Raw genomic sequence first — 84089 nt, forward strand, 5'->3', positions numbered from 1 at the left:
CCGAGGGCTGAGGCCGAGCTCGGCTGAGACGACGAGAGCGCCCGTTCCCTCTCGCAGGGGACGGGCGCTCTCGTGCGTGGGTCAGACGGCGACGGGCTCGGGCTCGTCGGCCTTGGTGCGGACGTGGGCGGCGAACGACTCGGCCAGCGTGCGGCCGACGGTCTCGACGTCGTCCCGGCGGGCGGCGTAGGCGGCCAGCACGGCGTCGGTGTCGACGTCGTCGTGGCTGTCGGCCCAGCCGCGCAGGGTGTCCGCGCCGGCCTCGGGGTGGAACTGCACACCCCAGGCCGAGCCGATCCGGAACGCCTGGTACGGGTACATGGCGGAGGAGGCCAGCCAGACCGCGCCGCGGGGCAGGTCGACGACGGCGTCCGCGTGCATGCTGGGCTGCGGGGTGCTGTGCCGGCTGTCGGCGAGCGCAGCGACGGCACCGACGACGGCGTCGCCGGCGGCCTCGGGGCGCCAGCGCACGTCGATGATCCCCGACTCGCGCCCGGGAGGGGCCGCGACCTGCACGCGGCCGCCGCGCGCTGCGGCGAGCAGCTGGGCACCGAGGCAGATGCCGAGCGTGGGGACGCCCTGGGCGCTCGCGTCGGCGAGCAGGGCGCGCAGCTCCGGCAGCCACGGGGCTCCTGCGTCGTCGTAGGTCGACATGTGCCCGCCGAGGACGACGAGGCCGTCGCCGACCTCGCTCGCGACGGGAACGCTCTCACCGGCGAACGCCGCGACGATGCGCAGCTCGACGTCGCCGAGCCACTCGCCGAAGCGGTCGAGGGGGACGTCGGGAGAGCTCTGGATGACGGTGACGACCGGGCGACGGTCGCCGTGCAGGGGGGTGGTCACGCGCAGACGGTACCCCCGTCGGCACCCCGATCGACAGAGAATCGACGCCCCGTCTGTCCGGTTGCAGGTCAGTCGTCCATATTTGCCGAGCGGATGAATCTGTTACGCGTGCGCGTCATCACATCCGGGTGACGCTTTCCCGTTCGGTGTTCGTCCAGACAACTCCCAGGGATGCGGTCCACACTCGCACTATGTCGACACCCCACTCGTCGGGCACCCCGGAAGCGCGTCTGCTCGTCGTCGACGACGAGCCCAACATCCGCGAGCTCCTGGCGACGTCCCTGCGCTTCGCCGGCTTCGAGGTCTACGCCGCGGCCGACGGCGGCTCCGCGCTGCGCCTCGCGCGCGAGGTCGAGCCGGACCTCGTGGTGCTCGACGTCATGCTCCCCGACATGGACGGGTTCACGGTCACCCGACGCCTCCGGGAGAAGGGTCAGCACGTCCCCGTGCTGTTCCTGACCGCGCGCGACGACACGGCGGACAAGGTCCAGGGCCTGACGGTCGGCGGCGACGACTACGTGACCAAGCCCTTCAGCCTGGAGGAGGTCGTCGCCCGGATCCGCGCGGTCCTGCGCCGGACGCGGCCGGGTCTCGACGACGACAGCAGCGTGCTGCGGTACGCCGACCTCGAGCTCGACGAGGACTCGCACGAGGTGGTCCGCGCGGGCCACCCGGTCGACCTGTCCCCCACCGAGTTCAAGCTCCTGCGCTACCTCATGCTCAACCCGGGGCGCGTGCTGTCGAAGTCGCAGATCCTCGACCACGTCTGGCAGTACGACTGGGGCGGCGACGCGAACATCGTCGAGTCCTACATCTCCTACCTGCGGCGCAAGGTCGACCAGCTCGACGACGCCGACGGCCGGCGCCTGCCTCCGCTCATCCACACCAAGCGTGGGGTGGGCTACCTGCTGCGCGAGTCGTCGTGACGGCTGACGTGCTCGTCGACGAGACCGCCGAGCAGTACGCGCCACCTGCCCCTCGTCGCCGGCTCGGCGCGCTGCGCGGCTGGTGGGCGGGCACGACGCTCGCCTCCCGGCTCGTCGGCATCGTCACCGTGCTGCTGGCCGTGGGTCTCGTCCTGGCGGGCGCCATCAGCGCCGCGCTGCTCGGGGGCACGCTGGTCGACCAGGTCGACAACAAGCTGCGGACAGAGGGCTCGGAGCTGGCCCAGAGCACCGTGCAGTCCCTCAGCCGCGGCTTCGGCGGCAGCATGACCCCCAGCGACTACTACGTGCGCGTCGAGGTCGGGAACGTCGACAACGCGGACATCTCCCAGACCGCGGCCGCCCGGTACGGCACCCCCACCATCCCCGACCTGAGCACCGCGCAGCTCGAGGACGGCGAGGGCGAGCCGTTCACCGTCGGCTCCACCCGTCCCGGGTCCACGTGGCGGGCCGTCGCGTACCCGATCTACACCGCCGACGGCACGCCGGCGGGCTCGATCGTGGTGGCGCTGCCGCTCGGGGACATCGAGCGCACCGTCCGGCACATGAGCCTCGTGCTCCTGCTGACGGGGCTGGGCATCGTCCTGCTCGGCGCCGCGGCGGGCACGTGGGCGGTCCACCGCTCCCTGCGGCCGCTGCGCGAGATCGAGACCACCGCCGCGGCCATCGCCGCCGGCGACCTGTCCCAGCGTGTTCCGGCCGCCGACGAGCACACCGAGGTCGGCCGGCTCAGCGCGGCGCTGAACGGGATGCTGGCGCAGATCGAGATGGCGTTCGGCGCACAGACGGCCTCCGAGGCCCGCATGCGCCGGTTCGTCGCCGACGCCTCGCACGAGCTCCGCACCCCGCTGGCGACGATCCGCGGCTACGGCGAGCTGTACCGCATGGGTGCGCTCACCACGACCGAGCAGGTCGACGACACCCTGCGCCGCATCGAGCAGTCCGCCACGCGCATGGGCGCGCTCGTCGAGGACCTGCTCGCGCTCGCCCGGCTCGACGAGGGTCGGCCGATGCGCACCGGTCCCGTCGACCTCACCGTGCTCGCCGCCGACGCGGTCAGCGACCTGCACGCCCTCGACCCCGCACGGGCCACGCGGCTGGTCCCGCTCGTCGAGGGCGCCGAGGGCGGTCCGTGCGTCGTCGTCGGCGAGGAGTCGCGCCTGCGCCAGGTGCTGGCCAACCTCGTCGGCAACGCCGTCCAGCACACGCCGCCGGGCACCCCCGTCGAGATCGCCGTCGGCCACCTGCCGTCCGGCGAGGGTGCGATCGAGGTGCGCGACCACGGCCCCGGCATCGACCCCGAGCACGCCGCGCGCGTGTTCGAGCGGTTCTACCGGGTCGACGCGAGCCGCGGTCGCGACTCGGGCGGGGCGGGCCTGGGCATGGCGATCGTCGCCGCGATCGTCGACGCGCACGACGGTTCCGTGCGTCTCGCGCAGACACCCGGGGGCGGGACGACCGTCCGGATCACGCTCCCCGTTCCGGCCCACGACCCTCAGGTGTGAGGGCTAACATGACGGGTTCCTACCGTCGGAGTAAGGCTGATCCATGGGCGTCCATGACGCACCGCAGTGGTTGTTGTCCGCATTCGTGCGCAGCGCCGTCGGGGCTGGCGCCACCGCGCCGACCGAGCAGATCCGCGACGCCGGCCAGGCGCTGGTGGACCGCTGGGGCTCGCCCGGACGCTCCTTCCACAACCTGAAGCACCTGGTCGACGTCCTCATCCGCGTCGACGAGCTGGTCGAGGAGACGCACCAGCCCGACGTCGTGCGGCTCGCGGCCTGGTACCACGGCGCGATCTTCGACGCCGCCGACCGCAAGGCCTACGCCAACCGCGGCGGCGAGGACGAGATCGCCAGCGCGCGGCTCGCCTACGACGAGCTGATCGCGCTCGGCGTCCCGGAGGCCCGCGCCCAGCGGGTGCACGACCTCGTGGTCGCCCTCGTCCGGCACGCCCCCAACCCGTCGGACTTCGACTGCGCGGTCCTGTGCGACGCGGACCTCGCGATGCTCGCCACCGAGCCGCAGAAGTACAAGGCGTACGTGCAGGACATCCGCACCGAGTACTCGCACCTGCCGCTCGAGGACTACGTGCGCGCGCGCGTCCGCATCATCCACAAGCTCCTCGCCCGGCCCTCGCTGTTCGTCAGCCCGCTCGGGTCGGCGTGGGAGGAGGCCGCCCGGCAGAACCTGTCCGGCGAGCTGCAGCGGCTGGAGAAGGAGCTGCGCGGGATCGACGCCGCCGCGGCGGAGGAGGCCGCCAGCACGACGCGTGGGGCCGACGCCGAGGGGTCGAACGCGGCTCGTACCTGACGCGCCTGCGGTCGAGAGCGCTCGACGGGCGGGCCCCGCGCAGCCTCAGTAGGCTGCCCGGCGCCGAGGTCCGCCGGACCTCCTCCGAAGGGATGTCCTATGCGCCGCACCGTCGCCCGTGTCCTGACTGCCCTCCTGCTGGTCTCCGGCGTGGGGGTGGCCGCCGCGCCCGCCGCCCAGGCCGGTGGGTGCGACACGAGGTACTACTCGAACGGCTGGTCGCAGCGCTGCTGGGGCCTCCCCGGCTCGTACCGCATCACCGCGACCTGCCAGCCGTACGACCTCGCGCGCCGGTACGTGGTCGTGGGCGAGTGGCGCCGGTTCGGTGGCGACGGCTACTCGACGGCTCGGTGCAACCCGGGCGCCCAGTACGTCGAGGGCTCGCTCCAGTTCGGCTGACCGCGCCGGGGTCCGTCCCCGCGACCTGCCCCGAGCCGCCCACAGCCCACCTGCGCCCCGGTCCGTCCCCGGACCGGGGCGCAGGCGCGTCGGAGGGCCACCGCCGCTCGTAGCGTCCTCGGACACGAGCCGGGACCGCCCGGCCACCACCGACGGAGGTCCCCGATGAGCAGGTACGAGGTCGACAGCGCGCAGGTCGCGACGGCCGCGGCGAGCGTGCAGGTCCGCGCAGGAACGATCCGCAGCGAGGTCGCGGCGATGCACCGGCAGCTGGCCGAGCTGCAGGGGTCATGGCGCGGCGCGGCCGCCACGGCGTTCACCGGGGTGCTCGCCGACTGGACGGCCACGGAGACCCGGCTTGACGCGTCGCTGGAGCAGATCGTCGCCGCGATGCAGTCGGCGGCGCACACCTACGCCGAGGCCGAGACGCAGGCCTCTCGCCTGTTCACCGTGTAGCCGGCGCGGCCCTGCGCCTACGCTCGGGCGGTGACCGTGCTCGTGGACCCTCCGATGTGGCCGAACCACGGCATGCTCTGGGGTCACCTGGTCAGCGACTCCTCGCTGGAGGAGCTGCACGCGTTCGCCACCCGGGCCGGCATCCCCCCGCGGGGGTTCGACCGGGACCACTACGACGTCCCCGACCAGCGGATCGACGAGCTGGTCGCGCTGGGGGCGGAGCTGGTGAGCGCCAAGGAGCTGATCCGGCGGCTCCGCGCGTCCGGGCTCCGGGTGCCGGCGCGCGACCGCGAGCGACGTCGGTAGCCGACGGGCGATCGCGGTGTCGGGTCGCCGGACCTCGGTGGTCGTGGCGGTCGGGGGTCAGAGGCCCCGGCGGAGGGCCTCCACCCAGCCGCCGGTCGCCGTGATGTCCGCGCCGGCAGCGCCGGACTCGGCCGTGCAGCCGAAGCCGACCACCCAGGTACCGTCCTCCAGCTCCACCTGCCCGAGCGACATCGGGGACGGCAGCCCCGCGAGCATCCGGCCGAGCGCACCGGGCGAGAGCCGCCAGACCTCCCCCACGATCGGCGCGCCCGCCCCCGACCCTGCCCGCACCAGGCCCGGCTTGCGGGGCTGGGTGTCGAGCGCGACCAGGCGGTAGGCGTCGGACGTGCGGACGGTCCGGCGGAACCGGGCACCGAGCGCGGTCAGCTCGCGGTTCAGCGGCTGGCCACGCAGGTGGGCCCCGACGACGAGGACGTCGACCCCGGCCTCGACGAGCAGGTGGTCAGAGGGCTCGTCGTCGGCGTCGCCGGGTGCGTGCGCCAGGAGGCGGGCCGCCAGGTCCAGGGCCAGCTGGTCGTCGAAGGCGCGGGACAGCACCGTGACGCCGAAGGGACCGCCGTCCGCCTCTCCGGAGGGGATCGCGACGGCAGCCATGTCGAGGAGGTTGACGAAGTTCGTGTACGTGCCCAGACGGCGGTTGATCGCCACCGGGTCGGCCTGCACCGCGGCGATCGTCGGGTGCTCGGTCGTGGTCGGCAGCAGGAGCAGGTCGCAGCCGTCCAGGACCGCGGCTGCCTCCACCTTCGCGGTGGCGAGCCGGGCGCGGTCGGCGACGTAGGCGTGCGCCGGGGTGTCGCGGCCGGCCAGGATGATCGAGCGCACGGTGGGGTCCGCGTCGGGTGCGTCGGTGAGGAACGCGCCGACCGCCTCGTACCGCTCGGCGACGATCGCGCCGTCGTACAGCAGCCGCGCGGCCGACAGCATCCCGGAGATGTCGACCGTCCTGACCTGTGCGCCGACCGCACGGACGGCGTCGACCGACGCGCGGAAGGCCGCACGCCAGCCGGGCGACAGCGGTGCGAGGTCCTCGTCGCGCGGCACGGCGACGACCGCGGCGGACGGCAGACCGAGGCGCACGTCGGCGGGCCAGGGCCGCCGTGCGGGGTCGGACGGGTCCGCACCGACCATGGTGCGGGTGGCCACGACACCGAGGTCGAGGTCCCGCGTGAACGTGGTCACGACGTCGTAGTTGCGGCAGGCGGGGACGACCCCGGTGGTCGGGACGAGGCCGAGGGTGGTCTTGATGCCGACGAGCGCACCGAACGCCGCGGGGACGCGCCCGGACCCGGCCGTGTCGGTGCCGATCCCGATGTCCGCGATGCCGAGCGCCACGGCGACGGCGGACCCGGAGCTCGACCCGCCCGAGACGCGGTCCGGGAGCGTGGCGTGCCGGACGGCGCCGAACGGGCTGCGGACACCGACGAGCCCCGTCGCGAACTGGTCGAGGTTGGTCTTGCCGAGGACGACCGCACCGGCGTCGAGCAGCGCCTGGACGGCGGGCGCGCTCGTCCGGGCCGGACCTGGCCGGCCCGCGGGGTCGGTCGCGAACGACGGGCACGCGGCCGTCGTCGGCAGCCCGGCGACGTCGACGTTGTCCTTGACGGCGAGCGTGCGCCCGGCGAGCGGCAGCACCGCGCCGGCGGCCAGCCGTGCGTCGACCTCTCGCGCCGCGGCGATCGCGGCCGCCTCGGGCAGCAGGGTGATCCACACCTCGGGCCGGTCGACCTCGGCGATCCGCGCGTACGCGCGCCGGACGCGGGCCTCGGCCACGCCGGTGACGGGGGCGGCGGCGCTCCCGTCCGTCAGCGCGGTCAGGTCCGCCGGCGCCGTCTCTGGCGCCCGCACGGGCATCGCTTCCGTCCCCATCACACCGTCCCGCACCCCGCTGGTCTCCTCGTCCGTCGTCATGCCGTCCATCGTCGTGCGCGTCACGCGCCCACCGCCAAGATCGCCAGCGGCGCGCCGGGTGCCACGTGCTGCCCGGGTTCGACGAGGACCTTCAGGACGGTCCCGTCGGCGGGTGCCGCGACGCCCAGCTCCAGCTTCATGGCCTCCAGCGCGATCAGCAGATCACCTTCCCGCACCTGCTCACCGGCCTGCGCCTCGATCCGCCAGACGCTGCCGACCATCGGCGCCTCGACCAGGACGCACCCGTCGAGCAGCTCGATCTCCCCCGGCCCGGAGGCGAGGTCGCCGGAGTGGCCGAGTTCCTCCTCGGCGGTGGCGAACTCGCCGGCGAGCTCCCACGCGGCGCGCTCGTCGGCGAACGCAGCGGCCTGCCGTGCCTGGAACTCGGCGATGTCGTCGGCGTGCTCGGCGAGCATGGCCAGGTGCTCGCGGTAGGAGAACGTGCCGTGCTCGACCTCGACGTCGAGGCGCCCGGACGCGAACGCGTCGCGCTGCGCGAGCAGCTCGTCGGCCGCGACCGGGTGCCAGACCACGCGGTCGAAGAAGCGGAGCAGCCACGGCTTGCCGGGCTCGAACACCCCGCGCTGCCGGTGCCCCGACCAGATGGGCACGGTGCGGCCGACCAGCTGGTACCCGCCGGGCGAGTCCATGCCGTAGACGCACAGGTACTGGCCGCCGAGGCCGACGGTGTCCGCGGCGGTCCAGGTGCGGGCGGGGTTGTACTTGGTGGTCATGAGGCGGTGCCGGGGGTCGAGCGGGACGGCCAGCGGGGCGCCGAGGTAGACGTCGCCGAGGCCGAGGACGAGGTACTCGGCGGCCATCATCGTGTCGAACACGTCGTCGGTGGACGGCAGGCCGTTGATGCGCCGGACGAACTCGATGTTCGACGGCAGCCAGGGGGCGTCCGGCCGGACGCCGGCCTGGTAACGCGCGACGGCCTCGGCGATCACGGGGTCGTCGAAGGACAGCGGCAGGTGGATGCGCCGGCTGGGGACGACGAGGTCCTCGGTCGCGGGCAGCGAGTGCTCCAGGGCGACCAGGACGTCGACCAGGGCGCGCACCGAGATCACCGACGGGTCGACATGCACGTGCAGGCTGCGGACGCCCGGCGTGATGTCGATGACGCCCGGCGTGCCCGTGAGCGCCTCGCCGAGCGCGTGCACCCGCATGCGCAGCCCGAGGTCGAGCACCATCGGGCCGTACTCGACGAGCACGTTGTCGTCGCCGCCGCGCAGGTAGACGACGTCGGGATCACCGGTGATCCGCGCCAGCACGCCGTCGTCCCCGTCGGGACCGGTCAGCACGTCGGGTCCCAGGTGCGCGGACGCGCGCAGGGCGTCGTCGGTGCGCAGGGCGTCCGCGGTGGCGTCGGGCACGGGCACGAGCCGGACGGTGTCGCCGGGCCGGATCTGGCCCATCTTCCAGCGGTGGCCGACCACGACGGTCAGCGGGCAGGCGAACCCGCCGAGGCTGGGCCCGTCGGGACCGAGCAGGATCGGGGTGTCGCCCGAGACGTTCAGCGCACCGACCGAGTACGGGTTGTCGTGCAGGTTCGACGGGTGCAGGCCCGCCTCGCCGCCGTCGGGCCGCGCCCACTGGGGCTTGGGCCCGGTGAGCCGGATGCCGGTGCGGTTGGCGTGCGTCTGCACCTGCCAGGTGGCGGCGTAGAACATCTCCATGTCCGCAGCCGTGAAGTACGAGGGCGCCGGCTGCGGTCCCTCCTGGACCGCGACCTCCCACTCGTGCACCAGCTGCGGCCGGACGTCCTCCGGCACGCCGACGGGCGGCGGGCCGAGCGGGACACCGGGCACGAGGGTGTCGCCGACGACGAGCGCGCGGCCGGTGTACCCGCCGAAGCCGCCCATCGAGAAGGTCGAGGCGGAGCCGAGGTACAACGGGACGTCCAGCCCGCCGCGCAGCAGGACGTAGGTGCGCAGGCCGGCGTCGTGCGGCGCGCCGACGTCGAGGATGCCTCCGGCGGGCACGGTCACCGGCTCCCACTGCGGCACGGGCGACCCGTCGACGGTGACCGGCGCGGACGCACCCGTCACGCAGACCACCGTCTCGTGGCTGAACCGCAGCCGCGGTCCGGTCAGCGTGCACTCCAGCCCGGCCGCGCCCTCGGCGTTGCCCAGCGCGCGGTTGCCCAGCCGGAAGGAGAGGTCGTCCATCGGCCCCGACGGCGAGATGCCGACGTCCCAGAAGCCGAGCCGACCCGGCCAGTCCTGCACGGTCGTCATCACGCCGGGGCGGACGACGTCGATGTACGGCTCGTCGTCGGTGACGCCCGCCAGGGTGCCGGTCGTGTGCGTGCCGGCGAGGACGTCGGGCAGCGCGACGGCCTCGCGCAGGAGCGGGAGGTTCGTCTGCACCCCGGTGAACCGGGTGGCCGCGAGCGCACGCCGCGACGCCGCGAACGCCTCGGTGCGACCCGGTGCGTGCACGATCACCTTGGCGAGCATCGGGTCGTAGTGGCTGGTCACCTCCTGCCCGGTCTCCGCCCAGGCGTCGACCCGGACCGTCGGGTCGTCGGGGTAGACCACCTCGGTGAGCAGGCCGGCGCTGGGCTGGTAGTCCTTGCGCGGATCCTCCGCGTACACGCGGACCTCGACGGCGTGCCCCTCGATAGCCGGGCCCTCGTCGGGCACGTCGTCCAGGAACGACGCGTCGCCCTGGGCCAGCTGCAGCATCCACGCCACCAGGTCGACGCGCGTCACGGCCTCGGTCACCGGGTGCTCGACCTGCAGCCGGGTGTTGACCTCGAGGAACGACGCCTCGCCGCGGTCGACGTCGTAGACGTACTCGACCGTCCCCGCGGACCGGTAGGACACGGACGCGGTGAGCGCCCGGGCGGACTCGTGCAGCATCGCGCGGACGTCGTCGGGCAGGGCGGGCGCCGGGGCCTCCTCGACGACCTTCTGGTTGCGCCGCTGCAGCGAGCAGTCGCGGCCCCCGAGGCTCACCACGCGGCCGGCGCCGTCGCCGAACACCTGCACCTCCAGGTGCCGGGCGCGGGACACGAACCGCTCCAGGAACACCCCGGCGCTGCCGAAGCTCGCCGCCGCGAGCCGCTGCACGCGGTCGAACGCGGCCACCAGCTGGTCGGCGTCGGCGCACGCCTGCATGCCGATCCCGCCTCCGCCGCCGACGGCCTTGACCATGACGGGATAGCCGACGACGGACGCCGCCGCGAGCGCCTCGTCGACCGAGGCCAGCAGCCCGCTCCCGGCGACCAGCGGGACACCTGCCGCCTGGGCCGCCTCGCGCGCCTGGTGCTTGTCGCCGAACACCGACAGCTGCGTGGCCGTCGGCCCGACGAACGCGATGCCCGCCGCCTCGACCTCGCGGGCGAACTGCGCGTTCTCCGACAGGAACCCGTACCCGGGGTGGATCGCGCCCGCCCCGGTCTCGGACGCCGCGTGCAGCACCAGCTCGGGTCGCAGGTAGCTCTCGCCGGCCGCGGCGGGGCCGAGGCGCACGGCGACGTCGGCGAGCCGCACGTGCGGGGCGGCGGCGTCCGCGTCGGAGTACACGGCGACGGTCTTGAGGCCGAGCTCGCGCGCGCTGCGCAGGATGCGGACGGCGATCTCGCCGCGGTTGGCCACGAGCAGGGTGTCGAACACGGCGTCCCCCGGGTGCGGTGGTGCGTGGGCCGCACTCCCCCAGGGCGTCCGGCACGGGATGTATACACCCCGGTATCCGGCACGCTAGAGACGCCGTGTTTCCCGCCCCACGCGCTCGCGTAAACGGTGCGTTACACCTTCCCGTGCACGGTCAGCTGCGCCGCGACTGCGGCGACGTACCGCGAGAGCGTCGTGCGGTCCGGTGCGGGGAACGGCTCCTCGGCGACCATCACGTGGTGCAGCGCGGCGGTCAGCAGGAAGCCGAACGCCTCGACGTCCACGTCGTCGCGCACGTCCCCGTCGCGCTGACGGGCCGCGAGGAAGTCCGTCATGACGGTCGCCCACGAGCGCGTGACGCCGGCCTCCACCGCGACGCGCAGCGGGCCGTCGTCGCCCGTCGACCGGCTGAGGTGGGCGACGAGCGCGGGCGCGTCCGAGGCGAGCTGGACGTCGGAGAACTCCAGGAGCCGGTCGGCGAGGGTGCCACCCGGACGTGCGGCCCACTCGTCGAGCTCTCTCGCCAGGTCCGCGAGCGAGCGCCAGGTCAGCTCCCCCAGCAGGTCCTCCCGCGAGGAGAACGCCTTGTACGACATGCCGACCGCCATGCCCGCCTCGGACGCGAGGGCCCGCATCGTCAGGCCGTCCACGCCGTCGCGGGCGATCACGGTCCGGGCGTGCGCGAGGAGCGTCGTGCGCAGGGCGTCGACGTCCAGGGCGGGTCGGGGGGTCACACGTCTCTCCCGTCGTTGACGCTGGAAGAATACATGAACTACCGTTCATGAACATTAGTTCACGATACGGAGGAGGACATCCGCATGAGCACCGCAGACGTCGCAGCACCCACGGAACGCTCGGCCCCGGCGCGGACGTGGGCCCCGGTGGCCTGGGTCGCCCTGGGGGTGGCCACCGGGGTGCTCATGATCCTGCCGGGCGGCGACGACGACGGCCTCACGAGCATGCAGCCGACCACGGTGATCGGCATCGCCGTCCTCGGCTACCTCACCGCGGCGGTCGCCGGGCGGCGCTGGGTCGGGTGGGTCGCCGCCTGGACGTTCGCGGTCCTCGTCGTGGTGGCCGGGGCGCTGGACGTCCCCCGGACCGCCGTCCTCGTCGCGTCCGCGGTGATCCTCACCGGCATCGGTCTCGTCCTGCGGCCGCGGCTCACCGTCCCGCAGGCGCTGGCGGCGGCCGGCTACCTCGGCGTCGCGCTGATCGCCCTCGCGCTCGCGCCGCGCATCGGGCTCGCGATCGCCGGCCTCGCCCTGGTGGCGCACGTGGTGTGGGACGTCCTCCACTACCGGCGCGACGCCGTGGTCACGCGGTCGCTGGCCCTGTGGTGCATCGGGCTGGACCTGGTCGTCGGCGGAGCCTGCGTCGTCGCCGCGGTGGCCGGCTGACCCACATCGTTGCCCCGTCGTGGCCGGGCCGTGATGCTCGTCCGGGATCGTGGTCGCCGTGACGACGACGCAGGACGAGGCCGGCCGGTCCCGACGGCCACGCCGACCCGCCGTCGCCCTCGGTGTCGCGGCGCTCCTGGTGGGCGGGGCAGCGGTCTGGGCGACCCGGACGGTCGCCGAGATCCGGCGCGACGACGCGAACCCCTTTCTGCACTCGCTCGAGGTCGCCCGCGAGCGACTGCACGACCAGGTCGGTGCCGTCCGGTACGACGATCCCGACAGCGTGGGCCGAGCGGCCGTCCAGGGGCTGACGGACGGGACCGGCAACCCGTTCCGCTTCGTCGCCACCGACGAGGACGGCACGACGACCACGGAGGTCCTGCTCACCGCCTCCGTCACCCGCGGCGTCATCAAGGCGAGCCAGCAGACGACCAGCGTGTGCCTCACCGTCACGGTCACGCCGAGGTCGTTCTGGGGTGGGCGCGGCTCGGTCACGTCGGAGCAGACGCCGTGCACGAGGATCATCCCGCCGTCGGACGGGGTCGCGCCGCCGGCGGAGACACTCGATCGGCACCGAACGTCCGTGCGGAGGCCGGCCCCGACCCCGGGACCGGAGGAGCGCCCGCGCTTCCCGGTCTGCTACAGCGGGAGCGACTGCGAGGACGAGGGGTTCGGGGGCTAGTCAGCCCGCGAGCGCCATGCGGGTCATCGACTGCGTCGCGCGCTGCATGACGACCTCCAGCGACTCCCCCACGTGCTTGTGCAGGGCGGTGAGGGCGGAGGGCAGCTCCCGGGCGAGGACGAGGTCGAGGATCTCGAGGTGCTCGTCGATGGTCGCCGTGATGCGGTCGGTCTCGACGAAGTCGTGCATGCGCACGGCCCGGATCTTCTGGTTCACGGTGACCAGCGCGCCGGTCAGCTGGGTGTTCCCCGACGACCTCGAGAGCACCTGGTGGAAGCCCTCGTCGAAGAGCACGAAGCTGGCGTCGGGCTCCGGCGGGGCGTCGCGCAGCTCGGCCCACTTCTCCCGCTCGGTGCGCAGCAGCTCGTCGTCGTGCCGGACCTGCGGGTTCTCGATGGCCCGGGCGATGCCGCGCAGCTCGAGGGTGATCCGCAGCTCGTAGAGGTTGCGCAGGTCCTCGAGGCTCGGCACGACGACCGCGTACCCGAAGTCGGTCCGCTCGACGAGCCCGTCGGAGAGCAGTCGCGACAGGGCCTCGCGGACCGGGGTGCGGGACACGTCGAAGAGCTTGCCCAGCTTGGGTTCGGTCAGGCGCTCCCGCGGCGAGATGCGTCCGTTGAGGATCTCGTCGCGCAGCTGCTGATAGACCACGTCACGCAGCGACCGCGGATCCTCGGACAGCCCGGTCGTCCCACCCGTGCTCATGGTCACGAAGCGTAGACCTCCCCCCTCATAGGGCCATCGCGGCGCGCACGTCGGCCTCCTGGTCGGCTCCGCCCGCACCCGAGCTGGTCACCCGCCCGGACTCCAGCACGTAGTACTGCCCGGCCGCGCCGAGGGCGAAGCCGACGTGCTGCTCGACCAGCAGCACCGACAGGCCGGCGGCGCTGAGCGTGCCGATGGCGTCCTCGATCTCCTGCACGACGGACGGCTGGATGCCCTCGGTGGGCTCGTCGAGGATGAGGACGCGCGGCCCGGTCAGGAGCGCCCGGGCGATGGCGAGCTGTTGGCGCTGCCCCCCGGACAGGAGGCCGGCACGTCGGCCGAGCAGGTCGCGCAGCGCCGGGAACAGGTCGAGCGCGTCGGACATGCGCGACGCCCCGGCGGACCCGGCACCGTCGGCGACGAGCTGCAGGTTCTCGCGCGCGGTGAGCTGGCCGAACGACTGCTGGCCCTGCGGCACGTAGGCGAGACCGCGCCGGACGCGCTGGTGGGGCCGCAGCTTGGACACGTCCTCGCCGAACAGCGTGACCTTCCCGCTGCGCACCGGCAGCAGACCGACCGCCGCCCGCAGGAGCGTCGTCTTGCCGGCACCGTTGTGCCCCATGATCGCCGTGACGCCGCCGTCGGCGACCTCCACGTCGACCCCGTGCACCACGGACGTGCGGCCGTAGCCGACGTGCACCCCGGTGAGCGCAAGCATCAGGACGCCTCCTTCGAAGAACCGCGCGCACCCGCACCGCGACCGAGGTACACCTCGACCACCTTCGGGTCCGCCTGCACCTGCGCGACCGTCCCCTCGCTGAGCACCGAGCCCTGGTGGAGGACGGTCACCGACGAGGCGAAGCTGCGCAGGAACTCCATGTCGTGCTCGACGACGACCACCGTGCGCTGGGCGCCGATGCGCTGGAGCAGCTGCCCGGTCTCCTCCCGCTCGGCCTGGCTCATGCCCGCCACGGGCTCGTCGAGCAGCAGCAGCCGGGCGTCCTGCACGAGCAGCATCCCGATCTCCAGCCACTGCTTCTGCCCGTGCGCGAGCACCCCGGCGGGCAGGTCCCGTGCGTGCGCGAGCCCGACGGTCTCGAGCGCGGCCTCGACGGCGTCCGGGATCCCCTTCCGCCGGCGCAGCATCACGCGGGCCTTGCGACCCGCCCCCGCCGCGATGTCGAGGTTCTGCAGCACGGTGAGCTCGTCGAACACGCTGGCCGTCTGGAACGTCCGACCCACCCCGGCGCGGGCGACCTTGTGCGACGCCTTCCCCACCAGCTCGACCCCGCCGAACCGGATGGACCCGGTGGCCGGCGCCAGCCCCGTGATGGCGTCGACGATCGTGGTCTTGCCGGCGCCGTTGGGCCCGATGAGGAACCGCAGGTCGCCCTGCGTCACCGTGAGGTCGACACCCGCCACGGCGACGAACCCGTCGAAGACCACCCGCAGGCCACGGATCTCCAGGTAGTCGTGCCGGAACCGGGTCTCGTCGGCGGCGATCACCGTCTCGAGCGCGTCGGGGTCGAGCGACCCCTCGCCGATCAGGGGTGCGGCTGTGGTCGGCATCGGCTCGGTCATGTCGTCTTCCCGGAGGTCTCGAGGGCGGCGGGCTCGGGCACGGGGGCCTCGGGTTCCGCGGGAGCGGAGCGCCGTCGCCGGAACAGGCGGCCGATCGTCGCGAGCCCGTTGGGCAGGAACGCCACGACGAGGATGAACAGGGCGCCCTGGAAGTAGATCCAGAAGGACGGGAACGACTCCGACAGCGACGTCTCGGCCCAGGACACGCCGATCGCACCCAGCACAGGCCCCAGCAGGGTGGCCCGACCGCCGATCGCGACGCCGACCAGGAACCCGATGGAGGGCACCACGCCGACGTCGGCCGGGGAGATGATCCCGACGATGGGCGTGAAGAGCGCACCGCCGATGGCCGCGAAGCAGGCGGCGATCGCGTAGGCGACCACCTTGACGATCGCAGGGTCGTACCCGAGGAACCGGACGCGGTTCTCCTCGTCGCGCACCGCGACCAGGAGCTCCCCGTATCGAGAGTTCATGATCAGCCGGACGACGACGACCATGGCCAGCAACACCCCGGCGGCGATGAAGTAGAGCATCCGCTTGTTCACCGGGTCGGAGAGCGTGAACCCGAAGAACGACTGGAACCCGTTCAGCCCGTTGGTGCCGCCGGTGACCTTCTGCTGGCCGACGAGCAGGATGGCGAACGCCGCCGCGAGCGCCTGGGACAGGATCGCGAAGTAGGCGCCCCGCACCCGCCGCTTGAACACCGCGAGCCCGAGCAGCGTCGCCAGCAGGGCCGGCAGCACCAGGATCGCGAGGATGGTGACCACCGGGTCCCGGAACGGCTCCCACCAGCCCGGTACCGTGCCGTCGCCGTACAGGAGCATGAAGTCCGGCACCCCGCCCGGGCCCGCGTCGGACAGCTTGAGGTGCATCGCCATCAGGTAGCCGCCGAGGCCGAAGAACACGCCCTGCCCGAGCACGAGCATCCCACCGCGCCCCCAGGCCAGGCCGATGCCGACCGCGACCATGGCGAGGCAGCAGAACTTGGCCAGCAGGTTCAGCCGGAAGTCGGAGAGCAGGGCCGGCGCGACGCCGAACAGCAGCACCGCGGCGATCAACAGGCCACCCCACAGGCGGACGCGGGGGCTCACGCGAGGCTCCGCGTGCGCACCGAGACGAGGCCCTGCGGCCTGACCTGCAGGAACGCGACGATGACCACGAACAGCAGCACCTTGGCGATGCTCGCGGTCGTCGAGTACTCGAAGCCCGCCTGGAGCAGGCCGAGCGCGAACGCCGCGATGACCGCGCCCTTGAGCTGCCCGATGCCGCCGACGACCACGACGAGGAACGCGTCGACGATGTAGTTGGTACCCAGCGTCGGACCGACCGACCCGAGCAGCGTGAGCGCGACCCCGGCGACCCCGGCCACGCCGGAGCCGACGAAGAACGTGAGCCGGTCCGTCGCCCGCGTCGAGATGCCGGACGTCTCCGCCAGGTCGCGGTTCTGCACGGTGGCCCGGATGCGCCGGCCGAGCGGGCTGAGCTTGAGCAGCAGGGACAGCGCCAGCACGCACAGCAGCGCGAGCGCCAGGATGAACAGCCGGGTCTTCGGGATCCCCACGCCGAGGATCTGCACCGCGCCGGACAGGAACGCCGGGGCGCGGACGTCGACGTTCGGGGCGCCGAACACGTCGCGGGCCAGCTGCTGGAGCACCAGCGCGACGCCGAACGTGACCAGCAGGGTGTCCAGCGGCCGCTTGTACATCCGCGAGATGAGCGTGACCTCGAGGAGCAGGCCCAGCAGGCCGCCGACGACGAACCCGATCACCAGAGACGCCAGCAGGGAGACCCCCGCGTCGGCGATCACGCCCTGGACGACGAACGCCGTGTACGCGCCGGCCATCATGAACTCGCCGTGCGCCATGTTGATGACGCCCATCTGACCGAACGTCAGCGCCAGGCCGAGCGCCGCGAGCAGCAGCACCGACCCCAGGCTGAGGCCCGCGAAGAGCTGTGAGACGAGGGCATCCATCCGGGACCCGTCCTTCCAGGTGGGGAGAGGGAGGTGGCCCGGCGCCTCCGAGAGGCGCCGGACCACCCGGGGGTTAGGACAGGCCCTCGGCCCAGTCGTAGCCCTCGAGGAACGGGTCCGGCTCGATGGGACCGTCCGACGACCACTCGGTGTAGATGAGCCCGTCGGGGCCGATCTTGCCGATGAGCGCGGTCTTCGCGATGTGGTGGTTGTCGCCGTTCACCGTGACGGTGCCCTCGGGCGCCTCGAACGTCGTGCCGTCGGCCGCCTCCTGGATGTCCGCGACCTCGAACGACTCCGCCTTCTCGACCATGAGCTTCCACAGGTAGAGCGACGTGTACGCGGCCTCCATCGGGTCGGACGTCACGCGGTCGTCGCCGAACTTGGCCTTGAACGCCTCGACGAACGTGGTGTTCGCCGGGCTGTCGACCGTCTGGTAGTAGTTCCACGCGGTGAGCTGCCCGACGATGTTGTCGATGCCGATGCCGCCGACCTCCTCCTCGGCGATCGACACCGAGACGACGGGAAGGGTCTCCGCGGCCAGGCCGACGTTCTTGTACTCCTTGAAGAACGCGACGTTGGAGTCACCGTTGAGGGTGTTGAACACCGCGTCCGCGCCGGAGCCCTTGAGCTTGTTCACGATGGTCGCGAAGTCCGTGTGGCCCAGCGGGGCGTACTCCTCGCCGACGATCTCGACGTCGTTGGCGCCGGCCCAGGCGACGATCTCCTTGTTGGCCGTGCGCGGGAACACGTAGTCCGAGCCGACCAGGAAGATCTTCGACTTGCCCTGCTCCTTGAGGTAGTCCATGCCCGGCAGGATCTGCTGGTTGGTCGTCGCGCCCGTGTAGAAGATGTTCGGCGACGCCTCCAGGCCCTCGTACTGGACCGGGTAGAACAGCAGGGAGTCCTTGGCCTCGAAGACGGGGAGCATCGCCTTGCGCGACGAGGACGTCCAGCCGCCGAACACCGCGGCGACGCAGTCGGAGGAGATGAGCTTCTCGGCCTTCTCCGCGAACACGGTCGGCTCCGAGGCGCCGTCCTCCGCGACGATCTCGAGCTGCTTGCCCAGGACCCCGCCGTCGGCGTTGATCTCCTCGGCGGCCAGGTCGAGGGAGTCCCGGACCGTCTGCTCCGAGATGGCCATCGTGCCGGACAGCGAGTTGAGGAAGCCGATCTTGACGGTGTCGCCGGACGTGTCGACGCAGGAGGACGACGCCGCCGTGCCGGCGTCGGCCGGGTCGTCGGAGGTGCGGGCGCCGCAGCCGGCGACACCGAGTGCGACGACCAGGGCGGCCGCCGGGAGAGCGAGTGCGCGCGATCTGGGCTGCTTATTCAAAGGAGGATGCCTTTCGCTGAGGACGAGCAGAGGGGCAGATCCGGGTGAGGGCCTCGAGGAGCGCACGACACCGCGCTGTGTCCCGCGCTGTATACATCCCTGTGCCCATGGGTGTTGAACCTAGGGACGCGGTGTTTCGGGCAACCACCAGCCCGCGTAAACGGTCTGTTTCGCGTCGATCCCGGTTGCGTCACGGGGCCGGATACGCTCGACGGATGCCGCTGCGCCGTCCGCTGGACCAGTCGTCCAAGCTCAAGAACGTGCTCTACGAGATCCGCGGGTCCGCCCTGGACGAGGTGGTCCGCCTCGAGGCCGAGGGCCACACGATCCTGCGGCTGAACACGGGCAACCCCGCCGCGTTCGGCTTCGAGGCACCGCACCAGATCGTCCGCGACGTGATCGCCGCCATCCCGCACGCGCACGGGTACACGGACTCGCGCGGCATCCTGTCGGCCCGGCGCGCGGTGGTCACCCGATACGAGACGGAGCCGGGCTTCCCGGAGATCGACGTCGACGACGTCTACCTGGGCAACGGCGTCTCCGAGCTGATCACGATGGTCATGCAGGCGCTCCTCGACGAGGGCGACGAGGTGCTCATCCCGTCGCCCGACTACCCGCTGTGGACCGCCATGACGTCGCTGTCCGACGGCGTCCCGGTGCACTACCGGTGCGACGAGTCCGCCGGCTGGGAGCCCGACCTGGAGCACATCCGGTCGCTGGTCACGCCCCGCACCAAGGCGATCGTCGTCATCAACCCGAACAACCCGACCGGCGCCGTGTACTCACGCACGGTGCTGGAGGGGATCGCCGCGATCGCCCGCGAGCACAGCCTCCTGGTGCTCTCCGACGAGATCTACGACCGCATCCTGTTCGACGGCGCCCAGCACATCCCCATGGCCACCGTCGCCCCGGACCTGCTGTGCCTGACGTTCAACGGGCTGTCCAAGACGTACCGCGTGGCCGGCTACCGCTCCGGCTGGATGGTCGTCACGGGCCCCCGCGAGCACGCCACCGGCTTCCTCGAGGGCATCACGCTGCTGGCCTCCACCCGCCTGTGCCCCAACGTCCCCGCGCAGCACGCGGTGCAGGCCGCGCTCGGCGGGATCCAGAGCATCGACGCGCTGATCGCCCCCGGCGGACGGCTGCACGAGCAGCGCGACGTCGCCTACCGGGGGCTGACGTCGATCCCCGGCGTCGACTGCGTCCGCCCCGACGGCGCCCTCTACCTGTTCCCGCGCCTGGACCCGGACGTGCACGAGATCCACGACGACGCCCGCCTCGTCTACGACCTGCTGGTGAGCGAGCACATCCTGCTGGTCCAGGGCACCGGCTTCCACTGGCCCACCCCGGACCACCTGCGCATCGTCACGCTCCCCGAGGCGAGGGTGCTGGCGGAAGCGGTCGAACGGATGGGCAACTTCCTGTCCAGCTACCGGCAGTGAACCCGCCCGCCAGTCCTACGGAGCACCGGCCACCGGCACGTCGGTGATCCGGAACGGCTGGACGCGCAGGTCGACCGAGACGGACTCCGTGACCTCCTTCGCCTGCACCGGGGAGTCCACGACGACGGCATCCGCGCCCGGGTCGGGCCAGACCACGGTCACGAGGATGCTGCTGCCCTTCTCGGGCCCGTAGATCACGCGGTCGGACAGCGGGTCGCGCCGGTCCTCGGCCACCAGGTAGTCCACGGGGTAGAGCCGCAGGTCGCCGCGCAGCAGCGTCACGTTCGTCGCGGCCTGCTGCAGGCTCGCGTCGAACGACCCGCGGGCGTCCCACGCGCCCGTCGAGAACAGCGTGCCGGCGGCCTCGTCCGGTCCCGCCGTGTTGGTGACCTCGAGGCTGCCGACGAGGAACCTGCCGACCCGGCGCACCTCGCGGACCCGGACGTCGACCGGCACGCCGTTGCCCGAGTCGATGGTCACGGCGGCCTCCCCGGCCGCGGTCGGCCCGGTGGTCTCGGGCAGGGTCCCCGCCGGGGCCTGCGTGGTCGGGGCCACCTCGTCCTGCTCGGTGGTCAGCACCAGCTCGACGCGCCGGTTGGCGGCCCGCGCCTCGGGCGACGTCCCCGACACCGCCGGCTCGCCCTCCCCGCGTCCCTGCACCGACAGCTCGAACCCGCCCAGGTCGGCCAGCGACCCGAGCCGGTCCGCGACCGCCTGCGCCCGGCGCTCCGCGAGGCCCTGGTTGTACGCCTCGTCGGCGACGTCGTCCGTGTGCCCGACGACCGCGAGGGTCCCGCCGTCGTACGCGCCGACCTGCTGCGCGGCGGCAGCCAGGGCGGCGTCGGACTGCGGCCCCAGCTCGGCGGAGTCGACGTCGAAGAGCACGTCCGAGCCGATCGCCACCGTGACGGTCTGCGCCGTGCTCCGGGTGCGCACCTGGCCCCCGACCTGCTCGGTGTACGTGTCGAGCGCCACGACCGGCGCGGTCGCCACCGGGTCCTCCTCGATCTCGGAGGCCGGGACGGTGAGCACGCCCGCGTCCTGCGCGTCGACCACGGGGACCTCCTGCACGAGGCCACCGCCGCCGGGCAGGAGCACGTCGACGGTCGTGTCGTCCGGTGCCGCGAACGCGACGTACAGCACCTCGGTGTCGTCACCCGCGGCCTCGGCCGCCGCGTCCGTCGCGGGGCCGCCCACCGACCGCACCCAGGAGGCGACGACCTTGTCGCCCTCGGTGCGCGCGGGCAGCGCGACGGTCCCCTCGGTCAGGTCGACGAGGCGCACGCCGTTGGCACCCGGGGTGACGGAGACGAGCACGTCCCAGAGCTCGGTCTGCAGCGACGCCGCCTTCGGGCCGGCGATCCGCAGCACACCGACGTCGTCCGTCACGGCGACGGGGCCCACGTCGAGGGTCACCTCCTCGCCCCGGACGACCACGTCGGCCGTCACCGGCGCGACGTCCGCGTCGGCCGACGTCGCGCTGGCGGTGACCGTGCCCGACGGGCTCGGCGCGTCGTCCGGCGTGCACGCGACGCACGCGAGCACGGCGAGCGCGAGGGGCAGCGCGGTGCGGGCGGCCGTGCGGGCAGGGTGCGGCATGCAGGGCTCCTCGGGGATCGGCCCGTCCGTCGGCCGGGCACGTCGAGATGGTGCCATGTCGGCCGCTCGCCGCGCCGCGCTGTCCCGAGCGCGGGCACGCATCGCTCCCCGTCGGACAGCAGGACGGGCCGGCCACCCGAAGGTGACCGGCCCGTCCCGTGTGCTCAGCTCATCAGCTGCGGATCAGAACCCGCCGCCGAAGTCCTCGCCACCGCCGGGGCCGGCCGGGGCGGCCTTCTCCGGCTTGTCGGCCACGACGGCCTCGGTGGTGAGGAACAGCGCGGCGATGGACGCCGCGTTCTGCAGGGCGGAGCGCGTGACCTTCACCGGGTCGTTGACGCCCGCGGCGAGCAGGTCCTCGTACGTGTTGGTCGCGGCGTTGAGGCCGTGACCCACGGGGAGGTTGCGCACCTTCTCGGCGACGACGCCACCCTCGAGACCGGCGTTGATCGCGATCTGCTTGAGCGGGGCCTCGATCGCGAGCTTCACGATCGCGGCACCGGTCGCCTCGTCGCCCTCGAGCTTGAGGCCCTCGAACGCGGTCTTGCCGGCCTGGATGAGCGCCACGCCACCACCGGCGACGATGCCCTCCTCGACGGCCGCCTTGGCGTTGCGCACCGCGTCCTCGATGCGGTGCTTGCGCTCCTTGAGCTCGACCTCGGTGGCCGCGCCCGCCTTGATGACGGCGACGCCACCGGCGAGCTTGGCGAGGCGCTCCTGCAGCTTCTCGCGGTCGTAGTCCGAGTCCGAGTTCTCGATCTCGGCACGGATCTGCGTGACGCGGCCCTGGATCTGGGCGGCGTCGCCGGAGCCCTCGACGATGGTGGTCTCGTCCTTGGTGACGACGATCTTGCGCGCCGTGCCGAGGACCTCGAGGCCCACCGTGTCGAGCTTGAGACCGACGGTCTCGGAGACGACCTGGCCGCCGGTGAGGATGGCCATGTCCTGCAGCATCGCCTTGCGGCGGTCGCCGAAGCCGGGGGCCTTGACGGCGACCGACTTGAACAGGCCGCGGATCTTGTTGACGACGAGCGTGGCCAGGGCCTCGCCCTCGACGTCCTCGGCGACGATGAACAGCGGCTTGCCGGCCTGGATGACCTTCTCCAGCAGCGGCAGCAGGTCCTTGACGTTCGAGATCTTGGACTCGACGAGCAGGACGTACGCGTCCTCGAGGACGGCCTCCTGACGCTCCGGGTCGGTGACGAAGTACGCCGACAGGAAGCCCTTGTCGAAGCGCATGCCCTCGGTCAGCTCCAGCTCGAGGCCCAGCGCGCTGGACTCCTCGACCGTGATGACGCCTTCCTTGCCGACCTTGTCGAGCGCCTCGGCGATCAGGTCGCCGATCGCCTGGTCGCCGGCGGAGATGGCGGCCGTGGCGGCGATCTCCTCCTTGGTCTCGACGTCCTTCGCCTGCGCGAGCAGGGCGGCGGTGACGGCCTCGACGGCCTTCTCGATGCCCTTCTTCAGCGCGATCGGGTTGGCGCCGGCCGCGACGTTGCGCAGACCCTCGCGCACGAGCGCCTGGGCGAGCACGGTGGCGGTGGTGGTGCCGTCGCCCGCGACGTCGTCGGTCTTCTTGGCGACCTCCTTGACGAGCTCCGCACCGATCTTCTCGAAGGGGTCCTCGAGGTCGATCTCCTTGGCGATGGAGACGCCGTCGTTGGTGATCGTGGGGGCGCCCCACTTCTTGTCCAGGACGACGTTGCGGCCCTTCGGGCCGAGAGTGACCTTGACGGTGTCGGCGAGGATGTTGAGTCCCCGCTCGATGCCGCGGCGGGCCTCCTCGTTGAAGGCAATGATCTTGGCCATGGGGCTGTGATCCTTCACTGGGTTCGGGTCGGCCGAGGGTGCCCGCGACGGACGAGCACGTCGCCTGCGGTCTTGTCCCGCGTGCGACGGCCCTCACCGGACGGCCGTGGTGGTTCTGTCACTCTCCACCGGAGAGTGCTAAGACCAATGGTTAGCACTCGACCCCCGAGAGTGCAAGCAGCGTTCGCCCAGAGCGCGGCCCCGACCACCCCACCGGGAGGCCGGTAACCGGCCCGCACGCGAGCCGGACGCCGCTATCGTGCGCGTGTGCAGCACGACGAGGACGTCGACAACCACGGCCGCCACGCCGCGGGCCGGTCCGCGCGCCCGCACGCCAGCCGTCACGCGCACCGCCGACGCCGTGCGGGCGGCCTCGTCGCCACCGCGCTCGTCGCCGCCGGCACCACCCTGCTCGTCGCCACCGCACCCACGGGGGCGCTCGCCACCGACGCCCCCGCCGCGCCGGTCGCCCTCCCCGAGCCGGCCGCCCCGGCCTACGCGACCATCCCGCTGTACCTCGAGGGCCTCACCACGATGCCGGGCGGCCGGCGGGTGCCGCTCGCGGTCGGCACGGACGCCACCTTCCTGGCGGGCACGCACGTCGTCGACCCCGCGGCCTCGACCCTCGCGCGTGCGGTCGCCGGGTCGACGACGGACGAGGACGGCGCCAGCGTGACCGCCGCTGCCGCCGTGGCTGGCCAGCAGCGCGCCTGGCTCGCCGAGGGCACGGTCCCCGGCGCCGGCGGTCCGTACGAGGACATGGCGCGCGCCGCCCTGCTCGACCTGCACGCGCTCCAGCTGCCCGACGGCGCCGCGGTGGCCGCCTGGTCGGAGAAGTGGCGGTACGTGTGGCCGCGCGACGCCTCGTTCGTCGCCGTCGCGCTGGCGCGCACCGGGCACGTCGACGACGCCCTCGAGATCCTCGCCTTCCTCGACCGGGTCCAGTCGCCCGACGGCTCGTTCCAGGCGCGGTACCTGCCCGACGGCTCCGGCCCGCCCGACGGGAGGGGGGTGCAGACCGACGGGACCGGCTGGGCGATGTGGGCCTCCGGGCTCGTGCTCGCGGAGGTCGACGACCCCGACGAGCGGGCGGCGACCGCGGAGCAGCTGCTGCCCCTGGTGCAGCGGTCCGTGCGGCACGCGGTCGCCCTGGTCGGTGTCGACGGTCTGCCGCCCGCGTCCCCCGACTACTGGGAGGTGCCCGAGGACGCGCTGACGCTGGGCACGGTGGCTCCCCTGGTGGCCGGGCTGCAGCAGGCGTCGGTCGTCCTGGAGGCCGCGGGCGACCACGCGCTGGCCCGGTCGGCGTTCGACGCCTCGATCCGCTCCAAGGTCGGGACCATCCGCGCGTTCGGACCCACGGGGTTCGCGCGGTACGCGACCGGCGGCCACGCGGACGCCGCCAGCGCCTTCCTCATGCCGCCGTTCGTGACCAGCGCCGTGCCCGGGGTCGAGGACGCCTGGCGCGCGTCGGCGACGACGATGGTGCGCCCGGCGAACGGGCTCGCACCGGGCGCGGGGTGGCGCGACGACGGGGTCTCGTGGACGCCGCAGACCTCGCTCTACGCCTGGGTGGCGGCCGAGGACGGCGACGCGGAGCTGGCCGACGGGTGGCTCTCGTTCCTGGACACCCATCGCACCCCGTCCGGGTCGCTGCCCGAGAAGGTGCTCGCCGACGGGTCCCCCGCGGCGGTGGCGCCGCTCGGCTGGAGCGCCGCGTGCGTGCTGCTCGCGCTCGACGCCCTCGGCTCCTGACACGCCGACGGGCCGCACAGCACGCGGTGCACGGGGCGCCGCACGGCCCGTCGACGGGTCAGAGCGCGCGGACCTGCTCGGCCTGCGGCCCCTTGGTGCCCTGACCGACCTCGAACTCGACGTCCTGGCCCTCGTCGAGGGACCGGAAGCCGTCCGACTGGATGGCGCTGAAGTGCACGAAGAGGTCCTGGCCTCCCCCGACCGGGGTGATGAAGCCGTACCCCTTCTCCGCGTTGAACCACTTGACGATGCCCTGAGCCATGCGCGCTCCTCGACGTCCGGTGCCGAGCGCTCCGCCGGCGCCCGGTGCGCGGGAGCCTAGTGGCCCCGGTCCGGCCCTGACCAGGGCCGATACCGGTGTGCTCAGGCGTCCGGGTCGCTGACGAGCAGCACGGAGATCCCCGGCGTGGGGTCGTCCTGCTGCACGACCTCGGTCAGCCCGAGGGTCTGCGCCACGAGGTCGGCGGTCGGCCGCAGGTCCTCGGAGGTGTAGTAGACGGTCGAGTCGTCGGCCGTCGGCTCTGCGTTGCCCGTGGTCACCGCGCTGAACCCGGCGGCGGTGAGCTTCTCGGCCTGCGTCGCCGCCAGCCCGCCGACGCCGGCGGCGTTGAGGACCTCGACGGGGGTGCTGAGCACGGGGGTGGGGGCGGCAGGCTCCTCGTCGGCCGGGGTCTCCGGCTCGGTGGGCGCCTCGCCCTCGCCCTCGGTCGGGGTGTCCGACGGCACGTCCTCCTGCGCCGCCGGGGAGTCCGAGGTGCCGGGGAGCGTCGGGAGGGTGCCCTCGCGCGCCGCGAGGTTCACGAGCGTGAACGCGAGCACCGGCAGGAGCGCCAGGACGACCAGGTACTTCCACCACCTGCTCCACGCCGACCGGGGTGCGCGATGCACCCCGCGGGGGACGTCAGGGTTCGACGGGACGTCGAACTCGTCCTCGGGGTAGGGGTACTCCGCCTTGCTCACGCCGGACAGGCTAACGGCTCAGGTCGTGCGGACGGGTCCACCCGGGGCAGGAGGTGTGCCGTGTCACGTGCGAGGACGTCGACCGGGGACCGCCCACCCGGGGGGATCAGGCGTCCCCGAGCCGACGGGCCGTACGGGCGCGCTGGCGCGAGGAACGCATGCGCCGCAGCCGCTTGATGAGCATCGGGTCGTGCGCGAGGGCGGCCGGGTCGTCGATGAGGGCGTTGAGCACCTGGTAGTACCGGGTGGCCGACATGTCGAAGAGCTCGCGGATGGCCGACTCCTTGGCGCCCGCGTACTTCCACCACTGCCGCTCGAACGCGAGGACCTGCTCGTCGCGCTCCGAGAGGCCGGCGCCGGGGACGCTGCTGGGCTGCTCGTGCGATCCGATCATGATCGTCGCGGCGTCCATGCGTCCTCCTGCTCTCGTGGTGCTGTGCTCGTCCGTGCTCGTCCGACCCGGCTGCGCGGCCCCGGGTCGGGGACCGGCGGCGACCTCGGTCATCGTACGACCGTAATGACACGCGTGTCATTCCTGTCGGCGCGTCGTCCCCCGTGTGCCGCCGTGGCCCCGCCACAGGACGCGGGTCGCCCGGGGCTGGGTACTCTCACCCGCGTGACCGTCACCCCCCTGGACCAGCTCGTCGCCGCGGACTGGGCGGTCGCGCTCGCTCCGGTGGAGCCGCAGCTGCGCGCGGCGGGGCAGTTCCTGCGCGACGAGGTGGCCGCCGGACGCGGCTACCTGCCGGCCGGCGACGCGGTGCTCCGGGCGTTCCAGCGGCCCCTCGCCGACGTGCGCGTGCTCGTCGTCGGGCAGGACCCGTACCCCACCCCGGGCCACCCGATGGGGCTGTCGTTCTCGGTGCAGCCGGACGTCCGGCCGCTGCCCCGATCCCTGACCAACATCTTCACGGAGCTGGTGGCCGACGTCGGCGTGGCGCCGCCGCGGAACGGGGACCTGTCCCCCTGGGCGGACCAGGGCGTGATGCTGCTGAACAGGGTGCTGACCGTCCGGCCGGGCACGCCGGCGTCGCACCGCCGGCAGGGGTGGGAGGCGGTGACCGAGCGGGCCATCGCGGCTCTCGTCGAGCGCGGCGGACCGCTCGTCGCGGTGCTGTGGGGCCGGGACGCGCAGTCGCTCAAGCCGGCGCTCGGGCACGTGCCGACGGTCGAGAGCGTGCACCCGAGCCCGCTGTCCGCCAGCCGCGGCTTCTTCGGCTCCCGGCCGTTCTCGCGCGTGAACGAGCTCCTGGTGGCGCAGGGCGCGCAGCCGGTCGACTGGTCGCTCCCGTGAGCGTCGCAGGAGAGGATGTGGGTCGTGTCTGACGTCAAGGTGCCCCGCTGGTCCCGCTACGTCGCCATCGGCGACTCGTTCACGGAAGGCCTCTGGGACGACCCCGACGGCCGCGAGGCGCCGCAGCGCGGCTGGGCCGACCTGCTGGCCTCGCACCTGTCCGCCCGCCGGACCGCCGCGGGCGAGCCGCCGCTGGAGTACGCCAACCTGGCGATCCGCGGCCGGCTGCTGCGCCCGATCCTCGTCGACCAGGTCCCGGCGGCGCTCGACCTGGGGCCCGACCTGGTCAGCCTGGTCGGCGGCGGCAACGACCTGCTGCGGCCGGGGGCCGACGTCGACCGGATGGCGCGCAACCTCGAGGCCGGGGTGGTCCGGCTGCGCGAGGCCGGGGCCGACGTGCTGCTCGGCACGGGCGTCGACGCCGCAGACAGCCCGCTGGTGCGCGCGACGCGCAGCCGGGTCGGCATCTACAACGCGCTCATCTGGTCGATCGCCCGCCGGCACGGCGCGTACGTCGTGGACCTGTGGGGCATGCGCTCCCTGCGGGACTGGCGGATGTGGGCCGAGGACCGCATCCACCTGACCACCGACGGGCACGCCCGGGTGGCGCAGGGCGCGCTCGTCGGGCTCGGCCTCACCCCGGACGACCCCGCCTGGGACGACCCGCTGACGCCGCTGCCCCCGACGCCGCGGATGCAGCAGGCCCGGCAGGACGCCGCCTGGGTGCGCGAGCACGTCTACCCCTGGGCCACCCGGCGGCTGCGCGGCAGGTCGTCCGGCGACGACCGGGTGCCCAAGCGCCCCGAGCTGTCGCCGGTCGAGTGAGCCGCCCCGTCAGGGGCAGCTGATCAGGCCGGCGGAGGCCTGCGTCGCGGCGTAGCCGTGCACCTCGAACCCGCGGGGGGTGGCCGCCGACACCTGGTCGTAGCCGCCCCACGCGGTGGTGCCCCGCACGGTGACCGTCCGCGGGGACGCGGCGCAGCCGGACGTCGACACCAGCACGAGGCCGCCTTGGCCGTCGGTCAGCGTCCTGGCCAGGAACGGGAACCCCGGGTCGGAGAGGTTGATGGTGACCTGCCACGGCACGGGCGTGGCGGAGGTCGTGGTCACGGACACCGAGCGCAGGAAGTCGGTCGCCGTCGGGTAGCCCCACTCGGTGCCGAGGGTGACGGTCGCGGCACAGGTCACCGAGGGACTGCCCGGGACCGTGCACGAGAACGCCGGGAGCGGCACCGCGGCCGACGTCCACGTCGTCGGCACGCCCCAGGTCGCGACGGTCAGTGCGAGGCCGCTCGCCTGCGCGACGGGGTAGGACGGCACGGTGATCGTGGCGGTCGCGGCACCCGCCGGCAGCGTCGTGACGGTGTCCGTCGGGGCGAGGGCGGCGCCCGAGGCGGTGAACAGGCGCAGCGACGTCTGCTTCCCCCGGCAGGCGGCCGGGATGCTGCTGAGCACGACCTGCGTCGACGCACCGCCGGAGACCGCGCCCGGGGTCGCGGGCAGCGGCGTGCTCGTGCACCGCTCGAGGACGAAGGCCCCGAGCATCCGGGCGGAGAGCGGGAGCTGCGCGGCGGACGCGGGCGAGAGGGCGGCGACCGCCAGCAGCGTCAGCAGCGCGGCGGCCAGCGCGGCGAGGCGGGGACGTCCGCTCATGCCGCACCGTCCGGGTCCGGCTCGTCGTCGTCCTGCGGGGCCGGCCAGCAGAGGATGCCGGCGGCGACGAGCAGGAGGGACACCCACACGATCGGGCTGAGGAACAGCGAGCTGAGGGCACCGGCACCGCCGACGTGCACCCGGGCCACGCCCACCACCTCGTCGCCGCGCGGGGTCCAGGGGTCGGTGAACGCGTTGTTGTCGCCCTGCACCACCCAGCCCTCGTCGGCCGAGCCGCCGACGACCCGGTGGATGATGCGCACGCCGCCCATGTCCGCGGGCTGGTAGACGATCACGTCGCCCACCTCGGCGGGACCGCACCGCGAGATGACGAGGTCGCCGGTCCGGTAGGTGCCGTCCATGGAGTGCCCGGAGACGATCGTGAGGGTCGTGCACCCACCCAGGCTCGACGGCCACAGGAACCAGGCGCCGACGAGTGCCAGGAGGACGACGGCGACGGTCGGGAGCATGCCGAGCAGCCGGCGAGGACGTGCCTCGCCGGCTGGTCGTGCCTGGTCCAGGTCGCTCATGCGTCCACCGGCAGGCCGCCGAGGGGCGGCCTGCGCGTCGGGATCAGCCGGAGATGACGACCGCGAGCTTCGCCACCGCGGACGCGGGGACGACCGGCGAGACCGCCAGCGTGGTGGTCGCGGCGGCGGTCGCCGTGAGCTCGGCACCGAGGAGGTTGTCGCCCGTGTCGAGCAGGGACACCTTGACCGCCTTGCCGACGCAGCCGGCCTCGACGCCCGACAGGACGACCTGCGTGACCTTGTAGCCGACGGGCGCGGCCGTGGTGTAGCCGGTGGCGTAGGTCGCGGTGATGGGGGCCGTCTGGCAGGGCGCCACCACGGTCGTCGTGGCGCCGAGCGTGCTGCTCGACGCGTTGAGCTGGGCGGCGGCGGCCAGCGAGAGGCCGGCGATGCCGACGACGGCGAGGCCGATCGCGGCGGACTTGCGGGTGGTGGAGCGGGCCGAGGTCATGGGATCTCCTGCTGGGGACGAGGTGCGAGCCGGCGGCGGATCCCGCAGCGCTCGGGCGGACACCGTCACCGAGGAGCGGCCGGGGTCCGTGCTGGGGTGACGCTAGGTCGCGGCACGCCCGCCGTCGGACGGCCTCGGGGTGGCAGCACCCACCCCGCCCGACATGCCCAGTTCTTTCACCCAGCACATACAGGGCGCATCCGTCAAGTAGGACACGCGTCCAACAACGGGCCGCCCGCCGCCTACTGCAGGCCGGCCCCCAGCGGCAGCCACGCCTCGAGGTGCGCGCCCCGCTCCCGGCCCGGCGTCAGCGACAGCCGGCCGCCCGCGAGCGACAGCCGGGTCTCCAGCCGGGCCGTGCCCGACGGCGCCCCCGCGGAGGCCGGGACGTAGAGGTCGCCGTCGTTGCGCACGCTCACGTGCAGGACGCCGTCGACCAGGTCGAGCTCGACGGCGATCGACGAGGCGGGCCCGTGCTTGAGCGCGTTGGACACGGCCTCCTCCACCACCCGCACGGCCAGCAGCCGCTCGCTGATCGTCAGGGAGGACCCGGTCGGGTCGTCGACCGCACGGACCGCGTCGCTCACCGTCAGCCGGGTCGCGATGCTGGCGGGCAGGCGACCGAGCAGCGCACGCAGCGCCGGGACCAGACCCAGCTCGAGGCGGTCCGGGTACAGCAGCCGGCTCATCTGGCGCACGTCGATGTCGCGCGCCTCGTCCAGCTCCGTACGGACCCAGGCCAGGGACTCTGCGTCGGCGGCGTCCAGCCGGTCGGCGCGGTCGAGCACCTCGGCCAGCCGCGCGTCCACCAGGACCAGCTTCGACTGCAGCGTGCCGTGCAGCCCCTCGGCCACCGCGCGCCGCACCCGGATCTCCTCCTGCTCGAGCGCCTTGACCGCGAGCTCGACGTGGACGGCGTCGCGCGCGGCCGCACGGGTCCGCACGCGGGCCTTCTGCCGGGTGGCCAGCGCCCACATCCCGATCCCCGCCGACACGGCACCGAGCAGGAACCCGCTGAGCACCTCCGCGTCGCGCGTGGCCTCGGTGGGCTCGTCGTAGACGCCGAAGACGACCTGGGCGACGTACCGGGCCCCGCCCGCGGCGGCCGCGGCCCCGACCACGCACAGCACCTTGGTCCACCAGCGACGCGCCCGGTGCGCCTGGACCGCCGCGAGGACGCCGATGAGCACGACCACCGCGACCGCGTTGGCCAGCATCCGCGCGGCGAACGGCACGTACTGCCACGCGGGCACCAGGTTGGCGTAGACGTAGGTGGACTGCAGCGCGGCGCCCAGGCCGTAGCCGAGCGCGATGATCGCCGATCCCCGCAGCAGCGTCACCTGGTCCTGCCGGCTGTCCCGCCGGCGCTGCGCGACGACGGCAGCCGTGTCGGTCGACGACGACGACATCGTGCCCCCTGTACGCAGTCGAGTGACGTTCATGGTCCACCCGTGCGGGCCCGCGCATCGGACCCGCGCGCAGACGATACTGGCGGCGATGACAGATCCCACCACCGGTCCCCTCCGCGTCGCGGTCGTCGAGGACCAGCCGCTGTTCCGCTCGATGCTCGAGCACACCCTGTCCGGGACCACCGGCCTGCAGGTCGTCGCGGCCGTCGGCACGGTCACCGAGGCGGTGCGCGTGCTGCGCCCCGGGTCGGTCGACTGCGTGATCCTCGACATCGACCTGCCCGACGGGAACGGCATCGCGCTCGGCGTGACCCTGCGCCGTCGGACCCCCACGCTCGGCATCCTCCTGCTCTCCGCGCACGACGCCATGGACCTCCTGCTGGACCTCCCCGCGGACGTCGCGGCGGGCTGGGGCTACCTGTCCAAGACGTCGTCGACGAGCGAAGAGGTGCTGGTCAGCGCGGTGCGCGCGGCCGCCGTCGGCGAGACTGTGCTGGACCCGGCGCTGCTCGAGCGGATGACGCCGCGGGCGGGGTCCGCCGTCGCCCGGCTGACCGACCGGCAGTACGAGGTGCTCCGGCTGCTGGCCGCGGGCCTGTCGAACGCGGGCATCGGGGACCGCCTGGGCATCACCGAGAAGTCCGTGCAGAACCACGTCAACGGCATGTACGCGACGCTCGGGATCGACTCCGACCCGCAGCGCAACCCGCGCGTCAGCGCCGCCCTCCGGCTGCTCGAGGAGACCGGTCCGGCGGACTGACCCCCTCCGTCAGATTCACCCGCCATGATCGACGAATGACCACACCCCCGACCACCACGACCGTCCGCGGGGAGGACTGGTACGCCCGGGACCTGTCCGGCCAGGAGTTCCGCAACGTGGAGTTCGTGGACCTCGACCTGACCGAGACCTTCGGGGTGGGTGCCGTGTTCGAGGAGTGCGTGTTCCGGCACGCGAAGCTCAATGCGTCCGTGCACACCGACGCGGCGTTCACGAACTGCACGTTCACGCGGTCCACGTTCTTCGACGTGCGGTTCGAGCGGTGCAAGGCGATCGGCTCGCGCTTCGAGGACTGCACCTGGGACATCGCCAAGGTGGAGGGCGGCAACTGGTCGTTCGTCTCCCTGACCAAGGCGGACCTGCACTCCGCGTCGTTCACCGGCGTGCGCCTGCGCGAGGCCGACCTGACGGGGGTACGCGCCGTGGGCGGCACCCTGCGCGACTGCGACCTGGCCGGCGCGTGGCTGGACCGCGCCGACCTGACGGGGTGCGACCTGCGCGGCAGCGACCTCACGGGCATCGACCCCGCGACGGTCACCCTCGACCGCGCGATCATCACGCTGCCGCAGGCCGTGACGATCATCGAGGCGATGGGGCTGGACCTCCGGGTGGACTGACGCACCGGAGAGCCGGGTGGAGCCCCCTATCGGATTCGAACCGATGACCCCCTGTTTACAAGACAGGTGCTCTGGCCGACTGAGCTAAGGAGGCGGGCGGGCCCAGGATAACCGGGCGCCCCGTGCTGGGGCGCCCGGTCACCTCGGCGGTCAGGACTTGGCGGCGTCGACGGCCTGCTTGAGGGCGCCGGGGGTCTGCCAGTCGGTGAAGGGCTCACCGTTGATGAGCACGGTGGGCGTCGAGAACTCCGGCACGTCGGTGCCCGCCTGGGCGGTCGCGGCGGCGCTCCACGGGGCGAAGGTCCGCCACGTGCCCGCGGTGGACTCCTCGTCCTGCGTGGCGAAGGTGCCGTCCACCGTGTCGGTGAAGGTGTCCGTGACCTCGGCCGGGACCCCGAGGTCCTGCGCGATCTGGGCGATCTCGGCGTCGGAGCGGCCCGAGGTGCCCTCGGCGGGCTGGTCGTCGTACATCGCGGTGACGAAGTCGGTGAAGTGCTCCGGCGACTGGTCGGCGACGATCGCCGTGGCGTTGACCGCACGCGTCGAGTACGAGCTGCCCGCGGCCAGGCGGTCGAGGATCGAGACGGGGTGGTACGTGATGGTCACGCCACCCTCCTCGAGCATCGCGTCGAGGTCGGCGGAGTTGGTCTGGTCGAACTGGCCGCAGTACGGGCACATGTAGTCGAAGTAGACGGTGAGGTCGACGTCTCCCTCGCCGACGGTGCCGACGTCGTCCGCGCTTGTGCCGCTGACGGGGATGCCGCCCTTGTCGTTGGCGGGGGCCGGCGCGGTGACGTCGTCGAGCGACGGCGCGATCACGCCCTCGACGCCCTGGCCGTACGCGACGTTCGAGTTGGCGGCCTCGTTGGCCCTGTTCTGGTTCACGATGGAGAACGCGACGGCGACGAGCGCGGCGATGGCGACGACGAGACCGCTGATCGCGAGGATCCGGTTCCGCTTGGCCTTGCGCTCCTGCTCCTTGCGCATCTGCGCGGCCTTGGCGCGGGCCTCGTCGCGGCGGACCGCCTTGGTGGGACGTGGGTCGTTGGTGGGCATGCGAGGACTCCTGGGAGGTCGTGGGTCGGGGGTGGGCGTCAGGCCACGACCGGCGGACCCCGTCGCGCGATGCTGCCCGCGAGCACCCGCTCCGTCCACGCAGGGATGACGGCTGTCGCCAGGAGGGGGACGCGCGCGTCGACCGGGAGCGGCCGCACGGCGCGGACCGCACCGAGCAGGGCTCGTCCGGCGAGGAGCCGCACCTGCCGCGCCGCGCGCACGAGCAGGGCCGACAGGCCGACGCCGCACACGGTGAGCAGGAGGTACAGGGCGGCGACGGGGGCGGCCACGCTGAGCAGGACGACCGCACCCTGGGACATCGTGCCCAGCCCGTAGGCGCCCTCCGGGCAGTCCGCGGCGTCGCGCAGCACCGACAGGCGCAGCCCGAGCGGCCCGAGGACGCCCGCGGCGCTGACGCAGTCGTGCAGGAGCACGCGGCCCTGGGCGGCGACGACGGCAGCGAGCCCGGCGAACGCGACCGCGGCGACCAGCGACAGGCGCGGGGCAGCCCGGTGCGGCCCTCGTCGCGCGGTCATGCGGCACAGCGTAGGGCGCGGGGCTGTGGATCGGGGCACGCTCACGACGCCCTGGGGTGCCGGACCACCTCGACGTCGAACCCGAACGACCGCTTCCAGTCCTGCGCGAGCCGCCCGCCGGCCCGGCGCACGATGCCGCGCAGCCACCACTCGTCGGGGTCGATGCCCGGGAACGCGTGCTCGACGAGCAGCGGCTGGAACCGCGCGTCGATCGTCGCGACCCGGCGCCGGAACCCCGCCATCTCCGGGAATCCCGCGAGGCCCGGGTCGCGCATCGCGGCCTCGATCGTGGTGCGGGCCATCGCCTCGTTGCCGTACGCGAACTCGTCGCCGCGGTAGCCGCGCTCGCACTCGGCGACGAAGCTGGCCCAGCGGTCCAGCAGCTCGGCGGGGCTGTCGTCGCGCCAGACGCCGCGCGCGCGCACCACCGCGGTGAAGGCCTCCTCGAACGCCGTCACTTGGCGATCTCGCGCAGGAAGTACTCGTACCCCTCGTCGGGGCGGAAGTAGGCCACGATCACGTCGCCGCGGAACACCCCGAGCGCGCCGTTGCTGTGGTCGTAGCGGACCACGTCACCGTTGCTGCGGCGCCCCGCCACGACCTGTGCCTCTGCCTCTGCGGACATGTCTGCGCACCCTCCCCCCGGTCACCGGCCTTCACCCAAGAGGGTGAGCGCACGACACGCCAGCGGGGTCCCGCATGGCGAGACGCGCCGAAACGGTTAGGGGAGCACCGGGGTGGGCAGCGGCGCCCAGGTGATGGAGGCGCCGGTGAGGATCTGCACGACGAACACGGCGGACACGGCGAGCAGGACGACGGTCGCGACGAGGGCGCCCAGGGGTCCCGGGGCCACGACGGCCAGCACCCGCCGGGCACCGGTGCGGGTCATCAGCGACAGCGGCCCCCACCAGACGACGGCCCCTCCGAGCAGCACGAACGTGCCGACCAGGATCGTCGCGGTCAGCCCCTGCGGCTCCTGGCCGGACGGCGAGCCGCCCACCGCCCAGTGGTCGTTCCCGACGAGCCACCAGGACACCCCGAGCAGGATCACGAGGACGCTGCCGGCGACGACGAGGGACGGCACCAGCCCGACCACCGACCGCAGCAGGTGCCACGGGACGCTGACGACGGCGATCGCCCGGTCCGAGCGTCGGACCCCGGCCCGCTCCCGTCGCGTGTACATGGCCTCGACGGTCGAGCCGGCCGTCCGGACCACCACGACGAGCAGCACGAACACCACGAGCGTGACGCCCGGGTAGAGGGCGCCCGCCGAGCCGAGGAGCACTGCGGCCGCGAGCAGGGTGCCCCAGCGCCGGAGCGCCGGCGGGCGCTCGTAGCCGGAGCCCTCGGGCTCCGGCTCCTCGGACGCGTCGAGGTCCTCCTCGATCCAGTCGACGCCGTCGGGGTCGTCGTCGGGCTCGAGCCCGGGCTCGGGCTCCTCGACGGCGGTCGGGTCGAACGCGCGCGTCCGGCCGTCGTTCGCGGCGACCACCGGGGCGGCGGCGACCACGGGCGCCACGGCGACGGTCGCCGGTGCCGGGCCCAGGACGGTCGTCCCGACCACGTCGCCGGCGGACAGGACGGTGGTGTCCGTCTCGTCGGCGAGGGGCTCCCCCTCGGCGACCACCAGGGTGAGCGCGGCGACGACGTCGTCCGGGGACGTGCGGTCGGCCGCGGCGGGGGCCAGGGCACGCCGCAGCGCCGCCGCCGTCAGCGGGCCCAGGCCGTCGAGGTCGACGTCCCCGCTCCGGGCCCGGGCCAGCACGGCCTCGAGCGGGCGGCTGCCGAACGGCGGCCGGCCCGTGGCGGCGAACACGAGGATCGCCGCCCAGCCCCAGAAGTCGGACGCGGCGTCCGGCTCGGCGCCGTCCAGCAGCTCGGGCGCCAGGTACCCGGGGGTGCCCAGCACGAGGCCGTCGGCGGTCAGCTTGGAGTCGTCGGCGGCCTGCGCGAGGCCGAAGTCGATGAGCACCGGTCGGTCGTCGCCGACGATGACGTTGGACGGCTTCAGGTCCCGGTGCACCACGCCGGCGCCGTGCACCGCGACGAGCGTGTCCCGCAGGCCTTCGGCCAGGTCCAGCAGCTCCTCGGCGTCCAGCGTCCCGCGCTCGCGGACGTGCTCCTCGAGGTTGTCCCCCGGCACCAGCTCGGTGACCAGGAACGCCTCCGTCGAGTCCGCCTCGGCGTCCAGCACCGCGGCCACGCCCGGGTGGCGGAGCTTCTGCAGGGCGTGCACCTCGCGGCGGAGCCGGTCCCGGGTCACCGCGTCGGACCCGACGTGCGGGTGCAGCAGCTTGAGCGCCACCGCGTCGCCGCCGCCGTCCACGGCCCGGTAGACGGTCCCCATCCCGCCCGAGCCGAGGGGGGCGACGACGGTGTACCCGCCGATCTCCGACCCCGGCTCCAGCCCGATCCGTTCCATCCAGGCACCGTAACCGCCGGTCCACGAGGACCGCCCGCAACGCGCTGCACGACCTGCACGGATAGGGTCGACGCGACCCGAGGAGTTGATCTGTCTTGCCTTCCGACGCGCCCGCGCACGGCTACGACTTCGTCGTCGTCGCGAACCGTCTGCCCGTGGACGTGAGCCTGGACGACGACGGCGAACCCACCTGGACCCGGTCCCCCGGCGGTCTCGTCACGGCGCTCGCGCCGGTGATGGCGAGCACCACCGGTGCGTGGGTCGGCTGGGGTGGCTCGCCCGACCTGGAGCTCGAGCCGTTCGACGTGGACGGCACCGAGCTGATCCCGGTGATGCTGTCCGAGGACGACATCGAGAAGTTCTACGAGGGCTTCTCCAACGACACCCTGTGGCCGCTCTACCACGACGTCATCGAGCCGCCGGCCTTCCACCGCCACTGGTGGGACGCCTACCAGAGGGTGAACCGGCGCTTCGCGCAGGCGGCCGCCGAGCAGGCTGCCCAGGGCGCGACGGTGTGGGTGCACGACTACCAGCTGCAGCTGGTCCCCCAGCTGCTGCGGGACCTGCGGCCCGACCTGCGCATCGGCTACTTCCACCACATCCCGTTCCCGCCCCTGGAGCTGTTCGCGCAGCTGCCGTGGCGGGTCCAGGTGATCGAGGGCCTGCTCGGCGCCGACCTCGTCGGGTTCCAGCGGGCCGGAGACGCCGCGAACTTCGTCCGCACCGTGCGCCGGCTCACCGACCTCACGACGCGCGGGCAGATGATCACGCTCAACGAGGCGGAGGGGCACGTCGGACGGGGCCGGCACGTGCGCGCCGCGGCGTTCCCCATCTCGATCGACTCGCACGCGTTCGACGAGCTGGCACGGACCGACTCGGTCCGCGAGCGCGCGCGGCAGATCCGCCGCGAGCTGGGCGACCCCGAGTACCTGCTGCTGGGCGTCGACCGCCTCGACTACACCAAGGGCATCCGGCACCGCATCAAGGCGTACGGCGAGCTCCTGCTGGACGGCCGGCTGTCCCCGCAGAGCACGACGCTGGTGCAGGTGGCCAGCCCCAGCCGGGAGAACGTGGGCGCCTACCAGCAGCTGCGCGACGACGTCGAGCTGCTCGTCGGCCGGATCAACGGCGACTACGGGCAGGTGGGCCACGCGCCCGTGCAGTACCTGCACCAGTCGTTCCCCATGGAGGAGATGGCCGCGCTGTACCTGGCGGCCGACGTCATGCTGGTCACGGCCCTGCGCGACGGGATGAACCTGGTGGCCAAGGAGTACGTGGCGGCCCGGTCCGACGACCGCGGCGCCCTGGTGCTCTCCGAGTTCACGGGTGCCGCCGACGAGCTCACGGGCTCGGTGCTGGTCAACCCGCACGACATCGACGGGATGAAGGACGCGATCACGTACGCGGTGCACATGGACGCGCGCGAGTCCCGCAAGCGCATGCGCCGGCTGCGGCGCCGGGTGCTCGGGCACGACGTCGTCGCCTGGTCCGAGGACTTCCTCGCCGCCCTCAACGCCGTCCCCGTGCGAGCCTCCCGTGACTGAGGCGCTCCCGGACGTCCTCGGGGCGCTCGCAGCCGACCCGGCGCGCCGCCCGCTGCTGGTCGCACTCGACTTCGACGGCACGCTGGCGCCCCTGCAGGACGACCCGTCCGCGTCGCGGATCCTCCCGGCAGGGGTCGAGGTGCTCGCGCGCCTGGCGCAGACCTCCGGGGTCGCGCTCGCGCTGGTGTCCGGCCGGGCCATGCACGACCTGCACGTCCTCGCGCAGGTCCCCGAGGGCACGTTCCTCATCGGCAGCCACGGTGCGGAGCGCGCGCGCGTCACCACGTTCGGGCTCGACCGCGACGTCGTCCAGCTGACCGACGAGCAGGCCGACCGGCTGGCGTCGCTCGGTGCGGAGGCGGCCCGGATCGCGCGCGGCCGGGACGGCGTCTGGGTGGAGACCAAGCCGACGGCCGTCGTCGTGCACACCCGCCTGGCCGAGGCCGTGGACGCCGAGCCGGCGGAGCAGGAGGCGATCGCGCTCGGCGAGCGGCTGGGCTCCGGCGTCCTGCACGGCAAGGACGTCGTCGAGATCTCCGTCCTGCGGGCCAGCAAGGGCGAGGCGCTCACGGCGCTGCGCGACGAGCTGGGCGCACCGGTCGTCCTGTACGCGGGCGACGACGTCACCGACGAGCACGCGTTCGACGCGCTCCGTGCCGACGACGTGACCGTCAAGGTCGGTGCCGGGACCACAGCCGCGCGGTTCCGGGTCGACGACCCCGACGAGCTCGTGGCCACCCTGGCGGCCCTCGCCGAGGCGCTGTAGGACCTCACCCGCCCTCTGCTGGTCGGTCCTGGGACCGAGGCGTAGCGTGCGCCTCATGCCCGGCCGGATGCGCGAGGTCGAGCTCGTCGAGGCTGCTGACGAGCCCGCACGGTCCCGCTCGGCCCCGGAGCCCGACCCCGGCCGGCGGGTCGACGTGGAGCTCCCGGACGACGTCCGGGCCGCCCGTGGCTGGGTGCGTCGCCACGCCCCCTGGCTCGTCGCGGCGGTCGCGGTGGTCGTGGGCTCGCTCGCCGGCGCACAGCTCGTGCTCGACCACCGCGAGGACGCCCGGGTGGCCGCGCTCGCCGCCGTCCCGGGGATCGTGCCGCCGGTCGACGCGACCGTCGGGGTCCTCTGGCGGGCCGACCCGCTGCTGGCGCCCGCGCTGCGCTCCGGCGCGGTGGTCGACGGCATGCTCGTCGGCGGCGTGCAGGACGAGGCCGGCGCTCCCGCGATCGTCGGTCTCGACCCCGACACGGGCGTGGTCGCGTGGCGCACCCCGGTCGACCTGCCGACGCCCCCGCGCACGTCGCCGGAGCTGTGGAACTCCTGCTCCGCCGTGCCGCGCGGCGGCTCGGAGGTGGCGGTGTGCGTCTCGCAGCAGGTCGGCGAGGACGTCGTGGGCATCCCGCCCTCCTCGGTGTGGGTCCTCGACCCGGCCGACGGCCGGGTGCTGGCGGACCGCGAGGTCGAGGGCGGCTGGGGCCTGACGTTCAGCGACGGCGCGCTGGTCGTCGCCCGGCCCGTGACCGACGGGGGCGAACCGGCGCGCACCGACGCGGGCACAGTCCGGTGGCAGGTCCGCGCCGACGACCCCGTCAGCGGGCAGACGCGCTGGACCTGGACCACGCCGCCGACGGACACGGTGGGCCGTGAGGACGGCCCGGAGGGCGCGACCGCCACCGGGACCGCCTCCCTCGAGACGCTCGACGACCACGTCGTGCTCGTCGTCGACAGCCACGGCTGGGTGCTGGCCGACGACGGCGAGCTGCTCCTGGACGTGCCGCTCGACCCGGCCTCGTGGCTCCAGCCGGCGCGCGCGGGCGTGTTCGTCGAGAGCAGGTGGACGTCGTCCGCGTACAGCGGGACGCTCCTGCTCGCCGACGGGTCCCGGGTGGCGATCGACGAGACGGCGAGCTGGCTCGCGGTCGACGACGGCTCCGCGCCGGACGTGATGTTCACGGTCGGCCAGGCACCCGGCGGTGCCGACGGGCTCAGCGGGCGGTCGGCTCGGACCGGTCAGCAGCTCTGGCACCTCGACGGGACCATCGTGACGAGCCTGCTGCTCGACGGGACGCTGTACGTCGCGACGTCCGACTCGCTCGTCGCGGTCGACGCCACCAGTGGCGACGTGCACTGGCGCACCCCGACCGACCACCTCCCCCAGCAGCTGTCGACCGACGGCCGCTACCTGCTGCTGCCGGGCCTCGGCGTGACGCTCGAGGCGTACACGCTGACCGACGGCGAGCTGGCGTGGACCGCGGACCTCTCCGACGAGGTCTCCGACGGCCGCTCGACGGTGCTCGTGGCGGGCTTCCAGTCGGGCTGGCACGACCCCCGCCTGTACGTGTGGATGGACACCGGCGCCATCGCGGTCCTGGGCTGACGATGGCCGCCACGGTCGCCCGCGCGCACCTCGCCCCCGTCGAGCTCGACGACGAGCAGGAGGCCCCCGTCGAGCCCGCGGGGCGTCGGCCGACGTGGCTGCGGCAGCACGCCGGGCGGGTGGCCGGCGCGGGGGCGGCCGTGCTGCTCGGGCTCGTCGGCCTGCAGGTGGTGCTCGACGCGCACGAGCGCGACCGTCTGGAGTACCTCGCCGACGTGCCGGGGGTGCTCAGCCCGCTGCAGGACGCGCCCGGTGCGCTGCGGACGTGGACGCCGAGTGCGGGCTCGCTCGTCGCCGAGGACGCCGCCGGGCACTGGGCCATCGGGGCGCGGTACCACCTCGGCGGCGTCGACCTGCGCGGCACGGACCCCGACACCGGTGACGTCCTGTGGTCCGTGCCGTTCTCGCTGGAGAACGCGCAGCCGCCGGGCGGACGCCAGGAGTTCCCGTCCGTCTGGGTGCGCTGCACCACGACCACCTCCGGCCACGGCCCGCGGGCGGTCTGCGCCGCGGACGTGTCCCCGGCACCCAGCGCCGGGGCGGTCACCCCGCTGCTGGTGCTCGACCCCGAGACCGGCAGCATCCTGGCGGACCTCAGCCTGGAGCGCGGCTCGCTGTGGACGGCGACCGGGGCCCACCTGGTCGTCGCAGCACCGCAGCGCGACGACGCCGGCGGGGTCCGGTGGACGCTCACCGCCACCGACCCCGCGACCGGGGACGTGCAGTGGCGGCGGCGGACACCGCTCGTGCCCGAGGTCCACGCGGTGCGCCTCGGCGACCGGGTGGTCCGCTCCGAGGCGGACCTGACCAGCGACGACGACCGGGTGCTCCTCACGGACAGCGGGCACGCGTGGCTGTTCGGGGCCGACGGCGAGCCGCGGGGCGACGTGACGGTCGAGACCGACGGCTGGGCCGAGCTGGCCCGCGCCGGCACGCTGGTGTGGGCACCGTGGCAGGCGTTCGCCGTCCCGGCGGGCGTCCTGGTCACCCGCGACGGCACCCGCACCGCCGTCGGCGAGCGACCCGCCCGCCTGGCCGTCGACGACGGGAGCGCCGACGACGTCGTCCTGCTCTCCGACGACGAGGGGGCGGGCGAGGCGACCCTCGTCGGTCGCGACGCCACCTCCGGCGAGGAGCTCTGGCGCCTCGGCGGCACCTCCGGCGAGCCGTTGCTCGTCGACGGGGTCGTGCACGTCGCCCAGGGTCGGGACGTCCGTGCCGTCGACGCGCGCACGGGCGGGACCCGCTGGCTGGCGCACGTCGGGGCACCCCCCGTCTACCTCGGCACCGACGGCTCGCTCGTCGTCGTGGTCACCGCCGACCGCACGCTGCGCGGGCTCGGGCGGGCCGACGGACGGCTCGCCAGCGTGGCGGACGTCGCCCGGCACCTGGCCCGCGACCCGGGCGGTGTGGACCAGGTCAGCGAGTACGCCGGACGGCTGCTCGTCCGGTTCCGGGACGGGTCGGGCGTGCTGGTCGGGTGACGGCCGCACGGGTGGCGTTGCTCACACGCTGGTGTGGTCGGTCCGCACCGATATGGCATGATGACCGCGGACCTCCGGAGGATCCCTCCTCCAGCGGCCCGTGTCATCGAGGACACTCTTGACACTCTTCACTACGGATCGTCCGGCACGTACCTGCCGGTGAAGGGATTGATCAGCCATGGCAACGGTCACTTTCGACAAGGCTTCCCGGGTCTACCCCGGCACGGAGCGCCCCGCGGTCGACGCGCTCGACCTGCACATCGAGGACGGCGAGTTCCTCGTCCTCGTCGGCCCCTCCGGTTGTGGCAAGTCCACCTCGCTCCGCATGCTCGCGGGCCTCGAGGACGTCAACGCGGGCCGGATCCTCATCGGCGACCGCGACGTCACCGACGTCCAGCCGAAGGACCGGGACATCGCGATGGTGTTCCAGAACTACGCGCTGTACCCGCACATGACGGTCGCCGACAACATGGGCTTCGCGCTCAAGATCGCCGGCACCCCCAAGGCGGAGATCCGTCAGCGCGTCGAGGAGGCTGCCAAGATCCTCGACCTGTCCCAGTACCTCGACCGCAAGCCGAAGGCCCTCTCGGGTGGCCAGCGTCAGCGCGTCGCCATGGGCCGCGCCATCGTGCGTTCGCCCCAGGTGTTCCTCATGGACGAGCCGCTGTCGAACCTCGACGCCAAGCTCCGCGTCCAGACCCGTACGCAGATCGCGTCGCTGCAGCGTCGTCTCGGTGTCACCACCGTCTACGTCACGCACGACCAGACCGAGGCCCTCACCATGGGTGACCGCATCGCGGTCCTCAAGGACGGTCTCCTGCAGCAGGTCGGCACGCCGCGCGACATGTACGACACCCCGGCGAACGTCTTCGTCGCCGGCTTCATCGGCTCCCCCGCCATGAACATCGGCACGTTCCCCGTGCTCGACGGTGTCGCCAACCTCGGCCGCGCCCGCGTCGCCGTGCCGCGCTCGGTCATCGGCCAGTTCACCGACGACGACAAGAACCACGTCACCGTCGGCTTCCGTCCCGAGTCGCTCGACGTCGTGCCCGCCGGCACGCCGGACGGCATCCCGGTCATCGTGAACATCGTCGAGGAGCTCGGCTCCGACGCGTTCGTCTACGGCTCGCTGACCAACGAGTTCGGCCACGCCGACGCGGTGCACTCCGGTGCCGGCGACGCCCAGGTCATCGTGCGCGTCGACCCGCGTCAGGTCCCCGCCAAGGGCGAGACGATCTACGTCCGCATCCGCGAGGGCGAGCAGCACCTGTTCCACGCGGGCTCGGGCGAGCGCATCGCCGTCTGACCCACGCAGCACCTGACAGGGCGGTCCCGGCTTCGGCCGGGGCCGCCCTGTTGCCTTTCGGCTGACGCCGCCCTGCGGCTTTTCCCCCGGCCACGTTGTCGCATTCGTCAGGCGGCCCCGTCGGTGTTCTCTGAGAGGATCGTGACCATGAGTCCGACGCCGCAGCGCCTGCAGATCACGGCGGCCTCGCCCGACCCCGCGCTGCTCGACCTGCCGTGGCACATCCCGCTCGAGGAGTGGCCGGCGGAGACCCTCGCGGCCCTGCCCCGCGGTATCTCCCGTCACATCGTGCGGTTCGCCAAGATGTCCGGCCGGGTCGTCGCGGTCAAGGAGATCGGCGAGACCGTGGCGTACCGGGAGTACGAGCTGCTGCGCCAGCTGCGCCGGCTCGACGTGCCGAGCGTGGAGCCCGTCGGCGTCATCACCGGCCGCAGCGACGCCGACGGCGAGCGCCTCGAGGCGGTGCTGATCACCAAGCACCTGTCGTTCTCGTTGCCGTACCGCGCGCTGTTCAGCCAGTCGCTGCGCCCCGACACCGCCACGCGGCTCATCGACGCGCTCGCGGTGCTCATGGTCCGGCTGCACCTGGTCGGTTTCTACTGGGGCGACGTGTCGCTCTCGAACACCCTGTTCCGCCGGGACGCCGAGACGTTCGCCGCGTACCTGGTCGACGCCGAGACGGGTGACCTGCACGACCGGCTCTCCGACGGTCAGCGCAGCTACGACCTCGAGGTCGCGCGCGTCAACATCATCGGCGAGCTCATGGACCTGCAGGCCGGCGAGTTCCTCGAGGAGGACGTCGACGCGGTCGCGATCGGCGACGCGCTCGCCGAGCGGTACGGCGAGCTGTGGCGGGCCCTGACCGAGTCCGAGTCGTTCACGTTCGGGGACCGCTGGCGCGTGCAGGCCCGCATCGACCGTCTCAACGACCTCGGGTTCGACGTCGGCGAGCTCGACATCACCACCGACGTCGACGGCACCAGCGTGCGGATCCAGCCGAAGGTCGTGGACGCCGGGCACCACTCCCGCCGGCTCATGCGCCTCACCGGCCTCGACGTGCAGGAGAACCAGGCGCGGCGGCTGCTCAACGACCTCGACGAGTACCGCGCCGCCACCGACCGGCAGCGCGAGGACGAGTCGTTCGTCGCGCACGACTGGCTGACCGAGATCTTCGAGCCGGCCGTCCGCAGCGTCCCCCGCGACCTGCGCGGCAAGCTCGAGCCCGCGCAGATCTACCACGAGCTGCTCGACCACCGGTGGTACCTGTCGGAGCAGCAGGGCCGCGACGTGCCCATGCAGCAGGCCGCGAAGAGCTACGTGAAGACCATCCTGCCGACGCGTCCCGACGAGCAGGCGATCCTCGGCGTGCAGGCCGGCGAGATCCCGGACACCGACATGATCCCGCAGGTGGACCCGGACCAGCTGATCGGCTGACGGGGGCTCAGCTGGCGCGCTGGCGCGCCACCTCGAACAGGGCGATGCCCGCGGCCACGCCGGCGTTCAGCGACTCCACGGCCGACGCGATCGGGATGGACGCGATGGCGTCGCACTGCTCACGGACCAGCCGCGACAGACCCTTGCCCTCGGAGCCCACCACGAGCACCAACGGGTCGGTCGCGTACGGCAGGTCGGAGATCGACACGTCGCCGCCACCGTCCAGCCCGACGACGAACACGCCCGCCGACTTCAGGCCCTGCAGGGTGCGCACGAGGTTGGTCACCCGGGCGACCGGCACGCGCGCCGCCGCACCCGCGGACACCTTCCACGCCGACGCCGTCACGCCCGCCGCCCGCCGCTCCGGCACCAGCACGCCGTGCGCGCCGAACGCACCCGCGGACCGCAGCACGGCACCGAGGTTGCGGGGGTCGGTCACGCCGTCGAGCGCGACGATCAGCGCCGGCCGGTCGGTCTCCGCGGCCGCGTCCAGCAGGTCGTCGTCGTCCGCGTACGCGTACGGCGGCACCTGGATGGCGACGCCCTGGTGGACCGACCCGTCCGTGAGGCGGTCCAGCTCGGCGCGGCTGACCTCGAGCAGCGGGTAGTTCGAGTTGCCCGCGACGCTGATGATCTCGCGCGTGCGGTCGTCCGCCTCCAGGCGGGACGCGATGTACACCGTCGACACGGGGATGCCCGCGCGGAGCGCCTCGACGACCGAGTTCCGGCCGGAGACGATCTCGTGCGTCGAGCTCTTGCGCCCGCCCTTCGACCCCGCGGCACTGCGGCTCGCCCCGGCCGACTGGCGGCCCGAGGTGCCACGCGTGCCGGCGACCGCCCGACGCTCGGCGGCGAGCTTCGCCTTGTGAGCGGGGTGGTACTCGCGGTCCTCCGCCTTGGGGGTCGGCCCCTTGCCCTCGAGGGACCGGCGGTTCTTGCCGCCCGTGCCCGCGCTGGCGACCTTCTTCGAGCCGCCCTTGCGGACGGCGCCGCGACGCTCAGAGTTTCCGGCCATGGTCAGTTCTCCTGTCGGTGGTCGAGCCGGTCCGGCGCTCCCGATCGGGTGCGTACGCGGACCAGCCCTCCTCGGTGATGTGGTCTCGTGCGTGCTGGTGCACGGCGGATCAGTCCTCGGTCCGCGCGGCCAGCGACCAGCGCGCCCCAGAAGGCGAGTCCTCGACGACGATGCCGGCCGCGGCCAGGCGGTCACGGATCGCGTCGGACGTGGCGAAGTCCCGGGCGGCACGGGCCTGCGCACGTGCCTCCAGCTCGGCGGCGACGACGGACTCCAGCGCCCGGGCGTACCGCGCGTCGCTGCCGTGGGCACGCCACTGGCTGCCGCCGGGGTCGAGGCCGAGCACGTCGAGCATCGCGCGGAGCTTGACCAGGACGTTGCGGGTCCCACCGAGGTTGCCGCTCGCGAGGGCAGAGTTGCCGGTGCGCAAATGCTCGTGCACCACGGCGAGCGCGGCGGGCACGTTCAGGTCGTCGTTCATCGCCGCCACGAAGTCCGCGGGCAGCGGTGCCTCTGCGACCTCGACGTCGTCCACCGTCCCCACCTTCTCGGCCGCGCGCTCGACGAACCCCGCCAGCCGGTCCCAGGTGGCCTCGGCCTCGCGCAAGGTGTCGTCGGTCCACTCCAGCATCGAGCTGTACTGCACGGCCGTCATGGCGTAGCGCAGGACCGCCGCGCGCTCCTTGGCCAGCACCGTGGTGACCAGCAGCCCGTTGCCGAGCGACTTGCTCATCTTGGCGCCGCTCTGCGTGACCCAGCCGTTGTGCAGCCAGTACTGCGCGAACCCGTAGCCGGCGGCCCGCGACTGGGCCTGCTCGTTCTCGTGGTGCGGGAAGCGCAGGTCGAGCCCGCCCCCGTGGATGTCGAAGGCCTCGCCGAGGTACCGCTGCGCCATCGCCGAGCACTCGAGGTGCCAACCGGGCCGACCGCGGCCGAACGGCGTCTCCCACGACGCGGTCTCCGGCTCACCGGGCTTGGCGGCCTTCCAGAGCGCGAAGTCCCGGGGGTCCCGCTTCGCGTCGTCGTCGACCGTGCCGTCGGGTGCGGGGATCATGTCGTCGACCCGCTGGTTGGTCAGGGCGCCGTACTCGGGGTAGCTGCGGACGTCGAACCACACGTCGCCGGGGCCGGTCCTGTACGCGTGACCGGTCTCGACCAGCCGGTCCATCAGCTCGACCATCGCCGGCACGTGGCCCGTCGCGCGCGGCTCGTAGCTGGGCGGCAGCACGCCGAGGGCGTCGTAGGCCGCGGTGAACGCGCGCTCGTTGGTGGCGGCCCACGCCCACCACGGCTCACCCGCGTCGGCGGCCTTGGCCAGGATCTTGTCGTCGATGTCGGTGACGTTGCGCACCAGGGTCACGCGGTGGCCCGTGCGACGCAGCCAGCGGACCAGCACGTCGAACGCGATGCCCGACCGGAGGTGCCCGATGTGCGGTGGCGCCTGCACCGTGGCCCCGCACAGGTAGATGCCCACCTCGTTCGGCACGAGTGGGACGAAGTCACGCACCGTCCGGGTCGCGGTGTCGAAGAGGCGCAGGGTCACCGGTCAAGGCTACCGGGGCGCAACCCTCCCGCCTTCCGCCCCCCGACCAGCCCACCCGCACCCTCGGACGTCGCGTACGTAGCACCGGGACGTCCGCACATTCGAGCGCCAGAGCGCTCAGATCCTCGGACGCCACGCAGCCATCAGCGGGACGTCCGCACGTTCGAGCGCCAGGGCGCTCAGATCGTCGGACGCTACGCAGCCATCAGCGGGACGTCGGGGTGCGACCGGGTGGCTGCGGTGGCGGTCAGCCGAACGTGTGGTGCTCGCCGCGGTAGGTGGGGACCGTGGACTCGATCGTCGCGCCGCGGACCAGGTGGACCTCGTCGAACCGCTCCATGACCTCGCCGGCCTTGGCGTGCCGGAACCAGACGCGGTCACCCACCCGCAGGTCCGCACCGCTGGACAGCCGCAGCGGCGTCTGCACCTCGCCGGCACCCTCCCGGCTGGTCAGCGCCAGCCCGGCGGGCCACACGGGCCGCGGCTGACGGGACTTGGTGGCGGGCCCGGACGCGATGTACCCGCCGCCGAACACGGTCGCGAAGCCGGGGCCGGGGACGCGGACGACGTCGAGCCCGAAGAACGCGGCCGGACGGGGTGTGAACGAGCGGTAGGCGTCGAAGAGGGTGGGCACGAACAGGCCGGAGCCGGCGGTGACCTCGGTGACGACGGGGTCCGAGGCGCTGGAGGCCACCGAGCCGGAGCCGCCGGAGTTGACCAGCGACAGCTCGTGGCCGACGGCGGACTGCACGGCGTCGACGACGGCGGCGCGGCGCACGGCCAGGTCCCGGATCGACAGCCGCTTGACGGCGCGGACGGCGGCGGAGGAGTCGGGCAGGCCGGCCACCTGGGCCTCGTAGAACATCACGCCGACCACGTCGACGCCGGCGCGGCGCGCGATCACCGCGGCGAGCCCGCCCGCGTCGGCGGCGGAGTGCACCGGCGAGCGCCGGACGCCGAGGTGCGCGGCCAGCGGGCCGACCCGCAGCTTGAGCGAGGCGTCGACGTCGATGCAGAGGCGCAGCGTGGTGCCGTGGGCCTCGGCGGCCCGGGCGGCCAGCTCGACCTGCGCGGCGTCGTCGACCATGAGCGTGACCGCGCGGGCGGCGACGGGGTCCGCGGCGAGGGCGTCGAGCGCCCCGGTGTCCACGCTCGGGTAGCCCAGCAGGACGTCGTCGACCCCCTGGGCGACGAGCCACAGGGCCTCGCGGACGGAGTAGCCCATGACGCCGGCGAACCCGGGGAGCGCGAGCACGCGGTCGAGCACGTGCCGGACGCGCACGGACTTGCTGGCCACGCGGATCGGCGTGCCGCCGGCCCGGTCCACGAGGTCGGCGGCGTTGGCGTCGAGCGCGTCGAGGTCCACCACGGCCAGGGGCGCGGCCAGGCCCTGCGTCGCCTCGTCGAGACGCTCGCCGAGGGTGCGGGTCATGCACCCGCTCCCGCGGTGACGGGGGTGCCGGTACGGCGGGTGACGCCGAAGCGGCCTGCGAGGACGGCCACGACGACGATCAGCACGATCGGGACGACGAACCCGTACTGCAGCGAGGACGTGCTCCCGATGGCTCCGACCAGCACGCCACCGAGGACCGCGCCGACGTAGTTGAACACGTTGAGCCGCGCCACGACCGCGTCCGCGTGCCCGGGCGCGAGGTCCCCGGCCGCCGAGAAGCAGAGGGGCGCGATCACGCCGAGCCCGGCACCGGCCACCGCGAAGCCGGCCAGGCCCGCCCACGGGCCGGGGGCGAGGACGACGAGCACGAGGCCTGCCGCGCCGACGAGCGCGCCGGTCCGCAGCACGACCACGCGGCCCCACCGCCGCACGAGCGGGTCACCGGCGAGGCGGGACGCGAGCGTCGTCGTGAGGTAGGCGGCATAGCCCAGGGGCGCGAAGGACGCGGCGGCCAGCAGGACGTCGCCGAGGTAGATGGTGCTCCAGGTGGAGATCGCGGTGTCGGCGACGTAGAACGCGACGACGCCCAGCCCGAGCAGGAGGACGGCACCCCACGGCACGACGCCCTTGCCCCCACCCGAGCCGGGGACGGCCAGCGCCTCGTCGGGCGTCGCGACGCCGTCGGCACGGACCGGGATGGTGACCCGCCACCCGGCGCGAAGCACCCCCACGGCGGCGAGGACGGCGACCAGCGTCCCTGCGAGCAGCGCGACGGCGACCGGGTCGGTCGGGGTCCGACCGACCGTGGCCGCGACGAACACGGCGCCGGCGATCCCGCCGACGGACCAGGACGCGTAGAACCCGGTGAGCAGGGACCGCCCGTACTCGCGCTGGATGGCCACCGCCTGCATGTTGGTGCCGGCGTCGACCATGCCGAGGCCGATGCCGTACACCGCGAACCCGAGGGCGAGGACGGCGAAGACGGGCGCCACGGCGGCGACCACGACAGCCGTGGCCACGGTCAGCAGCCCGGCGCCCAGGACGACCCGGCTGCCTCCGGCGGTCCGCGCGACGCGGTCGGCGACCACGGTGCCGACCGCGGCCATGAGGCACACACCGAGCACGACGAGGGTGACCTGCCCGTCGTCGATGCCGTACCGGTCCTTGAAGCCCTCCAGGCTGGTCAGGACGGTGGCGTACGCGAACCCCTGGCCGGCGAAGCCGGCGGAGACCGCGATGCGTGCCCGACGCGCCGGCTGCGCCGCCGGGTCGCTCACGCGGGGGTCGCGGCGGCGTCGGCGTCGACCGGGGCGGGGACGGCCATCGTGGCGAGGAACCGGCCGAAGCCCTGCAGCCCGCTGCGCGCGGCCTCGCTGTCGCCGTCGACGAGCCACGCCAGCGAGAAGCCGTCGACGACCGCGACGATCGTGCGCGCGAGGGTCCCGCGCGGCACCGACCACCCGACGTGGGCGGACCGCTCCACCAGGTTCAGGACCTGCTCGGCGGCGGCCCACTGGCCGCGGTACTGCTCGATGGCGACCTGGTTCAGCTCGCTGTGCCGCAGCGACGACGTCGTCAGCTCGTAGCTCAGCAGCTGGGGGCCCCGGGACTCCTTGATGCCGGTCCAGAGGGCGTCGATGATCCCCTCGATGACGGACTCGGGGTCTTCCTTCTCCACGGGCAGCTCGCCCAGGCTGCGTTCGAGGTTGGCCGCGGTGATGGCGTGGGCCATCGCGCGCAGGAGCTCGTCCTTGTCCTGGAAGCAGTAGTGCACGACACCCAGCGAGACTCCGGCCTCGGCGGCCACGGCGCGCACGGTGGCGGCGTCGATACCGTCCCGGCTCGCGACGGCGAGCGCAGCCTCGATGAGCTGCTCACGCCTCTCGGCCACGGGCAAGCGGTTCATCACAGGGTTCCCCTCCCTCTAGCGACGGCCCCACCGGCCGACACCGCCCGGTGGGCGAGGCCGACGCCTCCCCCAAGTGCACAGTTCAATAGCACTTGTCACGATAGTCAAGGACTTGACGCACTTGACTTGGACAATCGACCAGGACGACCCTTCATCATTATGGGGAGACTGACGGCATCTGGCGACTGGCAGAACTGGGCGCGCACCGCGCGTGCGACGCCTCGCCGCGTGCTGCACCCCCGTGACCTGCAAGAACTCTCCTCGGCGGTGCGTTCCGGGGTGGCCGACGGCCTGCACGTGCGCGCGGTCGGGGCGGGTCATTCCTTCACCCCCGTCGCGGTCACCGACGGGGTCCACATCCGTCTGGACTCGTTGGACGCGTTCGAGCGTGTCGCTCCCCAGCCGGACGGCACGACGCACGTCACGGTCGGCGCCGGCATCCGGCTCGGAGCGTTGAACGCCCTCCTGGCGGAGCACGGCCTCGCCATGCGCAACCTCGGCGACATCGACAAGCAGTCGGTCGCCGGGGCCATCTCGACCGGCACGCACGGCACCGGCGCGAAGCTGGGCGGGCTGGCCACGCAGGTCGTCGGCGCCCGGCTGGTCACCGCCACCGGCCAGGTGGTCGAGACGTCGCCGACGCAGCAGCCGGAGCTGTTCGAGCTCGCCCGGCTCGGCCTGGGCAGCGTCGGCGTGCTCGCCGCCGTGACCCTCGAGGTGGTCCCGGCGTACCGCCTGGAGGCACGCGAGGAGCCGTGGGCGCTGGAGGAGGTCCTCGAGCAGCTGGACGGCCCCGACGGCCTCGTCGAGAGCAACGACCACTTCGAGTTCTACTGGTTCCCGCACACGCGCCGGGCGCTGACCAAGCGCAACAACCGCGTGGCCGACGACGTCGTGGTCCCCCTGCCGCGGCTGCGCGGGTGGGTCGACGACGAGCTGCTGTCCAACGCCGTGTTCTCGCTGGCCAACGGCGTCGCCACGCTGCTCCCGTCGACGACCGCGTCGATCAACGGGATCGCCGCCCGGGCCCTGTCCTCGCGCCGCTACACCGCCCCGTCGGCCGACGTGTTCGTCTCCCACCGCCGCGTGCGGTTCCGCGAGATGGAGTATGCGGTCCCGCGCGAGCACCTGGTGCAGGTGCTGCACGAGATCGACGCCTGGATCGAGTCGAGCGGCGAGCGTGTGCCGTTCCCCGTCGAGGTGCGGTTCGCCGCCGCCGACGACCTGTGGCTGTCCACCGCGCACGGCCGCGAGACCGCGTACGTCGCGGTGCACCAGTACCTGCGGCTGCCGTACGCGCGCTACTTCGCGGCCGTCGAGCGGATCGTGGCCCAGGTGGGTGGCCGGCCGCACTGGGGCAAGATGCACTGGCTCGAGGCCGAGCAGCTGGCCGCCCTGTACCCCCGCTTCGCCGACGCCCAGCGCGTCCGCGCGGAGGCCGACCCGGACGGCGTCTTCAGCAACCCGTACCTGGACCGTCTCCTGGGCCCGGGTGAGCGCCGCGCGGCGTAGCCCTGCGCGGGTAGAAGGCACAGCGCGGCGTAGCCCTGCGCGGGTAGAAGGCACAGCGCGGCGTAGCCCTGCCTCGCCCTACCGCCGCGCGACCGTCGAGCCGCGGATCACCAGGCGGCCCGCCACGTACTCGGTGCCCGACCCGAGCTCCACGCCGTCGAGCGCGGCGAACACCCGCTGGGCTGCAGTGCGTCCGAGCTGCTGCAGGTTGGCGTCGATGCTGGTCAGCTCGGGACGGGAGTTGGTGGTCAGCACCTCCCAGTTGTCGAACCCCATGACCGCGAGGTCGTCGGGCACGGCGCGGCGCAGGTCGCGGGCGGTGTCGAGGGCACCGCGGGCGATCTGGTCGGAGCCGCACAGGATGGCGTCGAGGTCGGGGTGCCGGGCGAGCAGCACGGCGGCGGCGTCGCGGCCCCAGCCCTCGGACCACTCGCTGAACATGACGTCGCCGACGAGGTCGAGGCCGGCGGCGTGCAGGCCGGCGCGGACGCCCTCGGCCCGGTCGCGCGCGGCGGCGTAGGCGGGCTCGCCGGTGATGTGCGCGATGCGGGTGCGTCCGCAGGCGAGCAGGTGCTCGACGGCGACGCGGCCGGCGTGCACGTTGTCGGGGGTGATCGACAGGTCGGACGGGTCGTCGGACGGCGCGTACGCGTAGACGACGGGGACGGGGATGGCGTGCCCGAGGGAGGGCCGGGGGTCGGTCTGCCGGCCGACGACGATGAGGCCGTCGACACGGCGGCTGAGCAGCGCGCGCAGGTGGTACTGCTCGCGGATGGCGTCCCCGCGGGCGTCGCAGAGGAAGACGTTGACCTGGCCGGCGCCGAACGCGTCCTCGGCGCCCATGAGGATCGGGATGACGAACCGGCCCTCGAGGTCGCTGGTGAGCAGGCCGACGGTCCCGGTGCGCCCGGCGAGCAGGCCGCGGGCGAGCGGGTTGGGGCTGAACGAGAGCTGTTCGGCGGCCTCGACGACCCGCTGCCGGGTGGTCTCCCTGACCTGGTCGCGCCCGTTCAGCGCCTTGGAGGCGGTGGCCACGGAGACGCCGGCGAGGCGCGCCACGTCGGAGAGCGTCACCGCGCGTGCCTGGGCCACGGGACCACCTCCTCGGGGGCGACAGCGGTTGGTGCTCGAACTGTAACCGCCGCGACCCGTTGACGCGCCAGCCCCCGCCGCCCTATCTTCAGAAAACCTTTTCGGCTCGTTTCGGGATCGGGCCGGTTCGGCGGAGGCTTCCAGGTGCGCACGTCAGCGCCGTGGAGACACCGTCCTACCGGCCGGTGCACCCCGTCCGATCTCCGGTAGCCGACAAGGGGTTTCGCCCTTGGACAGATCCCCCGAGGTGCCGACGACGGCACCCGCTCGACGAAGAGCACGAGGAGACGACATGAGGATCATCCGCACCCGGTCGGCGGGCACCCGCCTGGCCGCCGGGCTCGCGACGGCCGGCCTGCTGGTCGGCCTGGCCGCATGCACCAGCGCCGACGACGGAGGCGGCGGCGATGCTGATGGCGGCGCGGCCGTCACCGCCGGGCCGGACGGCACCGACGACGGCACGACCCTGACGTTGTGGACCCGCGCACCGCTGGAGGCGCAGGCCAACCTCCTCGTCGACGCGTACAACGCCTCGCACGAGAACCAGGTCGAGCTGACCGTCGTCCCCAACGACGACTACGTCGCGAAGGTCGGCGCCGCCGCCGGGTCGGACGGTCTGCCGGACCTGTTCGCCGCCGACATCGTCTACGTCCCCAACTGGGTCCAGCAGGGCCTGTTCCAGGACCTGACCGAGCAGATCGACGGCCTGGAGTTCAAGGACTCGATCAACAAGGGCCACCTCGACGCCGGCACCGCGGACGGCAAGGAGCACGTCCTGCCGTTCGTGCTGGACCTGTCCATGCTGTTCTGGAACAAGGACCTGTTCGCGGAGGCCGGGCTGGACCCGGAGAAGGCGCCGGCCAACCTCACCGAGTACGCCGAGGCGGCCAAGGCGGTCCAGGCGCTGAACAAGCCGGACACCTACGGCACCGCGACCGGCCTCAACTGCGGCGGCTGCCTGGTCTTCACGTGGTTCCCGTCGGTGTGGGCGGACGGCGAGGAGGTCATGAGCGAGGACGGCACCGAGTCGCTGCTCGCGAGCGACACCGCCAAGGAGATCTACTCGACGTGGAAGGACCTGTGGGACTCCGGCGCGGTGCTCCCGTCGTCCGAGGACGAGGCCGGTCCGACGTGGACCGCGGGCTTCACCGAGGGCAAGGTCGGCCTGATGTTCTACCCGGCGACGCTGCTGGCGTCGACCACCGGGTTCGACGTCGGCGTGGCGGGCATCCCCGGCCCGGAGGGCGGCGCCTCGACGTTCGTCGGCGGTGACGGCATCGGCGTCTCCAAGGACTCCGAGAACGCCGCCCAGGCCTGGAACTTCCTGTCCTGGATGATGTCGGAGGACGCGCAGGTCGAGGTGCTGGCCAAGAACAACGACGTCGTCTCCCGGTCCGACCTGGCGGACAACGAGTACGCCGCCAAGGACCCCCGCCTGGTGACCATCAACGAGGTCGCCGCCGAGGGTGACACCCCCGTCGCGCTCAACTTCCAGCAGGCGTTCAACGCCCCGAGCAGCCCGTGGCTGACGCTCGTGCGCGGGGCGGTCCTCGGCGACGGGGCGAACGTGGACGCGGACAACGACGAGATCACCGCGGTGCTCGGGCAGTAGCCGCTGCCGGTGGGGTGCCGCAGCGCTGCAGGGCACGGCGCGCAGCGGCACCCCACCCCCCGTCCCCGACACACCCGCTCGAGAGGCACCCGATGACGGTCCACACCGCCACCTCCCCCCGGCTGAGCAGCCGGCGCACCCGGAGCCACCGCCTGCGCGGCTGGGCGTACGCGTCCCCGACCGCCCTGTTCGTCCTCGTCCTGTTCGTCGTGCCGCTGGTCCTGGTGTTCCGGATGAGCGCGTCGAAGTGGCCGCTGCTGTCGGGCGACCAGGGGATCAACTTCCCCGACAACTTCACCGCCGCGGTCGACAACCGGTTCTTCGTCGACTCGGTCGTGTTCACCCTGAAGTACACGATCCTGGCGACCATCCTGCTGATCGCCCTGGGTCTGGGGCTCGCGCTCATGGTGCAGGAGTCGTCGCGCTGGAAGGGCCTGCTGCGCACGTCGTTCCTGGTGCCGAGCGCCCTGGGTCTGGCGTCGGCGTCGCTGCTCTTCTACGTCCTGTACTCGCCGCTCGCCGGGCCGCTGGCACCGTTCATGGAGCGCATGGGCTGGAGCTTCCTGGGCTCCCCCGACGCGGCCCTGGCCTCGACGCTGTTCCTCATCGTCTGGCGGTACGCGGGCTTCTACATGCTGCTCATGCTGGTCGGCCTGCAGGCCATCCCCGGCGACATCTACGAGGCGGCCCGCATGGACGGCGCCAACCGGTGGCACACCTTCTCCAAGATCACGATCCCGCTGCTCAAGCCCACCCTCGCGCTCACCACGATCCTGTGCGTCACGGGGTCGCTGCTGGCGTTCGAGCAGTTCTACATCCTCACCAAGGGCGGTCCCGACAACAGCACGATCACCGTGGTCCAGCTCATCTACTCGGTCGCGTTCCAGGGCCAGAACGACCTGGGGGTCGCCGCGGCGCTGTCCGTGCTCGTCCTGGCCGCGCTCGTCGTCATCAACGTCGTCCAGCTCCGCGCCTTCCGCGGCTCGGACGAGAGCTGAGGGGGCCGACGATGACCATCGCCACCGTCCAGCACCACCCCGAGGCCGCCGCGCTCCCGCCGACCCACCGCACGGCGCCGCCCACGACGATCGCGGGTCTCGCGCTGCGCACCCCGTTCTGGGTGTTCTCCGGCGCGCTGGCCGTGATCTTCCTGTTCCCGCTCGTCTGGACGTCGGTGGCCTCCGTGTCGCCGCACCCGGGCACCGGGCAGGTGGACGGCTGGGGCTTCGGCAACTACCGGACGCTGGCCGCCTACCAGGCCGGCATCTGGCAGTACCTGGCCAACTCCGTGTTCGTCTCCGGGCTGTGCGTGGTGCTGACCCTGCTCATCTCGACGCTCGGCGGGTACGCGTTCGCACGGTTCCGGTTCCCCGGCCGCAACGCGCTGTTCATGCTCACGCTGGCCATCCTCATGGTCCCGTACGCGACCCTGCTGATCCCGCTGTACGTGCTGCTCAACAGCATCGGCCTGCAGAACTCGCTGGTCGGCGTGGCGCTCGTGCTGACCATGTTCCAGCTGCCGTTCTCGACGTTCATGATGCGGATCTCGTTCGAGTCGATCCCCCGGGAGCTCGACGAGGCCGCGATGGTCGACGGCTGCTCGTCGTTCTCGGCGCTGTGGCGGGTGCTGCTGCCCGCCGTCCGCCCGGGCCTGATCACCGTCGGGCTCTTCGCGTTCCTCGCGGCCTGGAACGACTTCTTCGCGCCGCTGATCCTCATCAACGACTCCAACAAGATGACCCTCCCGCTGGCCGTGTCCAACCTGCGCGGCCAGGTGCAGGGCGTCGTCGACTACGGCGCCACCGAGGCCGGCGTCGTCGTGCTGGCGCTGCCCTGCATCGTGCTGTTCCTCCTGCTCCAACGACACTACGTACGCGGCTTCATGTCGGGTGCGCTCAAGGGATGACGATGACCACTGGTACCACGACCCCCGCTGCACCCGTCGCCCCCTCGCGCGGCACCCTGCGCCCGCTCGGGCTGGACGAGGTGCAGATCACCGGCGGCTTCTGGGGCCGACGGCAGACCGTCAACGGCGCCGCGAGCCTCGCGCACATCGAGCACTGGATGGAGCGCGAGGGCTGGATCGGCAACTTCGACGCCGCGGCCGCGGGCAGCCTGTCCCCGCTCGACCGCGGAGGCCGCGAGTTCTCCGACTCGGAGGTCTACAAGCTGCTCGAGGCCATGGCCTGGGAGATCGGCCGGACCGACGACGCGGAGCTCGACGGCCGGTTCCGTGCGCTCGTGCGCCGGGTCGGTGCCGCGCAGGAGCCCGACGGGTACCTCAACACGAACTTCGGCCGGCCCGGCCAGCGACCGCGGTACTCCGACCTCGAGTGGGGGCACGAGCTGTACTGCTTCGGCCACCTGTTCCAGGCGGCGGTCGCCCGCGCACGGACGCGTCCCGACGCCGACGACGGGCTGCTGGCGATCGCCCGCCGGGCCGCCGACCACGTGGTCGAGACGTTCGGGCCCGACGGGATCGCGTCCGTCTGCGGGCACCCCGAGATCGAGCCGGCGCTGGCCGAGCTGGGCCGCGCGACCGGTGACCGCCGCTACGTCGAGGCGGCCGCGCTGTTCGTCGAGCGCCGAGGCACCGGGACGCTCGCCGAGATCCACCTGGGCCAGGAGTACTTCCAGGACGACGTGCCGGTCCGGGACGCGACGGTCCTGCGCGGGCACGCCGTCCGCGCGAACTACCTGGCCGCCGGTGCGGTCGACGTCGCCGTCGAGACCGACGACACGGACCTGCTCGACGCGCTGACCACCCAGTGGGAGAACACCGTCGCGCGCCGCACCTACGTCACCGGCGGGCAGGGCTCGCAGCACGAGGGCGAGGCGTTCGGCCACGACTTCGTCCTGCCGGCGGACCGGGCGTACTCGGAGACGTGCGCCGGCGTCGGCTCGGTCATGTTCTCCTGGCGCCTCCTGCTGGCCCAGGGCCTGCCGCGCTACGCGGACCTCATGGAGCGCACGCTGTTCAACGTGGTCGCCACGTCGCCGTCGCACGAGGGCACGGCGTTCTACTACACGAATACGCTGCACCAGCGGGTGCCCGGCACGGTCCCGCCGACGGACGTCGCCAGCCCTCGCGCGTCGTCCTCGCTGCGTGCGCCGTGGTTCGCGGTGTCGTGCTGCCCGCCGAACGTCGCCCGCACGCTCGCCGGCCTGGCCGCCTACGTCGCGACCACCGACGACGACGGCCTCCAGCTGCACCAGTACGCGCCGTCCACGATCCGCACGACCCTGGGCGACGGCCGCCGCGTCGAGCTCGACGTCGAGACGGACTACCCGGTCGACGGGCTGGTCCGCGTGACCGTGGTCGCCACCGAGGACCGGCCGTGGACGCTCACCCTGCGCGTGCCCGGCTGGGCCGACGGCGCGGAGCTCAGCACCCCGGACGGCGTGCAGCCGGCACCCGTCGGCACGGTCTCGGTGCACCGGCGCTTCGCGGCCGGCGACGTGGTCGAGCTGCGCCTGCCGATGAGCCCGCGGGTGTCCCGCCCGGACGCCCGCATCGACGCGGTGCGCGGCTGCGTGGCGGTCGAGCGCGGTCCCGAGGTGCTGGCCCTGGAGTCCGTCGACCTCGGCGGCACCGACGTGTCCGACGTGCGGCTGGACCTGGGCGCCGGGGTGCGCGAGGTCGACGGGCGCGTGCTGGTCACCGTCGCCACGGTCCCCCCTGCCGACGGCCCCTGGCCGTACGGCGACCCGTCGGGGCTGCCCGACGCTCCCCGCTCGGAGGTCCCGCTGATCGCGTACCACGACTGGGCGAACCGGGGACCGTCGACGATGCGGGTGTGGCTGCCGCTCGCCTGAGGCGTCACCCGACGGGGTGACGGCCGCACCCGCACGCGTCAGCCACTGGCCCTGGCAGGCCGGACAGGTGCAGAGTGTGCCGGTGGCCCTCAGCAGCAGGGCCGTCGTCGCGAGCGCGTACGGCGGTCCGGAAGTCCTTCGCCTCGTCGACGTCGACCCCGGCGAGCCCGGTCCCGGCAACGTCCTGGTCGAGGTCCGCGCGGCGGGCGTCAACCCGACCGACTGGAAGGGGTACGCGGGCGCCTACGGCACCAACCCCGCGAACCTGCCCATGCGGCTGGGCTACGAGGTGTCCGGTGTCGTGAGCGCCGTCGGCCCGTCGGTGCGGTGGCTCTCCCCCGGTGACGAGATCATCGCGTGGCGGGTGACGGGCGGCTACGCGGACCGGATCGTCGTCTCCGAGCAGGTCACCGTGCGGCGGCCGTCGAACCTCGACTGGCCGGCCGCTGCGGGTCTCCTGCTGGCCGGCGCCACGGCCGTCCACACGCTCAGCGCGACCGGCACCCGCGACGGCGACGTCGTGCTCGTGCACGGCGGCTCGGGCGGGGTGGGCCGCATGGTCGTCCAGCTCGCGGTCCTGCGCGGGGCCCAGGTGATCGCGACGGCGTCGCCACGGCACCACGACGACCTGCGCGACCTGGGCGCGACGCCGGTGGCCTACGGCGAGGGGCTGCTCGAGCGGGTGCACGAGGCCGCCCGGCACACCGGTGCCGTCACGGTCGCCATCGACGCCGTGGGCACCGACGAGGCCCTGGACACGTCGGTCGCCGTGGTGAGCGACCGGGACCGCATCGCGACGATCGCGGGGTTCGGCCGCGCGGGCGAGCTGGGCATCAAGGCCCTGGGCGGCGGGCCCGGTGCGGATCCCGGGACCGCGGTGCGGGAGGCTGCGCGGGCGCAGCTGGCGGAGCTGGCCGCCGACGGGACGCTCGACGTCCGCGTCGCGCGGACGTACCCGCTGTCGGACGTCGCCGAGGCCCACCGGGACGGGCAGGCGGGACACGCTGCGGGGAAGCTGATCCTCCTCCCCTGAGGGGCTCTCAGAACGGCAGCGGCGGGGGCGTCTCGTTGAGCTCGCGGCGGTTGTGGTCGTCGAGCTCGCGCAGCCCGGCGCTGGTGGCCTCGAGGATGTCGAGGGGGACACGGACGCGGATCCGGACGGCCTGCACCCCGTTGTCCCGGACGGGCAGGTTGGGGTGTGCAAGCGCTCCCACGACGGGGAGCCGCTCGGTCTTGGCCTCCGACGACTGTGTCACGCCGGGGACGGTACCTGCTGAGCGGGACCGGACGCTACCCCAGATTTCGGACACGCCGGTGACCTGCGCGCACACGCCGGACGGCTAGGCGGAACCGATGTCGGCGGCGAGCGCCCGGAGCTCGTCGAGGACCCGACGGACCACGAGGCGCTCGGCCCGGTCCCGCCTGAGCAGCGCGTCGATGCGCCGGCCGGCCCGCACGCCGGCCAGGGGCACCAGGCGCACACGCGCCCCGCCTCCGAACGTGTACCGGGGCAGCAGCGAGACCCCGTGACCTGCCTCGACCAGCGCCTCGACCACGTGGAAGTCGTTGATGCGGTGCACGATCCGCGGCGCCGACCCCGACCGTGCGCCGACCGCGCCGAGCACCGTCGCGACGGGGAACCCCTCGCGCACGGCCACCCACGGCAGGTCCCGCAGGTCGTCCGGGCGGACCTCGGTGCGCTGCGCCAGCGGGTGGTCGAGCGGGACCGCCAGGTCCAGCGGCTCGCGCAGCAGCGGCACCACCCGGACCGCCCGGCCGCCGGCCCATCCCGGTCCGTCGTCGGGCCGGTGCGCGACGACGACGTCCATCCGGTCGGTGAGCGCGACGAAGTCGTCCTGGGCGACGTCCTCGTCGGAGCACTCCAGGGTGATGCCGTCGATCGCGGCGACGCGGGAGAGCAGCGCCGGCAGCAGCAGCTGGGCGCCGCTCTGGAACGCGGACACCCGCACCACGCCCTGCGGACGCTCCAGGAACTCGTCGCACGCGGCACGTGCCCGTTCGAGCGCCACCGCGACGTCCACCGCCGCCTCGGCGAGCGCCTCCCCCGCCGGCGTCAGGCGCAGGCCGCGGCCGACCCGCTCCGTCAGCGGCACGCCGACCTCGTGCTGCAGCTGGGCAACCTGCTGGGACACCGCCGACGGGGTCAGGTGGAGCACGGCCGCGGCGGCGGTGACCCCGCCCTGGCTGCCCACCGCCCGGAGCGTCTCCAGCGTGCGCGGATCCATGCAGCAACGCTACATCGACCCGTCAGCACTATTCGATGGTGCTGCACGTTGGGTCGCCACCATGCTCGGACCATGCCGACCCGCGACCGCCTGCTCGCCGTCCTCGTGGCGGTGCTGTGGGGCCTGAACTTCCCCGCGATCCACCTGTCGCTCGAGCAGTTCCCGCCCTTCTTCCTCGTCGCGCTCCGGTTCGCGCTCATCGCGGTCCCGACCGTCCTGCTGGTGCCCCGCCCCTCCGCCCCCTGGCGCTGGATCGCCCTGTACGGCCTGGGCTTCGGCGTGCTGCAGTTCGTGTTCCTCTACCTGGCCATGTCCACCGGCATGCCCACGGGCCTGGCCTCGCTGGTGCTCCAGTCCTCGGCGCCGTTCACGGTGCTGCTGGCCGGGGTGTTCCTGCGCGAGCGGATCACCGCGCGGCAGGGCGTGGGGATCCTGCTCGCCGTCGCCGGCCTGACGGGGATCGCCGTGCACCGCGCAGGGCTGGACGGCGGCGCGACCCTGGTCCCCGTGCTGCTGACGCTGTGCGGCGGGCTCGGCTGGGCGGTCGGCAACCTCGGCAACCGGCGCGCGATGCAGGCCCAGCCCGGCGAACCGTTCCGGCTGCTGCTGTGGATGTCCGTCGTGCCGCCCCTGCCGCTGCTGGCGCTGTCCCTGCTCGTGGAGGGGCCCGCCGAGATCGCCGGCTCGTTCCAGGGGCTCGACAGCAGGCAGGGTCTGCTCGCGCTCGCCGGTCTGCTCTTCACCGTCGTCGTCGCGACGCTCGTCGGCACCGGCCTGTGGACCGCGCTGATGGGACGCCACCCGTCGAGCACGGTGGCCCCGTTCTCGATGCTCGTCCCCGTGGTCGGCATCGGCGCGTCGTGGCTGCTGCTCCGCGAGCGCACGTCGGCGACCGAGCTGGCGTGCGGGGCGCTCGTGCTGACGGGCGTGCTGCTGGGCAGCACGCGACGGCGTCAGTCCGCGACGACCAGCGCCGTGGCGATCGCCGCGACACCCTCGCCGCGGCCCGTGAGCCCGAGCCCGTCGGTGGTCGTCGCCGAGACGCTCACGGGAGCGCCGACCGCCGACGAGAGCGCCGCCTCGGCCTCCGCCCGCCGCTGACCGACCTTCGGGCGGTTGCCGATCACCTGCACGGCCACGTTGCCGACGGTGAAGCCGGCCGCCCGGACCCGCCGTGCCGCCTCGGCGAGCAGGGTCGCCCCCGCCGCCCCGGCCCACTCGGGCTCGGACGTGCCGAAGTTCGACCCGAGGTCGCCCAGTCCGGCCGCGGACAGCAGCGCGTCCGCCGCGGCGTGCGCGGCGACGTCGGCGTCGGAGTGCCCGGCGAGCGGCCGCTCCCCGGGCCAGGCCAGCCCGGCCAGGTGCAGGACGGCGTCCGCCCCGGGACTCTCGTCGTAGGCGTGCACGTCGACGCCGATCCCCGTGCGGGGCAGGGTGCTCACTCGGTGTTCTCCGTCGGCAGGGCGGCGACCGCGAGATCCCGCGCGGTCGTGATCTTGGCGGCCCGCTCGTCGCCGGAGACCACCCACACGGGCTCGCCCAGCCGCTCGACCAGGCCCGCGTCGTCCGAGGCCGCCAGGGCCTCGTCGTGCGCGTCCTCGGCACCGTGGGCGTGCGCCCGCACCAGCAGGTCCCGGGCGAACCCCTGGGGCGTCTGGACGGCGCGCAGCTCGGCCCGCGGGACCGTCTCGAGCACCGGCTCGACCACGACGCCGCGGTGCGCTGCGACGCGCTTGATGGTGTCCGTCACCGGCAGCCCGGGCACCACCGCGGCGTGCCCGTCACGTACGGCCTCGATGACGCGGGCCACCAGCGACGGCGGCGCGAGCGGTCGTGCGGCGTCGTGCACGAGGACCACGTCCACGTCGGCGGCTCGGGCGTCGGAGTCGAGCGCAGCCAGCCCCGCGGCCACCGAGGCCTGCCGGGTGGCGCCGCCGGCGACGACCAGCAGGGTCACGTCGGCGTCCAGCCCGGTCAGCTCGCCCGCGATGGCGTCGAGGTGGAACGCGGGTGCGGTGACCACCAGCACCCGGACGCGATCGTCGCCCGCCGCGCGCGCCGCCAGCAGGTTCTGGGCAGCGTGCGCGACGAGCGACTGTCCTCCCAGCGGCACGAGGGCCTTCGGGAGGGAATGACCGAGCCTGCTGCCGCTCCCGGCGGCAGTCAGTACTGCAGCGACGCTCACCGCGTCGTCAGGACGCGAGGACCTCGTCGAGGATCGCTTCGGCCTTCTCCTCCTCGGTGTGCTCGGCGAGTGCGAGCTCCGAGACGAGGATCTGGCGGGCCTTGGCGAGCATGCGCTTCTCGCCCGCCGACAGGCCGCGGTCGGCGTCCCGGCGCGACAGGTCACGCACGACCTCCGCCACCTTGATGACGTCGCCCGACGCGAGCTTCTCGAGGTTCGCCTTGTAGCGACGCGACCAGTTGGTCGGCTCCTCGGTGTACGGGGCCCTCAGGACCTCGAACACCTTGTCGAGGCCTTCCTGGCCGACGACGTCGCGCACGCCCACCAGGTCGACGTTCTCAGCCGGGACCTCGATGGTGAGATCTCCCTGAGCGACCTTGAGCTTGAGGTAGAGCTTGTCCTCTCCGCGGATGGTCCTGGTCTTGATCTCTTCGATCAATGCCGCACCGTGGTGCGGGTAGACAACGGTCTCCCCAACAGTGAAAGTCATCTGCAGGTGTCCCCTTTCGCAGAGGGGTATCTTATCACGCCGTTTTTGGCCTTTTGGCGCGTGATTACCGGCATCTGCGCAGGTCACGGGCAGCGCACCGACCGGGTCGCCCCCGGGTCGCACGTCGGTCGCACCGGGACCGGTCACGCGTCCGGCAGGCGGGTCGCACGCGTGCGCGACGGCTAGGCTGGGGCCCGACGGTGACACCCGTCCACCGACCCGCAGCCCGCCGCAGCGCCCGACGTCCCGAGGAGTCACCGTGACCTCGCCCCGCCCCCGCTCCCTGAGGGCTGCCGCCCTCGTCGTCGGCGTCGCCGTGGCCGGGCTGACGCTCGCCGGCTGCTCCGCGACGAACCAGATCACCACCGACGAGCAGTACTCCGCGTCGGACGGCGTCCGCGCCACGATCGGTGACGTGCGCGCCAGCAACCTCCTGGTGCTCACGGCGGCCGAGGGCGACCCGGGCACGCTGCAGGGCGGCCTCATCAACGAGGGCTCCGAGGACCGGTCCGTCACGCTCGCGATCGGTGACGAGGAGACGGTCGTCGAGCTCGGCCCCCGGGAGACCGTGCTGCTCGGTGTGAGCGACGCCGAGGACGAGGGGTACGCCGAGGTGACGTTCCCCGCCGTCGACACCCCGCCGGGCGGTCTGGTGCCCGTCACCATCTCCACGCCCGAGGACGGCTCGATCGAGGTGCAGGTGCCCGTGCTCGACGGCACGCTGCCCGAGTACGCGTCCCAGGTGCCCACCGCACCCGCCGAGGACTGACCAGACGCACCGAAGGGGCCGTCCGATCCGGACGGCCCCTTCTGCGTGTGCGGATCAGCCGAAGCGTCCCGAGATGTAGTCCTCCGTGGCCTGCACGCGCGGGGACGAGAAGATCGTGGCGGTGTCGTCGATCTCGACCAGCCGGCCCGGCTCCCCCGTCGCGGCGAGGTTGAAGAACGCCGTGCGGTCCGAGACGCGCGCGGCCTGCTGCATGTTGTGGGTGACGATGACGATCGTGTAGTCGGACTTCAGCTCGGCGATGAGGTCCTCGATGGCGAGCGTGGAGATCGGGTCCAGGGCGGAGCACGGCTCGTCCATGAGGAGCACCTGCGGCTTGACCGCGATCGCCCGCGCGATGCACAGGCGCTGCTGCTGGCCGCCCGAGAGACCCGAGCCCGGCCGGTTGAGCCGGTCCTTGACCTCGTTCCAGAGATTGGCGCCCCGCAGCGACGCCTCGACGACGTCCTGCGCGTCCCCCTTGGAGATGCGCTTGTTGTTCAGCTTGATGCCGGCCAGCACGTTCTCGGCGATCGACATCGTCGGGAACGGGTTGGGGCGCTGGAACACCATGCCCACCTGGCGGCGGACGGCGACCGGGTCGATGTCGGAGCCGTACAGGTCCACGCCGTCCATCGCGACGCTGCCCTGCACGTGCGCGCCGGGGATGACCTCGTGCATGCGGTTGAGCGTGCGCAGGAAGGTCGACTTCCCGCAGCCCGACGGGCCGATGAACGCGGTGACCGAGCGGGGCTCGACCGCCATCTCCACGTCGGCCACGGCCCGGAAGTCGCCGTAGAAGATGTTCAGGTCCTTGACGTCGATGCGCTGTGCCATGGGGGTGTCTTTCAGCCGAGGTTCTTGGGGGCGAAGAAGCGGGTGATCAGGCGGCCGACCAGGTTGAGCAGCATGACGATGAGGATGAGCGTCAGCGCCGCGGCCCAGGCCCGGTCGTAGTTGATGGTCGGGATGCACGCCAGGTCCCCGGGCGTGCAGGGCACGAGGCCCTGCGAGTACTGCCGGTAGACGTAGACCGGGAGCGTCATCATCCGGCCCTCGAACAGGTTGAAGTTGATCGAGTCGATGACGCCGACCGTGATCAGCAGGGGCGCGGTCTCGCCGATGATGCGGGCGATCGCGAGCGTGATGCCGGTGCCGATGCCGGCGATCGAGGTCCGCAGCACGACCTTGATGACGACGAGCCAGCGCGGGACGCCCAGGGCGAGGGCGGCCTCGCGCAGCTCGTTGGGCACCAGCCGCAGCATCTCCTCGCAGGACCGCACGACCACCGGGATCATCAGCACGCTCAGCGCGACCGCGCCGACGATGCCCATGCGGACGCCGGGTCCCAGCAGCACGGCGAACAGCGCGTAGGCGAACAGGCCCGCGACGATCGACGGGATGCCCGTCATGACGTCCACGAAGAAGGTGACCGCCCGGGCGAGCGAGCCGCGGCCGTACTCCACCAGGTAGATCGCAGTGAGCAGGCCGATGGGCACCGAGATCAGGGTGGCGGCCAGGGTGATCTCGAGGGTGCCGATGATGGCGTGGTAGATGCCTCCGGCGTCCATGCCGCCGAACACCCCGCGCATCGAGTGCGTGAGGAAGTAGGCGTTGAAGCGCTCGATGCCGTTGACGATCACGGTCCACGAGACCGAGATCAGCGGCAGCATCGCGACGACGAAGGCGGCGTAGATGAGCCCCTTCATCACGCGGTCCTTGCGGTGGCGGCCCTTGTCCACCTGGCGCAGGAGCGCCCGCAGCTCCGGGTTGCCCTCGGGGAGGGTCGTGGCGGTCATCAGTTCGCTCCCGAGAAGTCCTTGCGGCGCGCGACGATCGCGCGAGCGGCCATGTTGACGACGAGCGTGATGACGAACAGCGCGAGACCGGTCGCGATGAGCGCCGAGACGCCCAGCGGGTTGGCCTCGGGGAACTGGGCGGCGATGTTCGCCGCGATCGTCTGCTGCTGTCCCGCCTCGAGCAGCTTGAACGAGTACAGGAAGCCGGGCGACAGGATCATCAGGACGGCCATCGTCTCGCCGAGCGCGCGGCCCAGGCCGAGCATCGCGGCGGACACGATGCCCGAGCGGGCGAACGGCAGCACCGCGACCCGGATCATCTCCCAGCGCGTGGCGCCCAGGGCGAGCGCGGCCTCCTCGTGCAGGCGCGGCGTCTGCAGGAACACCTCGCGGCTCACGGCCGTGATGATCGGCAGGATCATCACGGCGAGGACCAGTCCCACGGTCATGAGCACGCGGGCGGTCGGCGACACGGTTCCCGCGAAGAACGGGATGAAGCCGAGGTACTCGTTGAGCCACGCCCAGACCGGCTTCACCATCGGGGCGAGCACCAGGCCGCCCCAGAGGCCGTAGACAACCGACGGGATGGCCGCCAGCAGGTCGACCAGGTAGCCGAGGCCCGAGGCGAGCCGGCGCGGCGCGTAGTGCGACGTGAACAGCGCGATGCCCAGCGCGATCGGTGTCGCGATGACCAGTGCGAGCGCGGCGGCGAGCACCGTGCCGAAGATCAGCGGTCCCACGAAGTCGAGGAGCGAGGTCGCCTCGCCCATCCACGAGACCTTCTCGGTCAGCTCGGCGGCCGGGGTGGTCAGCGCCGGCCACGCGCGCAGCACCAGGAAGGCGGCGACCGCGACGAGCACGACGAGGATCAGGGCCCCGGCCCCGGTGGCGGTCCAGCGGAACAGCCGGCTGGCGCCCTTGTCGACCACGCGCGTGCGACGGCGGCGGCTCGGCCGAGGAGGCCCGACGGCCTCCGTCGGACGCACGCCGTCCTGCGTCGGCGGGCTCTGGGTGCTGGTCACTTCTCTCCTGCTGCTCGTGGTGGGGGGTACGTCCGCCGGTGGCGAGCCCGCCTCCCCCCGAGACGGGCCCGCCACCGGCGGGGTCGTGCGACGTGCGTCAGGCTGCGGCGGTGATCGAGTCGATCGCGGCCTGGACGTCGGTGCGGAGCGCGTCGGACAGCGGCGCGGACCCTGCGGCCTCCTCGGACGCGGACTGGCCCTCGGCGCTCACCACGTAGGTGAGGAAGCCCTTGACCAGGTCGGCCTGCTCGGCCGTCGCGTACTCGAGGCACGCGATCGAGTACGACACGAGGATCAGCGGGTAGGCGCCGGCCTCGGTCGTCTCACGGTCGATCTTGATGACGATGTCGCCGTCGGCGCGCTCCTCGTCCCGCGGGGAGGCGTCGACCGCGGCCGCGGCACCCTCCTCGGACGGGGCGACCCACTCCTCGCCGACCTTGATGCTGGCCACGCCGAGCGTGCCCACGGCGGAGTTGTCGGCGTACGCGATGGTGCCGTCGCCGCCCTGGACCGTCTGGATGACGCCCGAGGTGCCCTGCGCCGACTCGCCGCCCTCGATGGGCCAGTTGCCGTCGGCCTCGTAGGCCCACACGCCGCCCGAGGCCTTCTCCAGGTAGTCGGTGAAGTTCTTCGTGGTGCCCGACTCGTCGGAGCGGTGGACCGGCGTGATGGCCGTCGCCGGGAGCGTCGCGTCGGGGTTCTCCGCCGCGATCTCGGGCGCGTCCCACGAGGTGATCTTGTTGTCGAAGATCCCGGCGATGGTGGCCGCCGAGAGGTTGAGCTCGGTGACGCCCTCGAGGTTGAAGACGACCGCGATGGGGCTGATGTAGACCGGGATGTCGATGGCGCCCGTGGTGCAGACGCCCTTCGACTGCTCGATCTCCTCGCTCGTCAGCGCCGAGTCGGTGCCGGCGAACTGGACCGAGCCGTCGAGGAACTGGGTACGCCCGCCGCCGGAGCCGACCGGGTCGTAGTTGACGTTCACGTCGGGGTTGGCGCTCTGGAAGCCGGCACGCCAGGCGTCCATCGCCTTCTCCTGCGAGGTGGCGCCGGCGCCGTTCAGGTCACCGCTGAGCTCGCTGGCCTGCTCGGGGGCGCCGGACGTGCTGTCGCCGGACCCGGTGGGGTCGTCCGATCCGCAGGCCGCGAGGGAGAGGGCGACGGCGCCGGTGAGGGCGATCGCGCCGATCCGGCCGTGGAGGGAGAGCTTCACTGTGTTCCGTCCTGTCGATCAGGTGCGCACCGATGTGTGCGCGGCGACGCTGACGGTAGGAAGCGCACGTGACCGGGTGGACGGGATCCGGTGAACCACAGGTGAACGATGGCGGTACAGCCGGGCAGGGACACAGCCGCCCCGCCCCCCTGGTCGGTGGGCGGGGCGTCGGTGGGTCGGGCTACTCGCCGTCGTCGGCCAGCTTGTAGCCCAGGCCTCGGACCGTGAGCAGCATCGTCGGGTTGCCGGGATCGACCTCGATCTTGGCGCGGACGCGCTTGACGTGGACGTCGAGCGTCTTGGTGTCCCCCACGTAGTCCGAGCCCCAGATGCGGTCGATGAGCTGACCGCGCGTGAGCACCCGGCCCGCGTTGCGCAGCAGCAGCTCGAGCAGCTCGAACTCCTTGAGCGGGAAGGCGACCAGCTCGTCGCGCACCCGGACGGTGTGCCGCTCGACGTCCATCCGCACGGGTCCGGCGACCAGCAGCTCGTCGTCGTCCTCCTGGTCGGCCGGTACCGGGGCGCCGGCCCCCACCACGACCGACTCGCGCCGGCGCAGGACCGCGCGGACGCGGGCCAGCAGCTCGCGCGACGAGTACGGCTTGGTGACGTAGTCGTCGGCGCCCAGCTCCAGGCCGACCACCTTGTCGATCTCGTCGTCCTTGGCCGTGAGCATGATGACGGGCACGTCGCTCACCAGGCGCAGCCGGCGGCACACCTCGGTGCCGGGCAGGCCCGGGAGCATGAGGTCGAGCAGCACCAGGTCCGCGCCGAGCTCCTCGAACTTGCTGAGCGCCTCCGGCCCGGTCGCGGCGGTGACCACGTCGAAGCCCTCGCGCTCCAGCTGGTACGTCAGCGGGTCGCGGTAGGACTCCTCGTCCTCGACGAGCAGGATCCGGGTCATGACGCGCTCCGGCGCACGTGCGCTCCTTCGGTGTCCGTGACGGAGAGCTCCGTCACGGACGGGGTGGGCTGCTCCTCGGCACGCGGCAGCCGCAGCGTGAACGTGGACCCGCGGCCCGGCTGCGACCAGACGGTCACCTCACCACCGTGGTCCGCGGCGACGTGCTTGACGATCGACAGACCGAGCCCGGTGCCGCCGGTGTCGCGTGAGCGCGCGGGGTCCACCCGGTAGAACCGCTCGAACACGCGCTCCTGCTCGGCCGCGGTGATGCCGATCCCCTGGTCGACCACCGCGATCTCGACGAGCTCGCCCTCCGTGCGCACGCCGACGCCGACGTGCGACGCCTCCCCCGAGTACGCGACGGCGTTGTCCAGCAGGTTCCGCACCGCCGTGACCAGCAGGTCGTGCTGACCGAGCACCCGCGTGCCGCGCACCCCGCCGATGTCGAGCCGGACGTGCTTGGCCTCCGCGGTCGTGCGCGCGCGGTCGACGGCCTCCGACAGGACGGTGTCGACGTCGACCAGCCCGACCTGCCCGAGCGCGCCCGCCACCTGCAGCCGCGACAGCTCGATGATCTCGTGCACCAGCGCCGACAGCCGGGTGGCCTCCGCCTGCATCCGGCCCGCGAACCGGCGGACCGCCTCCGGGTCGTCCGCGGCGTCCTGGACCGTCTCGGCCAGCAGGGCCAGCGCACCGACCGGCGTCTTGAGCTCGTGGGACACGTTGACGACGAAGTCGCGCCGGATCGCCTCCAGGCGCCGCGCCTGCGTCAGGTCCTCCGCCAGCACCACCAGGTGGTCGGCGCTGACCTGCGCGACGCGCACCTGGACCATCAGCACGCCCGGGCCCACCGGCCCGCGCGGCACCTCGAGCACCTCGTCGCGGATCACGCCGTCCCGGCGCACCAGCGCGATGAGGTCGCGGATCGCCGCCGGAGCGACCCGGCCGTCCCGCACGATGCCGAGAGCGTGCGCCGGCGCGCTCGCCCGCACGACGTGGTCGGACTCGTCGAGCACCACCGCGGCCGAGCGGAGCACCGCGAGCGTGCGGACCAGGCCGTCGTCGAGCCCGGACGCCGCCTGCGCGGGGACCTCGCGCTGCGACCGTTCGCTCCACCGGAACGCCAGGGTCGCCCAGACCCCCACCAGCAGTCCGAGGCCGCCGGCGAGGAGGAGCATGAGCCCGTCGATCCCGTCCACGACACTCACAGTAGGTCGCTCACGGCGGTGTGCCGCGCAGATGCGGTCCCTGCGCGGCACACCGCCGTCGAGCGTTCACCGACTGTTCATCGGTCAGTCGAAGGTCTCCAGCAGCAGCGACCGCTCGGCGTCCGTGAGGTTCGTCGCGATGAGCGTGCTGTGCAGGCCGTGCATGCGCTCCCCCAGCCGGTCCATGTCGGCGTTCTCCGTCACGGCGCACAGCAGCGAGGTCCCGACGGTGATCTGGGCACGGATCTCGTCCAGCTGGCTCTCCGGGATGCCGACCGCGGACACCGCCTTGGTGATCGCCCCGGCGGCCGCACCCACGGCGACACCGAGCAGCGGGACGAAGAACAGGCCGCCGAACAGCAGGCCCCAGAACGCGCCCCAGCCGGTACCGCGCAGCTTGTCGTCGTGCGAGTGGTGCATCTCGGGGCGCTCGGCGCCCTCCGGCCAGCTGATGACCGCATGGTCGACGATCTTGACCAGACCGTCGCTCTGCGCCCCCTTCAGCGCCAGGACCGCCTTCTGTGCCCCGTCGGGGGTGTCGAACTTCCACGCCGTGAACGTCGTCATCGTCGTCCCTCTCCTCTCGGTTGTTCTGTCGTCGGTCAGCGGCTGGCTCGGGCGACCTCGTCCCCGTGGACCGTCAAGGCCCAGAGGATGAAGAAGTCGAGGACGATCGCGATCAGGGACCACCAGGGCGTCACGGGCAGCGAGACGAACTGCGCGAGCAGGTTCGCGATCACCAGGACGACCGCGACGACCCTCGCCCAGCCGCTGCCCGAGAACAGCGCGAAGCCGGCGATCACGAGCAGCACGCCGAGGAGCAGGTGCACCCAGCCCCACGACGAGATGTCCACGACCGCGACGCCGTCGGGCGACCAGGACACGACCGTCTTCGGGGAGAACACCGCCACCGCCCCGGAGATGATGTTGAACAGTCCCGAGACGAGGATCGCGAACGCCGCGAACCACACCCAGCCGACCCAGGCAGTGACCTTCTGTGCCATCGTGCGTCTCCTTCTGCCGGTTTCTCCAACAATCGGACGATCTCCTCGCAGGCTAGGGCTTGGCGCTGCAGGATGGGGAGGAATCGCCGCAGATCCCCGCCGCACGACCGACCTTCCTGAACGGCCGTCGTCCGTTCACCTGCCCGCGCCCGGGTGTTCACCTGCCGATGGCAGCCTGACGCTGCGCGCGGCACCTGCCGTCGCGGCACGAGAGGGAGCACATGCGGGACATCTTCGACGCCGAGCTGCACCAGCTGGGCGAGGACCTGGCGGCGATGAGCGGCCGGGTCGAGCAGGCCATCACCAACGCCGGCATCGCGCTGCTCACGGCGGACCTCGCGCTCGCCGAGTCCGTGATCGCCGACGACCTGGCCATCGACGCCATCGAGCGGGACCTGGACGAGCGCTGCGTGCTGCTGCTCGCCCAGCAGCAGCCCGTCGCCACCGACCTGCGGATCGTCGTGTCCGCCCTGCGGATGAGCGCGTCCCTGGAGCGCATGGGCGACCTGGCGCGGCACGTCGCCCAGGTGGCGCGCGGCCGGTACCCCCGGCACGCGGTGCCGCAGGCCCTGTCCGGCACGTTCGCCGAGATGCACGACGCCGCCGTCCGCGTGGCCCGCCGCACCACGACGCTGCTGAACAGCCGCGAGGTCCAGCTGGCCGAGAGCATCGAGCAGGACGACGACCTCCTCGACGAGCTGCACGAGGACACGTTCGCGGCCCTGCTGGGCGGCTCCTGGGCCGGTACCACGCAGGAGACCATCGACGTCACCCTGCTCGGCCGGTACTACGAGCGGTTCGGCGACCACGGCGTCTCCGTCGCCCGCCGGGTGACCTACCTGGTGACGGGCGCCGCCCGCCCGGAGCTGGACCGCTCCGCGACCTGACCACCCATCCACCGCGACGTCCGAGCATCACCTCGTCGGACGCAGCGGGACCAGGCAGACGACGTCCGAACAAGTGGTTGCCAGGGGGCTCACTTGCTCGGACGTCGTCGTTCCTGCCTGAGGCCTCCTACGGCGTGACGATCGGGAACGTGTTCGACGTCGAGTCGACGTAGGTCAGCAGGCGGCCGAGGGCTCCCTGGTCGCCGTCGAACGTGATGCCCTCCTTGTCCTGCAGGAAGAGCAGACGGACCAGCAAGGCCTTGGTGAGCGTGACCGTCAGGTCGCCGCCCCGGGCGTGCTCGCCCCGGTCCGCGTGGATGAGGGCGCCGTTGGACAGCTCGGTCCGGTAGGTGAGCCCCGCGTCGGTGAAGGTCCAGTCGATCGTCAGCCGCTCCGCGCCGGCGCGGGGGCCGTCGATGCGGATGGCGATCGAGTCGAAGAGCTGCGGGATCGTGAGCCCGCTGAGCACCTCGGGCGAGGACAGGTCCGGCGGCGGCGCGGCGGCTCGGCCGCGCAGCTCCCCGGCGCCCACCAGGTAGAAGTTGCGCCACGTCGCGTTCTCCGAGCCGTGGCCCAGCCGGGTCATCGCCGCGGCCAGCAGCTCGCGCGCGCGGGTCTCGTCGCCACCCCCGAACACCACGTGGCTGGCCAGCGTCGTCGCCCAGCGCAGGTCGTCCGTGTCCCCCGTCGCGAGCAGCGACTCGACGGTGTCGAGCGCCGGACCCACGCCACCCGCGAGGGCGACGATCCGGGCCCCCTCCTTCTCCGGCGGCAGCTCCCACAGGTGGGCCGGGTTGCCGTCGAACCAGCCGAGGTAGCGCTGGTACACGGCCTTCACGTTGTGGCTGACGGACCCGTAGTAGCCGCGCGCGCTCCAGGCCTGCGCGAGGCCCTCGGACAGCTCGAAGACCTCGGCGATCTCCATGCCGGTGAGGCCCTGGTTGGCGAGGCGGAGCGTCTGGTCGTGCAGGTACTGGTACAGGTCGCGCTGCGTGGACAGGAAGCTCGCGATCCGCTCGGTTCCCCACGTCGGCCAGTGGTGGGACGCGAAGACCACGTCGGCCTGGTCGCCCCACAGCGTGAGCGCCTCGTGCAGGTAGCGGGACCAGTTCCGCGGGTCCCGGACCTGCGCGCCACGCAGCGTGAGCAGGTTGTGCAGCGTGTGCGTCGCGTTCTCGGCCATGCACAGCGCCTTGCGGTCGGGGAACCAGACGTTCATCTCCGAGGGCGCCTCGGTGCCCGGCGTCACCTGGAACACCATCCGGACGCCGTCGACCGTCGCCTCGAACCCGGTCTCCTTGACGTCGACCGTCGGGGTGACCAGCGACAGGGTGCCCACCGAGTTGGTGGTGCCGAGCCCGCTGCCCACCTGGCCCTCGGGACCCGGGGCGAGGTCCGCGGCGTACATGTAGACGGCCCGGCGGGACATCGCCGCCCCGGCGTACACGTTCTCGGACACGGCGTGCTCGACCAGGCCCTCCGGCGCGAACACCGGGGCACCCTCCTCGATCACGGCCGCCATGCCGCCGTAGTGGTCGGCGTGCGAGTGCGTGATGACGACACCCGTCACCGGGCGGTTCCCGCGGTGCTCCCGGTACAGGGCGAGGGCCGCGGCTGCCGTCTCGGTGGCCGTGAGGGCGTCGACGACGATCACGCCCTCGTCACCCTCGATGAACGACATGTTCGACAGGTCGTACTGCCGCACCTGGTAGACGCCCTCGACGACCTCGAACAGGCCCCCGATCGCAGCGAGCCGCGACTGCCGCCAGAGGCTCGGGTGCACGGTGGGCGGGCAGTCCCCCGAGAGGAAGTCGTACCGGTGCGGGTCCCAGACGACGTTGCCGTGCGGGCCCAGCACCGGGTCGGAGGGGATGTCGGCGATCTTCCCCCGCTCGGCGTCGTCGAAGTCGGACGTGTCCTCGAAAGACGGGAGTGTCATGTTTCGGAGTCAACCATCCCGCCGCCACCCCCACCACCACCAGGGACGACGACGTCCGAGGACGTGAGCGTCACGGCGCTCACCTCCTCGGACGTCGGGAGAGGGACGGGTCAGCGGCCCTGGTTGGCGACCGCCTTGATCGCCTCCGCGGCGGCCTCCGGGTCCAGGTACGTGCCGCCCGGGTTGGTCGGCTTCAGCGTCTCCTCGTCGAGCGTGTAGAGCAGCGGGATGCCGGTGGGGATGTTGATGCCGGCGATGGTGCTGCTGTCCACGTCGTCCAGGTGCTTGACCAGGGCGCGGATCGAGTTGCCGTGGGCGGCGACCAGGACGGTCTTGCCGGCCTGCAGGTCGGGGACGATGTCCGACTCCCAGTACGGCAGCGCGCGGACGAGCACCTGCTCGAGCGCCTCGGCGCGCGGGATGGGCTCACCGGCGTAGCGGGGATCCGCGTCCTGCGAGAACTCCGAGCCCAGCTCGATGTCCGGCGGCGGGAAGTCGTAGGAGCGGCGCCAGAGCATGAACTGCTCCTCGCCGTACTCCTCGAGCGTCTGCTTCTTGTCCTTGCCCTGCAGCGCGCCGTAGTGCCGCTCGTTCAGGCGCCACGAGCGCTTCACCGGGATCCAGTGCCGGTCGGCGGCGTCGAGGGCGAGGTTGGCGGTGGTGATGGCCCGGCGCAGCAGCGACGTGTGCACGACGTCGGGCAGGACGCCCGCGTCCGTCAGCAGCGTCCCGCCGCGGACGGCCTCCGCGGTGCCCTTCTCCGAGAGGGGCACGTCCACCCAGCCGGTGAACAGGTTCTTGGCGTTCCACTCGCTCTCGCCGTGGCGGAGCAGCACGAGGGTGTAGGTCATGGGCCCATCCTGCCGCAGGGCGTCGACGCGGGCCGAGCCGTCCGGTGGTCAGACGCGCGAGGCCCGGACCTCGCCGGCCACCGAGTAGACCTTGAGCATCCGGTCCGCCGTGGTGTCCCAGCCGAACCGCTCGGCCACCTGGCGCGCGCCCACCGCGTAGCGCGCGCGGTCCTCCGACGAGGCCAGGACGTCGGCGATCACGTCGGCCCACACCTCGGGGTCGTGCCCGCGGACCAGCCGGCCGGACACGTCGTGGTCGACGATCGTGCGCAGGCCCCCGACGCAGGCGGCGATCACGGGGACCCCGCTGGCCTGGGCCTCGGCGGCGACGAGGCCGAACGACTCGCTGCGCGACGGCATCGCGACCACGTCGGCCGCGTGGTACCAGCGCGCGAGGGCGTCGCGGTCGGCCGGCGGGTGCACGACGACGTCGTCCGGGACGCCGGCGATGGCCGCGAGCGCCTGCAGCTCCTTGACCGCGCTGGACCGCCCCGACGGGCCGCCGAGCACCACGAGCAGCGGGACGGGCCGGCCGGTGGCCCGCAGCACCCCCAGCGCGCTGACCAGGACGTCCGGCGCCTTCAGGGCCTGCACCCGCCCGGCGAACAGCACGATCTGGCGGTCGGTGGGCAGCCCCAGCGCGCGGCGGGCGGCCAGCTGGTCCCCCGGCACGAACCGGTCCAGGTCCACCCCGGGCTCCACGACGTGCACGCGCGAGGGATCGGCGTGGTAGAGCTCGACCAGCTCCTCGGCCTCGACCGGGGTGCTCGCGACGAGCGCGTCGGCCTCCTCGACCAGCTGCTCCTCGCCGACCACGCGCTGGGTGGGCTCCGCGGTGTCGCCGGGGGCCAGCGACGCGTTCTTCACGCGCGCCAGCGTGTGCGCGCTGTGCACCAGCGGCACCTCCCAGCGGTCCGCCGCGATCTGGCCGACCTGGCCGGACAGCCAGTAGTGGGAGTGCACGACGTCGTACCAGCCGGGCCGGCGCGCGGCCTCCCAGCGGAGCACCCCCGCGGCCATCCCGCACAGCACTCCTGGCAGGTCGTTCTTGTCCAGCCGCTCGAACGGGCCCGCGGGCACGTGGTGCACCAGGATCGGCGGCGTCACGCCGGGACCGACCTCGTCGGCCAGCAGGACCGTGCGGGCGGCGTCCCCGACGATGGGCTGCCCGAGCGCGTCCGCCCCGGGCAGGAGCACCGTCTCCGGCTGGTCCGACGACGTCGCGCGCGTGAAGATCTCGACGCGTGCGCCACTGGCAGCCAGGGCGCGCGCGAGCTCGATGACGTACACGTTCATGCCGCCCGCGTCGCCGGTCCCCGGCTGGTCGAGGGGCGACGTGTGCACCGAGAGCATGGCGACGCGCGGGGCGTGCTCGAGTGTCACGGGTGCTCCTGTTCGCGGACGGGGTCTGCACCCATTCTCACGCACGGAGCCCGTACGGGCGCGTCACGGCTGGGTGGCGGCCTCCGCCGAGTGCGCGCCGGACGGACGCCGGCCGAACCGGCCCTTGAGGGCGCTCAGCCCGCTCGGCGGCTTGTAGTCGCCCCGGATGGGGAAGATGTTCCCGTCCGGGAGGAAGCCGCCCGCGGTCGACGGGTAGAAGGCGAGCTCCGGCCACATCGTCACGATCTCCTTGAGCCGGGCACCGCGCGCGAACGCCGCGGCCAGCTGGGGGTCGTTGCCGGTGTACGTCAGGGAGTAGTCGTGGTCCTGCACGACCGTCTCCCCGGTGGGCACCTCACCACGGCGGGGCGTCCACCCCCAGGGGCTCTGCGGCTCCTGGTGGTTCCGGTCCGGACCCTGCCGGTAGATGTCGAATCCGTTGCGCATCGCGGAACCTCCTCGTTCGTCGTCGACGACCAGAGGATCGGCACGTCGGTGCAGGTCCTGGAGGTGTGCGCGCCCGTGTCACCCGTTGGAGTCAGCGGACCACCAGCAGGTGCGGTGCGGCGACCCACGGCAGGTAGGTGCGATCACCCGCGTAGGTGACCACGACGAGGGAGGTCGTCGTGGACTTCGGCAGCGTCACCACCGCGGTCCCTCGCGCGTCGAGCGTGGCCGACCCGCGGCGCATGCCGTTGACCCAGACGTCGACCGTGCCGGTCGGGACGACGCCCGCTACCCCGCTCACCTGGACGTGGACGTCCTTGGGGTCGCCGCGGCGAAGGGTCCAGTCGGTGCCGTCGGTGCGGACCGTCGGCAGCGTCCGCGTCACGGTCAGCAGTGCCGCGGCCGAGGTCGAGCCGAGGACCGGGGGGTCGGCGGCCGGGGCACCCGCGTAGACCGCGGTGACCCGGTGCCGACCGGTGGCGACGTCGGCGGGGAGCCGGACCTTCGCGGTGCCGTCCGCGGCCAGCGGCACGGTGGCCACCGACGTGCCGTCGACGAGCACCTGGACCGGTCCCGTCGGCGACCCGCCCGTGACCGACACCCGCGCGGTCACCGGCTTGCCGAAGATCGCGACGGGCGAGGAGAGCGACAGCGTGGTCCGTGAGGCGACGGGCGGCGCGGTGGAGACGCCGATGACGTCCGCCAGCAGGTCGACCGCGCCGGAGGCGTCGCCGGACATGAGCGCGTGCTCGGCGTCGGCGGTGGTCCCGGCGTCCTCGGCGGCCGACGCGTCCTGGGCCAGGTCGCGGACCAGGGAGACGACGACGCCGGCCGCCGCAGCGGTGTCGCGGTCCGTGCCGTCCAGCTCCGCGGCCGCGGCCGCCAGCAGCCGGACCGCCTGGCCCGTGCGCGCCGGGTCGAGGGCCGAGCCGTCCCAGACCTGGGCGTCGAGCACGGCCTGGACCGCGTCCCGGGCGTCGCCCGCGGGCAGGGTGGCGACGAGCGCCGTCAGCCGGTCGCGCTGCGCGTCGGTGCGCAGGCCCCAGCCGTACGGGAACAGCGGCGCGTAGGTGTCGTCGCCGACGTTGACGGGGACCTGCTCCGCGCTGGCGGGCCAGCTGACGGGCAGGCGGCCGGTGAAGGGCTGCGTGCCGAGCAGCACGTCCGCGACGCCCGCGCCCTCGGTGCCCGGGAGCCACGAGGCGACGAGCGCGTCGATCGCGCCGAGCTGGTCGGTGACCAGCTGCGGGCGGCCCGAGACGACGAGCACCGCGCACGGCAGCGCGCCGCAGACGGTGTCGATCGCGGCACGGTCGGCCGCGCTCAGGCTCAGCGACTTCCCGTTGTTGCCGACGTCGCCCTGCCCCTCCGCGTAGGGCGTCTCGCCGACCACGACGATGCCGACCTGCGCGTCGCCGACGGGCGCCGACGCGTCCTTGGAGTAGATGACGGACGAACCGGCCGCTTGGATCCCCTCGAGGATCGACGTGCCCGGCGTGATGTCGCCCGAGCCGCCCTGCCACGAGATCGTCCACCCGCCCGCCTGGTTGCCCAGGTCGTCGGCGTTGGAGCCCGCGACGTAGAGCGGGGTGCCCGCGGCGAGCGGCAGCAGGCCGTCGGCGTTCTTCAGCAGCACCTGCGACTTCGCCGCCGCCTCGCGCGCCACGGCGCGGTGCTCGGCGGACCCGACGTCGGCCGCCTGCGACCGGTCGGCGAACGGGGCGTCGAACAGGCCGAGCGCGAACTTCTGCGCCAGGATCCGCCGGACCGCGTCGTCGACCCGCTCCTGAGCCACGTCCCCCGAGCCCACCTTGGCGGTGATCGCGGTGATGAAGGCGCCGAAGTTGTAGGGCGCCATCGCCATGTCGAGGCCCGCGTTCACGGACCGCGCCGCCTTGTCGGCGTACGTGCCGCCAGGCAGCTTGTCGATGCCCTCCCAGTCGCTGATGAGGAAGCCGTCGAAGCCGAGCTCGTCCTTGAGCAGGTCCGTGTTCAGCTCACCGTGCTCGTGCATCCGGATCGGGTCGGCGCCGGCGACCGAGACCGCCGAGTACGACGGCATGATCGAGCCGACGCCCGCCTCGATCGCGGGCACGTACGGGTCGACGTGCAGCCGCCTGAGCTCGTCCAGGCTGTCGACGCGCGTGATCCCCTGGTCGATGGGGTAGCCCGAGCCCGCGAGCGCCGGGTCGTACGAGGTGCCGCCGTCGCCCACCCAGTGCTTGGCCGTGGCGAGCACCTTGTCCGGTCCCGAGATGTCGCTCGGGTCGCTGCCCTGCAGGCCGACGACCGCCGCGTCCGCCATGGCCGTCACGAGCGCCGGGTCCTCCCCGAACGACTCGTAGGAGCGGCCCCAGCGCTCGTCGCGCGTCACGCACAGGCACGGGGCGAACGTCCACGGCACCCCGGTCGCGCGGACCTCCTGGGCCGTCGTGCGCTGGACCTCCTCGACGAGGTCCGCGTCTCGCGCGGCGCCCAGCCCGGAGTTGTGCGGGAAGACCGTCGCGCCCACCACGTTGTTGTGGCCGTGCACGGCGTCGACCCCGTAGATCAGCGGGATCTGCAGCCGCGTGGACAGGGCCTGGCGCTGGAAGCCGTCGATCATGTCCGCCCAGCCGGCGGCCGTGTTCTGGGCCGGCACGGAGCCACCACCGGACAGCACGGACCCGAGGCCGAGGTCGGCGATCTGCGTGGGCGACTGGAGGCCGAGGCGCTCGGCCTGCGTCATCTGGCCGACCTTCTCCGCGAGCGTCATCCGGCCGAGCAGGTCCTCGACCCGCTCGTCGGTGTCCTTCGTCGGGTCGAGGTAGGCGGCGCCGACCGCGTTGAGGACGACCCGCGGGCTGGTGCCGACGGCCGCCCCCGTGGCCGTCAGGTCCACCATGAGCGTGCGGGCGTCGTCGACCGCGTCGGTCGCGTGCGTGACCACGTCGATCGTCTGCGTCGCGCCCGACTCGGTGCCCGCGGCGAACGTGAGCGTGCCAGCGAACGCGTCGTAGTGGGTGCCGGCGACGGCGGTGCCGGCACCGTTCTCGTAGGCGACGGTGACGTCCGCCGGCAGCGGCTGGCCGTCCGTCGTCGTGAGCGTCACCGGGACCTGCGCCGTCTCGCCCGGGTCGACCAGGACCACGTCGCTCGAGGACACGGTCGCGGTCGGAGCGGGAACCGCGGAGCCGTAGAGCTGCACGTCGTCGATCGCCCACGACACGGGGGTCGCCGTGCCCGGCACGAACGTGACCGCGTAGCCCCACGCGGACGTCAGGTCCAGGGTGCCGTTGCGCGTCGCCGCGTCACCCGGCTGGTAGCCGCTCAGCGTGAACTGGGAGAACGGGAGGTCGACGATCTTCCAGCGGCTGCCGTCGGTGGACCAGTTGTCCTTGAACGTGGCCGCCCACACCTCGGAGTGCTCGCCGTCCGGGCCGCCGTCCTTGAGCTCGACCTTGATGTCGTCGCCCGCGGTCGGGGAGGCCGGACGCGTCGGCTGCGAGGCGTACCAGGCCAGGCGGATGCCCCGGAACGAGCTCCAGTCCTGCCCGGCCGCCAGGTTCTGGCTGTAGCCGCCCCACCCGCCCGACGGGATCTGGTAGTCGCCGGACAGCACGTGGTTGCCCGCCGGGACACCCTCGCGCTCCTGCTCCGTCACGCCGAGGCGCACCAGGTCCGCCGCCGAGCCCCACGTGAAGATCCCGACGGTCGAGCCGGGCTCCGCCAGGGGCACGTCACCCTCGGCGTCCTCGATCGTGCTCACCCGGTCGTACAGGCCCAGGTCGTCGAACGTCCACGCGCCCGCCCCGAGGTCCGTCAGCGTCACCGCGAACCCGGTGCTCGCCGACGGGTCGAAGCGCGCGTCGGAGGCCGGGTTGCCCTTGAGCCGCAGCTGCGAGAACGCCACGTTCACCTGGCGCCACCCCGCGGTGTCGTCCGTGACGCTCCGCTCGAACAGCTGGCCGTTGCTCTTCAGCTCGTACCGGAGCAGCCCGCCGCCGCCGGTCCCCAGGAACCAGAAGGTGAAGCCGTCGTGCGCCGACCAATCGGTGGCGGCGATGTCGTGCGTGAAGCCGAACCAGTCGCCCGCGGCCGGCTCTCCCCCGACGGTCGCGACCAGGCCGTTGCCGCCGCGGTCCACCGGACCCGTGGACAGCACGGGGGTCACCGGCGCGCTGATGCCCCACGTGGTGTACCCGGCCGGGACGCCGGCCTCGTAGTCGTCGAGCACCGTGACGCCACCGACGTCGGGCAGGTCGCCGTGCGGGGTGATGGTGACGATGCTCGTCGTCCGACCGCCCAGCACCAGCCCGTCGGACGGCTCCGACAGGGTCAGCTCGACCGTGCGCACCTGGCCGAGCGGGCCGTGGTCGACGGTCGGCACCGTGACCGTCGCCTCGATCGTGCCGGCCGGGAACGTGACCGTCTCGTCGACGGCCGTGTAGTCCGTCCCCGCCACACCGGTCCCGCCCGTCGAGCGCACCCGGACGGTGGTGTCGGTGTCCGCGGCGGTCGCCAGGATCACCGGGACCGTCGCGTCGTCACCCGCGGGGACCGTCGTGCCCGAACCTGCGAACGCGACGGCGGTCTGCGTGGCCGTCCCGTAGACCTCGAGGGAGAAGAGCGAGTAGCCGTACCAGTGCGGGCGGGCGGGATCCCAGTCGAAGCTGGTCCGCTGGTTCATCTGCAGCCGCACGTAGCGCGCGTCCGTGGCGTCGAACGTCACGTCGTCGGTGCCGCCGTCGCCGGCCGCCTCGGTGTGCACGGTGGTCCACTCGTCCGGGGCGGTCGCCACCTGCACCTCGTACCCCGCGGCGTACGCCGCCTCCCACGCCAGGACGACGTGGTCGACCGACGCCTCCGCGCCGAGGTCCACCTGGAGCCACGCCGTGAACTCGACGTCCTCGTCGGGGCCGTTGCCGCTGGCCCACCGGGTGGCCGGGTCACCGTCGATCGCCGCGTCCGGCGGGAACGTCCCGTCACCGTCGGACTGGAACACGTCCGCGCTCGCCGTACCCGTCCGGGCCAGGTCACCGGGTGCCGCGGCGGCCGGCTGGGCGAGCCCGACCAGCGTCAGCGGCACGACCAGCGCCAGGGCGGCAAGGCTGGCGGGAAAGGCGTTCAGACGGTCGGCTCGGCGCACGTTCGCTCCCTGGTGACATGGCCGTGCCCCATTGCGCAGCCACTGCCCGCGCGCGTCCGTCAGAGCCTCGTCGCCCGGCCGACTCGTGCGGTTCTCGCCAGACAATCACAATCACTTACAGGGCGGTAAGTCGAGATGATCACGATTTGGTAACGGGCTTTTCGGAGGAATGCCCCGCCCCGTGGGGCGTGTACCCCCGCTCAGGCGTCGACGGGTCCGTCCTCGTGACCGCCGTCACGCGGGCAGCACGCAGGTGGGCGACGGGAGCGCCAGCGTGCTGACCACCGCGCCGTCCCCGTCCAGGACCGCGAGACCGCTCGACACCTGCTCCGCGACGACCGTCCACCCGTCGACCACGTCGAGGTGCCGCGGCCACGCACCGGGCAGCGGGTGGTCGGCGACCGGGTCGAGGAGCCCGTCGGGGCGGATCGTGAACCGCGCGAGCACGTCCGACGCCCGCACACCCACCAGCAGCTGGTCCCCGTCGCGCACGACGTGCGACGGCAGCCGGCGCTCCCGCGCGGGGACCGTCGTCGCAGGCACGGTCTGCACCACCGTCCCGACCCCGCGGTCCCAGGCCAGCACCCGGACCGTCACGTCGAGCTCACCGACCACGTACGCGAACCTGCCGTCCGCGCCGAACGCCACGTGCCGCGGACCCTTGCCCGCCGGCAGGACCGCGGCGATGCCGTCCTCGACCAGGCGCCCGTCCTCGCGGCGGTACCGGCGGATCTCGTCGGTGCCCAGGTCCACCACCAGCACGAACGCGCCGCTCGGGTCGAGGGCGACGAAGTGCGCGTGCGGCGACTCCTGCCGGTCCTCGTCGGGACCCGCCCCGACGTGCCCGAGGACCTGGGCGGGACCCTGCGTCGCGAACCCGCCGTCCTCGTCCAGCGGCAGCACACCCAGCGTGCCCGAGGAGTAGTTGGCGACGAGCAGCGTGTCGCCGTCCACGTCGAGCTGCAGGTGGCAGGGGTCGGCGCCGCCCGACGGGACCGTCGCCCGGTGCACCAGCGAGTCCCCGACCACGTCGAACGCGCTCACCGTGCCGTCCGTCTGCTCGTTCGCCGCGTACAGGACCGAGCCGCCGGCCGTCTTGCGCAGGGCCAGGAAGCTCGGCGACGGGGTCTCCACCACCTGCCGCGCGTTGCTCAGCGCACCCGTGGCGGGATCGAGGTCGACCCGCCAGATCCCCTCCCCCCGACCGACGGGCGTCCCCGCGCCGGCGACGGGATAGGTACCGATCCACAGGGGTGTCTGCTGAGCGCTCACGGTCCCGGAGCCTACGGCGCGCCGCACCGACCGGCACTCGCGCACCCGCGCACCCGCGCACCCGCGCATCCGCGCATCCGCGCACCCGTGCATCCGTGCATCCCCCGGCAACGTCCGACGATCCGGTCGCCCTGACGACCCGATGCTCGGACGTCCGGCACTCCTGGGCGGGACGCCCGACGATCTGGTTGTCAGGGCGACCGGATGCTCGGGCGTCCGGTGCTCCTGGGCGGGACGCCCGACGATGTGGTCGTCGGGGCGACCGGATGCTCGGACGTCGTGGGGCTCCGGGGCCTACAGTCGGGTCAGCACGGGTGGCTCCAGCGAAGGTGGCGACGATGACCGACGAGAACCCTGCCGCGTCGAGCCGCTACACCGTGCTCCCGGAACGGGTCCCGCTGGCGGACACCATCGCCAGCGTGGAGACCGATGCGGCACCCGACCCGCTGATGGGCCGCGACACCGAGACGGAGTTCATGCTCCGCAACGCCGGCTGACCGCACCCCGAGCGCGAGG

78 protein-coding genes, 1 tRNA gene and 1 pseudogene are annotated in these 84089 nt (G+C 73.2%); 30 read left to right on the forward strand and 50 right to left on the reverse strand.

Annotated features, from left to right (window positions below):
* Positions 1-81: 81 nt before the first annotated feature.
* The gene (locus CXY01_RS19150; RefSeq protein WP_246125496.1) at positions 82-843 is read right to left on the reverse strand and encodes a type 1 glutamine amidotransferase; all 762 of its coding nucleotides are present in this window, start codon (positions 841-843) and stop codon (positions 82-84) included.
* A 191-nt stretch (positions 844-1034) separates the two neighbouring features.
* On the opposite strand from CXY01_RS19150, the gene CXY01_RS19155 reads away from it, so the two are divergent.
* The 6 genes from CXY01_RS19155 to CXY01_RS19180 all read left to right on the forward strand — a co-directional run bounded on the left by CXY01_RS19155 (position 1035) and on the right by CXY01_RS19180 (position 5261).
* The gene (locus CXY01_RS19155; RefSeq protein ID WP_146930931.1) at positions 1035-1769 is read left to right on the forward strand and encodes a response regulator transcription factor; all 735 of its coding nucleotides are present in this window, start codon (positions 1035-1037) and stop codon (positions 1767-1769) included.
* The gene (locus CXY01_RS19160; RefSeq protein ID WP_146930934.1) at positions 1766-3292 is read left to right on the forward strand and encodes a sensor histidine kinase; all 1527 of its coding nucleotides are present in this window, start codon (positions 1766-1768) and stop codon (positions 3290-3292) included. The genes CXY01_RS19155 and CXY01_RS19160 overlap by 4 nt, the downstream gene beginning before the upstream one ends.
* Positions 3293-3335: 43 nt before the next feature.
* A complete protein-coding gene (locus CXY01_RS19165; protein WP_146930937.1) occupies positions 3336-4100 on the forward strand; it encodes an HD domain-containing protein in 765 nt (254 codons plus the stop codon).
* Between the two features lie 99 nt (positions 4101-4199).
* Entirely contained in the window at positions 4200-4499 is a 300-nt protein-coding gene (locus tag CXY01_RS19170; protein ID WP_146930940.1) for a hypothetical protein, read from the forward strand.
* Between the two features lie 165 nt (positions 4500-4664).
* Positions 4665-4955 carry a WXG100 family type VII secretion target gene (locus CXY01_RS19175; protein ID WP_146930943.1) on the forward strand — a complete coding sequence of 97 codons (291 nt, stop codon included), beginning with the start codon at positions 4665-4667 and terminating at the stop codon, positions 4953-4955.
* A 30-nt stretch (positions 4956-4985) separates the two neighbouring features.
* Entirely contained in the window at positions 4986-5261 is a 276-nt protein-coding gene (locus CXY01_RS19180; RefSeq protein ID WP_146930946.1) for a DUF4031 domain-containing protein, read from the forward strand.
* 57 nt (positions 5262-5318) lie between these two features.
* On the opposite strand, the gene atzF is transcribed toward CXY01_RS19180, so the two are convergent.
* From atzF to CXY01_RS19195, 3 genes are all read right to left on the reverse strand, one after another.
* On the reverse strand, positions 5319-7214 hold the full coding sequence (gene atzF / locus CXY01_RS19185; RefSeq protein ID WP_246125497.1) for an allophanate hydrolase: 1896 nt from the start codon (positions 7212-7214) through the stop codon (positions 5319-5321).
* Positions 7211-10813 (reverse strand): urea carboxylase, encoded by a 3603-nt coding sequence (gene uca, locus CXY01_RS19190; RefSeq protein WP_146930949.1) that lies wholly within the window; start codon positions 10811-10813, stop codon positions 7211-7213. The genes atzF and uca overlap by 4 nt, the downstream gene beginning before the upstream one ends.
* Before the next feature lie 131 nt (positions 10814-10944).
* On the reverse strand, positions 10945-11544 hold the full coding sequence (locus CXY01_RS19195; protein ID WP_146930952.1) for a TetR/AcrR family transcriptional regulator: 600 nt from the start codon (positions 11542-11544) through the stop codon (positions 10945-10947).
* A gap of 84 nt (positions 11545-11628) precedes the next feature.
* Here CXY01_RS19195 and CXY01_RS19200 point away from each other — a divergent pair, with 84 nt between their 5' ends.
* The gene (locus tag CXY01_RS19200) at positions 11629-12210 is read left to right on the forward strand and encodes a hypothetical protein (RefSeq protein ID WP_146930955.1); all 582 of its coding nucleotides are present in this window, start codon (positions 11629-11631) and stop codon (positions 12208-12210) included.
* 58 nt (positions 12211-12268) lie between these two features.
* Positions 12269-12892 (forward strand): hypothetical protein, encoded by a 624-nt coding sequence (locus CXY01_RS19205; RefSeq protein WP_146930958.1) that lies wholly within the window; start codon positions 12269-12271, stop codon positions 12890-12892.
* On the opposite strand, the gene CXY01_RS19210 is transcribed toward CXY01_RS19205, so the two are convergent.
* The 6 genes from CXY01_RS19210 to urtA all read right to left on the reverse strand — a co-directional run bounded on the left by CXY01_RS19210 (position 12893) and on the right by urtA (position 18486).
* Positions 12893-13597, reverse strand: coding sequence for a GntR family transcriptional regulator (locus CXY01_RS19210; RefSeq protein WP_146930961.1), 705 nt, complete (start codon positions 13595-13597; stop codon positions 12893-12895).
* 25 nt (positions 13598-13622) lie between these two features.
* Positions 13623-14315 carry an urea ABC transporter ATP-binding subunit UrtE gene (urtE, locus tag CXY01_RS19215; RefSeq protein WP_146930964.1) on the reverse strand — a complete coding sequence of 231 codons (693 nt, stop codon included), beginning with the start codon at positions 14313-14315 and terminating at the stop codon, positions 13623-13625.
* On the reverse strand, positions 14315-15178 hold the full coding sequence (gene urtD, locus CXY01_RS19220) for an urea ABC transporter ATP-binding protein UrtD (RefSeq protein ID WP_222594597.1): 864 nt from the start codon (positions 15176-15178) through the stop codon (positions 14315-14317). The genes urtE and urtD overlap by 1 nt, the downstream gene beginning before the upstream one ends.
* On the reverse strand, positions 15175-16269 hold the full coding sequence (urtC, locus tag CXY01_RS19225; RefSeq protein ID WP_146930968.1) for an urea ABC transporter permease subunit UrtC: 1095 nt from the start codon (positions 16267-16269) through the stop codon (positions 15175-15177). Before urtC ends, urtD begins: the two co-directional genes overlap by 4 nt.
* Positions 16266-17150: an urea ABC transporter permease subunit UrtB gene (gene urtB / locus CXY01_RS19230; RefSeq protein WP_146930971.1), complete on the reverse strand. Its 885-nt coding sequence runs from the start codon at positions 17148-17150 to the stop codon at positions 16266-16268. The genes urtC and urtB overlap by 4 nt, the downstream gene beginning before the upstream one ends.
* Before the next feature lie 73 nt (positions 17151-17223).
* A complete protein-coding gene (gene urtA / locus CXY01_RS19235) occupies positions 17224-18486 on the reverse strand; it encodes an urea ABC transporter substrate-binding protein (RefSeq protein ID WP_146930974.1) in 1263 nt (420 codons plus the stop codon).
* 215 nt (positions 18487-18701) lie between these two features.
* Here urtA and CXY01_RS19240 point away from each other — a divergent pair, with 215 nt between their 5' ends.
* Positions 18702-19928: a pyridoxal phosphate-dependent aminotransferase gene (locus tag CXY01_RS19240; RefSeq protein WP_146930977.1), complete on the forward strand. Its 1227-nt coding sequence runs from the start codon at positions 18702-18704 to the stop codon at positions 19926-19928.
* 15 nt (positions 19929-19943) lie between these two features.
* Here the strand turns inward: CXY01_RS19240 and CXY01_RS20965 are convergent, their stop codons facing one another.
* Positions 19944-21527 (reverse strand): OmpA family protein, encoded by a 1584-nt coding sequence (locus CXY01_RS20965; RefSeq protein ID WP_186813473.1) that lies wholly within the window; start codon positions 21525-21527, stop codon positions 19944-19946.
* A 183-nt stretch (positions 21528-21710) separates the two neighbouring features.
* Entirely contained in the window at positions 21711-23336 is a 1626-nt protein-coding gene (gene groL / locus CXY01_RS19250) for a chaperonin GroEL (RefSeq protein ID WP_146930980.1), read from the reverse strand.
* Between the two features lie 267 nt (positions 23337-23603).
* Here groL and CXY01_RS19255 point away from each other — a divergent pair, with 267 nt between their 5' ends.
* Complete coding sequence (locus CXY01_RS19255; protein WP_146930983.1) at positions 23604-25091, forward strand: glycoside hydrolase family 15 protein; 1488 nt, start codon at positions 23604-23606, stop codon at positions 25089-25091.
* 58 nt (positions 25092-25149) lie between these two features.
* On the opposite strand, the gene CXY01_RS19260 is transcribed toward CXY01_RS19255, so the two are convergent.
* The 3 genes from CXY01_RS19260 to CXY01_RS19270 form a co-directional block, all read right to left on the reverse strand.
* Positions 25150-25353, reverse strand: a complete 204-nt coding sequence (locus CXY01_RS19260; RefSeq protein WP_146930986.1) for a cold-shock protein — start codon at positions 25351-25353, stop codon at positions 25150-25152.
* A 101-nt stretch (positions 25354-25454) separates the two neighbouring features.
* The gene (locus CXY01_RS19265; protein WP_146930989.1) at positions 25455-26051 is read right to left on the reverse strand and encodes a LytR C-terminal domain-containing protein; all 597 of its coding nucleotides are present in this window, start codon (positions 26049-26051) and stop codon (positions 25455-25457) included.
* A gap of 106 nt (positions 26052-26157) precedes the next feature.
* Positions 26158-26445 carry a DUF3263 domain-containing protein gene (locus CXY01_RS19270; RefSeq protein ID WP_246125502.1) on the reverse strand — a complete coding sequence of 96 codons (288 nt, stop codon included), beginning with the start codon at positions 26443-26445 and terminating at the stop codon, positions 26158-26160.
* 222 nt (positions 26446-26667) lie between these two features.
* Here CXY01_RS19270 and CXY01_RS19275 point away from each other — a divergent pair, with 222 nt between their 5' ends.
* Positions 26668-27345 (forward strand): uracil-DNA glycosylase, encoded by a 678-nt coding sequence (locus CXY01_RS19275; RefSeq protein ID WP_246125498.1) that lies wholly within the window; start codon positions 26668-26670, stop codon positions 27343-27345.
* 24 nt (positions 27346-27369) lie between these two features.
* Positions 27370-28170 (forward strand): SGNH/GDSL hydrolase family protein, encoded by an 801-nt coding sequence (locus CXY01_RS19280; RefSeq protein ID WP_246125499.1) that lies wholly within the window; start codon positions 27370-27372, stop codon positions 28168-28170.
* 9 nt (positions 28171-28179) lie between these two features.
* Here the strand turns inward: CXY01_RS19280 and CXY01_RS19285 are convergent, their stop codons facing one another.
* From CXY01_RS19285 to CXY01_RS19300, 4 genes are all read right to left on the reverse strand, one after another.
* Positions 28180-28998, reverse strand: a complete 819-nt coding sequence (locus CXY01_RS19285) for a hypothetical protein (RefSeq protein ID WP_146930998.1) — start codon at positions 28996-28998, stop codon at positions 28180-28182.
* Positions 28995-29528: a S24/S26 family peptidase gene (locus tag CXY01_RS19290; protein ID WP_146931001.1), complete on the reverse strand. Its 534-nt coding sequence runs from the start codon at positions 29526-29528 to the stop codon at positions 28995-28997. Before CXY01_RS19290 ends, CXY01_RS19285 begins: the two co-directional genes overlap by 4 nt.
* Positions 29529-29571: 43 nt before the next feature.
* On the reverse strand, positions 29572-29979 hold the full coding sequence (locus CXY01_RS19295) for a hypothetical protein (RefSeq protein WP_146931004.1): 408 nt from the start codon (positions 29977-29979) through the stop codon (positions 29572-29574).
* A 242-nt stretch (positions 29980-30221) separates the two neighbouring features.
* Positions 30222-31388, reverse strand: a complete 1167-nt coding sequence (locus tag CXY01_RS19300; RefSeq protein WP_146931154.1) for a sensor histidine kinase — start codon at positions 31386-31388, stop codon at positions 30222-30224.
* An 88-nt stretch (positions 31389-31476) separates the two neighbouring features.
* On the opposite strand from CXY01_RS19300, the gene CXY01_RS19305 reads away from it, so the two are divergent.
* A complete protein-coding gene (locus tag CXY01_RS19305; protein ID WP_146931008.1) occupies positions 31477-32148 on the forward strand; it encodes a response regulator in 672 nt (223 codons plus the stop codon).
* 35 nt (positions 32149-32183) lie between these two features.
* Positions 32184-32783, forward strand: coding sequence for a pentapeptide repeat-containing protein (locus tag CXY01_RS19310; protein WP_146931011.1), 600 nt, complete (start codon positions 32184-32186; stop codon positions 32781-32783).
* Positions 32784-32800: 17 nt separating this feature from the next.
* Here CXY01_RS19310 and CXY01_RS19315 read toward each other — a convergent pair.
* From CXY01_RS19315 to CXY01_RS19335, 6 genes are all read right to left on the reverse strand, one after another.
* A tRNA-Thr gene (locus tag CXY01_RS19315) sits at positions 32801-32877 on the reverse strand.
* Positions 32878-32933: 56 nt separating this feature from the next.
* A complete protein-coding gene (locus tag CXY01_RS19320) occupies positions 32934-33839 on the reverse strand; it encodes a DsbA family protein (RefSeq protein ID WP_146931014.1) in 906 nt (301 codons plus the stop codon).
* A 38-nt stretch (positions 33840-33877) separates the two neighbouring features.
* Positions 33878-34375, reverse strand: coding sequence for a hypothetical protein (locus CXY01_RS19325; protein WP_146931017.1), 498 nt, complete (start codon positions 34373-34375; stop codon positions 33878-33880).
* A gap of 41 nt (positions 34376-34416) precedes the next feature.
* Complete coding sequence (locus tag CXY01_RS19330; protein WP_146931020.1) at positions 34417-34833, reverse strand: class-II aminoacyl-tRNA synthetase family protein; 417 nt, start codon at positions 34831-34833, stop codon at positions 34417-34419.
* The gene (locus tag CXY01_RS20970; protein ID WP_186813474.1) at positions 34830-35000 is read right to left on the reverse strand and encodes a hypothetical protein; all 171 of its coding nucleotides are present in this window, start codon (positions 34998-35000) and stop codon (positions 34830-34832) included. The genes CXY01_RS19330 and CXY01_RS20970 overlap by 4 nt, the downstream gene beginning before the upstream one ends.
* Positions 35001-35096: 96 nt before the next feature.
* Positions 35097-36797, reverse strand: a complete 1701-nt coding sequence (locus CXY01_RS19335; protein WP_146931023.1) for a protein kinase domain-containing protein — start codon at positions 36795-36797, stop codon at positions 35097-35099.
* A gap of 95 nt (positions 36798-36892) precedes the next feature.
* Here CXY01_RS19335 and CXY01_RS19340 point away from each other — a divergent pair, with 95 nt between their 5' ends.
* The 6 genes from CXY01_RS19340 (at position 36893) to CXY01_RS19365 (ending at position 44937) form a co-directional block, all read left to right on the forward strand.
* Entirely contained in the window at positions 36893-38341 is a 1449-nt protein-coding gene (locus CXY01_RS19340) for an alpha,alpha-trehalose-phosphate synthase (UDP-forming) (protein ID WP_146931026.1), read from the forward strand.
* Positions 38334-39107 (forward strand): trehalose-phosphatase, encoded by a 774-nt coding sequence (gene otsB / locus CXY01_RS19345; RefSeq protein ID WP_146931029.1) that lies wholly within the window; start codon positions 38334-38336, stop codon positions 39105-39107. Before CXY01_RS19340 ends, otsB begins: the two co-directional genes overlap by 8 nt.
* 55 nt (positions 39108-39162) lie before the next feature.
* The gene (locus tag CXY01_RS19350; RefSeq protein WP_146931032.1) at positions 39163-40713 is read left to right on the forward strand and encodes a PQQ-binding-like beta-propeller repeat protein; all 1551 of its coding nucleotides are present in this window, start codon (positions 39163-39165) and stop codon (positions 40711-40713) included.
* A 2-nt stretch (positions 40714-40715) separates the two neighbouring features.
* On the forward strand, positions 40716-42197 hold the full coding sequence (locus CXY01_RS19355) for a hypothetical protein (RefSeq protein ID WP_146931035.1): 1482 nt from the start codon (positions 40716-40718) through the stop codon (positions 42195-42197).
* A gap of 178 nt (positions 42198-42375) precedes the next feature.
* A complete protein-coding gene (locus CXY01_RS19360; protein ID WP_146931038.1) occupies positions 42376-43503 on the forward strand; it encodes an ABC transporter ATP-binding protein in 1128 nt (375 codons plus the stop codon).
* A gap of 147 nt (positions 43504-43650) precedes the next feature.
* Positions 43651-44937, forward strand: coding sequence for a DUF4032 domain-containing protein (locus tag CXY01_RS19365; RefSeq protein WP_146931042.1), 1287 nt, complete (start codon positions 43651-43653; stop codon positions 44935-44937).
* Between the two features lie 7 nt (positions 44938-44944).
* On the opposite strand, the gene rlmB is transcribed toward CXY01_RS19365, so the two are convergent.
* The 5 genes from rlmB to CXY01_RS19390 all read right to left on the reverse strand — a co-directional run bounded on the left by rlmB (position 44945) and on the right by CXY01_RS19390 (position 50794).
* Positions 44945-45952 (reverse strand): 23S rRNA (guanosine(2251)-2'-O)-methyltransferase RlmB, encoded by a 1008-nt coding sequence (rlmB, locus tag CXY01_RS19370; RefSeq protein WP_146931045.1) that lies wholly within the window; start codon positions 45950-45952, stop codon positions 44945-44947.
* 109 nt (positions 45953-46061) lie between these two features.
* On the reverse strand, positions 46062-47495 hold the full coding sequence (cysS, locus tag CXY01_RS19375) for a cysteine--tRNA ligase (RefSeq protein WP_146931048.1): 1434 nt from the start codon (positions 47493-47495) through the stop codon (positions 46062-46064).
* A 247-nt stretch (positions 47496-47742) separates the two neighbouring features.
* Positions 47743-48927, reverse strand: coding sequence for an alanine racemase (locus CXY01_RS19380; protein WP_146931051.1), 1185 nt, complete (start codon positions 48925-48927; stop codon positions 47743-47745).
* Positions 48924-50165, reverse strand: coding sequence for an MFS transporter (locus tag CXY01_RS19385; protein ID WP_146931054.1), 1242 nt, complete (start codon positions 50163-50165; stop codon positions 48924-48926). The genes CXY01_RS19380 and CXY01_RS19385 overlap by 4 nt, the downstream gene beginning before the upstream one ends.
* A complete protein-coding gene (locus CXY01_RS19390) occupies positions 50162-50794 on the reverse strand; it encodes a TetR/AcrR family transcriptional regulator (protein ID WP_146931056.1) in 633 nt (210 codons plus the stop codon). The genes CXY01_RS19385 and CXY01_RS19390 overlap by 4 nt, the downstream gene beginning before the upstream one ends.
* A gap of 162 nt (positions 50795-50956) precedes the next feature.
* Between CXY01_RS19390 and CXY01_RS19395 the strand changes: the two genes are divergently transcribed.
* Entirely contained in the window at positions 50957-52309 is a 1353-nt protein-coding gene (locus CXY01_RS19395; protein ID WP_146931059.1) for a D-arabinono-1,4-lactone oxidase, read from the forward strand.
* A gap of 78 nt (positions 52310-52387) precedes the next feature.
* On the opposite strand, the gene CXY01_RS19400 is transcribed toward CXY01_RS19395, so the two are convergent.
* Entirely contained in the window at positions 52388-53401 is a 1014-nt protein-coding gene (locus tag CXY01_RS19400) for a LacI family DNA-binding transcriptional regulator (protein WP_146931062.1), read from the reverse strand.
* Positions 53402-53693: 292 nt separating this feature from the next.
* Between CXY01_RS19400 and CXY01_RS19405 the strand changes: the two genes are divergently transcribed.
* From CXY01_RS19405 to CXY01_RS19425, 5 genes are all read left to right on the forward strand, one after another.
* Positions 53694-55013, forward strand: coding sequence for an ABC transporter substrate-binding protein (locus tag CXY01_RS19405; RefSeq protein WP_146931065.1), 1320 nt, complete (start codon positions 53694-53696; stop codon positions 55011-55013).
* A 92-nt stretch (positions 55014-55105) separates the two neighbouring features.
* The gene (locus tag CXY01_RS19410) at positions 55106-56011 is read left to right on the forward strand and encodes a carbohydrate ABC transporter permease (protein WP_146931068.1); all 906 of its coding nucleotides are present in this window, start codon (positions 55106-55108) and stop codon (positions 56009-56011) included.
* An 11-nt stretch (positions 56012-56022) separates the two neighbouring features.
* Positions 56023-56919: a carbohydrate ABC transporter permease gene (locus CXY01_RS19415; protein WP_146931071.1), complete on the forward strand. Its 897-nt coding sequence runs from the start codon at positions 56023-56025 to the stop codon at positions 56917-56919.
* Complete coding sequence (locus tag CXY01_RS19420; RefSeq protein ID WP_146931074.1) at positions 56916-58829, forward strand: glycoside hydrolase family 127 protein; 1914 nt, start codon at positions 56916-56918, stop codon at positions 58827-58829. The genes CXY01_RS19415 and CXY01_RS19420 overlap by 4 nt, the downstream gene beginning before the upstream one ends.
* A gap of 82 nt (positions 58830-58911) precedes the next feature.
* Complete coding sequence (locus CXY01_RS19425; RefSeq protein ID WP_146931077.1) at positions 58912-59862, forward strand: NADP-dependent oxidoreductase; 951 nt, start codon at positions 58912-58914, stop codon at positions 59860-59862.
* A 7-nt stretch (positions 59863-59869) separates the two neighbouring features.
* Here CXY01_RS19425 and CXY01_RS19430 read toward each other — a convergent pair whose 3' ends face one another.
* A complete protein-coding gene (locus CXY01_RS19430; RefSeq protein WP_146931080.1) occupies positions 59870-60085 on the reverse strand; it encodes a PHP domain-containing protein in 216 nt (71 codons plus the stop codon).
* An 84-nt stretch (positions 60086-60169) separates the two neighbouring features.
* Positions 60170-61075 carry a LysR family transcriptional regulator gene (locus tag CXY01_RS19435; protein WP_146931083.1) on the reverse strand — a complete coding sequence of 302 codons (906 nt, stop codon included), beginning with the start codon at positions 61073-61075 and terminating at the stop codon, positions 60170-60172.
* A 72-nt stretch (positions 61076-61147) separates the two neighbouring features.
* On the opposite strand from CXY01_RS19435, the gene CXY01_RS19440 reads away from it, so the two are divergent.
* Positions 61148-62176, forward strand: coding sequence for an EamA family transporter (locus tag CXY01_RS19440; protein WP_443092707.1), 1029 nt, complete (start codon positions 61148-61150; stop codon positions 62174-62176).
* Here CXY01_RS19440 and CXY01_RS19445 read toward each other — a convergent pair.
* The 3 genes and pseudogenes from CXY01_RS19445 to CXY01_RS19455 form a co-directional block, all read right to left on the reverse strand.
* Positions 62098-62604 (reverse strand): annotated as a pseudogene (locus CXY01_RS19445) (2-C-methyl-D-erythritol 2,4-cyclodiphosphate synthase); the annotation flags it as partial. The gene CXY01_RS19440 and the pseudogene CXY01_RS19445 sit on opposite strands and share 79 nt — an antisense overlap.
* Positions 62514-63260, reverse strand: coding sequence for a 2-C-methyl-D-erythritol 4-phosphate cytidylyltransferase (gene ispD, locus CXY01_RS19450; RefSeq protein ID WP_146931089.1), 747 nt, complete (start codon positions 63258-63260; stop codon positions 62514-62516). The pseudogene CXY01_RS19445 and the gene ispD, both read right to left, overlap by 91 nt.
* A 7-nt stretch (positions 63261-63267) precedes the next feature.
* The gene (locus CXY01_RS19455; RefSeq protein ID WP_055916922.1) at positions 63268-63750 is read right to left on the reverse strand and encodes a CarD family transcriptional regulator; all 483 of its coding nucleotides are present in this window, start codon (positions 63748-63750) and stop codon (positions 63268-63270) included.
* Positions 63751-64009: 259 nt separating this feature from the next.
* Here CXY01_RS19455 and CXY01_RS19460 point away from each other — a divergent pair, with 259 nt between their 5' ends.
* Entirely contained in the window at positions 64010-64519 is a 510-nt protein-coding gene (locus CXY01_RS19460; RefSeq protein ID WP_146931092.1) for a hypothetical protein, read from the forward strand.
* 54 nt (positions 64520-64573) lie between these two features.
* Here CXY01_RS19460 and pstB read toward each other — a convergent pair whose 3' ends face one another.
* From pstB to CXY01_RS19500, 8 genes are all read right to left on the reverse strand, one after another.
* Entirely contained in the window at positions 64574-65353 is a 780-nt protein-coding gene (pstB, locus tag CXY01_RS19465) for a phosphate ABC transporter ATP-binding protein PstB (RefSeq protein WP_146931095.1), read from the reverse strand.
* Between the two features lie 11 nt (positions 65354-65364).
* A complete protein-coding gene (gene pstA, locus CXY01_RS19470; protein WP_146931098.1) occupies positions 65365-66315 on the reverse strand; it encodes a phosphate ABC transporter permease PstA in 951 nt (316 codons plus the stop codon).
* Positions 66315-67337 carry a phosphate ABC transporter permease subunit PstC gene (gene pstC / locus CXY01_RS19475; RefSeq protein ID WP_146931101.1) on the reverse strand — a complete coding sequence of 341 codons (1023 nt, stop codon included), beginning with the start codon at positions 67335-67337 and terminating at the stop codon, positions 66315-66317. The genes pstA and pstC overlap by 1 nt, the downstream gene beginning before the upstream one ends.
* Before the next feature lie 97 nt (positions 67338-67434).
* A complete protein-coding gene (gene pstS / locus CXY01_RS19480) occupies positions 67435-68550 on the reverse strand; it encodes a phosphate ABC transporter substrate-binding protein PstS (protein ID WP_146931104.1) in 1116 nt (371 codons plus the stop codon).
* 181 nt (positions 68551-68731) lie between these two features.
* On the reverse strand, positions 68732-69454 hold the full coding sequence (locus CXY01_RS19485) for a response regulator (RefSeq protein WP_146931107.1): 723 nt from the start codon (positions 69452-69454) through the stop codon (positions 68732-68734).
* Positions 69451-70653, reverse strand: a complete 1203-nt coding sequence (locus CXY01_RS19490) for a sensor histidine kinase (RefSeq protein WP_146931110.1) — start codon at positions 70651-70653, stop codon at positions 69451-69453. Before CXY01_RS19490 ends, CXY01_RS19485 begins: the two co-directional genes overlap by 4 nt.
* A 93-nt stretch (positions 70654-70746) precedes the next feature.
* On the reverse strand, positions 70747-71229 hold the full coding sequence (locus tag CXY01_RS19495; protein WP_146931113.1) for a DUF1269 domain-containing protein: 483 nt from the start codon (positions 71227-71229) through the stop codon (positions 70747-70749).
* 35 nt (positions 71230-71264) lie between these two features.
* The gene (locus tag CXY01_RS19500) at positions 71265-71666 is read right to left on the reverse strand and encodes a DUF7144 family membrane protein (protein ID WP_146931116.1); all 402 of its coding nucleotides are present in this window, start codon (positions 71664-71666) and stop codon (positions 71265-71267) included.
* Positions 71667-71887: 221 nt separating this feature from the next.
* Between CXY01_RS19500 and phoU the strand changes: the two genes are divergently transcribed.
* Positions 71888-72553: a phosphate signaling complex protein PhoU gene (gene phoU, locus CXY01_RS19505; RefSeq protein ID WP_146931119.1), complete on the forward strand. Its 666-nt coding sequence runs from the start codon at positions 71888-71890 to the stop codon at positions 72551-72553.
* Between the two features lie 127 nt (positions 72554-72680).
* Here phoU and CXY01_RS19510 read toward each other — a convergent pair whose 3' ends face one another.
* The 6 genes from CXY01_RS19510 to CXY01_RS19535 form a co-directional block, all read right to left on the reverse strand.
* Positions 72681-74492, reverse strand: a complete 1812-nt coding sequence (locus CXY01_RS19510; protein ID WP_146931122.1) for an alkyl/aryl-sulfatase — start codon at positions 74490-74492, stop codon at positions 72681-72683.
* Positions 74493-74602: 110 nt separating this feature from the next.
* Positions 74603-75343, reverse strand: coding sequence for a phosphoglyceromutase (locus tag CXY01_RS19515; RefSeq protein WP_146931125.1), 741 nt, complete (start codon positions 75341-75343; stop codon positions 74603-74605).
* 48 nt (positions 75344-75391) lie between these two features.
* Positions 75392-76726: a glycosyltransferase gene (locus tag CXY01_RS19520; RefSeq protein WP_246125500.1), complete on the reverse strand. Its 1335-nt coding sequence runs from the start codon at positions 76724-76726 to the stop codon at positions 75392-75394.
* Between the two features lie 63 nt (positions 76727-76789).
* On the reverse strand, positions 76790-77173 hold the full coding sequence (locus CXY01_RS19525; protein WP_146931128.1) for a hypothetical protein: 384 nt from the start codon (positions 77171-77173) through the stop codon (positions 76790-76792).
* Positions 77174-77264: 91 nt separating this feature from the next.
* Positions 77265-82301, reverse strand: a complete 5037-nt coding sequence (locus tag CXY01_RS19530; RefSeq protein ID WP_186813475.1) for a glycoside hydrolase family 3 N-terminal domain-containing protein — start codon at positions 82299-82301, stop codon at positions 77265-77267.
* Between the two features lie 234 nt (positions 82302-82535).
* A complete protein-coding gene (locus CXY01_RS19535; RefSeq protein WP_246125501.1) occupies positions 82536-83573 on the reverse strand; it encodes a lactonase family protein in 1038 nt (345 codons plus the stop codon).
* Positions 83574-83911: 338 nt separating this feature from the next.
* On the opposite strand from CXY01_RS19535, the gene CXY01_RS19540 reads away from it, so the two are divergent.
* Positions 83912-84070, forward strand: coding sequence for a heme biosynthesis protein HemY (locus CXY01_RS19540; RefSeq protein WP_146931138.1), 159 nt, complete (start codon positions 83912-83914; stop codon positions 84068-84070).
* Positions 84071-84089: the final 19 nt, after the last annotated feature.

Origin of the sequence: Cellulomonas xylanilytica (assembly GCF_007989805.1) — a bacterium.
GTDB classification, from domain to species: Bacteria; Actinomycetota; Actinomycetes; order Actinomycetales; family Cellulomonadaceae; genus Cellulomonas; species Cellulomonas xylanilytica.

Excerpts from the sequence above, each read along its gene's own strand:
- CXY01_RS19290 (WP_146931001.1), bottom strand. The coding sequence starts at position 29,528 with ATGAGCGACCTGGACCAGGCACGACCAGCCGGCGAGGCACGTCCTCGC.
- CXY01_RS19510 (WP_146931122.1), bottom strand. The coding sequence starts at position 74,492 with ATGACACTCCCGTCTTTCGAGGACACGTCCGACTTCGACGACGCCGAG.
- CXY01_RS19440 (WP_443092707.1), top strand. The coding sequence starts at position 61,148 with ATGCCGACCCGCGACCGCCTGCTCGCCGTCCTCGTGGCGGTGCTGTGG.
- CXY01_RS19420 (WP_146931074.1), top strand. The coding sequence starts at position 56,916 with ATGACGATGACCACTGGTACCACGACCCCCGCTGCACCCGTCGCCCCC.
- CXY01_RS19285 (WP_146930998.1), bottom strand. The coding sequence starts at position 28,998 with ATGAGCGGACGTCCCCGCCTCGCCGCGCTGGCCGCCGCGCTGCTGACG.
- CXY01_RS19260 (WP_146930986.1), bottom strand. The coding sequence starts at position 25,353 with ATGGCTCAGGGCATCGTCAAGTGGTTCAACGCGGAGAAGGGGTACGGC.
- CXY01_RS20965 (WP_186813473.1), bottom strand. The coding sequence starts at position 21,527 with ATGCCGCACCCTGCCCGCACGGCCGCCCGCACCGCGCTGCCCCTCGCG.
- CXY01_RS19435 (WP_146931083.1), bottom strand. The coding sequence starts at position 61,075 with ATGGATCCGCGCACGCTGGAGACGCTCCGGGCGGTGGGCAGCCAGGGC.
- CXY01_RS20970 (WP_186813474.1), bottom strand. The coding sequence starts at position 35,000 with ATGTCCGCAGAGGCAGAGGCACAGGTCGTGGCGGGGCGCCGCAGCAAC.
- CXY01_RS19295 (WP_146931004.1), bottom strand. The coding sequence starts at position 29,979 with ATGACCTCGGCCCGCTCCACCACCCGCAAGTCCGCCGCGATCGGCCTC.
- CXY01_RS19335 (WP_146931023.1), bottom strand. The coding sequence starts at position 36,797 with ATGGAACGGATCGGGCTGGAGCCGGGGTCGGAGATCGGCGGGTACACC.
- CXY01_RS19300 (WP_146931154.1), bottom strand. The coding sequence starts at position 31,388 with ATGTCGTCGTCGTCGACCGACACGGCTGCCGTCGTCGCGCAGCGCCGG.
- CXY01_RS19320 (WP_146931014.1), bottom strand. The coding sequence starts at position 33,839 with ATGCCCACCAACGACCCACGTCCCACCAAGGCGGTCCGCCGCGACGAG.
- CXY01_RS19175 (WP_146930943.1), top strand. The coding sequence starts at position 4,665 with ATGAGCAGGTACGAGGTCGACAGCGCGCAGGTCGCGACGGCCGCGGCG.
- CXY01_RS19310 (WP_146931011.1), top strand. The coding sequence starts at position 32,184 with ATGACCACACCCCCGACCACCACGACCGTCCGCGGGGAGGACTGGTAC.
- CXY01_RS19165 (WP_146930937.1), top strand. The coding sequence starts at position 3,336 with ATGGGCGTCCATGACGCACCGCAGTGGTTGTTGTCCGCATTCGTGCGC.
- urtB (WP_146930971.1), bottom strand. The coding sequence starts at position 17,150 with ATGGATGCCCTCGTCTCACAGCTCTTCGCGGGCCTCAGCCTGGGGTCG.
- CXY01_RS19405 (WP_146931065.1), top strand. The coding sequence starts at position 53,694 with ATGAGGATCATCCGCACCCGGTCGGCGGGCACCCGCCTGGCCGCCGGG.
- CXY01_RS19210 (WP_146930961.1), bottom strand. The coding sequence starts at position 13,597 with ATGAGCACGGGTGGGACGACCGGGCTGTCCGAGGATCCGCGGTCGCTG.
- CXY01_RS19305 (WP_146931008.1), top strand. The coding sequence starts at position 31,477 with ATGACAGATCCCACCACCGGTCCCCTCCGCGTCGCGGTCGTCGAGGAC.
- urtD (WP_222594597.1), bottom strand. The coding sequence starts at position 15,178 with ATGACCGAGCCGATGCCGACCACAGCCGCACCCCTGATCGGCGAGGGG.
- CXY01_RS19415 (WP_146931071.1), top strand. The coding sequence starts at position 56,023 with ATGACCATCGCCACCGTCCAGCACCACCCCGAGGCCGCCGCGCTCCCG.
- urtE (WP_146930964.1), bottom strand. The coding sequence starts at position 14,315 with ATGCTTGCGCTCACCGGGGTGCACGTCGGCTACGGCCGCACGTCCGTG.
- CXY01_RS19515 (WP_146931125.1), bottom strand. The coding sequence starts at position 75,343 with ATGACCTACACCCTCGTGCTGCTCCGCCACGGCGAGAGCGAGTGGAAC.
- CXY01_RS19200 (WP_146930955.1), top strand. The coding sequence starts at position 11,629 with ATGAGCACCGCAGACGTCGCAGCACCCACGGAACGCTCGGCCCCGGCG.
- CXY01_RS19540 (WP_146931138.1), top strand. The coding sequence starts at position 83,912 with ATGACCGACGAGAACCCTGCCGCGTCGAGCCGCTACACCGTGCTCCCG.
- rlmB (WP_146931045.1), bottom strand. The coding sequence starts at position 45,952 with ATGGCCGGAAACTCTGAGCGTCGCGGCGCCGTCCGCAAGGGCGGCTCG.
- CXY01_RS19155 (WP_146930931.1), top strand. The coding sequence starts at position 1,035 with ATGTCGACACCCCACTCGTCGGGCACCCCGGAAGCGCGTCTGCTCGTC.
- CXY01_RS19525 (WP_146931128.1), bottom strand. The coding sequence starts at position 77,173 with ATGCGCAACGGATTCGACATCTACCGGCAGGGTCCGGACCGGAACCAC.
- CXY01_RS19390 (WP_146931056.1), bottom strand. The coding sequence starts at position 50,794 with ATGAACCGCTTGCCCGTGGCCGAGAGGCGTGAGCAGCTCATCGAGGCT.
- CXY01_RS19380 (WP_146931051.1), bottom strand. The coding sequence starts at position 48,927 with ATGACCCGCACCCTCGGCGAGCGTCTCGACGAGGCGACGCAGGGCCTG.
- CXY01_RS19325 (WP_146931017.1), bottom strand. The coding sequence starts at position 34,375 with ATGACCGCGCGACGAGGGCCGCACCGGGCTGCCCCGCGCCTGTCGCTG.
- pstB (WP_146931095.1), bottom strand. The coding sequence starts at position 65,353 with ATGGCACAGCGCATCGACGTCAAGGACCTGAACATCTTCTACGGCGAC.
- phoU (WP_146931119.1), top strand. The coding sequence starts at position 71,888 with ATGCGGGACATCTTCGACGCCGAGCTGCACCAGCTGGGCGAGGACCTG.
- CXY01_RS19495 (WP_146931113.1), bottom strand. The coding sequence starts at position 71,229 with ATGACGACGTTCACGGCGTGGAAGTTCGACACCCCCGACGGGGCACAG.
- CXY01_RS19500 (WP_146931116.1), bottom strand. The coding sequence starts at position 71,666 with ATGGCACAGAAGGTCACTGCCTGGGTCGGCTGGGTGTGGTTCGCGGCG.
- CXY01_RS19360 (WP_146931038.1), top strand. The coding sequence starts at position 42,376 with ATGGCAACGGTCACTTTCGACAAGGCTTCCCGGGTCTACCCCGGCACG.
- CXY01_RS19355 (WP_146931035.1), top strand. The coding sequence starts at position 40,716 with ATGGCCGCCACGGTCGCCCGCGCGCACCTCGCCCCCGTCGAGCTCGAC.
- CXY01_RS19410 (WP_146931068.1), top strand. The coding sequence starts at position 55,106 with ATGACGGTCCACACCGCCACCTCCCCCCGGCTGAGCAGCCGGCGCACC.
- CXY01_RS19350 (WP_146931032.1), top strand. The coding sequence starts at position 39,163 with ATGCCCGGCCGGATGCGCGAGGTCGAGCTCGTCGAGGCTGCTGACGAG.
- groL (WP_146930980.1), bottom strand. The coding sequence starts at position 23,336 with ATGGCCAAGATCATTGCCTTCAACGAGGAGGCCCGCCGCGGCATCGAG.
- CXY01_RS19395 (WP_146931059.1), top strand. The coding sequence starts at position 50,957 with ATGGGGAGACTGACGGCATCTGGCGACTGGCAGAACTGGGCGCGCACC.
- CXY01_RS19485 (WP_146931107.1), bottom strand. The coding sequence starts at position 69,454 with ATGACCCGGATCCTGCTCGTCGAGGACGAGGAGTCCTACCGCGACCCG.
- CXY01_RS19455 (WP_055916922.1), bottom strand. The coding sequence starts at position 63,750 with ATGACTTTCACTGTTGGGGAGACCGTTGTCTACCCGCACCACGGTGCG.
- CXY01_RS19270 (WP_246125502.1), bottom strand. The coding sequence starts at position 26,445 with ATGATCGGATCGCACGAGCAGCCCAGCAGCGTCCCCGGCGCCGGCCTC.
- CXY01_RS19170 (WP_146930940.1), top strand. The coding sequence starts at position 4,200 with ATGCGCCGCACCGTCGCCCGTGTCCTGACTGCCCTCCTGCTGGTCTCC.
- pstA (WP_146931098.1), bottom strand. The coding sequence starts at position 66,315 with ATGACCGCCACGACCCTCCCCGAGGGCAACCCGGAGCTGCGGGCGCTC.
- CXY01_RS19240 (WP_146930977.1), top strand. The coding sequence starts at position 18,702 with ATGCCGCTGCGCCGTCCGCTGGACCAGTCGTCCAAGCTCAAGAACGTG.
- CXY01_RS19365 (WP_146931042.1), top strand. The coding sequence starts at position 43,651 with ATGAGTCCGACGCCGCAGCGCCTGCAGATCACGGCGGCCTCGCCCGAC.